Source organism: Exiguobacterium sp. s149 (assembly GCF_018618395.1).
Classification (GTDB): Bacteria; Bacillota; Bacilli; order Exiguobacteriales; family Exiguobacteriaceae; genus Exiguobacterium; species Exiguobacterium chiriqhucha.
In genome coordinates this window covers 173,015-288,357 of the sequence record NZ_JACSLZ010000004.1, presented here as the reverse complement: position 1 = coordinate 288,357, position 115,343 = coordinate 173,015, and the positions used below count along the sequence as shown (strand labels likewise).

The 115,343-nt window shown below is 52.3% G+C and carries 112 protein-coding genes, 1 other RNA gene, 2 pseudogenes and 2 other annotated features (2 of these 117 running past the window's edge); of the genes and pseudogenes, 86 read left to right on the top strand and 29 right to left on the bottom strand.

The window, feature by feature from the left end:
* The 4 genes from queA to KNP81_RS08075 form a co-directional block, all read left to right on the top strand.
* A protein-coding gene (gene queA, locus KNP81_RS08090) for a tRNA preQ1(34) S-adenosylmethionine ribosyltransferase-isomerase QueA (RefSeq protein WP_214719576.1) crosses the window boundary here: on the top strand, positions 1–750 show its 3' portion. The gene continues 294 nt to the left of window position 1, outside the view; 750 of the gene's 1,044 nt are visible here — the last part of the coding sequence; the start codon falls outside the window, past its left edge; the stop codon is at positions 748–750.
* Complete coding sequence (gene tgt, locus KNP81_RS08085) at positions 747–1,892, top strand: tRNA guanosine(34) transglycosylase Tgt (RefSeq protein ID WP_131471101.1); 1,146 nt, start codon at positions 747–749, stop codon at positions 1,890–1,892. The genes queA and tgt overlap by 4 nt, the downstream gene beginning before the upstream one ends.
* A gap of 83 nt (positions 1,893–1,975) precedes the next feature.
* Positions 1,976–2,254: a preprotein translocase subunit YajC gene (gene yajC / locus KNP81_RS08080; protein ID WP_021066898.1), complete on the top strand. Its 279-nt coding sequence runs from the start codon at positions 1,976–1,978 to the stop codon at positions 2,252–2,254.
* 184 nt (positions 2,255–2,438) lie between these two features.
* Positions 2,439–4,199 (top strand): methyl-accepting chemotaxis protein, encoded by a 1,761-nt coding sequence (locus KNP81_RS08075; protein ID WP_214719556.1) that lies wholly within the window; start codon positions 2,439–2,441, stop codon positions 4,197–4,199.
* A 40-nt stretch (positions 4,200–4,239) separates the two neighbouring features.
* Here the strand turns inward: KNP81_RS08075 and zupT are convergent, their stop codons facing one another.
* Positions 4,240–5,094, bottom strand: a complete 855-nt coding sequence (zupT, locus tag KNP81_RS08070) for a zinc transporter ZupT (protein WP_214719555.1) — start codon at positions 5,092–5,094, stop codon at positions 4,240–4,242.
* A gap of 219 nt (positions 5,095–5,313) precedes the next feature.
* On the opposite strand from zupT, the pseudogene secD reads away from it, so the two are divergent.
* From secD to aspS, 7 genes and pseudogenes are all read left to right on the top strand, one after another.
* Positions 5,314–7,528, top strand: a pseudogene (gene secD, locus KNP81_RS15525) (protein translocase subunit SecD).
* Positions 7,529–7,629: 101 nt separating this feature from the next.
* The gene (gene recJ / locus KNP81_RS08055) at positions 7,630–9,921 is read left to right on the top strand and encodes a single-stranded-DNA-specific exonuclease RecJ (protein ID WP_214719552.1); all 2,292 of its coding nucleotides are present in this window, start codon (positions 7,630–7,632) and stop codon (positions 9,919–9,921) included.
* 1 nt (position 9,922) lies between these two features.
* Positions 9,923–10,441, top strand: a complete 519-nt coding sequence (locus KNP81_RS08050; protein ID WP_214719551.1) for an adenine phosphoribosyltransferase — start codon at positions 9,923–9,925, stop codon at positions 10,439–10,441.
* A gap of 188 nt (positions 10,442–10,629) precedes the next feature.
* Positions 10,630–12,819 (top strand): RelA/SpoT family protein, encoded by a 2,190-nt coding sequence (locus KNP81_RS08045; protein WP_214719550.1) that lies wholly within the window; start codon positions 10,630–10,632, stop codon positions 12,817–12,819.
* A gap of 16 nt (positions 12,820–12,835) precedes the next feature.
* Positions 12,836–13,279: a D-aminoacyl-tRNA deacylase gene (dtd, locus tag KNP81_RS08040; protein ID WP_128122914.1), complete on the top strand. Its 444-nt coding sequence runs from the start codon at positions 12,836–12,838 to the stop codon at positions 13,277–13,279.
* Between the two features lie 38 nt (positions 13,280–13,317).
* Positions 13,318–13,552: a binding site (T-box leader), on the top strand.
* Between the two features lie 39 nt (positions 13,553–13,591).
* On the top strand, positions 13,592–14,872 hold the full coding sequence (gene hisS / locus KNP81_RS08035; protein WP_021066907.1) for a histidine--tRNA ligase: 1,281 nt from the start codon (positions 13,592–13,594) through the stop codon (positions 14,870–14,872).
* Positions 14,869–16,641 carry an aspartate--tRNA ligase gene (aspS, locus tag KNP81_RS08030; RefSeq protein ID WP_214719549.1) on the top strand — a complete coding sequence of 591 codons (1,773 nt, stop codon included), beginning with the start codon at positions 14,869–14,871 and terminating at the stop codon, positions 16,639–16,641. The genes hisS and aspS overlap by 4 nt, the downstream gene beginning before the upstream one ends.
* Before the next feature lie 38 nt (positions 16,642–16,679).
* Here aspS and KNP81_RS08025 read toward each other — a convergent pair whose 3' ends face one another.
* Together KNP81_RS08025 and KNP81_RS08020 are read right to left on the bottom strand one after the other, a co-directional pair.
* Positions 16,680–16,871 (bottom strand): hypothetical protein, encoded by a 192-nt coding sequence (locus tag KNP81_RS08025; protein WP_214719548.1) that lies wholly within the window; start codon positions 16,869–16,871, stop codon positions 16,680–16,682.
* Entirely contained in the window at positions 16,868–17,218 is a 351-nt protein-coding gene (locus KNP81_RS08020; protein ID WP_214719547.1) for an iron-sulfur cluster biosynthesis family protein, read from the bottom strand. Before KNP81_RS08020 ends, KNP81_RS08025 begins: the two co-directional genes overlap by 4 nt.
* A gap of 118 nt (positions 17,219–17,336) precedes the next feature.
* Here KNP81_RS08020 and KNP81_RS08015 point away from each other — a divergent pair, with 118 nt between their 5' ends.
* Positions 17,337–19,049 carry an ABC transporter ATP-binding protein gene (locus KNP81_RS08015; RefSeq protein WP_214719546.1) on the top strand — a complete coding sequence of 571 codons (1,713 nt, stop codon included), beginning with the start codon at positions 17,337–17,339 and terminating at the stop codon, positions 19,047–19,049.
* A 90-nt stretch (positions 19,050–19,139) separates the two neighbouring features.
* Complete coding sequence (locus KNP81_RS08010) at positions 19,140–20,174, top strand: zinc-binding dehydrogenase (RefSeq protein WP_214719545.1); 1,035 nt, start codon at positions 19,140–19,142, stop codon at positions 20,172–20,174.
* Positions 20,175–20,219: 45 nt separating this feature from the next.
* Here the strand turns inward: KNP81_RS08010 and KNP81_RS08005 are convergent, their stop codons facing one another.
* A complete protein-coding gene (locus tag KNP81_RS08005) occupies positions 20,220–20,864 on the bottom strand; it encodes a YczE/YyaS/YitT family protein (RefSeq protein WP_214719544.1) in 645 nt (214 codons plus the stop codon).
* A gap of 344 nt (positions 20,865–21,208) precedes the next feature.
* On the opposite strand from KNP81_RS08005, the gene KNP81_RS08000 reads away from it, so the two are divergent.
* From KNP81_RS08000 to KNP81_RS07990, 3 genes are all read left to right on the top strand, one after another.
* A complete protein-coding gene (locus KNP81_RS08000) occupies positions 21,209–22,423 on the top strand; it encodes a DASH family cryptochrome (RefSeq protein WP_214719543.1) in 1,215 nt (404 codons plus the stop codon).
* 75 nt (positions 22,424–22,498) lie between these two features.
* Positions 22,499–22,685, top strand: a non-coding RNA gene (gene ssrS, locus KNP81_RS07995) — 6S RNA.
* Positions 22,686–22,780: 95 nt separating this feature from the next.
* Positions 22,781–23,548, top strand: coding sequence for a tRNA threonylcarbamoyladenosine dehydratase (locus KNP81_RS07990; protein WP_021066918.1), 768 nt, complete (start codon positions 22,781–22,783; stop codon positions 23,546–23,548).
* A 24-nt stretch (positions 23,549–23,572) separates the two neighbouring features.
* On the opposite strand, the gene KNP81_RS07985 is transcribed toward KNP81_RS07990, so the two are convergent.
* On the bottom strand, positions 23,573–24,880 hold the full coding sequence (locus KNP81_RS07985) for a replication-associated recombination protein A (protein WP_214719542.1): 1,308 nt from the start codon (positions 24,878–24,880) through the stop codon (positions 23,573–23,575).
* 60 nt (positions 24,881–24,940) lie between these two features.
* On the opposite strand from KNP81_RS07985, the gene cymR reads away from it, so the two are divergent.
* Genes cymR through KNP81_RS07965 form a run of 4 tightly spaced genes read left to right on the top strand, consistent with a single transcriptional unit; the run spans position 24,941 to position 28,297 of the window.
* On the top strand, positions 24,941–25,348 hold the full coding sequence (gene cymR / locus KNP81_RS07980) for a cysteine metabolism transcriptional regulator CymR (protein ID WP_021066920.1): 408 nt from the start codon (positions 24,941–24,943) through the stop codon (positions 25,346–25,348).
* 17 nt (positions 25,349–25,365) lie between these two features.
* Positions 25,366–26,502 carry a cysteine desulfurase family protein gene (locus KNP81_RS07975; protein ID WP_214719541.1) on the top strand — a complete coding sequence of 379 codons (1,137 nt, stop codon included), beginning with the start codon at positions 25,366–25,368 and terminating at the stop codon, positions 26,500–26,502.
* Between the two features lie 3 nt (positions 26,503–26,505).
* On the top strand, positions 26,506–27,627 hold the full coding sequence (gene mnmA, locus KNP81_RS07970) for a tRNA 2-thiouridine(34) synthase MnmA (protein WP_214719540.1): 1,122 nt from the start codon (positions 26,506–26,508) through the stop codon (positions 27,625–27,627).
* 10 nt (positions 27,628–27,637) lie between these two features.
* Complete coding sequence (locus KNP81_RS07965) at positions 27,638–28,297, top strand: tetratricopeptide repeat protein (RefSeq protein WP_214719539.1); 660 nt, start codon at positions 27,638–27,640, stop codon at positions 28,295–28,297.
* Positions 28,298–28,341: 44 nt separating this feature from the next.
* Here KNP81_RS07965 and KNP81_RS07960 read toward each other — a convergent pair whose 3' ends face one another.
* The 3 genes from KNP81_RS07960 to KNP81_RS07950 all read right to left on the bottom strand — a co-directional run bounded on the left by KNP81_RS07960 (position 28,342) and on the right by KNP81_RS07950 (position 29,672).
* Positions 28,342–28,788 (bottom strand): hypothetical protein, encoded by a 447-nt coding sequence (locus tag KNP81_RS07960; RefSeq protein ID WP_214719538.1) that lies wholly within the window; start codon positions 28,786–28,788, stop codon positions 28,342–28,344.
* On the bottom strand, positions 28,785–29,060 hold the full coding sequence (locus KNP81_RS07955) for a hypothetical protein (RefSeq protein ID WP_214719537.1): 276 nt from the start codon (positions 29,058–29,060) through the stop codon (positions 28,785–28,787). The genes KNP81_RS07960 and KNP81_RS07955 overlap by 4 nt, the downstream gene beginning before the upstream one ends.
* Before the next feature lie 63 nt (positions 29,061–29,123).
* Positions 29,124–29,672: a VOC family protein gene (locus tag KNP81_RS07950; RefSeq protein ID WP_251026141.1), complete on the bottom strand. Its 549-nt coding sequence runs from the start codon at positions 29,670–29,672 to the stop codon at positions 29,124–29,126.
* A gap of 116 nt (positions 29,673–29,788) precedes the next feature.
* On the opposite strand from KNP81_RS07950, the gene KNP81_RS07945 reads away from it, so the two are divergent.
* From KNP81_RS07945 to udk, 9 genes are all read left to right on the top strand, one after another.
* Positions 29,789–30,475 carry a magnesium and cobalt transport protein CorA gene (locus KNP81_RS07945; protein WP_214719535.1) on the top strand — a complete coding sequence of 229 codons (687 nt, stop codon included), beginning with the start codon at positions 29,789–29,791 and terminating at the stop codon, positions 30,473–30,475.
* Between the two features lie 70 nt (positions 30,476–30,545).
* The gene (gene recD2 / locus KNP81_RS07940) at positions 30,546–32,753 is read left to right on the top strand and encodes an SF1B family DNA helicase RecD2 (protein ID WP_251130305.1); all 2,208 of its coding nucleotides are present in this window, start codon (positions 30,546–30,548) and stop codon (positions 32,751–32,753) included.
* Positions 32,754–33,063: 310 nt separating this feature from the next.
* Positions 33,064–35,703 (top strand): alanine--tRNA ligase, encoded by a 2,640-nt coding sequence (gene alaS, locus KNP81_RS07935; protein WP_214719533.1) that lies wholly within the window; start codon positions 33,064–33,066, stop codon positions 35,701–35,703.
* 37 nt (positions 35,704–35,740) lie between these two features.
* A complete protein-coding gene (locus KNP81_RS07930) occupies positions 35,741–36,007 on the top strand; it encodes an IreB family regulatory phosphoprotein (RefSeq protein ID WP_029595797.1) in 267 nt (88 codons plus the stop codon).
* Position 36,008: 1 nt separating this feature from the next.
* The gene (gene ruvX / locus KNP81_RS07925; RefSeq protein WP_029595796.1) at positions 36,009–36,431 is read left to right on the top strand and encodes a Holliday junction resolvase RuvX; all 423 of its coding nucleotides are present in this window, start codon (positions 36,009–36,011) and stop codon (positions 36,429–36,431) included.
* Positions 36,432–36,444: 13 nt separating this feature from the next.
* The gene (locus tag KNP81_RS07920) at positions 36,445–36,744 is read left to right on the top strand and encodes a DUF1292 domain-containing protein (protein WP_021066932.1); all 300 of its coding nucleotides are present in this window, start codon (positions 36,445–36,447) and stop codon (positions 36,742–36,744) included.
* A 71-nt stretch (positions 36,745–36,815) separates the two neighbouring features.
* Positions 36,816–37,958 (top strand): endolytic transglycosylase MltG, encoded by a 1,143-nt coding sequence (mltG, locus tag KNP81_RS07915; RefSeq protein WP_214719532.1) that lies wholly within the window; start codon positions 36,816–36,818, stop codon positions 37,956–37,958.
* A gap of 66 nt (positions 37,959–38,024) precedes the next feature.
* The gene (locus KNP81_RS07910; RefSeq protein WP_214719531.1) at positions 38,025–38,666 is read left to right on the top strand and encodes an O-methyltransferase; all 642 of its coding nucleotides are present in this window, start codon (positions 38,025–38,027) and stop codon (positions 38,664–38,666) included.
* A gap of 16 nt (positions 38,667–38,682) precedes the next feature.
* Positions 38,683–39,318, top strand: coding sequence for a uridine kinase (gene udk, locus KNP81_RS07905; protein ID WP_214719530.1), 636 nt, complete (start codon positions 38,683–38,685; stop codon positions 39,316–39,318).
* 99 nt (positions 39,319–39,417) lie between these two features.
* Here the strand turns inward: udk and KNP81_RS07900 are convergent.
* Positions 39,418–40,551: pseudogene (locus KNP81_RS07900) on the bottom strand (RNA-guided endonuclease InsQ/TnpB family protein).
* A gap of 659 nt (positions 40,552–41,210) precedes the next feature.
* Between KNP81_RS07900 and greA the strand changes: the two are divergent.
* From greA to KNP81_RS07870, 6 genes are all read left to right on the top strand, one after another.
* On the top strand, positions 41,211–41,684 hold the full coding sequence (gene greA, locus KNP81_RS07895; RefSeq protein WP_138859707.1) for a transcription elongation factor GreA: 474 nt from the start codon (positions 41,211–41,213) through the stop codon (positions 41,682–41,684).
* A 55-nt stretch (positions 41,685–41,739) separates the two neighbouring features.
* Positions 41,740–42,444 (top strand): 5'-methylthioadenosine/S-adenosylhomocysteine nucleosidase, encoded by a 705-nt coding sequence (gene mtnN, locus KNP81_RS07890; protein WP_021066937.1) that lies wholly within the window; start codon positions 41,740–41,742, stop codon positions 42,442–42,444.
* A 75-nt stretch (positions 42,445–42,519) separates the two neighbouring features.
* A complete protein-coding gene (locus KNP81_RS07885; RefSeq protein WP_214719529.1) occupies positions 42,520–43,479 on the top strand; it encodes a beta-ketoacyl-ACP synthase III in 960 nt (319 codons plus the stop codon).
* Positions 43,476–44,708, top strand: coding sequence for a beta-ketoacyl-ACP synthase II (gene fabF / locus KNP81_RS07880; protein ID WP_214719528.1), 1,233 nt, complete (start codon positions 43,476–43,478; stop codon positions 44,706–44,708). Before KNP81_RS07885 ends, fabF begins: the two co-directional genes overlap by 4 nt.
* A 66-nt stretch (positions 44,709–44,774) precedes the next feature.
* Positions 44,775–46,307: a peptide ABC transporter substrate-binding protein gene (locus tag KNP81_RS07875; protein WP_214719527.1), complete on the top strand. Its 1,533-nt coding sequence runs from the start codon at positions 44,775–44,777 to the stop codon at positions 46,305–46,307.
* A 203-nt stretch (positions 46,308–46,510) separates the two neighbouring features.
* Positions 46,511–48,166, top strand: a complete 1,656-nt coding sequence (locus KNP81_RS07870) for a peptide ABC transporter substrate-binding protein (protein WP_214719526.1) — start codon at positions 46,511–46,513, stop codon at positions 48,164–48,166.
* A 119-nt stretch (positions 48,167–48,285) separates the two neighbouring features.
* Here KNP81_RS07870 and trpS read toward each other — a convergent pair whose 3' ends face one another.
* Both trpS and KNP81_RS07860 read right to left on the bottom strand, forming a co-directional pair.
* Positions 48,286–49,287 (bottom strand): tryptophan--tRNA ligase, encoded by a 1,002-nt coding sequence (gene trpS, locus KNP81_RS07865; RefSeq protein ID WP_214719525.1) that lies wholly within the window; start codon positions 49,285–49,287, stop codon positions 48,286–48,288.
* A 46-nt stretch (positions 49,288–49,333) separates the two neighbouring features.
* Positions 49,334–49,541 (bottom strand) — a binding site (T-box leader).
* Between the two features lie 46 nt (positions 49,542–49,587).
* The gene (locus KNP81_RS07860; protein ID WP_214719524.1) at positions 49,588–49,956 is read right to left on the bottom strand and encodes a DUF3899 domain-containing protein; all 369 of its coding nucleotides are present in this window, start codon (positions 49,954–49,956) and stop codon (positions 49,588–49,590) included.
* Between the two features lie 272 nt (positions 49,957–50,228).
* Between KNP81_RS07860 and KNP81_RS07855 the strand changes: the two genes are divergently transcribed.
* From KNP81_RS07855 to KNP81_RS07835, 5 genes are all read left to right on the top strand, one after another.
* Positions 50,229–51,845, top strand: coding sequence for a peptide ABC transporter substrate-binding protein (locus tag KNP81_RS07855; RefSeq protein WP_214719523.1), 1,617 nt, complete (start codon positions 50,229–50,231; stop codon positions 51,843–51,845).
* Between the two features lie 302 nt (positions 51,846–52,147).
* A complete protein-coding gene (gene opp3b / locus KNP81_RS07850; protein WP_021066945.1) occupies positions 52,148–53,074 on the top strand; it encodes an oligopeptide ABC transporter permease in 927 nt (308 codons plus the stop codon).
* Positions 53,074–54,099, top strand: coding sequence for an oligopeptide ABC transporter permease (gene opp3C / locus KNP81_RS07845; RefSeq protein ID WP_285800463.1), 1,026 nt, complete (start codon positions 53,074–53,076; stop codon positions 54,097–54,099). Before opp3b ends, opp3C begins: the two co-directional genes overlap by 1 nt.
* Positions 54,100–54,123: 24 nt before the next feature.
* On the top strand, positions 54,124–55,197 hold the full coding sequence (locus KNP81_RS07840; RefSeq protein WP_021066947.1) for an ABC transporter ATP-binding protein: 1,074 nt from the start codon (positions 54,124–54,126) through the stop codon (positions 55,195–55,197).
* Positions 55,197–56,147, top strand: coding sequence for an ABC transporter ATP-binding protein (locus KNP81_RS07835; protein ID WP_021066948.1), 951 nt, complete (start codon positions 55,197–55,199; stop codon positions 56,145–56,147). The genes KNP81_RS07840 and KNP81_RS07835 overlap by 1 nt, the downstream gene beginning before the upstream one ends.
* 71 nt (positions 56,148–56,218) lie before the next feature.
* Here the strand turns inward: KNP81_RS07835 and KNP81_RS07830 are convergent, their stop codons facing one another.
* Entirely contained in the window at positions 56,219–56,752 is a 534-nt protein-coding gene (locus tag KNP81_RS07830; RefSeq protein WP_214719522.1) for an HD domain-containing protein, read from the bottom strand.
* A gap of 220 nt (positions 56,753–56,972) precedes the next feature.
* On the opposite strand from KNP81_RS07830, the gene KNP81_RS07825 reads away from it, so the two are divergent.
* From KNP81_RS07825 to KNP81_RS07810, 4 genes are all read left to right on the top strand, one after another.
* Positions 56,973–57,110, top strand: a complete 138-nt coding sequence (locus tag KNP81_RS07825; protein ID WP_021066950.1) for a hypothetical protein — start codon at positions 56,973–56,975, stop codon at positions 57,108–57,110.
* Positions 57,111–57,289: 179 nt separating this feature from the next.
* A complete protein-coding gene (gene spxA / locus KNP81_RS07820; RefSeq protein ID WP_015881217.1) occupies positions 57,290–57,688 on the top strand; it encodes a transcriptional regulator SpxA in 399 nt (132 codons plus the stop codon).
* A 180-nt stretch (positions 57,689–57,868) separates the two neighbouring features.
* Positions 57,869–58,522, top strand: a complete 654-nt coding sequence (gene mecA, locus KNP81_RS07815) for an adaptor protein MecA (protein ID WP_029595784.1) — start codon at positions 57,869–57,871, stop codon at positions 58,520–58,522.
* Positions 58,523–58,588: 66 nt separating this feature from the next.
* The gene (locus KNP81_RS07810) at positions 58,589–59,821 is read left to right on the top strand and encodes a DUF2254 domain-containing protein (protein ID WP_214719521.1); all 1,233 of its coding nucleotides are present in this window, start codon (positions 58,589–58,591) and stop codon (positions 59,819–59,821) included.
* 37 nt (positions 59,822–59,858) lie between these two features.
* Here the strand turns inward: KNP81_RS07810 and KNP81_RS07805 are convergent, their stop codons facing one another.
* Positions 59,859–60,581: an SDR family NAD(P)-dependent oxidoreductase gene (locus tag KNP81_RS07805; RefSeq protein ID WP_214719520.1), complete on the bottom strand. Its 723-nt coding sequence runs from the start codon at positions 60,579–60,581 to the stop codon at positions 59,859–59,861.
* Positions 60,582–60,662: 81 nt separating this feature from the next.
* On the opposite strand from KNP81_RS07805, the gene cls reads away from it, so the two are divergent.
* Genes cls through pepF form a run of 3 tightly spaced genes read left to right on the top strand, consistent with a single transcriptional unit; the run spans position 60,663 to position 65,068 of the window.
* A complete protein-coding gene (cls, locus tag KNP81_RS07800) occupies positions 60,663–62,174 on the top strand; it encodes a cardiolipin synthase (RefSeq protein WP_029595781.1) in 1,512 nt (503 codons plus the stop codon).
* A 12-nt stretch (positions 62,175–62,186) separates the two neighbouring features.
* A complete protein-coding gene (locus tag KNP81_RS07795; RefSeq protein ID WP_058763273.1) occupies positions 62,187–63,248 on the top strand; it encodes a competence protein CoiA in 1,062 nt (353 codons plus the stop codon).
* A 17-nt stretch (positions 63,249–63,265) separates the two neighbouring features.
* Positions 63,266–65,068 (top strand): oligoendopeptidase F, encoded by a 1,803-nt coding sequence (gene pepF, locus KNP81_RS07790; RefSeq protein ID WP_214719519.1) that lies wholly within the window; start codon positions 63,266–63,268, stop codon positions 65,066–65,068.
* 221 nt (positions 65,069–65,289) lie between these two features.
* Here pepF and KNP81_RS07785 read toward each other — a convergent pair whose 3' ends face one another.
* Entirely contained in the window at positions 65,290–65,826 is a 537-nt protein-coding gene (locus KNP81_RS07785; RefSeq protein WP_236355671.1) for a DsbA family protein, read from the bottom strand.
* Between the two features lie 322 nt (positions 65,827–66,148).
* Positions 66,149–66,730, bottom strand: a complete 582-nt coding sequence (locus KNP81_RS07780) for a CYTH domain-containing protein (protein WP_214719517.1) — start codon at positions 66,728–66,730, stop codon at positions 66,149–66,151.
* A gap of 107 nt (positions 66,731–66,837) precedes the next feature.
* Between KNP81_RS07780 and yjbM the strand changes: the two genes are divergently transcribed.
* From yjbM to KNP81_RS07765, 3 genes are read left to right on the top strand one after another with little or no spacing between them, the layout of a single operon-like run.
* Positions 66,838–67,482 (top strand): GTP diphosphokinase, encoded by a 645-nt coding sequence (gene yjbM / locus KNP81_RS07775; protein WP_021066959.1) that lies wholly within the window; start codon positions 66,838–66,840, stop codon positions 67,480–67,482.
* Between the two features lie 11 nt (positions 67,483–67,493).
* Positions 67,494–68,291 (top strand): NAD kinase, encoded by a 798-nt coding sequence (locus KNP81_RS07770; protein ID WP_021066960.1) that lies wholly within the window; start codon positions 67,494–67,496, stop codon positions 68,289–68,291.
* Positions 68,292–68,294: 3 nt separating this feature from the next.
* The gene (locus tag KNP81_RS07765) at positions 68,295–69,161 is read left to right on the top strand and encodes an RluA family pseudouridine synthase (protein WP_214719516.1); all 867 of its coding nucleotides are present in this window, start codon (positions 68,295–68,297) and stop codon (positions 69,159–69,161) included.
* A gap of 40 nt (positions 69,162–69,201) precedes the next feature.
* Here the strand turns inward: KNP81_RS07765 and KNP81_RS07760 are convergent, their stop codons facing one another.
* Positions 69,202–70,368, bottom strand: a complete 1,167-nt coding sequence (locus KNP81_RS07760; RefSeq protein ID WP_021066962.1) for an FtsW/RodA/SpoVE family cell cycle protein — start codon at positions 70,366–70,368, stop codon at positions 69,202–69,204.
* Positions 70,369–70,518: 150 nt separating this feature from the next.
* On the opposite strand from KNP81_RS07760, the gene fabI reads away from it, so the two are divergent.
* The gene (gene fabI / locus KNP81_RS07755) at positions 70,519–71,292 is read left to right on the top strand and encodes an enoyl-ACP reductase FabI (protein WP_021066963.1); all 774 of its coding nucleotides are present in this window, start codon (positions 70,519–70,521) and stop codon (positions 71,290–71,292) included.
* Between the two features lie 84 nt (positions 71,293–71,376).
* Positions 71,377–71,565: a hypothetical protein gene (locus KNP81_RS07750; RefSeq protein WP_021066964.1), complete on the top strand. Its 189-nt coding sequence runs from the start codon at positions 71,377–71,379 to the stop codon at positions 71,563–71,565.
* 2 nt (positions 71,566–71,567) lie between these two features.
* Here KNP81_RS07750 and KNP81_RS07745 read toward each other — a convergent pair whose 3' ends face one another.
* A complete protein-coding gene (locus KNP81_RS07745) occupies positions 71,568–72,077 on the bottom strand; it encodes a YjcG family protein (protein ID WP_214719515.1) in 510 nt (169 codons plus the stop codon).
* A gap of 172 nt (positions 72,078–72,249) precedes the next feature.
* Between KNP81_RS07745 and KNP81_RS07740 the strand changes: the two genes are divergently transcribed.
* Genes KNP81_RS07740 through KNP81_RS07725 form a run of 4 tightly spaced genes read left to right on the top strand, consistent with a single transcriptional unit; the run spans position 72,250 to position 74,097 of the window.
* A complete protein-coding gene (locus KNP81_RS07740) occupies positions 72,250–72,795 on the top strand; it encodes a phosphatidylglycerophosphatase A family protein (RefSeq protein WP_029595773.1) in 546 nt (181 codons plus the stop codon).
* Positions 72,795–73,379 carry a phosphatase PAP2 family protein gene (locus KNP81_RS07735; protein ID WP_214719514.1) on the top strand — a complete coding sequence of 195 codons (585 nt, stop codon included), beginning with the start codon at positions 72,795–72,797 and terminating at the stop codon, positions 73,377–73,379. The genes KNP81_RS07740 and KNP81_RS07735 overlap by 1 nt, the downstream gene beginning before the upstream one ends.
* Positions 73,376–73,909: a hypothetical protein gene (locus tag KNP81_RS07730; protein WP_214719513.1), complete on the top strand. Its 534-nt coding sequence runs from the start codon at positions 73,376–73,378 to the stop codon at positions 73,907–73,909. The genes KNP81_RS07735 and KNP81_RS07730 overlap by 4 nt, the downstream gene beginning before the upstream one ends.
* Positions 73,906–74,097, top strand: a complete 192-nt coding sequence (locus KNP81_RS07725; protein WP_058763287.1) for a hypothetical protein — start codon at positions 73,906–73,908, stop codon at positions 74,095–74,097. Before KNP81_RS07730 ends, KNP81_RS07725 begins: the two co-directional genes overlap by 4 nt.
* A 20-nt stretch (positions 74,098–74,117) precedes the next feature.
* Here KNP81_RS07725 and KNP81_RS07720 read toward each other — a convergent pair whose 3' ends face one another.
* Both KNP81_RS07720 and KNP81_RS07715 read right to left on the bottom strand, forming a co-directional pair.
* On the bottom strand, positions 74,118–74,405 hold the full coding sequence (locus KNP81_RS07720) for an FHA domain-containing protein (RefSeq protein WP_029595769.1): 288 nt from the start codon (positions 74,403–74,405) through the stop codon (positions 74,118–74,120).
* Between the two features lie 273 nt (positions 74,406–74,678).
* A complete protein-coding gene (locus KNP81_RS07715) occupies positions 74,679–75,410 on the bottom strand; it encodes a hypothetical protein (RefSeq protein WP_021066974.1) in 732 nt (243 codons plus the stop codon).
* A gap of 151 nt (positions 75,411–75,561) precedes the next feature.
* Between KNP81_RS07715 and KNP81_RS07710 the strand changes: the two genes are divergently transcribed.
* The 8 genes from KNP81_RS07710 (at position 75,562) to nadE (ending at position 81,173) form a co-directional block, all read left to right on the top strand.
* Complete coding sequence (locus KNP81_RS07710) at positions 75,562–76,128, top strand: GNAT family N-acetyltransferase (protein ID WP_214719512.1); 567 nt, start codon at positions 75,562–75,564, stop codon at positions 76,126–76,128.
* Positions 76,129–76,130: 2 nt separating this feature from the next.
* Positions 76,131–76,844 (top strand): alpha/beta fold hydrolase, encoded by a 714-nt coding sequence (locus tag KNP81_RS07705; protein WP_214719511.1) that lies wholly within the window; start codon positions 76,131–76,133, stop codon positions 76,842–76,844.
* Positions 76,837–77,397, top strand: coding sequence for an NADPH-dependent FMN reductase (locus KNP81_RS07700; RefSeq protein ID WP_021066977.1), 561 nt, complete (start codon positions 76,837–76,839; stop codon positions 77,395–77,397). Before KNP81_RS07705 ends, KNP81_RS07700 begins: the two co-directional genes overlap by 8 nt.
* A 69-nt stretch (positions 77,398–77,466) precedes the next feature.
* On the top strand, positions 77,467–77,706 hold the full coding sequence (locus KNP81_RS07695) for a hypothetical protein (RefSeq protein ID WP_021066978.1): 240 nt from the start codon (positions 77,467–77,469) through the stop codon (positions 77,704–77,706).
* A 72-nt stretch (positions 77,707–77,778) separates the two neighbouring features.
* Positions 77,779–78,870, top strand: a complete 1,092-nt coding sequence (locus KNP81_RS07690; protein WP_029595766.1) for a virulence factor — start codon at positions 77,779–77,781, stop codon at positions 78,868–78,870.
* A gap of 244 nt (positions 78,871–79,114) precedes the next feature.
* Entirely contained in the window at positions 79,115–79,309 is a 195-nt protein-coding gene (locus KNP81_RS07685) for a hypothetical protein (protein WP_021066980.1), read from the top strand.
* 100 nt (positions 79,310–79,409) lie between these two features.
* On the top strand, positions 79,410–80,240 hold the full coding sequence (locus tag KNP81_RS07680; protein WP_353048080.1) for a BsuPI-related putative proteinase inhibitor: 831 nt from the start codon (positions 79,410–79,412) through the stop codon (positions 80,238–80,240).
* Positions 80,241–80,357: 117 nt separating this feature from the next.
* Positions 80,358–81,173: an ammonia-dependent NAD(+) synthetase gene (gene nadE / locus KNP81_RS07675; RefSeq protein ID WP_029595764.1), complete on the top strand. Its 816-nt coding sequence runs from the start codon at positions 80,358–80,360 to the stop codon at positions 81,171–81,173.
* 382 nt (positions 81,174–81,555) lie between these two features.
* On the opposite strand, the gene KNP81_RS07670 is transcribed toward nadE, so the two are convergent.
* Positions 81,556–81,945 carry a disulfide bond formation protein B gene (locus KNP81_RS07670; protein WP_214719510.1) on the bottom strand — a complete coding sequence of 130 codons (390 nt, stop codon included), beginning with the start codon at positions 81,943–81,945 and terminating at the stop codon, positions 81,556–81,558.
* 110 nt (positions 81,946–82,055) lie between these two features.
* On the opposite strand from KNP81_RS07670, the gene KNP81_RS07665 reads away from it, so the two are divergent.
* The 5 genes from KNP81_RS07665 (at position 82,056) to KNP81_RS07645 (ending at position 87,525) form a co-directional block, all read left to right on the top strand.
* Positions 82,056–82,934 carry a transcriptional regulator CcpC gene (locus KNP81_RS07665; RefSeq protein ID WP_021066984.1) on the top strand — a complete coding sequence of 293 codons (879 nt, stop codon included), beginning with the start codon at positions 82,056–82,058 and terminating at the stop codon, positions 82,932–82,934.
* Entirely contained in the window at positions 82,931–84,052 is a 1,122-nt protein-coding gene (locus KNP81_RS07660) for an N-acetyldiaminopimelate deacetylase (protein WP_214719509.1), read from the top strand. Before KNP81_RS07665 ends, KNP81_RS07660 begins: the two co-directional genes overlap by 4 nt.
* A gap of 268 nt (positions 84,053–84,320) precedes the next feature.
* Positions 84,321–85,709, top strand: a complete 1,389-nt coding sequence (locus KNP81_RS07655; protein WP_214719508.1) for a cytochrome ubiquinol oxidase subunit I — start codon at positions 84,321–84,323, stop codon at positions 85,707–85,709.
* A 14-nt stretch (positions 85,710–85,723) separates the two neighbouring features.
* Positions 85,724–86,755: a cytochrome d ubiquinol oxidase subunit II gene (locus KNP81_RS07650; RefSeq protein WP_214719507.1), complete on the top strand. Its 1,032-nt coding sequence runs from the start codon at positions 85,724–85,726 to the stop codon at positions 86,753–86,755.
* 107 nt (positions 86,756–86,862) lie between these two features.
* On the top strand, positions 86,863–87,525 hold the full coding sequence (locus KNP81_RS07645; RefSeq protein WP_029595762.1) for a potassium channel family protein: 663 nt from the start codon (positions 86,863–86,865) through the stop codon (positions 87,523–87,525).
* Positions 87,526–87,556: 31 nt separating this feature from the next.
* Here KNP81_RS07645 and KNP81_RS07640 read toward each other — a convergent pair whose 3' ends face one another.
* Positions 87,557–88,333, bottom strand: coding sequence for a Cof-type HAD-IIB family hydrolase (locus KNP81_RS07640; RefSeq protein WP_214719506.1), 777 nt, complete (start codon positions 88,331–88,333; stop codon positions 87,557–87,559).
* A 219-nt stretch (positions 88,334–88,552) separates the two neighbouring features.
* Here KNP81_RS07640 and rnjA point away from each other — a divergent pair, with 219 nt between their 5' ends.
* Together rnjA and KNP81_RS07630 are read left to right on the top strand one after the other, a co-directional pair.
* Positions 88,553–90,220: a ribonuclease J1 gene (rnjA, locus tag KNP81_RS07635; RefSeq protein WP_021066990.1), complete on the top strand. Its 1,668-nt coding sequence runs from the start codon at positions 88,553–88,555 to the stop codon at positions 90,218–90,220.
* Positions 90,221–90,285: 65 nt separating this feature from the next.
* Positions 90,286–91,743, top strand: coding sequence for a phospholipase D family protein (locus KNP81_RS07630; RefSeq protein ID WP_214719505.1), 1,458 nt, complete (start codon positions 90,286–90,288; stop codon positions 91,741–91,743).
* Positions 91,744–91,854: 111 nt separating this feature from the next.
* Here KNP81_RS07630 and KNP81_RS07625 read toward each other — a convergent pair whose 3' ends face one another.
* Together KNP81_RS07625 and def are read right to left on the bottom strand one after the other, a co-directional pair.
* The gene (locus tag KNP81_RS07625; protein WP_214719573.1) at positions 91,855–93,480 is read right to left on the bottom strand and encodes an alpha/beta hydrolase; all 1,626 of its coding nucleotides are present in this window, start codon (positions 93,478–93,480) and stop codon (positions 91,855–91,857) included.
* A 1-nt stretch (position 93,481) separates the two neighbouring features.
* On the bottom strand, positions 93,482–94,021 hold the full coding sequence (gene def, locus KNP81_RS07620; protein ID WP_021066993.1) for a peptide deformylase: 540 nt from the start codon (positions 94,019–94,021) through the stop codon (positions 93,482–93,484).
* A gap of 330 nt (positions 94,022–94,351) precedes the next feature.
* Between def and pdhA the strand changes: the two genes are divergently transcribed.
* The 4 genes from pdhA (at position 94,352) to lpdA (ending at position 99,204) form a co-directional block, all read left to right on the top strand.
* A complete protein-coding gene (gene pdhA / locus KNP81_RS07615) occupies positions 94,352–95,437 on the top strand; it encodes a pyruvate dehydrogenase (acetyl-transferring) E1 component subunit alpha (RefSeq protein ID WP_021066994.1) in 1,086 nt (361 codons plus the stop codon).
* A 3-nt stretch (positions 95,438–95,440) separates the two neighbouring features.
* On the top strand, positions 95,441–96,418 hold the full coding sequence (locus KNP81_RS07610) for an alpha-ketoacid dehydrogenase subunit beta (protein ID WP_021066995.1): 978 nt from the start codon (positions 95,441–95,443) through the stop codon (positions 96,416–96,418).
* A gap of 76 nt (positions 96,419–96,494) precedes the next feature.
* Positions 96,495–97,787 carry a dihydrolipoamide acetyltransferase family protein gene (locus KNP81_RS07605; protein WP_214719504.1) on the top strand — a complete coding sequence of 431 codons (1,293 nt, stop codon included), beginning with the start codon at positions 96,495–96,497 and terminating at the stop codon, positions 97,785–97,787.
* Between the two features lie 4 nt (positions 97,788–97,791).
* On the top strand, positions 97,792–99,204 hold the full coding sequence (gene lpdA, locus KNP81_RS07600) for a dihydrolipoyl dehydrogenase (protein ID WP_214719503.1): 1,413 nt from the start codon (positions 97,792–97,794) through the stop codon (positions 99,202–99,204).
* A gap of 17 nt (positions 99,205–99,221) precedes the next feature.
* Here lpdA and aac(6') read toward each other — a convergent pair whose 3' ends face one another.
* Complete coding sequence (aac(6'), locus tag KNP81_RS07595) at positions 99,222–99,665, bottom strand: aminoglycoside 6'-N-acetyltransferase (RefSeq protein WP_214719502.1); 444 nt, start codon at positions 99,663–99,665, stop codon at positions 99,222–99,224.
* Positions 99,666–99,739: 74 nt separating this feature from the next.
* On the opposite strand from aac(6'), the gene KNP81_RS07590 reads away from it, so the two are divergent.
* Positions 99,740–100,063, top strand: coding sequence for a DUF3055 domain-containing protein (locus KNP81_RS07590; RefSeq protein WP_380082006.1), 324 nt, complete (start codon positions 99,740–99,742; stop codon positions 100,061–100,063).
* Positions 100,064–100,171: 108 nt separating this feature from the next.
* Here KNP81_RS07590 and KNP81_RS07585 read toward each other — a convergent pair whose 3' ends face one another.
* A complete protein-coding gene (locus tag KNP81_RS07585) occupies positions 100,172–101,653 on the bottom strand; it encodes an aminotransferase class I/II-fold pyridoxal phosphate-dependent enzyme (RefSeq protein ID WP_029595757.1) in 1,482 nt (493 codons plus the stop codon).
* Between the two features lie 171 nt (positions 101,654–101,824).
* On the opposite strand from KNP81_RS07585, the gene KNP81_RS07580 reads away from it, so the two are divergent.
* The 3 genes from KNP81_RS07580 (at position 101,825) to KNP81_RS07570 (ending at position 103,859) form a co-directional block, all read left to right on the top strand.
* On the top strand, positions 101,825–102,091 hold the full coding sequence (locus KNP81_RS07580) for a UPF0223 family protein (protein WP_021067001.1): 267 nt from the start codon (positions 101,825–101,827) through the stop codon (positions 102,089–102,091).
* Positions 102,092–102,337: 246 nt separating this feature from the next.
* On the top strand, positions 102,338–102,526 hold the full coding sequence (locus tag KNP81_RS07575) for a hypothetical protein (protein WP_015881266.1): 189 nt from the start codon (positions 102,338–102,340) through the stop codon (positions 102,524–102,526).
* Between the two features lie 79 nt (positions 102,527–102,605).
* The gene (locus KNP81_RS07570; RefSeq protein WP_214719500.1) at positions 102,606–103,859 is read left to right on the top strand and encodes an inositol monophosphatase family protein; all 1,254 of its coding nucleotides are present in this window, start codon (positions 102,606–102,608) and stop codon (positions 103,857–103,859) included.
* A 61-nt stretch (positions 103,860–103,920) separates the two neighbouring features.
* Here KNP81_RS07570 and KNP81_RS07565 read toward each other — a convergent pair whose 3' ends face one another.
* Positions 103,921–104,097: a hypothetical protein gene (locus KNP81_RS07565; RefSeq protein WP_021067003.1), complete on the bottom strand. Its 177-nt coding sequence runs from the start codon at positions 104,095–104,097 to the stop codon at positions 103,921–103,923.
* 163 nt (positions 104,098–104,260) lie between these two features.
* Between KNP81_RS07565 and typA the strand changes: the two genes are divergently transcribed.
* On the top strand, positions 104,261–106,105 hold the full coding sequence (typA, locus tag KNP81_RS07560; RefSeq protein ID WP_138859667.1) for a translational GTPase TypA: 1,845 nt from the start codon (positions 104,261–104,263) through the stop codon (positions 106,103–106,105).
* An 86-nt stretch (positions 106,106–106,191) separates the two neighbouring features.
* Positions 106,192–106,536 (top strand): YlaH-like family protein, encoded by a 345-nt coding sequence (locus KNP81_RS07555; RefSeq protein ID WP_235045181.1) that lies wholly within the window; start codon positions 106,192–106,194, stop codon positions 106,534–106,536.
* Positions 106,537–106,577: 41 nt separating this feature from the next.
* Here KNP81_RS07555 and KNP81_RS07550 read toward each other — a convergent pair whose 3' ends face one another.
* A complete protein-coding gene (locus KNP81_RS07550; RefSeq protein ID WP_128122984.1) occupies positions 106,578–106,778 on the bottom strand; it encodes a YlaI family protein in 201 nt (66 codons plus the stop codon).
* Positions 106,779–106,890: 112 nt separating this feature from the next.
* On the opposite strand from KNP81_RS07550, the gene KNP81_RS07545 reads away from it, so the two are divergent.
* Together KNP81_RS07545 and KNP81_RS07540 are read left to right on the top strand one after the other, a co-directional pair.
* A complete protein-coding gene (locus tag KNP81_RS07545) occupies positions 106,891–107,340 on the top strand; it encodes a PNPOx family protein (protein ID WP_214719499.1) in 450 nt (149 codons plus the stop codon).
* Between the two features lie 32 nt (positions 107,341–107,372).
* Complete coding sequence (locus KNP81_RS07540; RefSeq protein WP_021067008.1) at positions 107,373–108,689, top strand: PhoH family protein; 1,317 nt, start codon at positions 107,373–107,375, stop codon at positions 108,687–108,689.
* 28 nt (positions 108,690–108,717) lie between these two features.
* On the opposite strand, the gene KNP81_RS07535 is transcribed toward KNP81_RS07540, so the two are convergent.
* Complete coding sequence (locus KNP81_RS07535; protein WP_051627736.1) at positions 108,718–109,929, bottom strand: multidrug efflux MFS transporter; 1,212 nt, start codon at positions 109,927–109,929, stop codon at positions 108,718–108,720.
* Positions 109,930–110,021: 92 nt separating this feature from the next.
* A complete protein-coding gene (locus KNP81_RS07530; RefSeq protein ID WP_214719498.1) occupies positions 110,022–110,489 on the bottom strand; it encodes a hypothetical protein in 468 nt (155 codons plus the stop codon).
* Between the two features lie 173 nt (positions 110,490–110,662).
* On the opposite strand from KNP81_RS07530, the gene KNP81_RS07525 reads away from it, so the two are divergent.
* The 3 genes from KNP81_RS07525 to KNP81_RS07515 all read left to right on the top strand — a co-directional run.
* Positions 110,663–110,941: an Fpa/YlaN family protein gene (locus KNP81_RS07525; RefSeq protein ID WP_021067011.1), complete on the top strand. Its 279-nt coding sequence runs from the start codon at positions 110,663–110,665 to the stop codon at positions 110,939–110,941.
* A gap of 86 nt (positions 110,942–111,027) precedes the next feature.
* Complete coding sequence (locus tag KNP81_RS07520; RefSeq protein WP_214719497.1) at positions 111,028–112,263, top strand: FtsW/RodA/SpoVE family cell cycle protein; 1,236 nt, start codon at positions 111,028–111,030, stop codon at positions 112,261–112,263.
* Between the two features lie 31 nt (positions 112,264–112,294).
* Positions 112,295–115,343, top strand: the 5' portion of a protein-coding gene (locus KNP81_RS07515) for a pyruvate carboxylase (RefSeq protein WP_214719496.1). It continues 389 nt past the right edge of the window; the window shows 3,049 of its 3,438 coding nt (coding positions 1–3,049); its start codon is at positions 112,295–112,297; its stop codon lies off the right edge, out of view.

Below are 115,343 nucleotides of genomic sequence, written 5' to 3'. Positions count from 1 at the left end.
GCGAAGAAAGTCCGCGTCGGCGCCATCATCGAGTTCGGCAACGGATTGCTCCGGGCCGAATGTGTCGAAGAGCTCCCGGAAGGGGGACGCCGCTTCAAGTTCGACTACGACGGCATCTTCTATGAGATTTTAGACGAGCTCGGCACGATGCCGCTCCCGCCTTACATCCGTGAACAGCTAGACGACCAGGACCGTTATCAGACGGTGTACGCCCGTGAACGCGGGAGTGCGGCCGCACCGACGGCAGGTCTTCACTTCACGGAAGAACTGCTCGCAGCGGCAGAGGCGAAAGGGGTCAAGTTGATTCCGCTCACGCTCCACGTCGGTCTCGGCACGTTCCGTCCCGTCACGGCGGATACGATTGAAGAGCACACGATGCACAGTGAGTACTTCGAACTGTCAGACGCGTCGGCACAAGCGTTGCGCGAGGTGCGAGCGAACGGCGGCCGCGTCTTCGCGGTCGGCACGACATCGACCCGGACGCTCGAGACGATCGTGCGTGACCACGGGGATTTCGTCGAGTCATCGGGCTGGACGGACATCTTTATCTACCCGGGCGTCGCGTTGAAGGCGATTGATGGACTGATCACGAACTTCCATCTGCCGAAGTCGACACTCGTCATGCTCGTCTCGGCGTTCGCGTCGCGCGACATCATCTTGAACGCGTACCGCACGGCGGTACAAGAACGTTACCGCTTCTTCAGCTTTGGAGACGCGATGCTCATCACGAGGAAGGAAGAGAATAAATGACCAAACACGCAGTCACATACGAACATATCCACACATGTAAACAGACGGGAGCGCGGCACGGAATCGTCCATACGCCGCACGGCTCGTTCGAGACGCCAGTCTTCATGCCGGTCGGCACGCAGGCGACCGTCAAGACGATGGCCCCGGAGCAAGTCAAGGCGATGGGCGCCAACATCATCCTCTCGAACACGTACCACCTTTGGATCCGTCCAGGACACGAAGTCGTCAAACAAGCCGGCGGCCTTCATAAGTTCATGAACTGGGACGGCGCGATTTTGACGGACTCGGGCGGCTTCCAAGTCTTCTCGCTCGCCGACCTTCGTAACATCCAAGAAGAAGGCGTCCATTTCCGCAACCACTTGAACGGCGACAAGTTGTTCTTGTCACCGGAGAAAGCGATGGAGATTCAAAACGCGCTCGGTTCGGATATCATGATGGCGTTCGACGAGTGCCCGCCGTTCCCAGCGACACATGAGTACATGAAGAAGTCGGTCGAGCGGACGAGCCGTTGGGCTGAGCGTTGCCTCGCGGCACATGAGCGTCCACAAGATCAGGCGTTGTTCGGGATCATTCAGGGCGGTGAGTACGAAGATCTCCGTCGTCAAAGTGCGGCCGACCTCGTCTCGCTTGATTTCCCAGGCTATGCCGTCGGCGGATTATCGGTCGGCGAACCGAAAGACGTCATGTACCGTGCCCTCGAGTTCACGACGCCGTTCATGCCGGAGAACAAGCCGCGCTACTTGATGGGCGTCGGTTCACCGGATGCGTTGATTGAAGGCTCGATTCGCGGCATCGACATGTTCGACTGCGTATTGCCGACCCGGATCGCCCGCAACGGGACGCTCATGACATCGAAAGGCCGTGTCACGATTAAACATGCGAAGCATAAGACGGACTTCGGCCCGATCGATGAGAAGTGCGACTGCTACACGTGTAAGAACTATTCACGCGCGTACGTCCATCACTTGATTCGTGCTGATGAGATGTTCGGGCTTCACCTCTGCTCGACACACAACCTTCACTTCCTCGTGAACTTGATGAGTCAAGTGCGCCAAGCCATCCGCGAAGACCGACTCTTGGACTTCAAGGAAGAGTTTTTCGAAGAATATGGGTATAACAAACCAAACGCCAAGAATTTCTAATTGTTCTGACAGCGATTATGTGACAACGTTTCAGTTTCACGGTATAATGAACCTGATATTGAAGGAAAGGGTGAATTTTACGCATGGAAACTCTCGTAGCACTATTACCGATGATCCTTATTTTCGTCGTGTTCTACTTCTTGCTGATCCGTCCGCAGACGAAACGTCAGAAGGAAGTACAATCGATGCAAAACGCGCTTGAGCGTGGGGATCACGTCGTAACAATCGGCGGCCTTCACGGCGTCGTCCACCAAATCGAAGATACACAAGTCACATTGAAATGTGATCAGTCACTCCTCAAGTTCAATCGCAGTGCGATTGCTGAAGTGACGAAAAAAGGGAACTCGTCATTCGCCGAGTAACCGAACGAACGCCTGACCAATCCTGGTCAGGCGTTTTTTTGTCATAGCTTGAAAAATGATTTATTTTTGACAAACTTCGTCAATCCGATGAATCATCCACCTTATTTCCAAAAATCAAATTGAATCGTGAAAACGTTTGCATTATCGTCAAGTTGAGAAGAATTGGAAAGAAGGAGAAGAAGACATGGATGTGAAACGATTGCTACGCCCGCTTAAAAATTGGAAGGTTCGACGTCGTCCAGAGAGGCTGAAAGGCCGTTCGTCGATGCGGCGCAAAATGGCTATGGCGCTTATCCCGACGTTGATCGCCTTATTGCTTGTCGGGGGACTTGGCTCGTACCAATTACAGAGTGCCACGTCAGAGTATGACCGGGTATTGAACGAGCGGCTCCAAGACATGCTCGTCGCCGAAGATTTGGCACTGACCGTGACGGATGCCGAGCGTTATTTGAACTACTATCTGCTCGTCTCGAACCCGAAGACACTGATCAGTCTCGAAGCGGCACAGACAAAACGCGACGAGTTAATGAATACGCTTAAACAGTCGTCGTCAGATGCGAAAGTCATCGCCTGGATTGGTGACCTTGAGAAGTTCAATCAACATCTCGACACGGAAATGGCGCGCGTCATCGACCTCCGTCAACAACAAGACGAGATTGGCTATAAGACGGTGCTCAATACGAGCGTGACACCGACGACCGATCGCGTCCGGATGACGGTGACCGATCTCGTCACGTATCAAGGTGAGGCGCTCGCAGCTGAGTCGGAAGTGGTGCAGGCGAGTGCCGGGCAATCGATTATCTGGATGGTCGTCATCAGTGTCATCGGTGTCGCCATCGGTCTATTCTCGCTTCTCGCACTTCAAAAGTTGTTCTTGAAGCCAATCAATCGACTCGTGAGCGAAGCGCGCGTCGTCGCCGAAGGCGATTTGACCGGGGGTGATATCGAGGGCGGTTCGAACGATGAACTCGGTGACCTCGTCACGGCGTTCAACGACATGAAACGCAACCTCGTCGGTCTGATTCGTCAAGTCGGCGCGGCATCGGACAAAGTGACGGCCTACTCGGAAGAGCTGTATGCCAGCACGGACCACGTCGCCACGACGACGCAAGGCGTGGCCGGTCTATTCGAACAGATGAACCTCGCCGCCCAAGTGTCGGCGAAACGGGCCGAGGAAGGGACGTCCGGTGTCAATCAAGCCGTCGTCGGCTTGAACCAAATCGCCGCGGCCTCGCAAGGTGTGAACGAGCAGACGATTCATACGCTCGAAGCGGCGAGTGGGGGACTGGAGACGATTCAGTTGGCCGAGCAGCAGATGCGGGAGATTCAACAAGCGAACGACTTGACACAACAGATGGTCGAGCGCTTATCGAATCAATCGCTCGAGATTGAGAAAATCACCCGTTCCATCACAGCGATCACGGAACAGACGAACTTGCTTGCCTTGAACGCTGCGATTGAAGCGGCCCGAGCCGGGGAGCATGGCAAAGGGTTTGCCGTCGTCGCAGCCGAGGTCCGAAAACTGGCTGAAGAGTCGAAGCAGTCAGCGAAACAGATTCAAGCGGTTGTCGTCGATATTCAACGCGACACGTCGGAAGTGGAGGCGGCGTTCGATGTTACGAGCCGGCACGTGACGAGCGGCGTGACCCAAATGGGAGAAGTCGCTGGTGCGTTCCGTGAGATCGTCACTGTCATCCAAGAGACGTCCCGTCAAATGAGCGAGATTGCGGCAGCGACAGAAGAAGTAAGTGCGAACACGACCGAAGTCGCGGTCTCGGTCGAGGACATGTCGACGAACGCTGTCTCGACGCAACGAAGCGTCGAAGAGGCGGGTGCGAACGTCGAAGAGCAACTCGCCGCGATTCAAGAGATTAACGGCATCGCCGAGACGATGAGCCACATGTCGGTCGAGTTGAAAGACCTCGTCCATTTGTTCAAGGCATAAAAATAGCGTCTCCTCGATTATCGAGGGGACGCTATTTTGATTACATTAACAAAATCAAACTTGCTGCCATGACCATCATACCGGCGACCATGCCGTAAACCGCATGGTGGGCCCGGCCGTATTCACGGGCGGCAGGGAGCAATTCATCGAGCGAGATGAACACCATGATACCACCGACGGCCGCGAAGATGATGCCGAACACCGTGTCGCTCAAGAATGGCATCAACAACAGGAAGCCGACGGCCGCGCCGAGCGGTTCCGCGAGTCCAGATAAGAAAGACAGTTTCAGCGCCTTCTTCCGAGAGCCGGTCGCATAGTAAATCGGGACCGAGACGGCGATACCTTCCGGGATGTTGTGCAACGCGATGGCGATGGCAATCGCGAGACCGACAGCTGGGTCATCGAGGGCTGAGATGAACGTGGCCAAGCCTTCCGGGAAGTTATGGATGGTGATGGCGAGTGCCATAAAGATCCCCATCTTATGAAGCCGCTGTTTCGTCTCGTGGTTCAACGGGACGCGTTCGGTCGCCGTCGTCGCGAGTTCTTGGGACGATGGATCATTTTGCATCGTCTCGACGAATTTGACTTCATGAGGGTTCTCGGGAGACGGGATAAACTTGTCGATCAAGGCGATCAACAGCATCCCACCGAAGAACGCGAGGACCGTATAAAGAGTGCCGGTCTGCTCGCCATGGGCGCCGACGAGTTCAGCGAGTGCCTTCGGGAAAATCTCGATAAAGGATACGTAAATCATGACCCCGCCTGAGAAGCCAAGGGACACCGACAAAAAGGCTGTGTTGGTCCGTTTGGCGAAGAAGGCAATCATACTTCCGATCCCCGTCGCGAGTCCAGCGAACAATGTCAGTAAAAAGGCATAGATAATCGTGCTATCCATTGGAAAGGACTCCTTTACATGTAGTGTAAGTTGATAATCACATCATAGCTCAAGTTTTGCCCTAATGCAACATTTAGTCGCGCACGCAAAAAAAGCGTGGGTAATCAACGCTCCCGTGTTACAATTTTAGGAAAACGATTGATAAATGTTTAGAATATTTGTAATGTTAACGAGAGAAGTTTTTTTACGAGAACATGTGTTTAGAAAGGAATTTGTCGTATGTACAAAAAAGGGAATATCGCGATCTTTGCGGTCATCATGATTGCAACGATCCTACTCGCCGTCTTGACGACACCTTGGGTCGTGAAGAACACGAACCTCGGCCTGGACCTCAAAGGCGGGTTTGAAGTGCTGTACGAAGTCCAGCCGCTCGAAGACGGCGATGTCATCGATCAGTCAGCGATGAATGCAACCGTTCGCGCTATCAACAACCGGGTCAACGTGCTCGGTGTGTCTGAACCGGATATCCGGATTGAAGACAATAACCGAATCCGTGTCCAACTCGCGGGTGTATCGAACCAAAACGATGCCCGTGAGGTACTCTCGTCGACGGCTCAGCTCACATTCCGTGACATCGACGACAACGTCCTCCTCGACGGGAAAGATTTGGCGCCGCGTGGTGCCTCAATCAGCTATGATCAGCAAGGGAACCCGGTCGTCGAATTGACACTCCAGTCGGCAGAACAGTTCGGTGAAGTGACGTCTGAGATTGCACAGCGTCCGGCACCGGAAAACCGTCTCGTCATCTGGCTTGATTATGAGGAAGGTGACTCGTACGAAGAAGAGATTCAAAAAGAGAACTCGAAAATCGTCTCGGACGCTTCGGTCAACGGACCGATTCTTTCGGATAAAGCGATCATCTCAGGTGGCGATATCGACGCCGAGAGTGGTCAACGTTTGGCGGATATTTTGAACGCCGGGGCACTCCCGGTCAAACTTGAAGAGATTTACTCGACGTCGGTCTCGGCCCAATTCGGTCAAGACGCGCTTGAGAAGACCGTGTTCGCGTCGGTCATCGGTATCGTCGCCATCTTCTTGTTCATGCTGTTCTTCTATCGCTTACCCGGTATCGTCTCAATCATCACGCTCATTTTGTATATCAATTTGATTATGTTGTTCTTCAATGGCATTAACGCCGTCTTGACGCTCCCAGGGATCGCCGGTCTCGTTCTCGGTGTCGGTATGGCGGTCGATGCGAACATTATCACAGCTGAGCGGATTAAGGACGAGCTCCGCTCTGGGAAGTCGGTCCTATCGGCGTTCCGTGCCGGTAACCGACGCTCGCTCAGTACGATCATCGATGCCAACTTGACGACGCTCATCTCGGCAGCGGTCCTGTTCTACTTCGGAACGAGTTCCGTCAAAGGGTTCGCGCTCATGCTCATGATCTCGATTGCGATGACGTTCATCTCGAACGTCTTCATCTCGCGTTATTTGATGCACCTCCTCGTCGCAAGTCGTCTCTTCGACAAGCGCAAAGGCTGGTTTGGTGTGAAGGAGAGTGATATCCGTGAACTTTAAGCTCACTGAATTAAACTATATTAAACCGATGCGCACGCTGTTCCTCATCTCATGTGCCTTCGTCATCATCGGGCTCGGCATCTTGTTCTTCCGCGGGTTAAACCTCGGAATCGACTTCGCGTCTGGAACGCGTGTCGAAGTCCAAACCGAGTCGCAAGTGTCACAAGACGAGTTGGCGGCTGCCTTCACGGAAGCGGGCGTAGACGAAGACATCTCATCCGTGCAATACGCTCAAGGGGGAACACTGGCCAACGTGACGTTCGTCGGACAGCTCACGCAAGAAGAAGTCGCTTCGGTCAAGACCGTGTTCACGGAAACGTTCGGCAACGACCCGAACATCAGCACCGTCTCGGCCGAGGTCGGCCGCGATATCGCCCGTAACGCGATTTATGCCGTCGCGCTCGCATCGCTCGGGATTATCTTGTATATCACGTTCCGCTTTGAGTTTTCGTACGGTGTCGCGACCGTAGTCGCCATGCTCCACGATGCGTTCTTCATGCTCGTGGCGTTCTCGATTTTCGGTATCGAGGTCAACTTGTACTTCGTCGCCGCCATCTTGACGATTATCGGATATTCGGTCAACGATACGATCGTGACGTTCGACCGGGTGCGCGAGAACATTCAAGCGTATGAGAAAGAACGGAAAATCAAGACGATGGACGAGTATCGTACGCTCGTGAACAAAGCGATTCAAGAGACGATCGTCCGGTCCATTAATACCGTCATAACAGTTATTTTTACAGTCGTGGCGCTCTATGTATTTGGGGCCGAATCGATTCAAAGTTTTGCGCTCGCTCTTTTGATCGGTCTCGTCATGGGGATGTACTCGTCGATCTTCATCGCTTCATACCTTTGGTTGCTCATCAAAGGCATGTCGCTCAACAAAAAGAAAACAGCTGCCCCAGAGGCGTAACCACTGGTCTCCCGAATCAATCGGGGGACCTTTTTGAATGTCAAGACGGCACTTCACTCGCTCGTTCTGATATAATCTACAATTGATTGGAGTGAGGCATTATGTATCAAGCGAAGAAACGTTGGGTGTATCCGGAGACGGATGCAGCGGCGGTTGAACAGTTACAGACAGAATTGAATATATCGGAGCAACTCGCGACGCTCCTCACGCAACGGGGGCACCGCGACGTCGAGGCGGCCAAGGCGTTTTTATACGTCGAGGATGAGTTGACGTTCCACGACCCGTTTTTATTTGAACAGATGCCAAAAGTCGTCGAACGTTTGAAACGAGCGGCCGATGAAGGCGAGATGGTGCTCATCTATGGCGACTATGACGTCGATGGAGTCAGCGCCTCGGCCGTCATGTGGCACGCCTTGACGGAGATTGGCGTTATGGCGGAATGTTATATCCCGAACCGGTTCACCGAAGGGTATGGACCGAACAAAGAGGCGTTCAGCTGGGCCGCTGGTGAAGGGTTCACCCTCATCATCACGGTCGACTGCGGCATCTCGGGGATTGAAGAGGCAGCGCTCTTGAAAGAGCTCGGTGTCGACTTGATTATCACCGATCACCACGAACCGAAAGAGACGTTACCGGATGCGTTCGCCATTATCCATCCTCATATCGACCCGTCGTATCCGTACGACAAACTCGCCGGGGCAGGCGTCGCCCTCAAAGTGGCCCACGCCGTGCTCGACAGGATGCCGGATGAGCTGCTCGACTTGGCCGTCCTCGGCACGATCGCCGACCTCGTCCCACTCGACGGGGAAAACCGTCTGCTCGCCAAGCTTGGACTCAAGGCGCTCGACGATTCGAAGCGTCCAGGGATTTTGGCGCTCCGTGAAGTGTGCGCGTTGACGGACGGGACATTGACCGAGGAGTCGGTCGGGTTCGCGTTCGGTCCGCGCATCAACGCCGCTGGCCGTCTCGATTCGGCGATGCCGGCACTCCAGATGCTGCTCGCCGAAAGCGTTGAGGAAGCACTCGAACTGGCTCAGAAGCTCGACAAACAGAATAAAGAGCGTCAAGACATTGTCAAGACAATCGCCAAGGAAGCGACGGAACTCGTCGAAGCCTCGATGACGGACGACCGCGTCCTCGTCGTCGCCAGTGAACGCTGGAATCCAGGCGTCGTCGGAATTGTCGCCTCACGGCTCGTCGAGGCGTATTATCGTCCAGTTATCCTGTTGTGCCATGACCCGAAGACAGGGAAGGCGAAGGGGTCGGGCCGGTCGATTGACGGTTTCGACTTGTTCAAAGAATTATCTAAGAACGAAGACATCTTGCCGCATTTCGGTGGCCACCCGGCCGCAGCCGGGATGACGCTGTTATCCGAGAACGTGGCCGAACTGCGTCGCCGTTTGAATGAACAAGCCGAATCGATTCCGGACGAGACGTTCGTCGCCCGCGTCAACGTCGACTTGAAGCTCGACGTGAACGATGTGTCGCTCGACTTGATTTCAGAGATTAGCAAGCTCGCCCCGTTCGGGATGGGAAATCCGTCGCCACGTGTCGTCGTGGCAGACGCTAGACTTCGCGACATTCGTCAAATCGGGCGCGACAACACCCATTTGAAGGTCCAGCTCGCCGGAGACAAGCGGGAACTTGACGGCATCGGCTTCGGTTTCGGACACGTCGTCTCTGAAATATCGAAGATGGCCCACGTCTCGGTCATGGGCAGTCTGCAAGTGAATGAATGGAACGGGATGCGCAAGCCGCAGCTCATGATTCAAGACATCCGGGTCGACGGGTTCCAAGTGTTCGATTATCGGGGCAAGAAAAACTCGCTCGACGAATTGAAACAGCTCCCGGGCGACACGACGTCGTTCATCTCGTTCCAAGGGCGGGACGACTTCCCGCTCCACGACCTTGATACGCCGCTCAAGCCGTTCGTCGTGTTGCTCGATTTGCCGGACGAGGAAGAGGTATTGGCAGACTTGTTAACCGAGGATGTCGAGCGCATCTACTGTGCGTTCGGACAAGGTGGCTCGTTCTTCGAGAAATTGCCGACACGGGAAGATTTCCGAACATATTACGTCCATATGGCGACGTGCGAACGGAAAAACCTGCGTGAAAACTTGATTCGATTATCAATTGAGCGAAAATGGTCAAAAAATACGATTCAATTTATGCATCAAGTATTCTCTGAACTCGAATTTCTTGTTACAATGGAAGACGGACTGCCTGGAGTGAATCCAGAAGCGCCGAAACGCGATTTGACCGAAGCGCCGTGTTACAAGCGCCGGGTCGGACGGGTCCAACTCGAGGAGCGTTTCATTTATGCGTCATTGGCAGAACTGAAAGAGCGGTTACAATCATTGCGATCGAACAAGATGCAGGAGGCTTACACATAAAATGGATTTCAAACAGCATATTAAAGAAGTAGCGGATTACCCGAAAGAAGGAATCAGCTTCAAAGACATCACGTCACTCATGCAAGACGGCCCGGCTTACAAAAAAGCGGTCGACGAGCTTGTTACTTACGCCCAGGAGCGCGGCGCTGAACTTATCGCTGGTCCTGAGGCACGCGGATTCGTCGTCGGTTGCCCGGCAGCGTACGCACTTGAACTCGGGTTCGTCCCGGTCCGTAAAGAAGGCAAGTTGCCACGCGAGACGGTTCGCGTCGCATACGGCCTTGAATACGGCACAGACATTTTGACAATGCACAAAGATTCAATCAAACCGGGCCAACAAGTCGTCATCTTGGATGACTTGCTCGCAACAGGCGGCACGATTGAAGCGACGATCAAAATGATTGAGCAACTCGGTGGCGTCGTCGCCGGAATCGGATTCTTAATCGAACTTGATGGACTTGGTGGACGCGAGCGTCTCGAAGGGTATGACGTGTTCTCACTCATCCGTTACGAAGATTAATCAAAGGGAAGCGATGGCTTCCCTTTTTTGAATAGTTTTTGAGGAAAATAACCCGCAACCTTTGACAGGTCGTCAGATTTTTTCGATAATAGAAAGTAAAATTAGAATATATATGTGTACGTTAACTAATACCATGCTTCGACTTGTCCGAGTCGATTGGAGCGGTAAGAAAAAGGGTGTCGAATGTTATGACCAAAAAACAAATCGTAAGTATTGAGGACCTTCTCGACGCGCTCGGGGAGTATATGGGTGAAGACGAGATTGCCAAAGTGAAACGCGCTTACGAATACGCAAAACTGCATCATACCGGTCAGTTCCGACGTTCCGGCGAACCCTACATTCTGCATCCGGTTCAAGTGGCCGGTATTCTCGTTGATATCGGGTTAGACGCTACGACGATTATCGGTGCGCTTCTTCACGACGTCGTGGAAGACACGGACATCACGCTCAAACAACTCGCTGATGAGTTTGGCGTCGAAGTCGCCATGCTCGTTGACGGTGTGACGAAGCTCGGTAAAATCAAATATAAATCGAAAAAAGAAGAGCTCGCCGAGAATCACCGCAAGATGATTATCGCGATGGCGGAAGATGTACGCGTCATCTTGATCAAACTCGCCGACCGTCTGCACAACATGCGGACGCTTCAACATATGCCGAAAGAGAAACAAGTCCAAAAAGCGGAAGAGACGCTTGAAATCTTTGCGCCGCTCGCCCACCGGATGGGGATCTCGACAATCAAATGGGAGCTCGAGGATATTTCACTACGTTATATCAACCCGCAACAATACTATAAGATTGTCTCGATGATGAAACAGAAACGGACCGAGCGAGAAGCGCTCGTCGCGTCCGTTATCACGGAAGTGAATGCCGTTCTTGAGGACGTGAGCATCGAGGCCGACGTCAACGGTCGTCCGAAACACATCTACTCGATTTACAACAAGATGGTGAAGCACAAAAAAGAGTTCAATGAGATTTATGACTTAATGGCCGTCCGTATTATCGTCGATTCGATTCGCGACTGTTACGCCGTCCTCGGCATCATCCACACGCAATACAAGCCGATGCCGGGCCGGTTTAAGGATTACATCGCCATGCCGAAACCGAACATGTATCAGTCGCTCCATACGACGGTGATCGGACCGAAAGGTGAGCCGCTCGAAGTGCAAATCCGGACGAAGGACATGCACTTCATCGCCGAATTCGGGATTGCCGCGCACTGGGCCTATAAAGAAGGAAAGAGTGTCGCGACGAACGGATTCGATGAGAAAATCGCCCACTTGCGCGAGATTTTAGAGTTGCAAAAAGATACGACCGACGCCGAGGAGTTCATGGAGTCGCTCAAAGTCGATTTCTTTAGCGACATGCTCTACGTCTTCACCCCGAAAGGCGACGTCTTCGAGTTGCCGAAAGGCTCGGTCCCAATTGATTACGCGTATCGCATCCATACCGAGATCGGTCACCGGATGACGGGGGCGAAAGTGAACGGACGGATGGTGCCGCTCGACCATAAACTCGAGACGGGGGACATCATCGAAATCATCACGTCGAAACATAGCTATGGGCCGAGCAAGGACTGGCTCAAACTCGCCGTCTCGAGCCAGGCGAAGAATAAGATTCGCCAATGGTTCAAGCGCCAACAGCGTGAAGAGAACGTCGAGAAAGGCAAAGAGCTCGTCGATGTCGAGATTAAGAAGCTCGGTTTCGAGCCGAAAGAAGTGATTGACGACCAATCGCTCGCCGTCGTCGTCGAGAAGTTCAACTTCGGGAACGAGGAAGAAATGTACGCCGCGGTCGGCTATCATGGCATCACGGCCGCCCAAGTCGCCCACAAGTTGACGGAGAAGCAGCGCAAAGAGCCGAAACTCGAGCTGTCGGACGCAATCAACGAACTGAAAGTCAGCCAGTCACCGAAGAAGAAGACGGCCGAGGCCGGCGTCTCGGTTAAAGGGATCGACAACATGCTCATCCGCATGAGCCGCTGTTGTAACCCCGTGCCGGGCGATGAAATCGTTGGCTATATCACACGCGGACGCGGTGTGTCGATTCACCGGAAGGACTGCTTGAACATCATCAATGAACAGCATCCGGAGCGGCTCCTCACGGTCGAGTGGGAAGTCGGTCAGGCGAAAGAGAAGAACTATAACGTCGATATCGAGATCACCGGATACGATCGTTCAGGCTTGTTGAACGACGTGCTCCAAGCCGTCTCGGCGACGAACACGAACATCGTGGCCGTGAGCGGACGCGGGGACCAGAACAAACAGGCCCGCATCTCGATGACGATCTCGATTCCGAACGTGAACCATCTGCAAAAAGTCGTCGACCGGATTAAGCAAATCTCGGACGTGTACTCGGTCAGCCGAGTCATGATGACGTGACGAAAGGAAGATTTCTGTGCGTGTATTGTTGCAACGAGTAAAAGAAGCATCCGTCACCGTCGATGAGGAGACGATTGGTCAAATTGAGGCCGGTTATCTGCTCCTCGTCGGGGTGACCCATGAGGACACCGAGACGGAAGTGAACTGGCTCGCCGACAAGGTGGCCGGGCTTCGTGTCTTTGAGGACGCGGACGAGAAGATGAACTTATCGATTCAAGACGTCGACGGCAAAGTGTTGTCCGTGTCGCAGTTCACGCTTTACGGGGACACGCTTAAAGGCCGTCGTCCCGCGTTCACCCAAGCAGCGAAACCGGATATCGCCGAACGTCTTTACGAGAAGTTCAACGAGCGTTTGCGGACGCACGGGCTCGTCGTCGAGACCGGGAAGTTCGGGGCGATGATGGATGTCGCGCTCGTCAATGACGGTCCGGTCACGCTCATGCTCGAAAAAAACGCTTGACAGAAGCAGGCGTGATTCGGCATCATGAACCATATAACCTAACACCTACGATAAAGAAAAGTACGGTCACCCCACCAGCAAAGAGAGCGATGCCTAGGCTGAAAGCATCGACTGGATGATGACCCGAACGACACTTTGGAGGTGCTTCCTTGAACTCTTAGTAGGGGGAGCCGTTTCATCGGGCGTTAACCGATTTCGAGTGGCAGAGTATCGATTATGGCTCTGCAACGAGGGTGGTACCACGGGAAACTTTAACAGGCTCTCGTCCCTTTGCGGACGAGGGCCTTTTTGTATTCTAAGGAGGGAATTTAGATGAAAGCACCACGCGGCACACAAGACCTGCTTCCGGGCACGGTCGAGACGTGGCAGTATGTCGAAGAGAAACTACGCGACATCAGCGCCCGTTACAACTATAAAGAGATTCGTACCCCGATTTTTGAAACGACCGACCTGTTCACACGCAGCGTCGGCGAGACGACGGACATCGTCCAAAAAGAGATGTTCACGCTCGTCAAGAAAGGCAAGGACGAGTATACGCTCCGTCCGGAAGGGACGGCCTCGGTTGTCCGCGCTTTCGTCACGAACAAGCTGTTCGGTAGCCCTGACCAGCCGACGAAACTGTACTACATGGGACCGATGTTCCGCTACGAGCGTCCACAAAAAGGACGCTTCCGCCAACTGCACCAATACGGTGTCGAGGCGATCGGTAGCAGCGACCCGGCCGTCGACGCAGAAGTGATCAGCCTCGCCTACACGATTTACAAATCGTTCGGCCTGAAGCAAATCAAAGTCGTCGTCAACTCGCTCGGTGACGCCGAGAGCCGCAATGCTCACCGCGAAGCGCTCATCCGTCACTTCGAACCGGTCCAGCACGAGCTGTGCCAAGATTGCCAGACGCGATTGCACCAAAACCCGCTTCGCGTCCTCGACTGCAAAGTCGACCGCGACCACCCGTCGATGAAGTCGGCACCTTCGATTCTCGACTTCTTGAACGAAGAGTCGAAGACGTACTTCGAGAAAGTACTCGCGCACTTGGATGCGCTCGGCGTCGCCTACGTGGTCGACCCGACGCTCGTCCGCGGTCTCGACTACTACACGCACACGGCGTTCGAGATTATGTCAGAGGCAGAAGGCTTCGGCGCCATCACGACGCTTTGCGGCGGTGGACGCTATAACGGTCTCGTCCAAGACATCGGTGGACCGGACATGCCGGGCATCGGTTTCGGGATCGGGCTCGAGCGTCTTATCCTCGCTCTCGAGAACGAAGGGGTGCTCCCAGCGCTCGAGACGGGACTTGACGTCTTCGTCGTCGCCCAAGGCGGATCAGAAGTCGAAGTGACGGCGACACGCCTGTTGCAATTGCTTCGCATCGAAGGCTTCAAGGCGGACCGTGACTATCTAGGCCGCAAGTTCAAAGGACAATTCAAACAAGCCGACCGCTTGAACGCGAAGTTCACCGTCATCCTCGGAGACGATGAAGTCGAGCGCGGATCGGCCTCCCTCAAGGTCATGGCGACCGGGGAACAAGTCGACGTGCCGCTATCGGCTGTCGCAGACAAAATTCGTGAACTATCGGAAGGAGCAGGACAATGATCGGACGCACACATATGAACGGCCGCGTGACAGAGTCACTGATTGGCCAAGACGTACAATTGAAAGGATGGGTCCAAAAACGTCGCGACCTCGGAGGCCTCATCTTTATCGACCTTCGTGACCGCACAGGCATCGTCCAAGTCGTCGTTCGCCCGGAAAACGAAGCGGTACACAAACTCGCCGAGTCGATCCGTAGCGAATACGTTCTCGACATCAAAGGGACCGTCCTCGAACGTGAGAACAAGAACCCGAACATGCCGACCGGGAACATTGAAGTCATCGCCTCTGAAATCAACATCTTGAACGCGGCGAAGATGACGCCGATTCCAATCGGTGACGAGGCCGAGAACGTATCGGAAGACCTCCGTCTTAAATACCGTTACCTCGACCTCCGTCGTCCGGCGCTCCAAGAGACGTTCCGTCTCCGCTCGAAGGCGTCGAACACGATCCGTAACTTCTTGACGGAAGAGGAGTTCCTCGAAGTCGAGACGCCGATCTTGACGAAGTCGACACCGGAAGGCGCGCGTGACTATCTCGTCCCAAGCCGTGTCCACGGCGGCGAATTCTACGCGCTCCCGCAATCACCGCAGTTGTTCAAGCAGCTCCTCATGGTGGCTGGGTTCGACCGTTACTTCCAAATCGCACGCTGCTTCCGTGACGAAGACCTTCGGGCCGACCGTCAACCGGAATTCACACAAGTCGATATCGAGACGAGCTTCATGGACGTTGAAGACTTGATGGCGATGATGGAATCGATGATGGCGCAAGTCATGGAAGCGACGCTCGGTCGCACCGACACGCCAGCCAAGTTCGAACGGATGACTTACGCAGAAGCGATGCGCCGTTTCGGTTCAGACAAACCGGACACACGTTTCGGTCTTGAACTCATCGACGTCGCGGACGCCGTCACAGGGGCCGGCTTCAAAGTGTTCGACATGGCGCTCGAGTCGAACGGACAAGTCAAAGCAATCAACGTCAAAGGCGAGGCGGACAAGTTCTCGCGTAAAGATATCGACAAGCTTCAAGAATTCACGGCCGTCTACGGCGCGAAAGGCCTCGCTTGGCTCAAAGTGACGCCAGAAGGCTTGAACGGACCGATCGCCAAGTTCTTCGACGAGACGTACGCCCAGAAGTTGATGGAAGCGACGAACGCGGAAGCGGGCGATTTGCTCCTCTTCGTGGCGTCAAAACCGACAGTTGTCGCCGACAGCCTCGGTGCGCTTCGCGTCAAGCTCGGTCATGAGCTCGGACTCATCGATGAGTCGAAATTCAACTTCCTCTGGGTGACGGACTTCCCGCTCGTCACGTTCGAAGAAGAAGACGGTCGTTTCTACGCCAACCACCACCCGTTCACGATGCCTAACCGTGAAGACCTCCATCTTCTTGAGACGGACCCGGCGAGCGTCCGCGCTCTTGCCTATGACCTCGTCTTGAACGGGTATGAGCTCGGTGGCGGATCGCAGCGGATTTACGAGCGTGACATTCAAGAGCGCATGTTCAAATTGCTCGGCTTCACAGAACAAGAAGCCGTCGATCAGTTCGGCTTCTTGCTCGAAGCGTTCGAGTATGGAACACCGCCACACGCGGGTATCGCGCTCGGTCTCGACCGTCTCGTCATGATCCTCGCGGGTCGTTCGAACCTTCGTGACACGATCGCCTTCCCGAAAACGGCGTCGGCGAGCGACTTGCTCACACAAGCGCCAAGCCCGGTCGCGGATGCACAACTCCAAGAGTTGTCGATTCGGACTGCGGTGAAAGAGAAGAAATAAGCAATCAAAAGGAGGTTCGCCGCGGCGAACCTCCTTTTTTAGTGATTTTGTTGCTCCATCTTTTTCGCCGTTCGCTGAAGCGCGAATCCGAAGGCGAACAGTGAGGCGATCACGGCCGTCATCGTGTAGACCGAGTCCGCGAACGCGAGGTAAATGCCGAACAGGCCGAGCCCGAAGCTGAGGATGAACCACAGCCAGAGGCTCGGATGGTCGCGTAACGCCTGCTTCATCGGCTTGGGACGTTCAACTGGCAACCGGTCCCATCGGTCACGAGCAAGTTCGAGTTGAACACTTGGCCGTTGCTCTTCAAGACGAGCGTCCGTTTATCGTCACGATAGTCGATGATCATATCTTCGTCCAAAAAGATTTTCGTCCAGTTCTTGATGAGAACGGGGCCGACATTCGAGTCGATCTCGACGTCTTCCGGTGTCGTCTCGGTCACGTAGCGAATCTCGAAGATGCCGCTATTGCCACAGCCGCAACCTTCCGTCTCATAAAACAAGTGCATCTGTCCGTCACGGTCGCCTTTTAAGGCATCGATTCGCGCTTGGGCGCGTTCTGTAATTTGTACGTTCATGTGTATCACTCCTTACATCTATTATACCTTGCTGGAAAAAAGATTGAAAAAGACGTGCTTCCCGTTTTCCACTTCCTGCAAAAAGGCGTAAACTATTTGTTTAGAAGGGGGAAACGACATGATCTCACGTTTTTTTAGTTATTACCGTCCACATAAGAAGTTATTCATTCTCGATTTCTCGTTCGCCATCCTCGTCGGCCTGCTCGAGCTCGGCTTTCCGCTCGCCGTGCAATGGTTCATCGACGACCTGTTACCAGGTGGGGAATGGAACTGGATTATCATCATCAGCATCGGCTTGCTCATCCTTTACATACTCGCCATGATGATGCAGTACGTCGTCAACTATTGGGGACATAAGCTCGGCATCAATATCGAGACCGATATGCGGGAAGAGCTGTTCACCCATATCCATAAACAATCGTTCCGGTTCTTCGATAATCATAAGACCGGCCATTTGATGAGCCGGGTGACGAACGACTTGTTCGATATCGGTGAAGTGGCGCACCACGGGCCCGAAGATTTCTTCATCGCCATCATGACGCTGCTCGGTGCGTTCGGGATCATGTTCTCGATTGACCCGCAACTCGCACTCGTGACGGTCGTCGCCGTGCCGTTCCTCGTCATCATGATCACGTACGCCAACAAGAACATGAACAAGGCGTGGCAAAAGATGTATACGAATATCGGTGAAGTGAACGCCCGTGTCGAGGACAGCGTCTCCGGCGCACGTGTCGTCCAATCGTTCACGAACGAGACGTTCGAAATCAAGCGGTTCCAGAAAGACAATAACTTCTACCGCGGCTCGAAAATCGAGGCGTATCGAGTCATGAGTAAATCGCTTGCGGGCATTTACATTACGACGCGTCTCATGACGCTGCTCGTACTCGTCTATGGCGCCTATTTGACGTATCAAGGGCAACTGTCTTACGGGCAGCTCGTCGGGTTCATCCTCTATATGAACTTGCTTATCAAGCCAATCGAGAAAATTACAGCCCTCCTTGAGATGTATCCGAAAGGGATGGCCGGCTTCAAACGCTTCACGCAACTGTTAGACGAGGCGCCAGACATCGAGAACCGTCCGGACGCCGTCGACGTCACGGCACTGAAAGGCGATATCGCCTTCCAAAACGTCTCGTTCGGCTACTCAGACTATCGCCAAGTGTTGACTGACATCGACCTCGACATCAAGTCGGGTACGACGGTCGCCCTCGTCGGGACGAGCGGAGCCGGGAAGACGACGATTTGTTCGCTCATCCCTCGTTTCTATGACGTGACGAGCGGTGTCATCACGATTGATGGCATGGACATCCGCGATATGACGAAAGAGAGCTTGCGCCGTCAAATCGGGATTGTGCAACAGGACGTGTTCTTGTTCGCGGGAACACTCCGTGAGAATATCGCTTACGGGAAACTAGATGCGACCGACGCTGAAATCATGCATGCGGTTGAGAAAGCGCATTTGAACTCGCTCGTCGACGAGTTGCAGTACGGCCTTGATACACAAATCGGGGAGCGGGGCTTGAAACTGTCGGGCGGACAGAAACAACGGATTGCCATCGCCCGGATGTTCCTCAAAAATCCACCGATTTTGATTTTGGACGAGGCGACCTCCGCGCTCGATACGGAGACGGAAGCAATCATTCAAGACTCGCTCAATGAACTCGCGGCCGATCGGACGACGCTCATCATCGCCCACCGCTTAGCGACGGTAAAAAATGCCGACCGCATCCTCGTCGTTACCGCTGACGGCATTGTCGAGGACGGGACGCACGATGAATTGAGCATGAAAGGCGGCGTGTTCGCCGGATTGCTCAGACGCCAACAACTATAAGGAATGGGCAGCCACCAATATTTTTGGTGGCTGTCGTGCGTTAGTGGGGTATAGACAAGCAAATGGTTGTCATGAGGAGGAAAACATGTGATGAAAGCAGTACAGGTCATCGGTTACGGTGACGTCGATCAATTACAAGTCGTCGATGTTCCGGTTCCAAGCCTAAAACAAGGAGAAGTGCTCGTGCGCGTGAAGGCGTGCGGGATTAACAATACCGAGATTTGGATGCGAGAAGGGGCGTATGGGACGGACAAAGAGTCCGGGTGGCGACCGGAAAGGGTTCAGTTCCCGCGGATCCCGGGTTCTGATATCACCGGAGAAGTCGTGGAGGTCGGCAGTGGGGTCGAAGACACGATGGTGGGCCGTCGGGTCATCCTGTTCCCGTTCACGTCGAGCGGACCGGATGGTACCGAACATATCGCTGAAGATATGTCATTTATCGGTTCCGAGTACGATGGTGGTTATGCCGAATATGTCGCTTGGCCGGCCGACCTTTGTTTCGACATGCCGCTCGACAGTTTCGTCGACAGTGCCGTTTTCACGGTGAGCGGATTGACGGCGTGGCATATGAACGAACAGATTGAGATTCAGCCGGGGCAGACGATCGTCGTCACCGGTGCGAGCGGTGGGGTCGGGTCGTTCAACGTCCAAATCGCGGCGAATGTGCATGGCGCGAACGTATTCGCCATCGTCGGCGACTTGAAAGATGAGGCGAAACTAAAAGAACTTGGAGCAAGCCGAGTCTTTTCATATCGCTCCGAGAGACTGGCTGAGGAGATCCTCGAAGCGAACGGGGGACCGGTCGATGCCGTGCTCGATGTCGTCGGTGACGCCTTGTTCGCGACGTCGCTCGAAGTGTTGAAAAATGGTGGTAAGTTCTGTATCTCCGGATCGGCCGGGGGACAACAAACGAACCTCGACTTCCGGACGATATATTTGAAACATATCACTATGTACGGTTCCGTGCTCGGTACGCGGGCCGAGTTCCAAGCAATGCTCGCGGCGATTGAAGCCGGGAAGGTCCGGCCCATCGTCGATCGGACGTTCCCGCTCGCTGAGGCGCGGGACGCGCAGACATATTTTAAGCAACGAGGCAAGTTCGGAAAAATCGTCCTTGTCCCATAAAAAAGAGAGGAGACTGGACGACGAAGTCCGGTATCCTCTCTTTCGTTATGCCGTCACTTTCGCCCGGTCGATGACCGAGACGAGGCGCCGAAACTGTTCAAGCCAAAACTGGAAGAACGGGCCAATCAAGAAAATCGACAGCACCGTCCCGAAGAACACCGGTCCGCCGAGCACCCAGCCGATGAGGCAAGCCGTCAGTTCCATCCACGTCCGCATCATCCGGACCGACGTGTTGAACCGGTCGGCCAAAGCAAGCGTCAACCCGTCCCGTGGGCCGGCCCCGTAGCCGATGGCGACGTACAAACCGGCACCCATCCCGATGACGAAGATGCCGAGAATGAGCCAGGCGATGTTGAGCGCGATGCCATCAAGCTGCGGCAACCAGTGATGGTCGAGAATCAAGTTCATGAACACGCCGACGAAGACAGCGTTGACGAGTGTCCCGAACTGGGGCCGAATCCGGTCGAGTATGTACTTGCAGAGGACGAGCAAGAGACCGACGAGCAAGATGATCGTCCCGACGGAAATTGGTGTGTGCCGGGCGAGCCCGAGATGGAGCACGTCCCATGTCGACACACCGAGGTCGGCCGTGATCATCATCGAAGACCCGAGGGCGAGCAAGAACAGACCACCCATGAATAAGGCCCACTTCAAACTGATTCGTAAAGATTGTACCCATACCGCGTGCATGATGGTCGCCTCGATTCCCTAAAATGTTCCATCATCATATCATATTTGGTTTCAACACAAGAAAAAAACGCCTCGGATGAAATCCGAAGCGCTTGGCTCACTTTTTAGGTGTCGATGCTTTTTTTGCTTTGTTCTTTTTATAGTAATCGTAGACGAACGGTGCGACCGCCGTCGCGACTTTAATGAGTGTACCAAGTTTACCTTTTCTAGCCATGTTGTTGCACCCCTTTCTGTTCTAATGATGTATATTCCACCCGTTCCGGAAATGAAAACATGTTTCGTACAGTTTCGTCTAAGCAAACACCGGGATTCATGTTCCATAATGAGAGGAGGAGGCGAAATAAATGAAGACGATTATCTGGTATCAAAACGATTTACGGGTCGACGACCATCGTCCGCTCGAGGAGGCACTCCGGCATGACGATCCCATCGAAGGTCATTACGTCATTCCACAAGAAGAGCTCATTGAAAACCGGTTCGGCCATACTCCGCTTGGACCACGTCGACTTCAGTTTTTGAACGAGTCACTCGACGACTTGGCCGGTTCGCTCGCAGCGCTCGGCATCCCGCTCTTCGTCCATGTCGGTCATCCGCTCGACATGTTCGACCCAACCGACCGCTTGTTGTTCCAACGAGCGATTGGCTATAACGAACGGAGACGCGAACGTGAGGTCATGACCGCGTGGCAAGGCGAGTGTCAGTCGTTCGACGGGTTCACCCTCTATCCACGGGACGAGATTCCGTTCGAGAAACTGCCATTTCTCTTCACCGAGTTCAGGAAAGCAATGGAGGCTGATGCGAGACCGGACCGCTTGATTGAGCGCTCGCCTACGAAAGAATTGCATTCCGTCGATTTCCCGGTTACCTATGAACAGCAGGAACATGACGCACGGACTGCGTTTCCGTTTCGAGGCGGGGAACGGGCGGGACGAGAGCGGCTCGACGCATATTTGGCCGGTCCGGTCCGGACGTATAAAGAGACACGGAACGGCTTCGGGGTCGACGACTCGTCGAAGCTGTCGGCTTATCTCGCCAACGGTTCGTTGTCACCGCGCCGGGTGCAGCACGAGCTCGAGCAACATGAGCGGTTGCACGGGGCAAACGAGTCGACGTATTGGCTCTATTTCGAGTTGCTCTGGCGCGAGTTCTTCCAATGGGTCGCCCTTGAGCAAGGGAAACGACTGTTCCGCGCCCAAGGCATTCGATCGAAACAGAAGGCATGGCGCGTAGACGATGACGTCATCGGCCGATGGCAAGCGGGCGAGACGGGCGTCGACTTCGTAGATGCGTTCATGCGTGAATTGAATACGACGGGATGGATGTCGAACCGGGGGCGTCAAATCGTCGCGAGTTACTTTGCGAAAGAGCTCGGGCAAGACTGGCGCATCGGCGCGTCGTATTTCGAATCGATGCTGATTGATTACGATGTCGCCAGCAATACCGGCAATTGGGCGTACCAGGCTGGGGTCGGCAACGACTCGCGAGATCGCCGTTTCAACGTCACGCGGCAACAAGATACGTACGACCCGACCGGTGCGTTTCGTAACAGTTGGTTGTGACGAAACTGTCATGAGAAGTCATCGTTTCTGATTGACTTCTTTTTACAGACAGTGCTATAGTAAGGACAACAGATGGGATACCTGAGGTGTACGAGAGCCGCCTTCGTTATTTTGAGCCAACACTTTGAATACGGGAGACCGAACTGCCATCCAGATCAACTGCCTCATCACGTGCAGGAGGACTTGTGAAGGGGACGCTAGGTCACCCACCTGCTTAAGCAGGTTCAAAAGCAGGGCATCGTCACGGCACTCCGGGTCCCATCGATTTTATTGTAAAAACGTCGCTAGACGTCTTTTTTTTGATTATAATTCCGAGTAAAATAGTGTGAGAAAATAGAATTAATTTGGGGGAAGAGTATGTTACACCAGTTTTCACGAAATGAGTTGGCCATCGGTCAAGAAGGTTTAGAAGCATTAAAAGGTAAGACGGTCGCCATCCTCGGCGTGGGCGGTGTCGGGTCGTTCGCGGCCGAGGCACTCGCCCGGAGCGGAGTCGGACGCATCGTCCTCGTCGATAAGGACGACATCGACATCACGAACGTCAACCGCCAAATCCACGCGCTCTTGTCGACGGTCGGGCAACCGAAAGTCGAAGCGATGGGAACACGTCTCCTCGACATCAACCCGGAGCTCGAGCTCGTCAAATTGAAAATGTTCTATACAGAAGAGACGTTCGAAGAGTTCTTCGCCCAAGACCTCGATTTCGTCATCGACGCCTCGGACACGATCATTTATAAGATCCATTTGATTGTCGAGTGCAAACGCCGGGGCATCCCGGTCATCTCGAGCATGGGCATGGCCAACAAGATGGACCCGACGCGCATTAAAGTCGTCGACATCAAGGATACGACGTACGACCCGATCGCCAAGATGGTCCGGACGCGTCTTCGTAAAGAGCGTATCCATAAAGGCGTCCCGGTTGTCTTCTCGGACGAGTCACCGATTGTGACACGCGAGGACGTGAACGAGGTCGTCGGCAAAAAGGATGCCCCGATCCGTAAAGCGAAGATGCCGCCGAGTTCGAACGCGTTCGTCCCTTCGGTCGCAGGCCTCGTCGCTGCGGGCTATGTCATCAATCAAATGCTCGAGACAGCGGGTGTCGAGATCAACCGCATCCAGAAATGAAAAAACGACGCTGACTCATCAGAGTCAGCGTCGTTTTTCCCAATAGTCTAGCCGTTTTTGCAGCTGTTGCTCGAAGCCACGGCTCGTCGGTGTATAATATTTAGGACGTTTCCGGGCCAGATTTTCCGGCCAATAGTTTTGCGGGACGTAGCCGTCTTTCTCGTCGTGCGGGTATTTGTAGCCGGCACCGTTGCCGAGCTCACGCGCACCCGGGCTATGGGCGTCGCGGAGATGGACAGGGACCGGGCCGCCTTCGACCGTGCGGACGTGATGGATCGCCTTGTCGATGGCGGTGATGACCGCGTTCGATTTCGGTGCCGTCGCGAGATAAAGGACGGCCTGGGCCATCGGGATGCGCGCTTCCGGGAAACCGATATGCTCGCTCGCGCGAGCGGCCGCGTCGACGATGACGAGCGCGTTCGGGTCACTTAGCCCGATATCTTCGGCCGCATGGACATAGAGCCGGCGCATGATGAAGCGCGGTGATTCACCGGCCTCAATCATGACGGCGAGCCAGTACAGGGCCGCGTCCGGGTCGGAGCCACGAATCGATTTGATGAACGCCGAGATGACGTCATAATGCCGGTCGCCCGTCTTGTCGTACTTGATCGCTTTTTGTTGAATCGACTCTTCGGCGACTTCGAGCGTGATGTCGATTTTGCCGTCAATCTCGGGCGTGGTCAACACGGCCAGTTCGAGCGCGTTCAACAGCACACGGTAGTCACCGTCCGCCATTTTGATATAATGGTCCACGGCGGCTTCCTCAATCTTGACCGGATAGTTGCCGAGCCCCTTTTTGTCAGACAAGGCCCGTTCCAAGACGACGCGCAGTTCGTCTGGTCCAGGCGGTTCGAGCCGAAACACGGTCGCGCGCGACAGTAACGCCGCGTTGACCTCGAAACTCGGGTTTTCGGTCGTCGCCCCGATCAAGATGAGCTTACCGGCCTCGAGTGCCGGGAGCAGGGCGTCTTGCTGCAGTTTATTGAACCGATGAATCTCGTCTAAAAATAAAATCGTTCGTTCTTGTTCGAAGTCGAATCGGGACTCGGCCTCACGGATGACACTTCGCAGTTCATCAAGTTTGGCCGTGACGGCGTTCAATTGGACGAACGTTGCTTTCGTATAGTTTGAAATGACACGGGCGAGCGTCGTCTTGCCCGTTCCCGGCGGTCCATACAAGATAATCGTGCCGAGGCGGTCGGCCTCGATGGCCCGGCGCAACAGCTTGCCTTCGCCGATGATGTGGCGTTGACCGATGACTTCGTCTAACGTTTCAGGCCGCATCCGGTTGGCGAGTGGGCCGCTATTCGATTGCTGAAACAAATCACTCATACGTACACATTCCTTTCGACAAACGTTTGTTCGATTAGTATAGCAGAAGGAGACATGAAGATGAAAATATCTACAAAAGGTCGTTATGGATTGACGATCATGATCGCACTGGCTCGGGAAACGGACAATAAACCGCTCAGCTTGAAAAAGATTGCGGCCCGGCATGACTTGCCGGAACATTACTTAGAGCAATTGATCGGTCCGCTCCGCAACGGTGGGCTCGTCAAAAGCGTCCGCGGGGCGTACGGCGGCTATCAGCTCGTCAAACCGGCGACGGACATCACGGCGGGAGAAATCATCCGCCTGCTCGAAGGCCCGCTCACGATTGTCGAAGATTCAGAGGCAGATGACGCCGTGAAACGGAAGCTATGGGATAAAATCAAAGCCGCGATCGAGAAAGTGCTCGAAGAGACGACACTTGCCGATCTCGCTGAAGAAGATTCAGACGGCTATATGTTCTATATTTAAAGGTGAGGTGAACGAACATGAACTACTTTGATCATGCCGCAACGACGCCGATGCGTCCGGAGGTGCTTGAAGCGATGACGCCGTATTTGCTCGAGCAATACGGTAACCCCTCGAGCATCCATGGCATCGGACGAACGGCCCGTGCAGCATTAGACGCTTCGCGCCGGACCCTCGCCACGTGGATCGGGGCGAAGCCGAACGAGATCGTCTTCACGTCGGGTGGGACCGAGTCGGACAACTATGCGTTGTTCGGCGCGGCATACGCGAATCAACATAAAGGAAAACACTTGATTACGACGAAAGTGGAGCACCATGCCGTCCTGCACGCGATGGAGCAACTCGAGCGGGAAGGCTTTGAGGTGACGTATCTCGATGTCGACGCGACGGGTGCAGTGACGCTTGACTCCGTTCGTGCCGCGCTAAGGGACGATACGATTCTTGTCTCGGTCATGTACGGCAACAATGAGGTCGGCACACTTCAACCGATTGCGGAAATCGGTGCGCTCCTCGCCGACCATCCGGCCTATTTTCACACGGACGCGGTCCAAGCGCTCGGCACGGAAACGATTGACGTCAAGGCGCTCGGTGTCGATTTATTGTCGGCCTCGGCCCATAAAATCAATGGCCCGAAAGGTATCGGTTTTCTTTTTATGAAAACAGGTGTAAAATTAGCGACGCGTTCTTTTGGAGGACAACAAGAACGGAAACGTCGAGCCGGCACGGAAAACGTTCCGGGTGCCGTCGGGTTCCAACAAGCAGCCGAACTGGCTAAAATCGAACAGGCCGAACGGGTGAAGACTTACCAGCAAATGGCTGAGGCGCTCTTCGGGCGACTCGATGAACTCGGAGTGGAGTATGACGTTAACGGGGCGAACCGCCTGCCGCACATCGTCAACTTGTATCTCCCGGGCATCGAGCTCGAACCGTTCCTCATCATGATGGACATGCGCGGTTTTGCCATCTCGAGCGGTAGTGCCTGCACGGCCGGGTCGATTGAACCGTCACACGTATTGACGGCGATGTTCGGGACGTCGGACCGGACGAAACAGTCCGTCCGCATCAGCTTTGGACACGGCAACTCGGTCGAAGACGTGGAACGGCTCGCCGAACGACTCTCTGAGGTCGTCTCGACATTCACGAACGGAGTGAGATAACAAATGAACTTACGCACAAAAGCCCCTGCCGAGACGACGGTCGTCGTCGGGATGTCAGGCGGCGTCGATTCATCGGTGACGGCCCATCTGCTCAAAGAGCAAGGGTATAACGTCATCGGAATCTTTATGAAAAACTGGGATGATACGGACGAGAACGGTGTCTGTACGGCGACGGAAGACTATGAAGACGTCATCGCGGTCGCCAACCAAATCGGGATTCCTTATTACGCGGTCAACTTCGAGAAAGAATATTGGGACCGTGTGTTTGAATACTTTTTGGCCGAGTACCGTCTCGGACGGACGCCGAACCCGGATGTCATGTGTAACAAGGAAATCAAGTTCAAGGCGTTCCTCGATCACGCGCTACGCCTCGGTGCCGACTTCGTCGCGACCGGGCACTACGCACGGGTCGAGTATGTTGACGGTGAGCATCGACTCCTTCGTGGGAAAGATGACAACAAAGACCAAACTTACTTCTTGAACCAGTTGTCACAAGACCAACTCGCGCGGACGATGTTCCCGATTGGTCATATGGACAAGAAAGACGTCCGTGTCATCGCCGAAGAAGCGGGGCTCGCGACAGCGAAGAAGAAAGACTCGACCGGCATCTGCTTCATCGGAGAGCGCAACTTCAAAGAGTTCCTCTCAGAGTATTTACCGTCACAACCAGGCATCATGCAGACGCTCGATGGGGAACAAAAAGGCAACCATGATGGGCTCATGTATTATACGCTCGGTCAACGCCATGGCCTCGGCATCGGTGGCGACGGGGACCCATGGTTCGTCGTCGGCAAGAACGTCGAAGAAAACATCCTCTACGTCGGCCAAGGCTTCCATCATGACGCGCTCTATTCGGACGCATTGCTCGCATCAAAACTTTCGTGGACCGGAGCTGTCCCAACAGGTGAGTTCCAGGCGACGGCGAAATTCCGCTACCGTCAACAAGACGTGCCGGTGACGATTGCGCCACTTGAAAATGGCGACGTGCTCGTCAAATTCGATGAGCCGCAACGTGCCATCACGCCAGGACAAGCAGTCGTCTTCTATGACGGCGACATCTGTCTCGGCGGTGCGACGATTGACGAAGCGTATCGCAATGGCAAACGACTCGACTATATCGGATGAGGTGATGAGGATGAACGCAAACGAATTAGGGATTCAAGCGATGCAACAAGGTGAGTTCGAACAGGCGGCTAAGCAGTTCAATGCGGCCATCGAGGCGGACTCGACCGACCCGACCGGTTACGTCAACATGGGCACGCTGCTACAAGCGATCGGTGACCATGAACGGGCCGTCGTCTTTTACGATAAGGCGCTCGAACTCGACAACGCGTTCGGCGCGGCCCACTATGCGAAGGGGGCGCTCGCCTATGAGCTCGAACAGCTCGACTTGGCCGAGGCTTCGCTTCGTCAGGCGCTCCTGGCCGGAATGGACGACGCCGACCTGCACTTCATGCTCGGCTTGACGTACAAGGCGATGGGCGACTTCGTCCGGGCGTTGCCACGTCTCCGCGAGGCGATGAAGCAGGCGCCGGAAGACGTCGAGATTTCGTTCCAGTACGGGCTCGCGCTCGCACAGAACGAACAACTCGACTTGGCCGTCGAAGCGCTCGAGCATACGCTCGACCTTGACGCGAGCCATACGGACGCCCGCTACAATTTGGCGATTGCCTACGCCTTCCTCGGTGAACAGGGCAAGACGTACGCTGAACTTGAGCGTGTGCTCGAGTTGCAACCGGACCATGCGCTCGCCTTTGACGCGAAAGCGAAAATGGATGAGCTACTCGGCAACTGAATCAAAAAAGCGCTTCTCGCAAATTTTGCGAGAAGCGCTTTTCGTTAGTCCCAATAATGGAAGATGACGTTGCCGATTGTCTTTGGCTGCCAATAGTTGATTTCTCCACGTTCTGCCTTGTTCAGAAACGGCTGTAGCGTCACATCAAATCGTTCATTCAGCTCCGCCGCTGATGGGATTTGATAGGAATCCGGAAACATTTCGGTCAGTTCGGGTACATCGATGTACTCGTACTGAAACGGTTCAAATTTTGAGATGCCAATGATGGGATACACTCTGCTGAGCAGCACATAGATGCTGCGTCCACGGATGGTGATCGTCGCTTGGTCATAGTTCGGAGTGACCGAGTCACCAAGGATGATGTTGCACGTGCCACCTTTCCGACGAGCGTAATCGAAACAAACCGTTTGGAATGATTTATTATCGAACTCGGGGACGGGGCAGTCGCCGTATGAAAAGCCAGTGATACATTCTGGTAAGATGAGCGTCATGAAGCCACCTCCCCGATCATCCAAACCGCAAGATTATAAATCGTCAATAATAATGCGAAGGCGAGCGTGATAGAGTTCCAACCGACGCGTCGGCCTGATTTAGCCCGGTGTATACCATCTGTTAAGATGAGCAAGGCTGCACCGAATGAAACGAACGATAGGGTGGCAAAAGAAGTTAGACGATCGAGCGTGGGGAATGTATCCACCATGAAAGACAGTCCATACGTGAGCAATCCTAAACCAATCACGATGAGAAGCGGGAAGGAACGCATAATACACAACCTTTTCCATTTTCTCTCATCGTATCATGTTGGGTTGTCGAGCGTATACGTGAATCAGAGTTGTTTCGTCGTGATTTTCACGGGCTCGCCGCCGAACTTTTCATACGCTTCGTCCATGTTTTTCGTATACAGTTCGATGACGTTCTTGCTCGGGTCTTTAAAGTAAGCCGAGCGTTCTTTGCCGTTGACCGTCTCATCCTCGTCCCACGTCCGTAGCTTCGTCGGAATATTTGACGCCTCTAACACCTCGAGCGCTTGATCGAACGAGTCCATCGGTACATAAAACGCGCAGTGAACATGAGCGCCGCCCTCATCATAGAGTGTGTCCCACTCGGTTACGTCCTCTTGGCGATTCGATTCTTCTTCCGATGTGAAATCACGTTTCAGCCAGAGACCAAGACGGGTGTTCCCGCCGACATAGAGCCACGTCGCCCACGGTTCGTCCGCCTGTTCTTGCGCTTCGCTCGGCTCGGCATCGTCACCGACCCATTGTTCGACGACGGGCAGTCCGAGTTTGCCGTGCCAAAAGTCGACCGCTGCCTCCATATCGGTTACTTCTAACACGAGTTCACACAAGCCACTAATTGGAATACGTTTCGTCATACATAGTCCCTCCTTCATAGGTTCACTCCGACAGTTCCCGCTTTGATTCGACGAAAAACGTGCATAGCCGTCCGATTGTTCGGGAAATGAGATAACAATTGAGAGGGGAGAAGTGTATGCGCTTAATCAGTCTGGTCAGTGTCCTTGTCTTTTTGATTATCGAATGGTTCATGCTCGGTCGTCTGTTTGCCGCCATCGACGAACGTTTAGCGACGGGCGAATGGACGAATAATCTGTTGTTCCGTGTCGTCGTCGAGTCGGAGCGGGCGACGACTGTCCTGTTACTTTTATTTGCGACGTTCTTCGTGGTTGGTGTCCTTATGCACTGGGTGTTGTCGGCCCAACGGTCTTGGTCTGTAACGCTCGGGACGGTCGGGGTGGCCTGGGTCGTACCGGCCCTCCTCGCGATTGTGGCTTGGTTCATCCCGAATCCATACGTCCAGCTCGTCATCATCGTGTTGCAACTGTCGTTCATCCCACTCATCCCGTTCGTCGGACAGACGGTGCGGCTCGGTCATGTCGTGCTCAATTGGGGCGTCCATGTCGTTGCCGCAGGTCTCATCTTGTTGATTCAGCGGCCATCGCTCGAGCAACTGTTCCGCATCGAACGGACCGAATTGTTCGAGCGGCTCGAAGGCTACGTCAATTCGGGCGAACTGGAGCGGTTCGAGCGGTTGCTCGAGAATGTAGACTTGGAACAGCTGGAACAGATTTTGAACCGAATCGACGTCGATCAACTGATTCGGATCCTCGAACGGGTCGACCTCGACCAACTCGAGCGCATCCTCAACTTGTTCAGTTAGGCGATTTGTCCTATCGTTTCAACTCGGGCTATAATGGGGGATGGAAAACTAGCTGGAGGTGGCTCGAATGATGGCAGCACCTTACGAGTTGACAGGAAAAGTCATCCGCGTCCTGTTTCAATCGGAAGAAGAAGCGCACACGATCGCGCTCGTACGTATAAAAGAAAAGAATTTTGAGACAGACGAGACCGAGATGGTCATCGCCGGCGTCGGCGTCGGTATTGAGAAAGGCGAGACGTATAAGGCGCACGGCCGACTCGTCGACCATCCCCGGTTCGGGAAACAGATGAAAGCAGAGTGGATTCGCCGGGTCGTCCCGATGACGAAGCGCGCCGCCGTCCGCTTTTTGACGAACGGTTCGTTCCCCGGGATCGGCCAAAAGACGGCCCAGAAGATTGCCGATGCACTCGGAGACGACTGCATCGATCAAATCGTCAAGCATCCGAGCCTTCTGTCGAACGTCGACGGGTTGAAAGAGAAACAGGCCCGCGTCATCACTGAGCGGTTGAACGTCTTATATGGCGTCGACCAGTTGCTCTTGTTTTTGGCGCCGTTCGACGTGACGCCGCGCCTCGCCTCAAAGATTCATAAAGAATATGAGGGACGGGCGATGGAGACGATTGAAAAAAATCCGTACGCCCTCATGTATGACGTCCCTGGAATCGGCTTCAAGACGGCCGATGCTATCGCCGCCCACTTCGGGATTCAAGGGATTCATCCCGAGCGAATTGCTGCGGCCGTGTTATACGTCCTTGATCTCGAGCAAGGCAACGGGCATTTGTTCGTCACGGCCGACCAACTCGCGAACGAGATGCCGCGCATCATCGGCGGCGACCCGGGTGAGGCACTCGTCTCGGCGCTCGAGACGCTCGCGAATGACGAACGTGTCATCGTCGAAGACGGTGTCGTCTATCATCCGCGTGTCTACCGGGCCGAACAAAAAGCGGCTGAAGAACTTGCCCGCATCATGTCGACCTCGACGACAGAAGACGTCGATATGACGACGATTTTTGATGCGGTCGGACGCGTCGAAGAGATGTTCTCGATTGAGTATGCGACACAGCAACGGGAAGCGATTGAGCTCGCCTTGAAGTCGCCGCTCATGGTCCTCACCGGTGGACCGGGTACCGGGAAGACGACCGTCGTCCGCGGCATCATCCATGCGCTCAGCGACGTGTTCGATTGGAAACTCGAGCCGGTGCAGAACCAGCCGTTCCCGTTCGTGCTGGCCGCACCGACCGGACGGGCCGCGAAACGGCTCAGCGAGTCGACGGGGCTGCCGGCCTCGACGATTCACCGGTTGCTCAAATTTGACGGCAGTTCGTTCCAAGTCGATGACACGAATCCGCTCGTCGGAAAAGTGCTCATCGTCGACGAGGCGTCGATGATTGACATCTTCTTGTTCCGCAGCCTGCTCAGGGCTGTGCCGAACGGGATGAAGATTCTGTTCGTCGGGGACCGCGATCAATTGCCTTCGGTCGGACCTGGCCAAGTGCTCGCCGATTTGATGGCGACCGAAGGCATCCCGGTCGTCCGGCTCGATGTCGTCCATCGGCAGGCGTCCGAGTCGAGCATCCTGCGCCTGGCGCACGCGCTCAACGCGAAACAAATGCCAGACGATTTACTGGCGGCACTGCCGGACCGTCGTTTTTACACGGCCAACCAAGAGACGGCGCTGCAGGCCATCTGCCAAATGGCAGGGGCCGCGCTCCGGAAAGGCTATTCGCCGTTCGACATCCAAGTGCTCGCGCCGACGTACCGTGGGATTTGCGGCATCGACGGGTTGAACGAGGCGCTCCAAAACGTGTTCAATCCGAAATCGGCCGCCCGGGAAGTGAAGCACGGCAACCGGACGTATCGAAACGGGGACAAAGTGCTCCAACTCGTCAATAACGCCGAGGAGAACGTCTATAACGGTGACATCGGCGAAATCACGAACATCTTTTACGCCAAAGAGAACGTCGATAAGGTCGATAAAATCTATATCCGTTTCGATCAAACCGAGGTCGAGTATAACCGGAGCGAATGGGACCAGTTCACCCACGCCTATGCCATCACCATCCATAAGTCGCAAGGGTCCGAGTTCCCGATCGTGCTCATGCCCGTCTTTTTCAACGGCGGTTTCCGCTCGTCGCGCAACTTGATTTATACGGCCGTCACGCGGGCGAAGAAGAGCTTGCTCTTGTTCGGGGACGTGCGTGCGCTCGAGGCAGCGACACGGGAAGAGGAACCGGTGCGCCGGACGAAACTCGTCGAACGGCTAGGCGGCAAGTCTTGACGTCTTTCGACTGACGTGTGATAATGACGAATAGAAAACTGAAACGATTAAAGACGATGAAGGAAATGAGTACGTCGTAACCGCCTCACCAGAGACATCTTCCTAGGCTGTGAGAAGATGGGGGTCCGGTCGACCGAAGCTAGTCTGGAGTCCCCACTCACCCTGGGCGCCTCATCCGCGTTATCGGATGTTCGAGGTACGGCTTTGCCGTGCGAACGAGGGTGGTACCACGAAGCGATGCTTTCGTCCCTTTCCACAGGGATGAGCATCGCTTTTTTTCGTTTCGTTTAAACTGAAGGAGGAATTGTTGATGAAACCGCTCAAACCATTAACTGGCGCACAGATTCGCCAAATGTATTTAGATTTCTTCAAATCAAAAGGACACAGTGTCGAGCCGAGTGCCTCACTCGTACCGGTCGAAGATCCGACGCTTCTTTGGATCAACTCAGGTGTCGCGACACTTAAAAAATACTTTGATGGCCGCGTCATTCCAGCCAACCCGCGCATCGTCAACGCGCAGAAGTCGATTCGGACGAACGACATCGAGAACGTCGGGAAGACGGCTCGTCACCATACGTTCTTCGAGATGCTCGGAAACTTCTCGGTCGGCGACTACTTCCGCGAAGATGCGATCAAATGGGGCTGGGAACTCCTCACGAGCGATGAATGGTACGGACTCGATCCGGACCGTCTGTCGGTGACGATTCACCCAGAAGATGAAGAAGCGAAACAAATCTGGCTCGGATTAGGCGTTCCGGCTGACCGCATCATCCCGCTCGAAGAGAACTTCTGGGAAATCGGGGAAGGCCCGTCTGGCCCGAACACAGAAATCTTCTTCGACCGCGGACCGGCGTTCGGTGACGACCCGACCGACCCAGAACTGTATCCGGGTGGCGAGAACGAACGCTACTTGGAGATTTGGAACATCGTCTTCAGTCAGTTCAACCATGATGGGCACGGGAACTATACCGAGCTCCCACGGAAGAACATTGATACGGGGATGGGTCTCGAGCGGATGGCGAGCGTCATGCAAGACGTGCCGACGAACTTCGATACAGACCTGTTCATGCCAATCATCCGCGAGACGGAGAAAATCAGCGGCGAGACGTATCGCGCCGACAGCAGCAAAGATGTGGCGTTCAAAGTCATCGCCGACCATATCCGGACCGTGTCGTTCGCGATTGGGGATGGGGCCCTCCCATCGAATGAAGGTCGTGGCTACGTCCTTCGTCGTTTGCTCCGTCGTGCCGTCCGCTATGCGAAGATGCTAGGCATCGAGCGTCCGTTCATGTATGAGCTCGTCGATGTCGTCGGCGATATCATGGTCGATTTCTACCCGCAAGTCCGTGAGAAAAAAGACTTCATCAAAAAAGTCGTCAAGAACGAGGAAGAACGTTTCCACGAGACGCTTCATGACGGTCTTGCGATCTTGAACGAAGTCGCGAAAGCACAAAAAGCAGCCGGTTCGAACGTCATCAGCGGAGAAGATGCATTCCGTCTGTACGATACGTACGGTTTCCCGCTCGAATTGACGATCGAGTATGCGGAAGACCATAACCTCTCAGTCGACGAGGACGGCTTCAAACAAGCGATGAACGCACAGCGCGAACGTGCCCGGACAGCCCGTGCCGACGTCGAGTCGATGCAAATCCAGTCAGGTGTACTCGCAGACATCACACTTGCCTCATCATTCGTCGGTTACACGAACCTCAGCACGGAAGCAAAAATCATCAGTTTGATTCATGATGGTGAGCTCGTCGACGTCGTCGCAGCAGGGGAAGAAGCGCAAGTCATCCTTGACCAGACGCCATTCTATGCGGAGAGCGGTGGTCAAATCGGTGACAAAGGTCAAATCGTCGGGTCGGACTTCGTCCTTCACGTGAAAGATGTCTCGAAAGCACCGAACGGCCAAAACTTGCATACGGTCACGGTCACATCGGGTGTCGCCAAGGCAGAGGTCGCAGTGACGGCAACGGTCGACTTTGACTCACGTCAAGCGATTATCAAAAACCACACGGCGACGCACTTGTTGCATCGCGCGTTAAAAGACACGCTCGGTGAACACGTCAACCAAGCGGGTTCACTCGTGACACCAGATCGTCTTCGCTTCGACTTCTCGCACTTCGGTCAAGTGACGGCTGAAGAGCTTCAGTCGATCGAGCGTCAAGTGAACGAACGCATTTGGGCGTCAATCGGTGTCGATATCGAAGAGATGAACATTGCCGACGCGAAAGCGAAAGGTGCGATGGCACTCTTCGGTGAGAAATACGGGGACGTCGTCCGCGTCGTCGCGGCCGGTGAGTCGGTCGAGCTTTGCGGTGGTTGCCACGTCGGCAACACGGCTGAAATCGGACTCTTCAAAATCTTGTCGGAGTCAGGAATCGGAGCCGGCACACGTCGCATCGAGGCGGTCACAGGAGCTGGGGCTTACGAAGTGATGAACCAGCATATCGAGACGCTCGAGACGGCAGCGAAATTGCTCAAGACGAAACCGCTCGAAGTGCCGACACGTGTCCAAGCGCTTCAAGCTGAAATGAAAGAACTCGAACGTGCGAGCGAATCGCTTAAAGCGAAGCTTGCGAACATCGAAGCGTCGTCACTCACAGATGCCATCGAGACGTTCGGTGATGTCCAATTGATCGCCAAGCGCGTCGACGGACAAGATATGGACGCGCTCCGTGGTATGGTCGACGAATTGAAAGGCAAGCTCGGTTCAGCCGTCATCTTGCTCGGTTCGGCGAACGGCGACAAGGTCAACCTCGTCGCAGGGGTGACGAAAGACTTGAACGACCGCGGCTTCCATGCCGGGAAATTGATTAAAGAAGTGGCGACACGTTGTGGCGGAGGCGGTGGTGGCCGTCCTGACATGGCGCAAGCCGGAGGCCGTGACGCGACAAAACTGGACGAAGCATTGAAGTTTGCTTCACATTACGTTCAATCACTGGCATAATAGAATGTGAAGTGCAAACGGAAAGAGGTGGATTCTTGTGAGCCAAATGGATCGCACGATGCAATTCAATTTTCCAGAAGATGATAATCGAGCCAACACTCGGGAAACGCTGATCACGGTGTATCAAGCACTCGAGGAGAAAGGCTACCAACCGATCAATCAAATCGTCGGATACTTGTTGTCAGGTGACCCTGCCTACATCCCGCGTCATAACGATGCGCGAAACTTAATTCGCAAAATCGAACGAGATGAGCTGCTCGAAGAGCTGGTCAAATCGTATTTGAACGATCGTAGAGAGGATTAATATGAAGCGAGTCATGGGGCTCGATGTCGGTTCGAAGACGATTGGGGTCGCTGTGAGCGACCTCATGGGATGGACGGCGCAAGGTGTGGAGACGGTCTACTGGACTGAGCCGGACTTTGACGAGGCTGTCCGTCTGCTTCAACCGATTATTGAGCAGTACGATGTGAAAGAAGTCGTTGTCGGTCTTCCGAAGAACATGAACGCGACAATCGGACCTCGGGGCGAGGCATCACAGGCGTTTGCCGCGGCCCTCACCGAGGCGACCGGTTTGCCGACGGTTCTCGTCGACGAGCGTTTGACGACGATGCAAGCGGAGCGGATGCTGATTTCAGCAGACGTCAGCCGAAAAAAGAGAAAGGCCGTCATCGATAAGATGGCAGCCGTCATGATTTTACAAAACTACCTGGATCGCGCAGGCAAATAAGGAGGAATTACGTATGGCAGAACTTAGCCGTAACGAAGAAGAAATGTACCGAATTCCAGATGAAAATGGAGACGAGCATTTATTCGCAGAAATTTTCCGGATGACGAGTGACCGCACGAACAAGACGTTTGTCGTTCTTGAGCCGGTCGGTAACCCGGAGACGGAAGACGAAGATACAATCGAAGTATACGCGTTCGAAATCGAAGAACTTGAAGATGAAGAGTTCGTCTTGAAGATCGTCGAAGACGACGCTGACTTCGAGGAAGTCATGGAAGCGTTCGATATCGTCAATGACGAAGTTGGATTAGACTAATAAGTGGGCGGGCGACTAGGGGAAACCCTCGTCGCCCATCTTCATAACAGAAGAACAGGGGAGAAATGCGCATGAACCATCCATCGATGTTTGATGAGAAGCGTGCACGTAACCGGATCGTTCGGCGAATTACGGTCATCATCCTTGCTGTCTTTCTTCTAGTTATCGCCACAGGTGCCGCGGTGTCGTATGCGTTCGTGAAACGATCGCTCGAACCCGTCGACCCGTCTTCGACCGAATCGGTCGAGGTCGAGGTTCCACTCGGTGCAGGTTCAGGGTACATTGGCGAACTACTCGAAGAGAATGGGCTCGTGAGGAATAGCACGATTTTCCGTTTTTATACACGATTTAAAAATGAATCATCGTTCCAAGCGGGGACGTATACATTGTCTCCGTCACAGTCGCTTGACGAGTTGATCGCCACGCTGAAAACTGGGAAAGTCATCGTTGTCCCGGATATCAAATTGGTGATTCCGGAAGGCTTTACAATCGATCAGGTCATCTCACGTCTCGCTAAAGTTGCAGAAATCCCGAAAGAAGAGATTTCGGCCAAACTGAGCGACGAAGAGTATATCCGCTCGCTCGTCAATGAGCATGAGATGTTGACCGACGAAGTACTCGCTGATGGGATTTACCATCCGCTCGAAGGTTACTTGTTCCCGGCCACGTATGAGTTCGACAAAGGTGTCACACTCACACAGATCATTGATGAGATGTTGAAGCCGACCGAACAGCTCTATCTCGAGTATGGGGATGAGGTTAAAGCGTCGGGACGTACGTTCCATGAGACGCTTGCGCTTGCCTCGGTCGTTGAGAAAGAGGCCGTGTCGACAGAGGACCGGCAAGAGATTGCCGGCGTGTTCGAAAACCGTTTGGCCGATGGCATGAAGTTGCAGTCTGACCCGACCGTCTGGTACGGCACCGGGGAGACGTCAATTTTCACATCGTTCAACGACCTTGAAAACGACTCGCTCTATAACACGTACCGCTACGAGGGCATCCCGATCGGGCCGATTGCTTCGGTCAGTCGTGACGCGTTCGTCGCCACACTCAACCCGAACGATACGGATAACGTTTATTTCTACGCCCGACCACCACGTGAAGGATTCCCGAACGGGGAAGTCTTGTTCGAAGTGGAATATGAGGCGCACCAACAAAACGTGAACAAGTACCGTCCGGAGTGGGAAGCGTTCGAAGAAGCAAACAACAATTGACGGATATGCGACCGGAAGCCTAGGCTTCCGGTCGTTTGAATGAATAGAGAGGTTGAGGTGTACGACGTGGAACATTCATCCTATGAAGGTTACGTGGAAAACTTGGTCACGCCGCGGTCCCCGCTCTTGGCGGAGATGGAGGCGTTCGCGAAAGAACACCACGTGCCAATCATGGACTTGACCGGTTCAGAAGTGTTGCTGTCGCTTCTGGCGTTGCAGCGCCCGGCCCGCATCCTCGAGGTCGGGACAGCCATCGGCTATAGCGCGATTCGGATGGCCGAGCTGTTACCGGACGCTGAAATCGTCACAATCGAGCGGAATGCGCGACGGCACGAAGAGGCGCTCGGCTTTATCGGACGCTCGGACGTATCGGACCGAATCACCGTCATCCATGGAGATGCGGTCGAATTGATTGGGACGATTGAAGGAGAATTCGATGCGGTCTTTATCGATGCGGCCAAAGGTCAGTATCAAAAATTCTTTGATGGGTATGGCGCTTTAGTACCAATTGGTGGTACGATTTACAGCGATAATTTATTTTTACGAGGGGACGTCCTGCTCGAAGACGTGTCAGTGCTTGACCGTCGCCGCCGCCGGCTCGTCCGTCTCGTAAAAGAGTTTACTGAGCAATTGATGGCACGGACCGATTATCATACTGCAATTTTGCCCCTTGGTGATGGCCTAGCAATCAGTCGTAAATTACGATGAGGAGGATTTAACTTTGATGCAACATAAACCCGTCATTATCGGCGTGGCCGGGGGCACCGGATCAGGCAAGACGACCGTGGCCCGCGCGCTCGTGGATGCGTTCAAAGGACAATCGGTCGTCATGATCGAGCAAGACGCGTATTATAAAGACCAGTCAGAGATGACGATGGAAGAACGGTATAAGACGAACTATGACCATCCGTTCGCATTCGATAACGATTTATTGATTGAACATATCAAACAGTTACAAGAACATAAGGCGGTTGAGAAGCCGGTATACGATTATGCCGCACACACACGTTCGGATCAGACGATTTTGATCGAACCGGTCGATGTCGTCATCGTCGAAGGCATTCTAGCACTCGAGGACGACCGTCTCCGTGATTTGATGGACATTAAAGTGTTCGTCGACACGGACGCGGACGTGCGGATTTTACGTCGGATGCAACGGGACTTGAATGAGCGGGGTCGGTCGATCGACTCGGTCGTCGCGCAGTATACGAACGTCGTCCGGCCGATGCATCTTCAATTTTGTGAGCCGACGAAACGCTATGCGGATATTATCGTGCCCGAAGGCGGCGAGAACTTCGTTGCCATCGATTTGCTCGTGACGAAGATTCGCTGGGTGCTGACAGAACGTAACCGCGCGTAAGGGAAATAAATCGTTTTCAATGTGAACTACTCACCACTTGCTTGTTTCGCAACTTGAAGTGGGAGTTTCTTGGGAAGACCGTGCTTTTACTAGCCGCGGTTATGGACCAAGCTCGTCGGGCAGTCCCTGCCCTGGGTGGTTTCGGTCAGCGAGACGCAACAGGTTGAGGCTCGCGTTGACGTCGCGGTCGTGATGCGCGCCGCACGTGCCGCATGTCGACTCCCGGATGTCTAGTCCCTTCCTGCCGTCGTTCTCGCCACAGTTCGAACAGACTTGGGTCGAGGCGAACCATGGGTCGGCCTTGATCAGCGTCCGGCCGTAGAACCTGCATTTATATTCGAGTTGGCGGACGAACTCGCCCCACCCGGCGTCCCCGATCGATTTCGCCAGGCGGCGGTTTTGCATCATCTCCCTCGGTTTCAGCGTCTCGACCACGACGACTTGGTTCTCGTCGACGATGCGTCGCGACAGCTTGTGGAGGAAGTCGTTGCGCCGGTTCCTGACCTGCTCATGCTTCCTCGCGAGGAGGAGCCGGGCCTTCTCGCGGTTCTTGCTGCCCGGCTTCTTGCGGGAGAGCGCGCGTTGCGCCCGTTTCAGCCGCGCCTCGGCCTTTCGCAGGTTGCGTGGGTTCGCAATCTTCTCCGTGACGAGCGCGTCGTTCGTCGTGACGGCGAAGTGCCCGAGGCCGAGGTCGATCCCGACCTTGTGCTCGGCGGGGACCCACGGCTCGTCGTTCTGTTCGACGAGGAGCGACACGAAGAACGTGCCCGTCTTCGTCATCGACACGGTCGCCGATCAGATCTTCCCGTTGAAACTGCGGTGCTGTGTGAACCGGATGAACCCGATCTTCGGGAGCCGTACCCGGTCTCCCTCGATGCGGATTGTTCCGTGCTGGTTGTTCGTCGTGTAGGACGCGCGCGCCTTCCGTCTCGACTTGAACACCGGGAAGCCGGCCGTCCCGGCGAAGAACTTCGCGAACGCCGCATCGAGGTGCAGCTTCGCGTTCGCGAGCGCAAGGCTGTCCGCCTCGCACAGGAACGGGAACAGTGGCTTGTAGGAGGCGGGTGTCGGCGGTTTCCGTCTCGGCCTACCGCCCGCCTTCGCCTCCTCGTGGATGGTGATACGGTCCTCGAGCAGCTTGTTGTAGATGAACCGGGCGCAGCCGATCGTCCGGATCAGGAACTCGGCCTGTGCCGGCGTCGGGTGGAGCCGGTATTTGTAGCCCTTCAGCATGTCCGTCCCTCCTTTGGGCGGTGTGAGGATGAGTCTCGTCCCATTCCGATACCCGCGGTGGGGGCGAGAGAATCTGACAGAATCACGAACCTTTGTTCGTCATATCTGTCACAGGGATATCCAAAGGATTTGTAAGCAGGCGGTTCATCTTCCACCTACGCTGGCCCTTCCCTCTTCGACGTTTAGAGGTGGGAGAATTCTCGCCAAATTTAGTTAAAAGAGCTTTGACACTCTCACCATTGAAACCGTGGGATTCTGAAGTGCTTGTGCGAACGCAGTTCATTTTTGTTTTGTTCAAGCCTTCAAATGAGAGTGTGCCATCACCTCTACCGAGATAGACTCTATAGGTCCCCAGGTTGGTGGACTGTGACCATCTACCACAGGTCGTTACAGGTGTGCCTACTTGATGTTTTAGCGTCTTTAGCATGACGACAAGCATCGTATCATCGGTCTGCTGCCGGACTCGATTTTCAAAGGTCGGTGGACAAAGGTGTTTTAGAGACTTGTATGTGTCTATGCGATAGATTTAACCGAATGTCGGATATGGAGAACGTCCGAACTCACGTTTATCCCATGTTTAAAAACGGGATGTGTCGGATATGGGCTTTCCCGTTCGTAAATTCTGTAATATACTAGGAGACAATGAAGGAGTGACAGAAATGGCTGAAAAACAACATTACATGACGTTAGACGGAAAAGCGAAAATCGAAAATGAATTGAACGAACTGAAGACGGTACGCCGTAAAGAAGTCGTTGAGAATATTAAGATTGCCCGCGATTTCGGAGACTTGTCTGAGAACGCTGAATACGATGCAGCGAAAGAAGAGCAGGCAATGGTCGAAGGACGGATCGCCCAACTCGAAGAGATGCTTCGTAACGCAGTCATCATCCAAGACGATGTGGCTGATAACTCGATGGTCGCAATCGGAAAGACCGTGACGTTCTTCATTCAAGAAGATAACGAGAACGAGACGTACACGATTGTCGGGGGCGCCGAGGCTGACCCGTTCACAGGGAAAATCTCGAATGAATCACCAATTGCAAAAGCGCTCCTCGGCCGTACGGTCGGAGACGTCGTTAACGTCCAAACGCCAGGCGGCGACATGGTCGTCGAAATCAAAGAAATCAAGTAACACAAATGAGCGACTTCCACATGGATGTCGCTCTCTTTCTGAGGAGGCACTTATCATGAAAATTGGAATCATTGGAGCAATGGAAGAAGAAGTGAACTTGCTCCGCAACGAATTGACAGAACGGACGGACACGGAAATCGCCAACTATCACTTCTATGAAGGGTACCTCGGCAACGTCGAAGTCGTCATTTTGAAGTCGGGAATCGGGAAAGTGAACGCGGCCATCGGCACGACACTATTAATCGACAAGTTCAAACCGGATGTCGTCATTAATACGGGTTCAGCTGGCGGCTTTAAAAAAGGGATGAAAGTCGGCGATGTCGTCGTCTCGACCGAAGTCCGACACCATGATGTCGACGTGACAGCGTTCGGATACGAATACGGTCAAGTGCCAGGCATGCCGGCAGCGTACACGGCTGATGCTCATTTGATGGATGTCTGTAAAGAAGTGATTGAGAGCCTCCACGATGTGAACGTGCATACGGGCCTCATCGTGACAGGAGACTCGTTCATCAACGACTCGAAGCGTGTCGCCGACATCCTTGGCCATTTCGAAGGCGTCGCGGCCGTCGAGATGGAAGCCGCACCGATCGCACAGACGTGCTATCAGTTCGGAATTCCGTTCGTCGTGACCCGTTCAATCTCGGACAGCGCCGACGAGGAAGCGAACTTGTCGTTCGACGAATTTTTGGAGACGGCATCGATCAACTCGGCGAAAATGGTCATGGCCGTCACGAAACGACTCGGTCAAAGTGAATAATCGAGAGGGATGCGTTGACATCCCTTTTTTATTCCCTTATATTAGTACCAGATACTAAGAATAGGGGTCATCAATATGAACATTGGAATCATTGGGATCGGTTCGTTCCTTCCGGATAACCGGATCACGAACATCGATTTGGAAAAACGAATGGATACGAGCGACGAATGGATTCGGACCCGCACCGGGATCGAGGCACGACATTTGGCCGACGCCGACTTGAGTGTCGCCGATATGGCCACACACGCTGCAGAGCGGGCGCTCCAAAGCGCAGGTGTCTCGATTGAAGACATCGATGCGATTATTTGCGCGACGGCGACGGCGCCATCGTTCCCGGCGACTGCTTGTCTCGTCCAGGCCAACCTTGGAGCCAAGCAAGCGGTCGCTTTCGACGTCAGTGCCGCCTGTAGCGGCTTCATCTTCGCGATGGATACGGCGAAGAGCATGATGCAGGCGAAAGGGTTGAAACGGACGCTCGTCATCGGAGCCGAGAAGATGGGCAACCTCATCGACTGGGACGATCGCTCGACCGCCGTCTTGTTCGGTGACGGGGCCGGTGCCGTCGTCCTCGGTGAAGACGAAGTGGCCGCCATCGATTCCATCGTGCTCGGCAGTGACGGTACAGGCGGAAAGTTCTTATATGAGAATGAAGAAGGTAAAATCGTCATGAACGGACGTGAAGTATTCAAATTCGCCGTTCGTAAAATGCCGGATATCGTACTAGAGGCACTAGAAGGAGCTGGGAAGTCAATTGAGGACCTGGACGTGCTCGTGCCACACCAAGCCAATCGTCGCATCATCGACGCTGCGATTGAACGGTTAGGGCTTCAAGAAGAAAAAGTCGTCGTCACGATTCAAGACCATGCGAACACGTCAGCCGCTTCGATTCCGCTCGCTTTGGCCGAAGCGGTCAAACACGGTAAGATTTCAAACGGTCAGACGGTCGTCGTCGCCGGATTCGGCGCCGGGCTCACTTGGGGAGCGAGTTGTCTAACATGGAATAACGCTAACATCACGGAGGAGATTAACGCATGAAACGAGTAGTCATCACAGGATTAGGAGTCGTATCCCCACTCGGGAACGACGTTACGGCAATGTGGGAACGACTGTTGAACGGGGAAAATGCAGTCGATACGTTAACGAAGATTGATATTAGCCAATATCCGGCGAAAGTCGGAGCTGAAGTCAAAGAATGGAACATCGACCACTTGGTCGAGCCGAAAGAAGCGCGCAAGATGGATTCGTTCATCCAATACTCGATTTTAGCCGCTGACGCTGCGCATCGGGATAGCGGTCTAGATGTGAAGGCGATCGCGGATGAAGTCGGGATTTGGATTGGAAGCGGAATTGGTGGTGTCGAGACGATTGACAAACAAGCGAGCATCTTGCATGAGCGTGGACCACGCCGCATCAGCCCGTTCTTCATCCCGATGATGATTCCGAACATGGCGAGCGGTCAAGTCTCGATTTACCTCGGGGCGAAAGGACCAAGCAACTGTTCGGTCACGGCTTGTGCCTCTGGAACGAACTCAATCGGGGAAGCGTTCAAAGTCATTCAACGTGGCGATGCGCTTGCGATGTTCGCAGGTGGAGCCGAGGCGCCAATCACACCGCTTTCGTTCTCAGGATTTTGTGCCAACAAAGCGCTATCGACGAACCCGGACCCGAACACGGCATGTCGCCCGTTCGATGCGAACCGTGACGGATTCATCATGGGTGAAGGCGCTGGCGTGCTCGTTCTCGAGGAATACGAGCATGCGAAAGCGCGCGGTGCCAAAATGTATGCGGAAGTCGTCGGTTACGGCATGAGTTCGGACGCCTACCATATCACGGCACCGTCACCGGAAGCGGAAGGCGGATCGAAAGCGATGAACGAGGCGCTTCGGGACGCGGGGATTCGTCCGGAAGACGTGCAATACATCAACGCTCACGGGACGAGCACACCGCTCAACGATATGTTGGAGACGAAAGCCATCCACAACGTCTTCGGTGACCATGCTCATAACTTGGCCGTTAACTCATCAAAATCGATGATCGGGCACTTGCTCGGTGCCGCCGGCGGAGTCGAGGCCGTCATTACAGCGCTATCGATTCATGAGGGACGGATTCACCCGACGATCAACTGCAAGACACCGGCAGACGATTGTGATTTAGATTATGTCCGTGAAGGAAATCGGGAACTTGATATCCAGTACGCACTCAGCAACTCACTTGGCTTCGGAGGCCATAACGCGACGCTCGCGTTCGCAAAAGTAAACGACTAATAGTAGAAAAAAGTGGCAAAAACGGGTAGGGTATAAGGGTTGAGCTAACAGAGAGGAGAATGCCAGATGAAACGATTTTTCATCGGTGCCGCCTTGTTGAGTTCAGTCCTTATCCTTTTTTTCGTTATATGGTACGGACAACGAGAGCAGGCACGAGAATTAGTACCACCTGAAGAACAAATCGTGACGATTCATGGGGAGATGTTACCGGAGCAACCGAACACGTTGCTCGCTATCGACCCAAGTTCACAAACCGTGTTATCGCATATTTATGAAGGATTGTATCGTTTCGGTGCAGACGGCGAGATCGAACCTGGGCTTGTTGAGACGATGACGCGGTCGGAAGACGGGGCGACATACACGTTCGAGTTGAAAGAAAGTCAGACTGTGAACGGGAATACGGTCACTGCCGAGACGTTCGTCGATCATTTCCGGATGCTCGCCGACGACGACACGAACTCTCCGTTCAGTTTCCTCCTGGAGGACGTTCTGAACGGAAAAGCGATCAGCCTCGGGACGAAAGAACCAGAGACGCTCGGCGTGAAGGCGGTCGATGCGCGGACGCTCGAGTTGACACTCGAACAACCGATGGAAGGGTTCGAGCAGATTTTAGCGATGCCGGCCTTTTTGCCGCAGACGATGGTCGGTGAATGGCAAGAGCTTGATGCGAACGGTCCGTTTCAAATCGAATCATTGGATGCGGCCCAAGTCACGTTGACGAAAAACGAGGCGTATTACGATGCCGATCGCGTCACGCTCGAAAAGATTATGATGTTGGCGGATGAAGGGCTGGATTCAGAACCGGATGGCATCCATCCGATTCCATACGGCACGGATGAGGCGACCATCGACTTGCTCGAAGGCAAGCTCGTCGACGTCCCACGGAGCGGCGTCTTCTATTTGAAGCCGAACGTCGACGAATATCCGTTCGATGATGCTGATTTCCGGCGAGCGCTTGCCCTCGCCTTGAATCGGGAAGCCGTGGAAGATTCACTCGCTCGGGTCGAAGTCACGACCGAACGATTGCTCGTCACCGATGAAGCGGAACTCGACATTTCGCTCGATGGAGAAGCAACCGCACTGTTCGAGGAAGTGCTCGAGCGGCTCGAGGAAGACGAGATTGAAATCGAGTTGCTCAGTTTTGTCGATGACGAAGCGCGACAAATCGCCCAGACGATTGAAACGGAACTTGAAAAACTTCCGGGTCTTCAAGTGAACGTCGTCGAACTCCCACTTGGGGACAAAGTTAGGCAAGAAGTCGCAGGCGAGTACGCGTTGTCCCTTTCCGGTTGGCAACCGGACTATCCGGCATTCAGCGCCTATTTGACTCAATTCGAGTCAGATAACTATTTGAATTCGAGCGGATTTGCCGATAAACCGTTCGATCGGTTGATGGAACAGGCACGTACGACCGAGGCGATTACAGACAGGAACGAGGCGTATCGACAAGCCGAAAAACGATTGTTGGAACAAGCTGTCGTTATCCCAATCTACCAAGCTGGAAGATCTTACGCGGTCGATTCCAAATATGCGGAAATCGGCTTTCCGGTCATCGGTCCTTCGTACGTCCTAACATTTTCTAAAGTTTATGAAAAATGAGCTAAAAGCCCGTCTACCTAAGCGGGCTTTTAGCCTATAGTAAAAATTTTTTAGAAAAATCAAAATAAACACTTTGCAAAATTATCAGAATATTGTATTATTGCTTCAACGGGATTGTGGTAACAAATTTTGTAAAGTGAACTATCAGAATTTTCTACCATCGTTCATTTCGTTAAAACGAAAAAAATCAGGGGGTCATCGCAATGAATAAGAAAAAAGGTTTTGCTTTAGCAACGTCGGTAACACTTCTATCTAGCGCATTCCTAGCGGCATGTTCGACAGGGGAAGAAGAGGGAGCAACAACTGATAACAACGCATCAGAAAATACTGATGAAGCGCAAGTCCTCAACTTGCTCGATAGCTCAGACATCCCTTCACTTAACCCAACGCTTGCAACAGACGCAGTTTCATTCAACGTCTTGAACAACGTTAACGAAGGTCTTTATCGTATGGACGAAGACGATAACCCGACACCAGGGATCGCGGAGTCACACGAAGTTTCTGAAGACGGTAAAACGTACACGTTCAAAATCCGTGAAGGCGCAACTTGGTCTAACGGCGAGCCTGTAACTGCGAACGACTTCGAATACGCTTGGAAAGAAGTCCTTAACCCAGACAACGCATCACAATATGCTTACGTTATGTCAATCATCGAAGGCGCTGAAGCCTATAACACAGGCGAAGGCGAGCGTGACGCTGTCGGTGTCACTGCGACTGATGAGCAGACACTTGAAGTTAAATTGACTGCACCTGCTGAGTACTTCCTCGGTCTCACAAGCTTCGGCGTATTCATGCCTAAACTTGAGTCGTTCGACAAAGAGCAAGGCGAGAACTTCGGTACGTCTGCAGAGACAACTCTCTACAACGGACCGTTCAAACTCGAAAGCTGGGAGCGCGAGCAAGGCTGGAAAATGGTCAAGAACGACGACTATTGGGATGCTGAAGCCGTCAAACTTGAAGAAATCAACGTTAAAGTCGTTAAAGAAGTTTCAACAGGCGTTAACTTGTACGAAAACGGAGACGTTGACCGTACTGGTTTGACTTCTGAACTCGTTGCTCAATACCAAGACAACGAAGACTTCTCAACTGTCGTTGAGCCAACACTCTTCTACCTTCAGTTCAACACTGAGGTTGAAGCGCTCGACAACCAAAACATCCGTAACGCGATTGATGCGGCATACGATAAAGCAGCGATCTCTGAAACGCTCCTTGCGAACGGTTCAGTTCCTGCCAACTACCTCGTACCTAAAGACTTCGTCACTGGACCAGACGGTAAAGACTTCCGTGAAGCGAACGGCGACATCGGCGGCTACGACGTGGACAAAGCGAAAGAGCTTTGGGAAAAAGGACTTGAAGAACTCGGTCAAGACTCTGTCGAAATCGAGCTCCTCAACTATGACTCAGAATCTGCGAAACAAATTGGTGAGTTCATCAAAGGTGAACTTGAGAAGAACCTTCCAGGGATCACACTTACAATCAAGCAACAACCGTTCAACAACAAACTTGACCTTGAAAACAAAGGTGAGTTCGAGTTGACATTCGCTGGCTGGGGCCCTGACTACCAGGATCCAATGACATTCGTTGACCTCTTCGTCACTGACGGACCATACAACCGTGGTAAGTGGTCGAACGAAGAATTCGACAAGCTCATCGAATCTGCGAAATCAAGCACAGATGCTGCACAGCGTTGGGCTGACCTTCAAGCTGCAGAGAAAATCGTTCTTGAAGAGAACGCAATCTCGCCAGTTTACCAACGTGGATCGGCTCGCCTCACGAAGCCATATGTTAAAGGAATCGTTGAACACGCGTTCGGCGCTGACTACTCGTACAAGTGGGCATCTATCGAAGGCAAAGAGTAATAAGAAACAACACGCATACAAAAAAGAGACGGGGACGCCTGTCTCTTTTTTGTATCTTCAGTTTGAAAAATCACATTGCACGAACAAGCCGCCCTTTGAACGCAAAGGGCGGCTATGTTTTATTTTTTCACTTTGGCCCGTTTCCGGTTGAGTCCCATCGCTTTCTCGATTTTGGCGAGATTTTTGTTGGCGACGGCTTCTGCTTTCTCACGTCCCGCATCGAGGATAGCATCGAGTTCAGTTGAGTCGACGAGTTCGTGATAGCGATTCTGGATCGGTTCGAGCATAGCGACGACAGCTTCGGCGACGTCGTGCTTGAACGTTCCATAGTTCGAATCTTTGTAGCGTTCGACAAGTTCAGTGATTGGGGTATCGGTCGAGAGTGAGTAAATCTCAAGCAAGTTCGAGATGCCTGGTTTGTTCTCACGGTCGAAACTGATGACACCGCTCGAGTCTGTGACGGCGCTCTTGATTTTCTTACGGATAACGTTCGGCTCATCGAGCATCGAGATGAAGCCCTTCGCGTTCGCGTCTGACTTCGACATCTTTTTGACTGGGTTCGTCAAACTCATGATGCGGGCGCCTTCTTTTTGAATGAGTGGTTCAGGAATCGTGAACGTCTCATAGTATCGTTTGTTGAAGCGTTCGGCCAAATCACGCGTCAATTCGACGTGTTGTTTTTGGTCGTCGCCGACCGGGACGAGTTCCGTACCGTACAAGAGGATATCGGCTGCCATCAAGGTCGGATAGACGAATAGGCCAGCGCCGATATTCTCACTGTTCTGTGATTTGTCTTTATACTGCGTCATGCGGCTCAGTTCACCCATACCGGCGATGCATGTCAACATCCATCCAAGTTGGGCGTGCGCCTTCACTTCCGATTGGACGAAAATCGTCGATTTCTCAGGGTTGAGACCGCAAGCGAGATAGAGTGCCGCAAGTTTGCGCGTGTTGTCCATCAACTCGACGCGGTCCAATTGAACCGTGATCGAATGAAGATCGACGACACAGTAAAACGCTTCGTGTTCTTCCTGCAGCTCGACGAACTGTTTTATCGCGCCTAAGTAGTTGCCGAGCGTCACGACGCCGGTCGGCTTAATGCCAGAAAAGATTTTTGCCATGATTACACCTCCAGAGAATATAAAAACCGCGGTTCCCCGCCCGATAAATCGGGACGAATAACCGCGGTGCCACCCAAATTTGCATGAAACTCATGCCACTTGATCGCGTTAACGGGCGTGACCGTCTCGCCGTACTATCGTTCAGGCGAGCCACTCCGAAGTCCATTCGCTCGACGCTTTCCATCTACTCGCAGCAACGTAGACTCTCTGGGGGAAAGGGGATTCGAGGTACTTGTCTTCATCCTTGTGTTTCCTATTGTTCTAGCCATAGTGTAGCATATCGACCATGAAATCGGAAGGTCAAACGAGGGTGACCACATAAGAAAGGATGACGCTCGCGACACCGACATATACCCAACGCCACGCCGAACGTTTTTGTGCGGACCGTTCTTCCGGTGTCGCTTCTTCGTCTTCCTCGTAATCGGGATCGATTTCTTTCAATTTGGCCCGGCGATTGCGCTTGAAGCCGTACATGAATCCATCGAACAATCCAGTCGCGCCCATGTGAGAGAACATCCCGACGGCGAAGACGAGGATGCCGGCGACGAACAGGCCGCCGCTCAAATGAAACCAGACCGTTTCGTCCTGATAGTAGGAAAAGGTCGACCAGACGGTGTAGGCAATTGTGACAATTTCCCAAACGATTAATATACTTCTAAAATTTTTCAATATGACAAACTCCTTTCAGCGTGGATGCGCTCCATCGAGTCATCCGCCCTATGGCTCTATGATAACTGTTGTGCGGCATATATGGCGAGAAGTTCGTGTTAAAAATGACAGCGGTTTATTGGGGAGTTGACAGTTTGATTAAAAATTTTTTACAATAGCCCTAACGTTCTTTCGTCGGATACAAAATGAAATATTCAGAAAATTAAAGAAAAAGTAAGATGTTACGGTCCGACGAAACGCTATGCTTCACGAAACAGAAAGGGGACATCGCAATGAAGAAAAAATCGATTTTGCTCATGATGACACTCATCTTGGCACTCGGTTCAGTGCTCGCCGCTTGCTCGACTGGCGGAGACTCTGACGGCGGTTCGTCTTCGAACGGAGAAAAGATTCTCCGCTTGACGGACACGTCTGACATTACAACAGCTGACCCGGCGCTCGCGACGGACGCTGTGGCGTTCAACTTGATCGCCAACACGATGGAAGGTCTCTATCGTCTTGACCAGGAAGGAAATGCCGTTCCAGCCATCGCTGAAGGAGAACCAGAAGTGAGTGAAGACGAAACGGTCTACACGTTCACACTTCGTGACGCGGAATGGTCAAACGGAGAACCTGTCACAGCGAACGACTTCGTCTACGCTTGGCAACGCGCCGTGGATCCTGAAACAGGTTCACAATACGCGTACATCATGAACACAGTTAAAAATGCCGAAGCCATCAACACGGGTAAACTTCCTAAAGAAGATCTCGGTGTGAAGGCAATCGATGAGAAGACACTTGAAGTTACACTCGAGCGTCCAGACCCATCATTCATCTCGCTCACATCGTTCGGTACGTTCACACCGATTAACGAAGCGTTTGCGACTGAAAAAGGCGAAGACTTCTCGACGACTCCAGAAAACCACATCTACAACGGTCCATTCACATGGTCGGAGTGGGATCGCGAGCAAGGATACGTGTTGACGAAAAATGAATCGTACTGGGATGCTGAAAATGTAGCCCTAGAGAAAGTCGACGTTCGCGTCGTCAAAGACACATCGACTGTCGTCAACTTGTATGAAGCAGGAGAAGTCGACTACGCCGGCCTCTCATCTGAACAAGTTGCCGCATTCCAAGAGAACGATGACTACAGCACAGGCCTTCGGTCATCTGTCGGTTACTTCAAGTTTAACCACGAAGATGAACTCTTCGCTGACGTCAACGCTCGTAAAGCCGTCGCTCGTGCGGTCGACCCAACCGGGATTATCGATCAGCTGTTGAACAACGGCTCAATCGCAACGACTTCGTTTGTCCCGAAAGAATTCATCAAGTATGAAGACGGAACGGATTATGCAGAAGGCGTAACACACTTTGAGACGAACGCTAACGAAGCGGCATCACTTTGGGAAGAAGCGACTGGCGGCGAAGCTGTCACGATCGAACTTCTCTCATTCGATAGCGAAGTAGCAAAACAAATCTCAGAGTACATGAAAGGCCAACTCGAATCGAACTTGCCGAACGTGACCGTGAACATCTCACAACAACCGTTCAATAACAAGCTCGAACTCGAAGCGAACGGAGAGTATCAGATGTCATTCGCCCTTTGGGGACCTGACTATCAAGATCCGCTCACGAACCTTGGTATTTTCACATCTGACAACGGTCAAAACGACATCAACTACAAGTCGGCAGCATACGATAAGTTGATTGATGAAGCATCAGCTGAAACATCAATCGATGCGCGTTATGACAAGTTTAAAGAAGCAGAAACGCTCTTGATTGAACAAGACCAAGCTATCATGCCGCTTTACCAAGCGGGTGTCGCTTACTTGCTCCGTCCGAACGTCGAAAACTTCAACCGTCAACTATTCGGTGCTGACTACCAGTACAAATACGTCGATATCAACTAAATGAGAAGGGGGCATGCACCACGCATGTCCCCCCTTTTCTAAAAAAAAATTAGAAATTAGAGAAAAAACTATTCAAAAGTTTTGTTGGTAAAGTATAATGTAGTAACAGTGAAAATTCAGAATACTTTACAAACTAAGGATTCTTTGATTTTCATGTGCTGTGCTAAGAGCCTTGAGATGACGTTTGACCTATTCTTTCAGAAAATTCCTTTCATTTTGTGAATTCATGAAAAGGGAAATATGTCATAGTGACGCTGTTGGTGCAAGCATAGACACATTAGAAAAACAGGGGGTATTTATTTATGGGACGTTATATTCTTCAGCGGCTGACTTACGGCCTCATCACGTTCTTCTTGATTGCGACGTTCACGTTTTTCCTGATGGACCTGCTTCCAGGTTCGCCGTATCAAAACCAGGAGAAATTGACAGAGACACAAATTCAACTATTGAACGACCGCTACGGACTCAATGATCCGCTTCCAGTTCGTTATGCGACCTACTTAGGAAACCTTGTGCAAGGGGACCTCGGTGTATCGTTCCGTACGGCCAACCGGCCAGTGACGGATTTGATCATGGAACGAATCGGACCTTCAGCTCAACTAGGTATTCAAGCACTCGTGCTTGGGACGTTTGTTGGATTGTTGCTCGGGATCGTGGCAGCCATTCGTCATAATACGTTCATCGACTATGGTTCGATGTTCATCTCGGTAATCGGGATTTCTGTCCCATCGTTCGTCTTTGCAGCACTTCTCCAGTACTACGTTGGGGTTAAGTTGCAATTGCTCCCTGTTGCGTTCTGGGATTCCCCGGCGCATACGATTTTACCGACCATCTCGCTCTCACTCGGGGTCACGGCGTCTATCGCTCGTTTCGTCCGGACCGAGATGTTAGAAGTTACCGGACAAGATTACGTCACGCTCGCGAAAGCGAAAGGGTTGACCGGGAATGCGATCGTCTGGAAACACATGGTGCGTAACGCGATGATTCCAGCAATTACAATCCTCGGACCAATGACGGCCGGTCTATTGACAGGTACGTTCGTCATCGAAAAAATCTTTGCGGTACCTGGTTTAGGTGAATTGTTCGTCACATCTATTACGTTGAATGATTACTCGGTCATCATGGGCACGACGCTCTTCTTCTCTGGCCTGTTTATTATTATCATTCTACTTGTCGATTTGCTCTACGGAGTCGTTGACCCACGTATTCGTCTTGGGGGGAATAACTGATGATTGAAAACAAAAAGAATTTCGAGCAGTTCGACCAAGACATGTTTCAACGTGTCGAAATGAACGAACAGCTCGCTGAACGAATCGCTGGTAAAAGTCTAAACTTCTGGCAAGATGCTTGGATGCGCCTAAAGAAAAACAAAGCGGCCATCTTGTCGTTATCGATTATCGTCATTCTTGTCTTGCTCGCTCTATTCGGCCCGATGCTGTCTGGTCGTGATGCTTATACGCAAAACATCTCGCAAGCGAAACTTCCACCTAAAGTCACAGGACTAGAGTGGGCAGGGTTCGACGGGATGGCTAACCTCGGTGGCCGTGAAATCGACTTCTATGAACAAAAGAACGTCGAAGAGAACTACTGGTTCGGTACGGACTACCTCGGCCGTGATCTTTGGTCACGTGTTTGGGAAGGTACACGTATCTCACTCTTCATCGGTTTAATGGCCGCAATCGTCGATACGGTTATCGGTGTCGCCTATGGTGGTATCTCGGCTTACTTCGGAGGCCGTACGGATAACATCATGCAACGGATTGTTGAGATTTTGACTGGTGTCCCAAACTTGATTTTGATTATCTTGTTCATCTTGATCTTTGACCCAGGTGTCTTCACCATCATCTTGGCGATGGCCATCACCGGCTGGATCGGGATGAGTCGACTCGTCCGCGGTCAGATTTTGAAATTGAAGAACCAAGAGTTCGTCTTGGCTGCCCGTACACTCGGCGCTTCAAGTACACGTTTGATTTTCAAACACTTGATCCCGAACACGCTCGGCGCCATCATCATCACACTTATGTTCACGATTCCATCTGCCATCTTCTTCGAGGCATTCCTTAGTTTCATCGGGATCGGACTTCAACCGCCACAAGCATCACTTGGTACGTTGATTAACGACGGATACAAAGAGCTTCGGACGTTCCCGTACTTGCTCGTTATCCCGTCAATCATCATCGTCTTGCTCATGGTCAGCTTCAACTTGCTCGCCGATGGCTTGCGTGATGCGTTCGACCCGAAAATGCGTAAATAATTATAGAAACAGGGGGACTCGTGCATGGAAACGATTTTATCTGTCCGAGACTTAGCGGTCTCGTTCCATACGTATGCTGGAACGGTACAAGCCGTTCGCAACGTATCGTTTGATTTGAAAAAAGGCGAGACGCTCGCCATCGTTGGTGAATCGGGTTCTGGTAAATCCGTCACATCGAAAGCGATTATGCGTCTCATTCCGAACCCGCCAGGTGAAATCACGAATGGAGAAATCTTGTTCGAAGGTAAAGACTTGGCGAAGTTGTCGGAAAAAGAAATGCTTAAAATTCGTGGACGCGATATCGCAATGATCTTCCAAGATCCGATGACATCGCTCAACCCGACGATGACGATCTACAAACAGATCGCCGAAGGATTGAAGCAACACCAAGGACTCACGGGTGAGGATGCGAAGAAGCGTACGCTTGAATTGCTCACACTCGTTGGGATTCCAAACCCTGAGGCACGCCTCAAGCAATACCCGCACCAACTTTCAGGTGGGATGCGTCAGCGGATCGTTATTGCGATCGCGCTCGCATGTAACCCAAAAGTATTGATCGCCGATGAGCCGACGACGGCCCTCGACGTAACAATTCAAGCTCAGATTTTAGAGTTATTGAAAGACATCCAGCAAAAGACAGGCACAGCGATCATTTTCATCACGCACGACCTCGGTGTCGTTGCGAACATGGCAGACCGCGTTGCTGTTATGTACGCTGGTAAAATCGTCGAGAAGGGAACGGTCGATGAGATCTTCTATGAGCCGCGTCACCCATATGCATGGGGACTACTCGGATCGATGCCGCGTCCATCCGATGACCCGAACGAGGCGCTTCCGGCCATCCCGGGTACGCCGCCGAACTTACTCAACCCACCGAAAGGCGATGCCTTCGCACCACGTAACCCGTATGCGATGAAAATCGACTTTGAAAAAGAACCACCGATGTTCCAAATTAGCGACACACACTATGCGGCGAGCTGGCTATTGCACCCACAAGCCCCGCAAGTGAGCCCGCCGAAAGCAATCCGTGATCTTGCGCTCAAGTATCGTCCGGACAGTGCGTTCGCGAAATCGATTTTGAAAGGTGGTGCTGAATAATGGAACGCGAGAAATTACTCGAAGTAAAAGACCTGAAGCAGCACTTTAAAATCGGCCGAGGCCGCGTCGTCAAAGCGGTCGACGGCATCTCGTTCGATATTTATAAAGGTGAAGTGCTCGGACTCGTAGGGGAGTCTGGATGTGGGAAATCGACGACAGGTCGTACCATCATCGGACTTTACGATGCGACTGACGGGGATGTCATCTTCAAAGGTGAGAACGTCCACGGCAAGAAGAGCACCGCTGAAAAATTGAAGTTCAACCGAGCGATGCAAATGATTTTCCAAGATCCATACGCATCCCTGAACCCGCGTATGACCGTCGCTGATATCATCGCCGAAGGCATCGATATCCACGGTCTTGCCAAGACGAAAGAAGACCGGATGAACCGCGTCTATGACCTTCTCGAGACAGTCGGTCTTACGAAAGAGCACGCGAGCCGTTACCCGCACGAATTCTCGGGCGGTCAGCGTCAGCGGATCGGGATTGCCCGCGCTCTCGCGGTCGAACCGGACTTCATCATCGCCGATGAACCGATTTCGGCTCTCGACGTATCGATTCAAGCCCAGGTCGTCAACTTGATGAAAGAATTGCAACGCGACCGTGACCTCACGTACTTGTTCATCGCCCACGACTTGTCGATGGTCAAGTATATCTCGGACCGGATCGGTGTTATGTATCAAGGTCACCTCGTCGAGCTCGCTCCTGCAGCGCGCCTGTATGAGAACCCACTCCACGCTTATACGAAGTCACTCCTCTCAGCAATCCCACTTCCGGATCCTGAGCATGAGCGGACACGTAAACGCATTGTGTATGAGTCGAAGTCACTCGGTGCCGTCGGACGTTCGGATGAGGATTCAAGTATCCCGCCACTCCGCGAAGTCGAGCCAGGCCACTTCGTCTCAATGACAGACGAAGAGTACGAAGCTTACAAAGTACAACTCGTATAATAGGAAAGTCCCGAATCCAGATGGATTCGGGACTTTTTTCGTACAAAAAAACACCGTCCATGATGACGGTGTCAGGCGTTTGAGATGCGTGGCAAATTTGAGAGCCGGTCGACAACCGCGTCAATCAAGCGGACGCGGGCCAGGGCGTCTTCGATATCCATCGTCTCATAGTGGTGCAATCCACCAGGCTGTTCGACGTACGTGTCCGCATCGTGAACGAGCTGTTGGAGCGGCGTCCGTTGAATCCGGTTGGGCGGTAAATAGGAGTCGGTGTGAAGCAGTATCATGACCGAGATCTCTTTCGCGCGGGCCGGGTCTTCACCGAGACGAATCAACAGCTTATGGGCACGTTCGGCGCCTTTAATGGCATGGATATCGTTTTGACGATACAAATCATAATTCCATTTTCCTTCGGTGTACCATTCATAATGACCGATGTCATGGAGCAGGGCGGCTTTCGTCGCTAAATCCGTATCGAGGCCTTGTCGCGTCGCCAATTCGAGAGCGCGTTCACACACATCGACGGCGTGTTTCAAGCCAGAACGGGTCAAGTATTTCTGGGTGACCGGGTGTTGCATAATCGTCTCTAACGTAATTCTCATCATCGCTCTCCTCCTTGGTGATTTCAAAGGTTATTTCTATTAACTATACGGGAATGAGATAGGAAAAGCAAATTTGGAACGTGTGAAATGATGAAAAACTTGGAGATTGTTCAACTATTTTCATAAGAATGTGCTATAATTTAAATGTAGATTAGTGCAAGTTCAAGATTTTCAGATTCAGTAACGGTCGGTCCGGTCCTTTTGGCGTTGGGGGTGAGAGACCATGAAAGAACGTAATAAAGTTTTGCAACAGAAAAAGAAACTTCTAAAAGAAGTCCTCAAGAAGAAATTGAAAGACTTGCAAGTGAAGCCAGGCAAAGAGACGGTATCACAACCGGTTTCTCGAATGCCGGCGTCCTAGAACGGTCGATCAAGGGTCGCATTCTCGAGAATGCGTCCTCTTTTCTTACCTCAATGAGAAAGAATATCATTGAAGTTTCAATTCATAAGAATTATTATAATTAAGTGAACGATTTTTTGGGTATACAAATAGAGTCACTTGAAAAAGATGAACGAACATTTGATCAGGGAGGAACGAAAATGGTCACACTTTACACGTCTCCGAGCTGCACATCGTGCCGAAAAGCACGGGCTTGGCTTGAAGAGCATGATATCCCATTTACGGAACGAAATATATTTTCAGAACCACTCTCACTCAATGAGATCAAACAAATTTTACGTATGACAGAGGACGGGACGGATGAAATCATCTCGACCCGGTCTAAAGTTTTCTCTAAAATCGACGTATCGGTCGATGCGCTTTCGCTTCAACAACTGTACGATTTGATTCAAGAGTATCCAGGACTACTTCGCCGTCCAATCTTGATTGATGAAAAACGTCTTCAAGTCGGGTATAACGAAGATGAGATTCGTCGATTCTTGCCGCGCAAGGTCCGCACGTTCCAACTTCAAGAAGCGCAACGACTCGTCAACGAGTGAGGAAGCATACTGTCTAAGCAGTGTGCTTTTTATTATTCCGTTTTTCCGATAAAATAATAGTAACAACCCCATCATCAATAGATTGACACGTTAAAAAAAGGGTACTATGATAACAAGACAATTTCCCCTCTCCTCCTTAATTGTTGAAGTAGGAGTGAGGTGAGAAGGGAGTGGACAATCGTGAAAATTGAGCGCATCAATGATAATACCGTCAAATTTTTCATTACGTATGTCGATATCGAAAAACGCGGTTTCGCTCGTGATGAAATCTGGTATAACCGAGAACGTGGTGAGCAGCTGTTCTGGCAGATGATGGACGAAGCGCACGAACGAGAAGATATCTCGTTTGATGGTCCACTATGGATACAAGTACAAGCTTTTGAAAAAGGACTTGAAGTGACCGTGACGATTGCGAAAAACGTGATTGACGCCGAAGACGATTCTGAGCTCGGATCACTCCTGCGCTCGGCAATCGATGAGGCACGCGATCAACAATCGGTGCTCGACCAATTGAGTGAACTCGATGAAGAAACCGAGCAGGAGGCGTGGGCTCCGCTCGCCATGGAAACGGACGACTTTGAGGCCATCATCTCGCTCAGCAAACGGGCGGGAGAGACGTTAAGTAACATCGACCTCAAACTGTTCCATTACGATCAAAAGTATTACTTGTGGATCGATTTCCCGGAAGAGATGGAACCAGAGGAAGAAGAGAACGTATTGAGCCTCTTGGCCGAGTACTTGACGTTCAGCACGCAGACGTTAGCGATGCTCGAAGAATACGGCAAGCTCATTCTCGATGGGGACGTCTTCGCCAAAGTCCGTCACTATTTCTAAACCCCAATCGCCTGTTCATATGGACAGGCGATTTTTTTCTAACTAATACATAAACGAGGTGTCATGATGTTGAAACGTTTGCAGTTGATGTTGGCCGATAGTGCCTGGTTCGTCCCGTTCTTGTATGGGGTCGGGGGGATTGCCTTGACGTTCCTTACCCAATACTTTGGAAGTTTCTTTCGGGAACTATTGCCCAAAATCGTCTATTTAGATAAGGATTCGGCGGCGACGGTTTTATCATCGTCCTTCACGAGTTTGATGACGATGATGACGTTCAGTTTTTCAACGATTCTCGTCGTCTTGACGACGTACTCGTCCCAGTTTTCGCCGCGGACGATCAACAACTTTTTGACGAATTCGGCGTCGAAGCATACGCTCGGCTTGTTCATCATGACGACCGTGTACGGCATCACGAACTTATTTTTAATTCGGACGTCAGATGAGGACGTCGTCCTCGCCTCGGGCGTCAGCGTGCTGCTCGTCGTCAGTTCCGTCTGGGCGTTCGTCAAGTTCATCCAAACAATCAGCGTCTCGATTCAAGCCGAACGTCTCTTGTCAGCCTTGCATCGCGAGGCGTTGTCCGTCATCGAGACACAGCAACAAGCGGTCGACGACGGCAAGATGCATATCGTTCCTAAGCGTTCGGTCCATACGTTCGAGGGTCACGCCATCTATGCCCCGCGCACCGGCTACATTCAACTGTTCGCAAGCGAGAAACACGAGAGTCATGACGTCGATTTTGAGTCGGTCGTGGCTGTCGGGGATTTCGTGGCGAAAGGGGACTTGCTCGGCTATTGGCTCGGGGAAGAAGCGCTCGAGATTGACGTGTTCCAAATCGGGGAGATTCGCTCCTCGATTCAAGATCCGGCCTTCGTTATCGAGAAGTTGAGCGAGATCGCGTTAAAAGGTATCTCGCCCGGGATTAACGATCCGAATACGGCGATTCACGCCATTCATTACATCGGGGACATTTTGCGGGAACTGAGCCGATTACCTGAAGGGGATTTCTTATTTTCCAATGGCAAAAGTGACTGGCACGCCAAACGGAAGCCGATGGAGGCGACGTTGTTCGAGGCGCTTGCTCCGATTAAGACGTATGCGAGCCATGACATCTTTGTGATGGCGTCCGTGTTCGAGGCAATCCGCATCGCCCGGTTAGAAGCGCATGCCTCACACGAAGAGACGTTCGAGGCGTTCATCGACTATTTTGAGGAGTCGCTCGATGTTGAAGAGTTGCATCCGCGAGAACGCGCGTTTCTGACGAATCAGATGATGCGTGCCCGAAAAGTACAGACGTGAAAGGGAGGGGTCTCGAGTGACCCCTCCCTTTTGCTGCTTATGAGAGCGTATAGCCACCATCCACCGTGATGGCTTGTCCGTTAATATAGCTTGACGCGCCGCTCAACAGGAACGTGACGACCGGTGCGACTTCTTCCGGCTTGGCGGCATGTCCCCGGAAATGATGGGTCATCGCCTCTTGGAATTTGGCCTCACCACCGTACAGTTTATGACTGAGCGGCGTGTCGACCGGACCGAAACAGACCGCATTGAAACGTACTTTACCTTTCATCCGATGGGCGAACGTCTTCGTCAAGGCGATGACGGCCGCTTTCGAGGCGGCGTATGGACCGAGCATCGGCGGGAATTTGACGTGACCGACGATGGCGGCGTTATTGACGACGCTCCCTCCTGTCACCAACAGGGGGATGGCGCGTTGGATGATGCGATTCGTCGCCAGTACGTTCAGTTCGAACACGTCGTCGAACGCGGTCGTCGGCAACCGCTCCGGTGTCCCGGGACGACCGAACGTCGCGGCGTTGTTGAATAATCCGTTGAGGACGACCTTGTCCTCGCTCAAGCGGTCCATCAATGCTTCAACTTGCTCGGATTCGGCTAAATCACATGTAAGGAAAGTGATGCGTGGTGAGGCGTCTTCGAGTGCGGCACCTCGTGTCTCGTCGCGGCCGATGCCGATGACGTCATGTCCGTCCTCAGCCAAACGAAGGGCGACGGCCCGTCCAATCCCGCTCGTCGCTCCTGTAACCAAAAATGTGCCCATATTTTGTTCGCTCCCCTCAAAAGATGGTGTTAAGTTGTATAATTATGATAATACAAGATAGAAACGAGGTCAGTTTATAATATGTTGCGACGCATACAAGTACTTTTATCCCTGATTTTGCTCGCAGGTCTCATTGCCGTATTATCGTATTACTGGAGCTCGCAAGTGATCGGGTTGTTCTCGGTGCTCGTCTTTTTGACGACGTTCAGCATCCTGCTCGTCATCCTGCTCGAGAATCGAAATCCGCAGCGGACGCTCATTTGGGCCATCGTCATGCTCGGCTTCCCGGTCGTCGGGCTGTTCGCCTATTTTGTGTTCGGACAGAACTATCGCCGGAAGCGCATGTTCAAAGAGAAGGCCATGTTGGACGAAGAGACGTACCTCGCTTATCGACAGAAGGCGATGACGTTGTCGCCGTCGCTCATGTTCTCCCATGACGATTATGAGAAGTTGCTCCATTTGACGTCGTCTCTGAATCAATTACCCGTTTCGTCGAACACGTATACGCAAGTGCTGACGAACGGACAACAGAAGTTCTCGAAGTTGTTGCCCGCTTTGAAAGGGGCGACCCGCCACATCCATCTCGAATATTATATTTTCCGGGAAGATCGTATTTCTCGGGAAATTCAACGGATTTTGATTCAGAAGGCGAAGGCCGGGGTCGAGGTGCGCTTTCTATATGACGCGGTCGGCTCGATTCATACGAGCGGGACGTTCTTTGACGAGATGCGCCAAGCAGGCGTCCATGTCAAAGCGTTCTTCCCGGTCGTCCTGCCGCTCGTTTCGAGTAAGACGAACTATCGGAACCATCGGAAAATCGTTGTCATCGATGGAACAGAGGCGTTCACAGGCGGGTTGAATGTCGGAGATGAATATTTGGGCGAGCATTCGAAGTTCGGTTTTTGGCGTGACACGCATCTATACGTCAGAGGGGAAGGGGTGTCGGAACTCCAGCTCATCTTCTTGCAGGACTGGTACTACATGACGGGTGAGCGTCTATTCACGCCGTTCTATCTCGAGCCGCTCGAGACGGTGCGAAGTGCGAGCGGCGGCGTACAGATTGTGGCGAGCGGACCGGATGAGCCGTACGAGACGATGAAATCGATTTATTTCGCGCTGATCAATGCGGCGAAGAAGTCGGTATACATCTCGTCCCCGTACTTGATTCCAGACGAGGACATCATGAGCGCGCTCAAGACCGCTTCGTTATCAGGCATCGATGTCCGTATCGTGCTTCCGAGCTATCCGGACCATAAAATCGTCTTTTATGCGAGCCGCTCATATTTTGAGGAGCTACTCAGCGCCGGGGTCAAGATTTACTTGTATGAGGAAGGGTTCATGCACTCGAAAGTCATCGTCGTCGACGATGGGTTGGCGACAATCGGAACGGCGAATATGGACTTCAGAAGTTTCCACCTCAATTTCGAGGTGAACGCGCTCTTGTATAACACGAACTCCGTCCATCAGCTCAAACAAGATTTGTATAAAGACTTTGAAGGGTCACACGAGTTGGAGATTCGGGCGTTCTCGGAACGATCCTACTTCATCAAACTCGTCGAATCATTGGCCCGAATGTTTTCACCACTATTATGAGGGGGAAGCGGAATGCGATTTGCCATCGGTCGAACTGGAGGGTATGTGGATGCCCTTACGTTGAGTCGGGGGCGGATTGAGCCGTTTGCCCCTTTTTCGTGCCCAGAATGCGGGGAACGGGTAATCGTCAGGCAAGGTGTGAAACGGCGTCTCCATTTCGCCCATGTCAATCCTTGCGGATGCGGCGAGTCGACCGGACACCATGAAGACAAATGGGGAGTGCGGCAATGGCTTCAAGGGCAAGGGTATGAAGTCGAGCAAGAAGTCGTCATCGGCGCACGTCGTGCCGATTTGGTGGCAGTACGCGACGATACTCGGCTCGTCGTCGAAATCCAGGCGTCCACGCTCTCAATCGAGTCTTACGTCGACCGGACGAGACATTATCGCGACAATGGACTTGACGTCGTCTGGCTGGCGAGCGGGCTGCAGCCCGGGGGTGTGACGACGTTCAAACCGTGGATGCGGGCCGAACTGGCGCGACGACATAGCCTGGTCGTCCCGACCGGACAGGCGTTATACCGCTTCGTCGGCTTTCCGGTCTCCATCCGAGCGGGCGTCGGGCAATGGCAGGTCGCGACCTCGTTCGATGTCTCGCCGTTCGCGGCATATTATGGCTTCGATGCCCATCGTTGGACCCAAGTCATTCGGCGGAGGCGGATGACGCCACCTTATCCGACGCCACAGTATCGCCGGCTCATCTTGAATCGATTGTATCCGCTCGGGATGTTGCCCTCGTTGTTACCGAGCTACTGTTATTTGCCGTTGCCGTCACTGTGGGGGGTCCATGTCCATCCGTTCATGTTCCAGACGGTGCTCTACTTGAATCGACGGGATTGCCCCGGAGACTCCGTCAATTGGAGCATCGAGAAGACGTGCCGCCAGTTCGACGTGACCCCGACAAGCGACTTTCTGCAAGCGTTTGAAGTACAATGGAGACAGCTGTTGAACGTATTCGACGTGACGGAGGCGGTGCGCGATTGGCACGTGCCTAAGACGTTAGACACGGCGTTGCTTCACGATTTTCGATACTTTCAAGGGTTTCAGCGATTCATGGCGAAATCGTATACAAACTAAGAAAAGGAAGTGGACATATGTCAGAAGTACTTACACGACAACAAGTACCCGTCGAGGAGACGTGGAACTTAGAGACGATTTATGCAGACGATCAAGCTTGGGAACAAGATTTTGAGGCGCTAAAAGCAAGCGTACCGGCCTTGATCGAGTTCAAAGGGAAACTCGGAGAATCCGCGGCTTCTTTATTCGCAGGTCTGCAACTACGCGACGACATTTCGCGTCAATTGCATAAGCTGTATACATACGCCCATATGCGCTACGACGAGGATACGTCGAACAGCCATTATCAGGCACTGAACGACCGTGCCGGTTCGCTCGCTGCCCAAATCTCGGCTCAGCTCGCGTTCATGACGCCAGAGCTGCTCGCCATCGACGAAAGCCAAATCGAGGCGTTCATGAGTGAGCACGAGTCACTCAACGTCTATCGCCACGCGTTCGACGAGTTGGCACAAGAACGTCCGCACGTGTTGACGGAAGCGGAAGAGGCGATTCTCGCCAAAGCCGGTGACGTCCTCGGGCAGTCGAGCTCGACGTTCGGCATGCTTAACAACGCCGACTTGAAGTTCCCGAAAGTGAAGAACGAGAAAGGCGAAGACGTCGAATTGACACATGGCCGCTATATCACGTTCCTCGAATCAAGTGACCGCAGTGTCCGAGAAGGCGCATTCAAGGCGATGTACGGGACGTACGAGCAATATTTGAACACGTTCGCCTCGACGTTGTCGGGTAGCGTGAAAAAAGACAACTTCTATGCGACGGTCCGCAAGTTCGAGAGCGCCCGCCAAGCGGCGCTTCACCATAATGCCATCCCAGAATCCGTATACGACGGGCTCGTAGAGGCGGTGAACGAACGTCTCGACTTGTTGCACCGTTATGTCGCGCTCCGGAAACGGGCACTTGGTGTGGACGAGTTGCATATGTACGACTTGTATACGCCGCTCGTCAAAGACGTGGACATGAAAATTCCGTATGACGAAGCGAAAGACCTGATGGTCGAGGGGCTCGCGCCGCTCGGAGACGAGTACGTCCAAATCGTCAAAGACGGACTTGCTTCACGTTGGGTCGACGTTCGTGAGACACGTGGCAAGCGGAGTGGCGCCTATTCATCAGGCGCGTACGACACGCAACCGTTCATCTTGATGAACTGGCAGGACAACGTCAACAACTTGTTCACGCTCGCCCATGAGTTCGGCCATTCGGTCCATAGCCATTATACGCGGGCGACGCAGCCGTATCCGTACGGGGACTATTCGATTTTCGTGGCCGAAGTGGCTTCGACGACGAACGAGGCGCTCTTGAACGATTATTTGTTGAAGACGCGCACGGACCGCCAGGAGCGGCTCTATCTGTTGAACAATCAGCTCGAAACGTTCCGGGGCACACTGTTCCGTCAGACGATGTTCGCCGAGTTCGAGCACATGATTCATAAAGCGGCCCAAGAAGGCGTCTCGCTCACACCTGAGTATTTGAATGAGACGTATCTCGAGCTCAACAAGCGATACTTCGGAGACGAACTCGTTATCGATGGTGAGATTGCGTTTGAATGGGCCCGTATCCCGCACTTCTATTACAATTACTACGTCTATCAGTACGCGACAGGGATCTCAGCATCGGCCGCGTTGTCGCAACAGATCATGGAAGAAGGCGAACCAGCTGTCCGTCGTTACATCGACAAGTTCTTGAAGGCCGGTTCGAGCGACTATCCGATTGAAGTATTGAAGGCGGCCGGCGTCGATATGACGACGAAAGCGCCGGTGCTCGCAGCACTCGATCAGTTCGAGGCCGTCCTCGACGAAATGGAGACGTTATTATTTCAATAAGAAGTATGGCGTGAACATTATGTGACAATATGAACAAAGTGCTTGTCACGTGGCGCCCGTCTCGGTATATTATAAGTGTGAAATTAATCACAAACCCCTTTATTGACCGTAAACTTTCTCCCAACCTGTGATCTGTATAGATACTCGGGTCGTGATGTTTTCCGTCCCCGCGGAGAACATCGCAAAAAACCCACGGCTCCCCGGCCGTGGGTTTTGTTGTGTCATTTATTCGTCGCCCAAGCTTGTCCGCTGCAACCTGGGACAGGTCGACACCGTTGCTGGAGTGACAATTTTTTCAGTTCTCTCTCGATGACCGGCTTCTCGAGCTCCAAGATGAAGGCGAGCTCGGTGATGGTCGAGGCATCGTAGCGCCCCAATACTTTCTCGACGTTCCACTCGGACTCCCGGGTTGGGACGTAACCGAGCAGTTCGGCCATGACGGCCTGATAGACGTCATACGGGTACAATCCTTCGATTTTGAGTGCTTCGTCACGCGTGACGAACGTCAAAGCAGGAAGTGACTCAATTTCCCAATCTTTTAAGATCTCATGGTCAACAGCTAGAGCGCTGAGCAGTTGATTGGATTGGATATCGGCCGCCAACTCCTCGATGTCGAGCCCGTAATCGACGAACGAGCGGGCAATTTCCCACAAGTCGCTGTCGCTAGAGCCATCCTTCAAAAAGATATCGTTTATATGCAGATGGCGTAAGAAGCGCATCGCATGACGTTTCCCTTGTAACTCCATAGCCTTAATCATCGTGAGAAGGCGAACCTCTTCTTGACATCCGCCAACACAACTAGGAACCGTCGAAACCATACGGAAACGAATCAAATGCCCGTATTCAAGTTCGAGCTTTTTAATGAGCGTCATCACATGAAGTCCATCTGGATCAGAAATGTCCATGAAATAGAATAACTCTAATGGTTTATAGGTTGCATGGATGGGAGATTCTTCCAGTGAACAAGATGACTCATTACATTGTTCTAGTTCCATTGTGTCGCCTCCTCTCGTAAACAAAAATCAAATATATCGTATGCTCATTGTAGCAACGAAAAAAAAAGGTTGGCAACGTATCTGCTCAACCTTGATTTCGACGCACCTTTTCTTCCATGAATCGAACGATTTTATTTTTAGCGGGACGAAGAGGAATGCCATGCTCGCGAAGGAGCTGTTCGAACGCGATTTTCCCTTTCGCCTCGTCGGTCACTTCAAATTCTATTTCATAGTCGTGAATCTCCAAATAATGACTTTCATCAAGGACGAGCAGGCCGTCCGGCGTCGCGATTTCGGCCCGTTTCGTCTCGAGACGGCCGAGGTGTTCGAGCGGTCCAGACAAGTTGAACGGGGCGAGTGCTGCCGTCATTTGATCATCGTGGATGATGCCGTATTTGAACAAGTTCTCGGCTTCCTCTTCGTTGATGGCGGCGTGCGTCTCGAGCAAGCCGACTTCATGCGGCTGCTTCAGTGTCAGCACTTGGCCGTTCTTTTTCTCACGGATGCGAAGGGCGGCACCATGGTTCTTCAGTTCGAACGTCGGCGTGTCAAAGTAGTCGTTGGCTTGCCATTTCACTTCGTCTGTCAAATCGTAGGCGGCGAGCAACATTTCGTACTCGTCTTTTGTCAACATCGATTTAAATTCAATTTCCACTTCTTGGGTCATAAATCATCGCTCCATTCTATGAACAATTGTTGGTTTATGATACCATACAATCGGATACATACGGAAAAAGCAGGGCTTTCCGATACGAACGAAAGTGGTGACAGCATATGCAATCCATGGATTGGGATCAATATTTAGTGCCGTATCAAATCGCGGTCGATGAACTGAAAGTGAAATTCAAGGCGATTCGAAAGCAATATAAATCTCAAAATGACCATTCTCCCATCGAGTTTGTCACCGGAAGAGTGAAACCGGTCGGCAGCATCCTCGAGAAGGCGAAGCGAAAGCAAATTCCTTATGATAAATTGTCGACGGAGATGCAAGATATCGCCGGACTCCGCATCATGTGCCAATTCGTGGACGATATCGTCCACGTCCTCGAACTGCTCCATCATCGGACCGACTTTAAGATCGTCGAGGAACGTAACTATATCACGAACCAAAAGGAATCGGGCTATCGCTCGTACCATTTGATTCTCGAGTACCCGGTGCAAACGATTCATGGCGAGTTCCCGACACTCGTCGAGGTCCAAGTACGGACGCTCGCGATGAACTTCTGGGCAACAATCGAGCATTCGCTTAACTATAAATACGACGGGGATATGCCGCTCGAAGTTCAAGAGCGTCTGCGGCGAGCGGCCGAGGCGGCGTTCTTGCTGGATGCCGAGATGAGCCAGCTTCGCGTCGAGATTCAAGATGCACAGCAAGTGTTCCGGGATAAAGAAATGAACGTCCAGACGGACCAAGACTAGGGGGCCACGGCATGCAGTTTGCGATTGTAGCACGGGGAGACGCGCGGTCGGCTGACATCGCGCAAGAGTTGACGAATAAATTGACCGAAGCGGGGCATTCGGTTTCGAAAGAGCCACGCATTGTCGTCTCAGTCGGAGGCGACGGGACGATGCTGCAGGCGTTCCACGAGTATATCGACCGGCTCGATCAGACGTTGCTCGTCGGCATCCACACAGGCCATCTCGGATTTTACGCCGACTGGCAACCGGATGAACTCGATGAGTTGACGGAGATGATTACAAGCGAGTCGTTCGAACCGGTTTCATACCCGCTCGTCGAGGTACTCATCGATTACGAGGATGGGACGACCGATCGACAGCTCGCCATGAACGAATGTACGATTAAAAACTATAAGCGCACACTCGTCTGTGACTTATCGATTCGCGATGATTACTTCGAGACGTTCCGGGGCGACGGGTTGTGTATCTCGACGCCGTCCGGGTCGACGGCCTATAACAAAGCGCTCGGCGGGGCCATCGTGCATCCGTCCATCGAGGCGATTCAAGTGACGGAGATGGCGTCCATCAATAACTTGGTATACCGCACGATCGGGTCACCGCTCTTATTGCCGAAACATCATCAAGTGAAGATTGCTCCGCACACGAAAACCGAGTTCGAACTCGCGTTCGATCATCAAGAAGCGTTGTCGTGGTCGAACGTGCGCTCCATCCGCTGTGCGGTCGCGAAAGAAAAAGTGACGTTTGCCCGGTTCCGGCCGTTCCCATTTTGGCGACGGGTCCGCGAATCGTTCATTGAAGAAGGGAAGTAACCGATGTACGGATTTACATTGCGTCGCGTCGCGGAGACAACCGTCCCGTTGCGCGACTTTTTAATGACAGACTGTGGCATCTCACGAAAGATGTTGACCCAAATCAAACAAGGCGGCCTCATCCTCGTCGATGGCAAGCCTCGCACCGTCCGCTATGACATCCGAGCAGGGGAGGCAGTGACCGTCCACTTCCCGGTCGAACAGCCCGCCGAGACGATGTTCCGTTCCAAGCGGCCGCTCACGATCCTATTTGAGGATGACTATTTGCTCGCGGTCGACAAACCGGCAGGCATTGCGACAATCCCGTCCCGGCTCCATCCGGATGATACACTCGCCAACGCCGTGCTCGGCTATTATGAACAGATTGGATTGCAGTCGGCGATTCACGTCATCAACCGGCTCGACCGTGACACAAGCGGGGTCGTCCTGTTCGCAAAATATGCATACGTGCATCATCGCTTTAGCGAGTTGCAACAGACTGGCGGCTTGTCGCGGACGTATCTCGCGTTAGTCGAAGGGCCGCTTGAACCACAGACGATCGATGCCCCAATCGGCCGCGCCCCCGATTCGATTATGGAGCGAATCGTGACAGCGGACGGACAGCATGCTGTCACACATATTCTCGAAGTGGAGCCGCATGGCGCATATACGGCACTATCGATTGCCCTTGAGACCGGTCGGACGCATCAAATCCGGGTCCATCTGCGCCATATCGGCCATCCGTTGCTCGGGGATACGATGTACGGCGGTAAGACCGTCCTCGACCGTCATGCGCTCCATAGCGCTTCGGCGGCGTTTCATCATCCATTGACCGGCGAGAAGCTGATCATCCAAGCCGCTGACCCGGCTGATTTCCAATTCATCCTGTAACAACAATAGTCCCGCACTCGGATGAGTGCGGGACTATTGTTTAGTCGTCGTCGAACATATACGTTTTTGATTTAGAGGCGACGTTCATGACGAGCCCGATGGCGATCATGTTCATGATGATCCCGGTCCCACCATAACTGATGAACGGTAACGTCAGACCGGTGATCGGGAGGACGCCGATCGTCATCCCGATGTTTTGGAAAATTTGGAACGTGAACATGGCGATGACGGCCGTGACGATGTAGCTTCCGAACGGACTGCTCGCTTCGAGGGCGATATGGATCATTCGGTACAAGAACAAGAAGAAAACGATAATCACAATCGCTGCTCCGATAAAGCCATAATGCTCGGCGATGACGGCGAAGATGAAGTCGGTTTGCGACTCAGGAAGATAGACGAGCCCTTGTCCATAGCCGGCCCCGAACATTTGACCAGATCCAATCGCTTGAAGCGATTTAATTAACTGGAACGCCAGGTCATCGGAATACTCATACGGGTAAATCCAAGCTTGGAATCGATTCAAGGCGTGGCCTGGCACGAAACTTTGTAACAACTCGAAATGCGAGAAGAACAAATACATGAAGCCACCAATCGTTAAGGCAGCGGCGCTGAACAATCCGAGCAACCACTTCCACCCGATACCAGACACGATGATAATCGCTCCGAGCATCGTGATCAACACGAGCCCTGTGCCTAAGTCTGGTTGCGTCACAATCAGCGCGAGAGGCGGAATGGCGAGGAGCACCAATTTCATTAATAGCCATGTGTCCTGTTGGGACGAACCGTAGCGTTTATTATGGTCATAGACGATTGTCGCCATGGAAATAAGTAAGAACAGCTTCATGAATTCGGCTGGCTGGAAACTGAAGCCCGGTACGTTATACCAGCCGTACGCCCCGTTAATGTTCGGAACGAGGGTCGTATCTCGTAGCGGAATCAAACCGGCTAGTAGCAATAACCCGAAGCCATACAAATACCAGTGTATTTTTCGCAACTGTTCATATTCGATGGTCATGATGGCGAACATGGCGAAGAACCCAATGATGTAGCGGATTCCTTGGTCAAATGCGAAATTAATATGTTGCAATCGCGTCGGCAACATCGGTTGGGCCGTATAGATGGCACCTAAACTGATGATCATCAAGAAAAAGACGATTGTCAAAAGTGTTGTGTCTAAACTTTTAAAATAAGATTGAATGCGGTTCATGATGAAGTCGTCTCACCCTTTCTCTACGTATTTTATCTTACCGTAAGTTAAAAAAATCGCAATACGTTACGCGCTAGTTGACAAAACAGACACCATTCTGTAATCTGATAACAGATATTATCACCAGGTACTAAAAAAGGGGAGTTTACGATGTCAATCTATCCAACGTTAACGAATAAGACGTATGTCGTCATGGGAATCGCCAATAAACGCTCGATCGCTTGGGGAATCGCGAAGACGCTCGACGCAGCAGGCGCGAAGCTCGTGCTCACATATGCGGGCGAACGCTTCAAGTCAGGACTCGAGTCGCTTGCAGCCGACTTGAACGGAGAAGCCTTGCTCTTAGAGTGTGACGTCACGAACGACGAAGCCATCGACACGACGTTCCGGGCGATTCATGAACAAGCAGGCCCGATTCAAGGGATTGCGCACTCGATCGCATTCGCAGACAAAGAAGCGCTCCGCGGTGAATTCTCAGAGATGACACGCGGCCAGTTCGCGCAAGCGCTCGATATTTCGGCATACAGCTTGACGGCTGTCGTCAAAGCGGCCAAACCGTACTTCGCAGAAGACGCATCGGTCATCACGCTCACATATCTCGGCGGCGAGCGCGTCGTCCCGAACTATAACTTGATGGGTGTCGCCAAGGCGGCGCTCGACTCGAGCGTCAAATATTTGGCGAACGAGTACGGCCCACACGGCGTCCGCGTCAATGCGATCTCGGCCGGCCCGATTCGGACGTTGTCGGCTAAAGGAGTCGGCGACTTTAACAGCATCTTGTCTGAACTCGAGCAAAAAGCGCCATTGCGTCGCAACGTCTCGGTAGAAGAAGTGGCCTCGACCGGCCTGTTCCTCTTGTCGAGCATGGGCAGCGGCGTGACAGGGGAAGTCATCCACGTCGATAGCGGTTATCACATTTTATAAAAATGGGAAAGGGCGTAGCGATACGCTCTTTTTTGTATTATCGGGGAAGAATTTCGGGTAAGGACTTGTGAAGGAGGTTGGATCATGGGTCCTTATCAGATTGATTTCACAGTCGTCCAATATGGAAATCGCCAAGTTCAACCAACAGAACGGGCGAACATCGAGCCGGTCACACGCATTCAACGTGTCCAACGAATCCGGCCCCGTCAAGAAGAATGGTTAGAAGCCGAACAACAAAACAGCCCCGGTCGTTTCGTCGACCGGAGCGTGTAATCTTATCCGCGGAACCGGAACGTCTCATAGACGTTCCATGTTTCGTTTTCGAGCTCATACATGACGGCCATGCGATTGATCGTCTCCTCGAAATGCACTTGTTCCATTCGCATCCGTTCGAGCACGTCGAACAGTTCGGCATCGGTCAAGTCTTGACCGATGGTGATATGCGGCAGAAACTCGTATTTCGGAGGCTGCTTGAGCAGACCGTCGTGCAGTTTGTCGTGAAGCGCCGACAGTTCGCGCGTCGGCAATACTTTTAAGTAGAGGACGTTGTTCGTCGGTGCGAACGAGCGGACCCCGTCGATTTTCAATTGAACCGGTTTGGTCGAGTCTGCGACTAGCTGGAGATACTCGAGCACTTTCGGCAAATCGGCCTCGTCGATTTCAGTGCGTTCCTTGATCGTCACGTGAGGTGAGATCAACGCATACTTCGTGTCGTATCGCTTCCGATACGAGTTGGCGAAGTCTTGAACTTGTTTTGATGGAAATAAGACTACCCCAATCTTCATTCCAGTTCCCCCTTTATAAAGTGGTCTACTTTTTTATGATGACCGATTTATTGAATGAAGTCAAAGCGGGCTTAGTCTTTTTTTCGAGTTTTCAGTATAATAGACATTGAGTACTTCAAGAAGCTCTTCTCGAGATGAAAGGATGTGTAGCGGGATTGTTCCCGCATCTATGATGAAACATGTACCACACTCACGCGATGTACGCGACGCGGCACGGGCTCGCTTGATTGAACGAGGCGTATCGATCGAATCGATCGCCGAAATCGTCTATCAAATGCAAGCACCGTATTCGCCACACTTGTCATTGAAAGACTGCATGGACTCGGTCGAGGCCGTGTTAGATAAACGCGAGCTCCAACACGCGATTCTCGTCGGGTCGGAACTCGACATGCTCGCCGAGCGCGGGCAATTGTCGGAGCCGCTCTTGTCGATCGTGGCGTCGGATGAAGGTTTGTTCGGTGTCGATGAGACGATTGCGATCGGGGCCGTCAACACATATGGTTCGATTGCCGTGACGACGTTCGGATACTTAGACAAAGCGAAAATCGGGATCATCAAACAGCTCGACACGAAAATGGACGACGGCCAAGTCCATACGTTCATGGATGACCTCGTCGGTGCCATCGCGGCGAACGCCTCAGGTCGGTTGGCGCACCGTCTGCGTGACATGACCGACTTCGGCGAAGACGAGATGCGGGAACGGAAAGGGTTATATTGATGACTTCTCGCTCACAAGAGCTGGCGATCACCGGGACGATTGGATTCATTCTCTTCTCGGTGGTCGTCGTTTTAGGTTGGGTTGTACCGGTCGACCGCTTCGTCACGGCTTTGCTTGAACCGCTCGCTGGACCATTGTTCGTTTATGTGACCGAGCTCGGCAGTGTGAAAGTGTTGATTGGTCTATCCTTTATTGGCATGCTCTATTTCTTATGGCGAGGGAACCGCTTTGAGGCGTTCCGTTTGCCGATTGTCGTCATTGCCACGCTTCTCGTGACACAAGTGTTGAAGCTCGTGTTCGGGGTTGACCGACCGTCAATCGATGCCGCGCTCGACGCGACGACATATAGCTTCCCGAGCGGTCACGCCTCTGGATCACTCGCCTTGTACGGTATGCTGGCGATCTTGATGTACCGCCGCAATGAAAACTTGATCGGGTTCGGCTTGCTTGTCGCGATGGTGTTGGCCGTCTCGCTCAGCCGGGTCATCTTGAACGTCCACTATTTTAGTGACGTCATCGGCGGGTGGCTCGTCGCGCTCGTCATAGTGGCAGGGTCAGAAGTAATAAGGAGGAAACGAAATTGATTTTAGTCTCACAAGTCGAAACATGGTTGTTCATGGACCAAACTCGAGCGGACGCGGCCGACGCCCCGACGATTTTGGTCGAAAAAGATGCGTCCGGGGCCAAGTCATTCACGGCGATGCGAACGTTGTTCCAACTCAAGAAGTGGACGGGACAACGCCGCTTCGTGCCGCTCTTATCGTGCGATGAGACGGCGTATCGAGCCTATGAAGTGTTTCATGTCGACGCGGTCCCGCCGTTCGCCATCCTCGATTCGGGCCGAGTCTTATTAAAGGACAACGAAGTGGATGCGGCCTATGCGGTCGCCCTCGACGACGCTGCGCCAAAAACGTACGGTGAACGGCTCGCGTTTGTAACCGATTATGTGGAACGGGCACTCGGTGAAACGGTCGTGCTCGCCATTGATGAGCCGGTCGCGTCGCATCCTCAGGTGCCGGAAGATGTGTTCGTACCGGAAAATGTGATGCAGACGAGTGAACGATTGTTCGCCTGGGCAAACCGACAACAGACGGAGAGGGATGAAGTGAAATGAACGAGTGGGAACCAAAAATTCAAGAACTTCTCGACGGGACGGTCGACGAACTCATCGTCCCGAAAGACGACTTTTTGACGGTCCGTTCGCTCTTGGTCGACAAGGGCTGGCTATTTGAAGTCGTCGGTGAAGCGAAACACGGCGGCGTGACGATTTATCGGAAAAACGAACAAAGCGCGTCCTCATAAGAGGAACGCGCTTTGTTCGTTTAGGCGTTAGAAGCCAATTTGATTTTTTGTCGTTTTAACTTGTGTAATAACCAGGCATGTAACACTTCACAAGAATGGTGAGGAAGGGTCAGTTCGACAAGTGGGTGTGACTGACCGAATATAGTGAAGCGCGAATGGTCCTCGTCGAGCATTGAGACTTGAATATCGGTCGCTTCTTGAAGCGAAATCCGTTGCTCGCCGGCTACTGCATCTTTTAGTTTCAGCATTTTTCCATTCGTCGCAAACTTGGTGAACGAAGACATTCCCTGTACTTTCAGTTGTTCCATCTCGTGTATCTATTCATCCGCGTGATGAATAGATTTTCACCTCGCTTTCTCTATATTGCCTTCCATTCCTCCAGAAGGTTATTCCTAGTATACCCTCCTCGCGATAAAAGAAAAGAGTTAATTTAACGAAAAATTAAGACAATTTGTTATCAATTTATAAAAATAGTGTCTCAGGCGCTTGGTGATGGGATTTGAAACGTAATCCGTATGAGCGGGATAACAAAAAAGAACCTGATTGGCTCAGGTTCGATAAAGATTATTGCACGGGTGAACTCAAAATCGTTCAATCTCCCACGTACGACGGCGATACGTCAATTGTCCTTTCAACGCGATTGATTCTTTTTTCGCATCAAAGTCTTCTTCGAGCACCGACATGTCCTCGTAACGCCCGGCGACATAGAAGGCAATCGAGACTTGCCGATTGAACAGGCTCCGCTTCGTATGATCGAAATCGATAATCAACCCTTGCGGTGATAACGCCAAAATCTCATCGATGACCGGGAGCGGGATTGGGACGAAACTGATGTTGCGAATGTCGCGGTCGAGCTTGCTTTGCAGCACGCTCTGCAAGAAGTGCGAGATCGTCGACCAGTCTTTTATGTACAGGCTGCTATGACGATCATTCGATTCGTTGAAGAAGGCAATCTCGTTTTGAATCGAGTTCAGGAAAGGTCCTTTTAAGCCACGTTCCATATGACTGAGGAACAAGATTTCAGCGATCTCGTGATCCGATAACGATTCAAGCAGATGATAGTCAGGAAAGTCGATGGCGGTGAAACTCGTTTGGTTATTTAAATACTTGGTCGAGAACGTCGACAGTTCGTGCGCCTCGATATAGCGGAACCGGGTCCGGGACGACTGTCTCATCCCTTTCATGTCCGTCCGACAAATAATCATCGGGCGGGCGAGTGATAACGCCTCGGTGACATCGTTTAAAGTCACGCCATGCAGTGTAAAACGTTGCAGTTCTCGGTCTTGTTTAATATAGAACAACTGTTTTGACATATTTATCCCCTCAGTTCGAAGTCACTATAGTTTGATTTTAGCAAATCCCTTCGTGGCGCGCCATGTTTGAGCGGTTCTAGAGGATTGAGATGATGGTTTTTTTGGGAAAATGGTTATAATTGAGGAAAAGAAGCAGAAAGGCGGATTCCATATGTGGGGGTTGAAAAAAAGCTTTCCCGAGCTCGTGACGAGTCGGTTCATCTTAAGGGAACTCGAACCCCGTGACGCAAGGGCACTCTATGTGATTCTTTCGACCGAGGAAGTGATGCGTTATTACGGGTCCGATCCTTTGCTGGCCGTCTACGAGGCGAAGAACGTCATCGCTTATTTCAAAGATCAGTTTCAGCAAGGAAAAGCGATTCGCTGGGCGATCTGTGACCGCGAAACGAACGAACTGATTGGGACGATCGGCTTTCACAACTGGACCCCGCAGTATTTTCGGGCCGAAATCGGCTTCGAGGTCGCGCCGAGCCATTGGCGCCAGGGTGTCGCGTTCGAGGCGGCGTCTGCCGTCATTCGATACGGGTTTGACGAGTTCAAGTTTCATCGCATCTCGGCGCTCGTCGCCCCGGGGAACGAAGGGTCGAACCGGTTGGTGCAAAAGCTCGGCTTTACGGAGGAAGGGCTGCTCCATGACTATGCGTATAGTCACGGACGTTTCATGGATTTGACGATGTATCGTCTCTTGAAAGACGAATGGAATGAAAGGGAGGAATGACGTTGAGACAAGTTGTGCTGTTACATGGATTGTGTGGATCACCTGACTATTTTGAGGAACTTATCCCATTGATGGACGCGGACGTATACGCGCTGATATTACCGGGACATTCCGGGACGGAGGCTGGACCAGAGACGATGGATCAGTTTGCGGATTGGGTGCTTTCTGAAATAAAACTGCGCGATCTTAAGCGTCCAATTGTGCTCGGTCATTCGTTCGGGGGCTACATCACGACCAACCTCGTCCGCCGTCATCCGGATGCGCTATCTGGTTTCGGATTGATTCATTCGACAGCGGCGGCTGATCCAGAGCCTGCCAAAGCGAAGCGGAATGAAGCCATCGAACGAGTGATGGAAGAAGGGGTACATCCGTTCATCGACACGATGATTCCGAGTGTGTTTGCCGCTGATTCCGACACCGCGTTGATTGAACGCGCCAAGCAAATCGGCTACGAGATGTCAAAAGAAGGAATCATTTCCGCGCAGATGGCCATTCGCGACCGTACCGACGAAACGGAGACGGTCCGGTCGACGAAATTGCCCGGTCTCTTCCTCTATGGATCTAGTGATCCGAACATGAATGCGGAACGCGCTTTCCTAGGGGCGGACCGTCATACGAAACAGACGGTACCGGCTAGCCATATGGGGATGATGGAACAGCCAGAACGAGAAGCGCAACTCATCAATGATTGGCTCAAGGAGGTACAGGATGTCTAAATTCAAACTCGTTGCCGTATCAGGAAGTCTTCGTAAGGCGTCATATAACACGGCGCTGCTCCATTCCATCATCGAGCTCGGGCAAGATCGGTTCGACGTCGAGATCGCTTCGATTGAGATGCCGCTCTATAACGACGACTTGATCGACCCGGATGAACCCGAAGTCGTACGCGACTTCAAACGAGCCGTGCGTGAGGCGGACGGTCTGCTCGTCGTCACCCCGGAATATAACCACAGCATCCCGGGTGTGTTGAAGAACGCAATCGATTGGCTGTCGCTCGAACCAGGCACGCCGCTCCGTGAGAAACCGGTCATGATTGCCGGGGCGTCTCCGGGTATGCTTGGGACGGCGCGATGTCAAATTCATCTCCGTCAAGTATTTGCCACAAATCGTGCTAACGTTTTACCAGGAAATGAAATCTTTATCACACATTGTAAAGAAAAGATTGATGATACTGGATTACACGATGAAAAGTCTCGGCAACAAATCGACCGAGTGTTATCTGAGTATTATAACTGGATTGATTTTTGGAAGCGTCACGCAAAAAATTAACTTGAAGTCGCCCTGATTGTTTGATAGAAATGAATTGTGAAAACAAACACAAAGGGAGCGACGACAAACATGCAAACGTATATTGAACTGTATAATGGCGGCGAGTTGGAGGACCGGGCAATCATCAATGACGGGATGACGTTCGGCCGGGTGACGATTGTGGAATTGTTCTATCAAACGAGCCATATCTTCGGATACGTCAAAGCCGATGGGGAGAAGCGCTTCTTCCTTGAGCCTGTGTCAGCAGATGATACGTTCATCGTCGAAGGAGAAGAGTATTCGCTCCAACAGTTCATCGCCCTATTTTGATTGTTCACGACGCAAGCGACTCGCTTGCGTTTTTTTGTCGTTTTCGTCACGATTGAGAGTGAGGTGATGAGAATGAAATTAGTAGCAATCGAACCAACTCCAAGTCCAAATAACTTGAAGATTATCGTCGAACCGGCGTTCACGGGCCGTGGTGTCACGTATGACAAGGCGAGCCGTGATATGCCGCCGATCATTGAAGACATCGTCGGCTTACGCGGGGTCAAGTCGGTCTACGCTGTCTCCGACTTCCTCGCCGTCGAACGCCATCCGAAACATGACTGGCACGACGTCATGAACGAGATTCGCCGCGCGTTCGGGGAAGACGTGCCGGAAGTCGAGGCAAGTCAAATGGCGGCGGACTACGAACCGGTGCACGTCTCGGTCCAGTTCGTCCTCGATGTGCCGATGCAATTGAAACTCGTCAAAGGCGATTCGGAAAAACGGGTCGGCCTGTCAAAACGGTTCGTCGACGCCGCACTTGACGTGCAGGCCCAAGTGAAAAACGTCATCCAAGACCGACGCTGGGTCGAACAAGCCCCGCGTTACGGTGAGCTCGAGGATGTGAGTGTCGTCGCGCAAGAAGAACTCGAGGCGGCGTATCCTGAAGAGCGGGTCGCTCGCATCGTCGCCCGGGCGTTTGGCCGGGAAGCCGACTATGAAGCCAATGCGAACCAATTGCAATCAGACGATTGGAAAGCACGTTTGGCGTTCTTGGACGAGCTCGAGATTACCCCGGACAACATGGTGTACTTCCGCCGCGCCCTCGAGGACAAGGTGATGGCCATCCGTCGACAAGCGGTCGTCATGATTGGCATGTTCGAAGAGAATCGGGAAGAGTATGTCACGTATATCGAACAGGCGCTCGTCGACTCGTCACCGATTGTACGGCGTACGGCCGGCGACACGGTGTCCGATTGGGCGTTGCCGCAGTCGCAACCGTCGATGATTGAGGCGCTCAAGGATAAGAGCAAGCTCGTCCGGTGGCGGGCCGCTCGATTCTTGTTCGACTGCGGAGATGAACAGGCCGTACCCGCCCTCAAAATCGCCGAAGACGATCGTGAGTTCGAGGTGTCGTTGCAGGCACGCCTTGCCAAAGAACGGATCACGAGCGGGGAAACGGCACTCGGGACAGTATGGCAACAAATTTCAAACCGAACGAAGTAACAAATCATTCGACAATCATGAATTTAATTTTTTTACAGTTACAGGAAGGGAGACGAATCGGATTGCGATTCGTCTCCCTTTTTGCACGAATAATTTGATAATTCATCCAAATGACTAACAATCGATACCAGCAATTCGACAGTTGGGTAAACGGGTCTTTTGGCCTGTCGAACGATGGGACGTTATTCTTAATATAATCGTTGATACACTATACATATCTTATAACCGAAAAGGAGCCACACTCATGATGCTTTTTGCAGAAACACCAGAACTCGTAGCCTATAAGGAAGTCGTCGATGGTATGATCACGGTCATCTTTGAGTCGATTCACAGCGAGACGTTCTCAATCTCTGCACAAGTTCGGTCCGATATCGACGTCGCTGACGCGTTGTTCATGACAGGATGGCAGCAATACGTGGAAAACGTCCAAGTTTCATAATAAAGGTGAATAATATCCGTAAACCCATTACAAACGTCTGCACGAACGTTTACACTAGTGCTATAGACGTTTTTTTATTTTTCGGAGGAGAGTGGGATACGTGAAGAAAACTTGGTTATTGGCAATCGTTACGGCGATGATGTTGGTCGTCGCGGCTTGCAGCAAAGAAGAAGCGAACCCGAGCGATGTGGACGGTAACGCGTCGACACCGCCTGCCTTATTGACACTCGAGACGGACGTGAGCTACGATGCCGAGTCCAAACAGTTGTCGGCGACGGTATCGATGACGAATCCGAACGAGGAGCCCGTCAACGTGACGTTCAATTCGTCGCAACGCTTTCAGATGACGGTAATGAACGGGGATACGACCATCTTCGACTATGGCAGTGAATATATGTTCACAGAATCGATTATCGAAGAGACGTGGGCACCAGATGAGAAGAAAGTGTTCGATGAAGTATTCCCACTCACGCTCGAAGCGGGTGAGTACACGGTGGACTTCGTCGGTCTGGCCCAAGTCGAAGGTGCACCTGAGATGGCGGTCACCGATCAACAGTCGCTGACCGTTGAAGCTTCCGAGGTACCGACTGAAGAAACACCGGAAGAGCCGGCCGAAGAAACGACGGAAGAAACGACAGAAGAACCCGTTGAAGAGCCGAGCGACCAACCCGCGCAAACGGACGGTTCGTTCCGCGATGTGGCCATCAAATTGAACGGTAACGCGATCGATGTTTCTGGATACACGGACGTCGAAGAGTTCGAATGGAGCGTGTCGGACGGTCATAATCTATATGCCCAAGGTGCGGCCGAAGTGACAAGTGGCAGCTTCACATTTGGTGTCTTAATGGATGAAGAACCACCGGCAGGAAAAGCATTATTCTTGGAGATGACACCGATTGGCGGCGACGTCGCATCGTTCCGCATTCAATAACCGGACGACGGAAACTTAGGTTTCCGTCGTTTTGTTTCGGGAATGAAACAAGTTGACGGCATTCATAGATTGTCAGACAATTAGGCAAACCGATATCAGATAGGGAGGAAGTTGAGAATGCAGCAACATATTATTGAGACAACACACGTCAAACCATCCATCAACCCAGCCGAAGAGATTCGTCGCCGAATCGATTTTTTAAAGGCTTATGTCAAACGAGCAGGCGCGAAAGGACTCGTCCTCGGCATCTCGGGAGGACAAGACTCAACGCTCGCCGGCAAGCTCTGCCAGCTGGCGATGGAAGAATTGCGTGAGGAAACAAGTGCGGACTTTACATTCTACGCCGTCCGTCTGCCCTATGGCGAGCAACATGACGAGGCCGACGCCAAACGTGCCCTCGACTTCATTCGACCGGACAAAACGTTCACGGTCAACGTGAAACCGGCCGTCGATGCCTCAGCCAACTCGTTCCATGAAGCGACGGGACTCGAACTTGGCGACTTCCATAAAGGGAATACGAAAGCGCGCGAGCGGATGAAAGTGCAATACGACATCGCAGCCACGTACGGTGCCCTCGTCGTCGGCACGGACCATGCGGCCGAATACGTCACTGGTTTTTACACGAAGCACGGGGACGGGGCGGCCGACTTGACGCCGCTCACAGGATTGAACAAGCGCCAAGGGAAAGCGTTGCTCCATGAACTTGAAGCGCATGAGAGCTTGATTTACAAAGTGCCGACGGCTGATTTGGAAGATGACAAACCGGGACTCCCGGACGAGGTCGCTCTCGGGATGACGTATGATCAACTTGATGACTATCTCGAAGGGAAGTCAGTCGATCCAGCCATCGCTGAACGGATTGAGACAATCTTCAAACGGTCGCGCCATAAGCACCATATGCCAGCTTCGCTCTATGACGAGTGGTGGCAGTGATCTTAAGAACCAGCCCCCCGGCTGGTTCTTTTTTATGTGGTAGCTTTCGAACCGTCCCGTTAGGCGCCCATGCTTTCAGCAGGCAATCCCGAAGCCTCCTCGCGCCGAATCCGGCACTGCGGGATCTTCGTCGGATTGCTTTCCTGCATGAGTCAGGGCGCCACGGGCCGGATCGAAGGGACTTCCCTATGCTACAGATCAATCGATGCTAAAAGCCTGCAATCGAACTCCTAGGGGAGAGCGATGCAAGGATAACCCTGTAAAGCGCGATTCGCGCTGCGGAGGCATCCGCATCGCCCCAGGAACGGAGGGTGCCGGCCAAAGCGATCGTAAATCACACAAAAGAACCGATCCTTGGACCGGTTCCTTTGTGTATCACAGATTAGCGCTTCGAGCGTGTCGGCACGAATTGGATGAGCAAGATGAGCGTGAACGCGATCAAGCTGAGCAGCGGGATCGTGAGGAATCCGAAGTAGTTCACCCAACGAATCAAACAGTCGTTACTGCAGAACGCGTCTCCGTTCGGGATGCGTTCGAGAATGACGTGATAGAGGGCGATTGCCCAACCCGCCCCGGCCATGAGACCGACGAACAATTTGTTCACAGCACGGTTAGAGAGCAGTACCGTCAAGTAATAGATGGCGAGCGGATACATAAATATGCGTTGGAACCAGCATAACTTGCATGGCACGTACAGCATGATTTCCGAGAAATAAAGACTGCCGAGCGTCGCGATGGTGGCGACAATAAAGGCAAAATGATGACGTTGCATCTGATTTCCTCCTGACGATTCAAAACTAATCGACAAACATGATATGATACAGTGAAGCAATAACGTATCCAGTATACAATCTTTGAAACGATAGAGAAATAGGTGACGTCATGCAAGTATCAGAAGTGGAAGTGTTAATCGTCCTCGCCGAAGAGTTGAATATGCGGAAAGCGGCGGAGCGCTTGTTCGTCTCCCAGCCCGCACTCAGTCAGCGCCTCGTCACAATCGAGCATCAGTGGGGCAAGAAAATTTTTGTCCGTTCGACACGGGGCCTCGCGCTCACGCCGGACGGTGAAAAAATCATCGACTTCGCGAAGAAGATGTATAGCGAGGAGCAGGAGCTGCGTGGGGAGTTGACAGCGCAACAAGGTGAGGTGTACGGTACATTAAAAATCGCCGTCGCATCCATCATGGGTCAGTATTGGCTACCGCGCGTTTTGAAGCGATTCGTCGAGCGGTATCCATCGGTTCGAGTCAAACTCGTCACGGGCTGGTCAAGCGAGATGATGCGCTATATGCTAGAGGAAAATTTCCATATCGGCATCATTCGCGGGAATCCGGATTGGCGCGGCGAGAAGATGAAATTGTTCTCAGATTCGCTTCACCTGGTCGACTTGCGGATGACCGATTTGAAACAATTAAAAAATAACGAGCGTTCGTTCATTCAATTCAAGAGCGACTCGACGTATTATCAGGAAATTTTGGAGTGGTGGCAAGAGCGCTTCTCGAGTCCGCCGCTCACGACGCTCGTCGTCGACCAAATCGAGACGTGCAAACAGATGGCGTTACACGGAATCGGATTTGCGATTTTACCTGAGTCGACGATTCGTGATGTCGAGGCGATCAATAAGATTCCGCTCACGTCGTCGGACGGGATTCCGCTTGTCCGGGATACGTGGATGTTATCGACCGAGTCGATGCTCGAGTTGGCGCAAGTGAAGGCGTTTTGGGAGATTGTTGATGAAGTGACGAAGGAGAGTGTGGAATGAGTTGGGCAATTGAGGCAAGACGGCAATTACATTTGATTCCAGAACGAGGCTATGAAGAGTTCAAGACACAGACGACGCTTGAAGAACTGATTCGATCCTTAAACTCGCCGCGGGTGCACATCTCGCATTGGCGTACCGGTTTGTTTGTCCGCATCGACGGGCTTGTCGGCGAAAAGACGATTGGTTACCGGGCCGACATGGACGGCTTACCAATCACCGAAGAGACGGGCCTCGAGTTTGCCTCGGTCCATGAAGGGATGATGCACGCCTGTGGCCATGACGTTCATATGGCAATCGCTCTCGGGTTGATTAAGCGAGCCGTCGAAGAGCCGCTCGACCATCACCTCGTCATCTTCTTCCAACCAGCCGAAGAAGGTCCGGGCGGAGCTGAGCCGATGGCCATGTCGGAATTGTTCTATCATTTCCGTCCCGATGCGATGTTCGGACTTCACGTCGCACCAGAATATCCTGTCGGCACAATCGCGTCGCGTCCAGGTGTATTGTTCGCGAGTGCGCGCGAGTTGCATCTGACGATTCATGGGAAAGGCGGACATGGTGCCTTCCCACACGCCGGAATTGATGCCGTCATCGTCCAGGCCGCGTTGATTATGCAGCTGCAAACAATCGTCTCACGGAACATCGACCCGATGGGCAGCGCGGTCATCTCGATCGGGAAAGTGATGGCTGGGACGAAAGAGAACATCATCGCGGACACGGCGAAGCTCGACGGTACGATTCGGGCCTTGTCGGACAAGGAGATGGTTGTGCTCGAACGACGCATCCGTCAAATCATCGCCGGGGTGGAGATGACGTATAACGTCCACATCGACCTCGAGTTCGGCAATCGTTATCATGAGGTCGTCAACGACGAGCGTTATTTGTTCCAATTCGAAGAAGCGGTCGAGGAAGTCGGATACTCATACAAGACGTGCGTACCGGCCATGACCGGTGAAGATTTCGGATACATGCTGAAACAAGTACCAGGCTTTATGGTCTGGCTCGGCGTGAACGATATGGGGTCGGGACTACACCAATCGACGCTCAATCCGGATGAGCGGGCCATTGATGTCGCCATCGAGCTGTTCGATCATTTCTTTAGAACGGCCATCATTAAATGAAGCAAGCGGACACGATGGTGTCCGCTTTTTTGTATGAAATGTGTAGAATTGTGCGTGAACCGTTAAAATTTTGGGAAAAAAGTAAGAGTTGTAAAGCGTCGATATTGTTAAGCTTGCTCAAATGTGAACATTTTGCGAACTCAAGCATTGAGACATTACAGCGCTATATAAAATCATTATGATAAGGATATCCAAGGGAAATCATCTGTGATGTTGCGCGATAGACATTGGTTTTACGCGCTAGAGAGAGATAGGAGGTAATCAATAGATGTTTCAAGATCCTGTCCTGATGAGCCGGGCGTTAACGGCACTCACGTTGGGTTTCCACGTGATATTTGCCACAATCGGCGTCGGGGTTCCATTACTCATTTTATTGGCAGAGTTTCTAGGTATTAAAAAGAAAGATCCGAAATACACCTTGATGGCCCGTCGTTGGTCACGGGGCTACGTCGTCACAGTAGCGGTCGGTGTCGTGACAGGTACGGCAATCGGGCTCCAGCTGTCTTTACTTTGGCCGAACCTTATGCGGGTCGCCGGTCAAACGATCGCACTTCCACTGTTCATGGAAACGTTCGCCTTCTTCTTTGAAGCGATCTTCCTCGGGATTTATTTGTACACGTGGGATCGATTTAAAAACCCGTGGCACCATATGCTCGTCGGGATTCCAGTCGCGGTCGGTGCCTTGTTCTCAGGGTTCTTCATTACGACCGTCAACAGCTTCATGAACCAGCCGGTCGGATTTGATATTGTCGACGGTCGACTCGCCAACGTGAGTCCAATCGAGGCGATGTTCAGCCCAGCGATGCCGACCAAAATGGCGCACGTCTTGACGTCGGCCATTCTGACATCGGCGTTCATTTTAGCCGCCATCGCCGCTGTCCAGTTGCTCCGTCAACGACGGAACCAGCTCGACAAGTTGTCAATCGAGTATCATAAAAAAGGTCTTCGTTTGACGATGACCGTCGCGCTCATCTTTGCGATTGCGACTGCTCTCGTCGGCGACTTCTCAGGTAAATACTTGGCGAAGTATCAGCCAGACAAATTGGCGGCTGCGGAGTGGCATTTTGAAACCTCCTCGGAAGCCGAGCTGATTCTAGGCGGATGGCTCGAGGAAGACGGACAGGGCGGTTACGAAGTACGTGGCGCCTTGAAGATTCCGTACGCCTTGTCAATTTTAGCGGGCGGTGTGCCGAACTATGAGGTGACCGGTCTTGATGAATTTGCGAAAGAAGATCAACCTCCACTATTCATCCACTACCTGTTTGATGCGATGGTCGGGATCGGGATGTTGCTGGCATTGATTTCGTTCTTGTTCGTGCTCGGACGGTATATCAAGCGACTGCCTCAATTCAGTAAACCGATGCTCATCGCCATCGCCGCAGGCGGTCCGCTCGCGATGATGGCCATCGAGTTTGGTTGGTTCTTCGCAGAGTTCGGTCGTCAGCCTTGGGCGCTTTACGATTTGATGCGCACGAGTGAGGCGGCGACGACATCGGCAAACGTGGGATGGATGCTTATCGCCTTTGCGATCCTGTATGCAGTTCTTGGCGTGGTCACGGTACTCGTCTTGACTCGTCTGTTCAAGGACAACCCAGTAGGGAAAGAACTAAAACAATCGGAGCATCGCGGTGAAGCGATGTTCGCGGATGAAGTGTGATCGGAGGGTATGACATGCAGATTCAAGAATTAGGGATTGCCGTACTATGGACGTTTTTGTACGGCTACCTCATCGTCGCATCGATTGATTTCGGTGCCGGCTTCTTCGCTTTCTATAGTAAGTACACGAAGCGGGACCAAAAGATCAACCGTCTGATTGCACGGTATTTATCGCCGACGTGGGAAGTGACGAACGTGTTCTTCGTCTTCTTCTTCGTCGGGATCGTCGGGTTTTTCCCAGACACGGCTTACTATTACGGGACGGCGCTTCTCGTACCGGCCTCGGTCGTGTTGATTCTGTTGGCGATTCGCGGTAGTTTCTACGCGTTTGCCAACTACGGCTCAAAAGAGAGCACGTTCTATATGTTCTTATATGGGGCGACTGGGCTGTTAATCCCGGCCTCGATGTCTACCGTTCTTACGGTCAGCCAAGGCGGGTTCATCAATGAGACCGAGTCGGGCGTCGTCTTTGACGGCATGAAGTTGTTCACCAACTTCTATTCTTGGACCGTCGTCACCTTGGCAATCGTGTCGGTGCTCTATATCAGTGCCATGTTCCTCTTATTCTATGCCGATAAGGCGCGTGACGCTCAGGCGGTCCCACTCGTTCGAAAATGGGCCTTGTTCTGGAGCGTTCCGACGATTGTCGCGTCGGGCCTCGTCTTCTTCGGGTTGAAGTCGCAGGCAGCTTGGCATTATGAGAGCATCTTAGCGGGCAACTGGTGGTGGTTCGCTGCAAGTTTCATTTTCTTCGCTGTAGCCGTTGCACTCGTCTACATGAAGCGAAACTACGGCCTCGCGTTCTTGATGGTCATGGGTCAGTTCTTTATGGCCTGGTTCGGATACGGATATACGCACTTGCCGTACATTCTTTATCCGTACATCGACATCAACGGAAGTGTCGTCAACGAGTCGATGGCCATCGCCCTCGTCGTCGTCTTCATCCTCGGATTGCTCTTGCTCGTACCGGCGCTGTATCTCTTGTTACGCCTGTTCTTGTTCGACAATGACTATGTACGCGGAAAGCGTTCGAGTGGTAAAGCGTAAAGACCGGCTATTCCGGTCTTTTTTTATATAGTTTTTTTGAGGGGAATCGGTTACACTGTACGAAGAATCGGGAACAGAAACAGCGTAGGAAAGGGATGTATGAAATTATGACAGGTGAATTTGCAGTCATCGGATTAGGACGGTTTGGCGGCTCGATTGTTCGTGAATTGTCGGCGAACGGTTATGACGTGTTGGCGATCGATGCGGATGAAGAACGCGTCAACGAGTTTATGGGATTGGCGACGCATGCGGTCATCGCGGACACGACCGACGAGAACGTATTGAAAAGTCTCGGCATTCGCAACTTTGAACACGTGATCGTGGCCATCGGTGAAAACATTCAAGCCTCGATTTTGACGACACTCATTTTAAAAGAGCTCGGCGTTCAAATCATCACGGTCAAGGCGACGAATGATTATCACGAGAAAGTGTTGCGCCGCATCGGGGCCGATAACATCGTCCACCCAGAGCGCGACATGGGCATCCGGATTGCGAACGGATTGATGAGCCAAAGCATCCTTGACTACCTCGAGCTCTCGAACGAGCACTCGATTGTTGAAATCAAGGCGTCGGACAAACTGTCGAACAAGTCGCTCATCGATTTGGACCTTCGCGCCAAATACGGCGTCAACATCGTCGCGGTCCGCCGCAATGATGACGTCATCATCTCACCGCAAGCCGACGAGATGATTTTGCCAGAGGACATCTTGATCATCATCGGGAAAGATACGGACTTGGATCGACTCGAACGCACACTTCGGTCCAGATAAAAAACGAGAGGCGCGCGCCTCTCGTTTTTCATTAAATGAGCTTCATTGATTTTAAGCCGTACTCGATTCCATCTTCGAGAATCGATTTCGTCACGAAGTCGGCGACTTCTTTCGCTTCGACCCGGGCATTGCCCATTGCGATGCCCGTTCCGACGTATTGAAGCATCGCCAAATCGTTCAAGGCGTCGCCGAACGCGTACGTGTTCTCGAGCCGATAGCCGTTCGTCTCGATGAAGTGGCGGATACCGTCGGCTTTACTGGCGCCACGATTGATGACGTCCATGGCGTGCGGATGCCAGCGGATGAAATCAAACTCGCCGTACGCGTCCAAATAGTGATGTTCTTCTTCAGGCGTGCAATATAGGAGCGTCTGATAGACGGCCTGTTCGATATGGAAATTCGGATCATATGTCGGAATCGGCATATCAAGTTCTCCGAGTGACTGTTCGACGACATGGTCGTTCGCTTTTGTGGCACCGCCACGGTGTTGTCCGAGATAGACGAGCGTATGGTCGTTTGAGCCGGCATGTTCGGTCAAGCGACGGAGCGCGTCGGTCGGCAACGTGTTCCGATAGACGACTTCGCCTTGGTGGACGACGATTTGTCCGTTGTAGCAGACAAAGCTGTCGATGCCGAGCTGTTCGGGGATATCAGACAGCATCGCCGGGCCACGCCCTGTCGCGATGAACGTCTCGACGCCGTTGTGGCGTAGCTGCTGAATGGCCGCGATCGTCGAAGGGGGAATGTACGACCCTTCATGGAGCAACGTGCCATCGATGTCAAAAAAGACTACTTTCTTATCTTCCATTTTTCTTCACCATGCTTTCTCTGTCTTGATTAAGTCAGTTGTATACTAAAAAGCATAACACGAAATCGAGAAACCGCCCTCAATCTTACGTCAATAGTGAAATATTGTCACAATATAAGCTATAATGAAGAAAGAATCTTACGGAACGTAATTATATTGCGAGAATCACTTATGTTTCACATAGATGAACATCAACTACTTGTAGTAAGGAGAGATTAAATGAAGTTTGTAAAGAACCACCAAACAGCTGTGTTCGCACTAGGCGGACTCGGAGAAATCGGGAAGAACACGTACGTTGTTCAATTCCAAGATGAAATCATCGTCATCGATGCGGGCGTCATGTTCCCGGAGGATGACTTGCTTGGAATCGACTACGTGATCCCTGATTACTCATACTTGATTAAAAACAAAGATAAAGTCAAAGGGGTGTTCATCACCCACGGTCACGAAGACCACATCGGCGGAATCCCGTTTCTCTTGAAACAAGTGAAGCTTCCGATTTACGCGACAAAACTCGCGCTCGGCTTGATTAAAGTGAAACTCGAAGAACACGGTTTGCTCCGGGAAGCGGAACTGCATGAGATTGATGAGGACGCCATCGTCAAGTTCAGAAAGACGAGCATCTCGTTCTTCCGCACAACTCACTCGATTCCGAACTCGCTCGGTGTCGTCGTGAAGACGCCACAAGGGAATATCGTCCATACCGGTGACTTTAAGTTCGACTTCACACCGGTCGGCGAACCGGCTGACATCGCCAAGATGGCAGACATCGGGAAAGAAGGCGTGCTTTGCCTCTTGTCTGATTCGACGAACGCAGAAGTCGAAGGCTTCACGATGAGTGAAAAAGTTGTCGGCGGCACGATCAGTGAGACGTTCCGGAAAGCCGAAGGGCGCGTCATCTTCGCGACGTTCGCCTCGAACATTTATCGACTGCAACAAGTCGTCGACGCTTGTGCCGAGACGGGTCGCCATTTGGCCATCTTCGGCCGTTCGATGGACAAGGTCATGACGATCGGGCAAGAGCTCGGCTTCATCAACGTCCCGAAAGGCATGATCGTCGAAGCCAATCAGTTACGAAACTACGAGCCGCATGAAGTGGCGATTCTTTGTACCGGTTCACAAGGTGAGCCGATGGCTGCGCTCAGCCGCATCGCCAACGGGACACACCGTCAAGTATCGATTATTCCTGGCGACACGGTCATCTTCTCGTCGTCTCCGATTCCGGGTAACGCCATCTCGGTCGGGAAGACGATCGACCAATTGTATAAAGCCGGAGCGGACGTCGTTTATGGAAAATTGACGAACATTCACACGTCGGGTCACGGTTCGCAACAAGAACAATTGCTCATGATTCGCTTGCTTAACCCGAAATTCTTCATGCCGATTCACGGGGAGTATCGCATGTTGGTGAAACACGCCGAACTCGCCGAATCGGTCGGCATCCCGAAAGAGAACAGCTTCATCATGGACAATGGTGAAGTGCTAGCTGTCGACGCTGACTCGGCTGCCATCACCGGGAAAATCTCGGCCAACGCCGTGTACGTCGACGGGAACGGTATCGGGGACATCGGCAATATCGTTTTGCGCGATCGCCGCATCCTCTCAGAAGACGGACTCGTCGTCGTCGTCATCAGCATCGACGGCAAGACGCGTAAACTAGTCTCAGGTCCAGATATCATTTCACGCGGCTTCGTCTATATGCGTGAATCGGGCAGCTTGATTCGTGACGGCGAGCGCTTGCTCAAGAAGACGGTCGAGCAAGGCTTGTCGAACAAGCAGATGAAATGGTCGGAGTTGAAACAACTCGTCTCAGATACACTCACGCCATACTTGGCACAAAAAACACGAAGACACCCAATGGTTCTTCCGATTATCATGGAAGTATGAACGAGCGGGCTGTAGGGGACTACAGCCCGTTTTTTAGAGGTCAATAATAAAGGAGATGGTGCTAGATGGAACGCAAGAAACGGAAGAAAGGATGGCTGAAATGGGGCCTGGCCGTATTCGCCTTACTCTTCCTCATCACGATGGTATACCATCAAGTCAAACCGTTGCCGGACGGCGTGTCGCGTGCGTCGGAACCGGTCGCGATTTCGGATGACCAAATCGATTTTTTATTTGATTTGACGTATCAAGGGGAAGACACGGAAGTGAACGAGCAAGAGATCTTTCAAGACGTCGAGCGGTCAATCCGCGAGGCGCGGGAATATATCGTCATGGACTTTTTCTTATTCAACCCATATTCGAATGAAGACCGGCAATATCCGGACATCACGGCCAGTCTGTCATCGGCTTTGCTCGAACAGATGGAAGCCTATCCGGACATGAACGTCGTCTTAATCACGGATGAAATCAATACGACCTATAACGGACACGCGTCCGATCATCTCGACGTCTTGAAGGAAGCGGGCGCGGAGATCGTCTACACGAACCTCGATGCGCTCCGCGACCCGAACATCTTATACTCGACGCTCTATCGCATCGGGTTCCAATGGTTCGGGGACAGTCAGAACGGCTGGTTGCCGAACCCGATGGTCAAAACGGCCCCGGACATCACAATCCGGTCGTATTTACGCCTGTTGAACGTGAAAGCGAACCACCGCAAAGTGATGGTGACCGAAAATGACGGTTTCGTCTTATCGGCCAACCCGCATGATGCGAGCGGTTATCATTCGAACGTCGGGGTGCGGCTCGATGGTCCGATTTTAGCGGACATTCTCGAAGGGGAAGAAGCGATCGCGACGTTCTCGAAAGGGGATGCCGAACGTTTCCCGAGCGAAGAGAAGCTCGCGAATCTGCGCGACGAGCCGTCGGAGGGCCCGATGCAAATCCGCTACGTCACAGAATCCAAGATTCAGGACGCGGTCATCAATGCGATGGAAGAAGCGGAATCAGGCGAGACGATTTGGATCGGCATGTTTTATTTGGCCGACCGCAACATCATTCAAGCCATTCATGAGGCCGCCGAGCGCGGCGTGTTCGTCAAACTGATTCTTGACCCGAACACGAACGCGTTCGGGCGCGACAAGTCGGGGTTGCCGAACTTGCCAGTCGCCGCGGAGTTGAACACAGTGAACCCGGAACAAATCGAGATTAGGTGGTATGATGTCAGTGAAGAGCAGTATCATCCGAAGATGCTGTACGTGGAAGGGGACCGTCGCGTCGTCGTCATAGGGTCAGGAAACTATACGACCCGCAACATGAACGATTACAACTTGGAAGCTGATGTCGAAGTCGTCACGACCGAGGAGACAGAGTTCATCCGCGAGATCGATGGATACTTCAAGCGTCTCTGGAACAACGAGCAAGGAACGTATACGCTCGCCTATGATGAGATTCAGACCGATTTGCCAATCGGAAAGTATGTGATTTATTGGCTTCAGAAACTTACTTGGACAATGACTTACTGACACAAGCCCACCTTCGATTGAAGTTGGGCTTTGTTGGTTGCTGAGCGGACGAGACATCAAAAGCATGATGACGAACAAAACCCGCCTTCACACGTGAAAGCGGGTTTTGCATCAATTCGTTTCGACGGGATTGAACTCGTTCGTAAACTCATAAAGGAATCTGCCCGTGTCGCGGAGGACGTCTGTCTTCCGGTGGAGCGAGAAATGATCGTATGGGACGGTTTCCGTCTCGATGTTGTTCGTATATTCTTCTAGCAAGAGCGAACTCGCTGGCTCAATCAAGTTGAACTCGCCGCCGCGTCCCGAGAAGGAGAACACTTGGACGGAGCGTGGCCACGTCTCAAGTTTTTCTTGGAACGCCTGCAACCCGTCAGAACTCGGGGACAAATCCCGGATGGCAGGACTGCCGGTATTGATCCCGAAATTACTGGCGGACAGACCGAAGTTGGCAAGTCGTGTTCCGGCGAACGGACTATCATACGTCACGAACTTATCGACGATGTATTCGTCTTGATTCAAGATATAGTTCGCTGCCGCCACACCGCCCATGCTGTGACCGATCAAATACATCCGGTCGAACGAACGGTTTCGTTCCTGTTTATAGCGTTCGATGGCAAGGTTTAACCACTTGGTCTGATTGTTGAGCGATGCCTCGGCATCCTCATATTCAATCCGGACAATCGGTCGGTTCGAACTATAGTCGTTGATGACGCAATCGACCGCGCCTTTCACCGTCACGGTACAGAGGGCTCCATCTTTCGCCAGCCCGCGCTGTTCCATATACTGCGAGAAGCGGAGGAATGTGCGGTCGGTCCCGAGCAAGCCGTGAACGGCGAACGTCGGGATGAACTCGTCCGTCTGCGCCGCCTGGCGAATCGCCTCAGATTTCCGTTCCGTCGTCAACTCGTCTCGAATCGTCACGATCATCAACGCGAGCGTCAAGACGAGGATGAAGCCGCCGAAGATGCGAGAACGAATCGACGTCTTGTCTGGATTACCGACGTTTTGACGATATTTTCGCCAAACAAAGAAAGCGACTAGGCCAAGGACGACGATGATGACGCCTGTGATAATCCACGCCTTGACGTTCGGCACGTGGGCGACGAGTGTCATATTATTTTGACGGCCACCGTACACTTGCCACTCGACATGTTTCATCGACCGTACATCGAGTCCGGTGCCGTCTTCGACGAACACCCCGGTCGGCACGGTCAGATTGAACCGGATATCGGCTTGTCGAACATAGCGTTCGGCCAGTTGTTTCGGGGAGCCGCTTAAATTCAGACCTGGCAAATCGACGCGTTCGAGCCGCAGGTCGAGGTTCGTGTTCATGACGTATGAATCAAACCAAATCCCATCCTCTTTTTCGACATCAAACTTCATATCAGGTGGGACGAGGATACCGGCCGGACCGGTCTTCCACTCCTCTTTAATGTTTTGGAGATCATCGACGTTGTCGAACGTCTTCTTGAGCACCATGCCTTCATAGTCGTCTTGACTCGAGTAGTCACGTGTCGCATACCCGTTCTCATTCGCCTGTTGTTTCCATGTATCCCAATCGAGCCGCAAATTGAGCAGCTTCATGACCGGATGGTCGCGGAAAGCATACGTCGTCTCTAACGTGACCGATTGGTCGTAGTGGACGGTCGCATCATATTCGATTCGGACACATCCCCCGATTAAAAGAAACAGAAATGGGAATACTAACAACAGTGCCTTTTTCTTCAAGCTCGTCACCTCAAATCGGCTCACCGTAGGTCTCTAACGGGTTGGTCGTGTTGATGCGGTCGTAAAAGAGCACCCCATCTAAATGGTCGAGCTCATGTTGACAGACGATGGCGCGCATACCGCGGAGCCGCAATTTAATCGGGGCGCCGTCACGGTCGAACCCTTCAATCGTGATGCGTCGGTATCGGGGCACGTTGCCTTTGACGACACGGTCGACAGATAGACAGCCTTCACCGCCATTCAAGTACGTCTGTTCGACCGAGTGGCTCGTAATCTTCGGATTGAAGATCGATAGTTTGAACGTCTCTTCTTCTTCATGGAGCAGGACCGTGAAAAAGCGGCGATTGACGCCGAGTTGTGGTGCGGCGATGCCGACACCGCCCCGAAGTTCATACTTCGCGCTCATCTCTGGATCTTGGCTGTTGACGAGGAACGTCTCCATCTCGTCGAGTAGCGCGAGGTCTTCTGCCGTCGGTGGGACCGGCACTTCGATTGAGCGGGCGCGGAGCCGCTCGTCTCCTTCACGAATCACATCTTTCATCGTTAACATGCAAAACTTCCTTTCTCATTGCGATATGACCAATTATATCATATTTATTAGTCATTTCGCTTAGATGGTACAGAAGGTGAAATGAAAATGATACAGAGGCGAAATAAGGGAAAAGATGTGTTGATGTAAGCGTTTTTATAGAGTGAGCATATTTTTTGCGTTATTATAACAACCCGTTTTATACTGACTAGGAAACGGCAGGATAAGTGTAACTTTCCTGAATCACGTTAATACAGATTGCTTTTTTGGACAGATACACTTAAGATTTGAGGTAGTGTTTGATCACAAAAAAGACAATTGTCTCATAGTTGAAAGGATGAGGTGAAACGAATGAACAACGTTCAGGTACTTCAAAACGTGGAAGAAAACTTCCAAACGTTCCGTATTCTCGACGAGAAGGGCGAGGTCGTCAACCAAGACGCAATGCCAGATGTAACGGACGAGCAACTTCAGGAGCTTATGCGCCGCATGGTCTACACACGAATCTGGGACCAACGTGCCATCTCGCTCAACCGTCAAGGACGCCTAGGTTTCTACGCGCCAGTGGCTGGTCAAGAAGCAACGATGATCGGGACGCAATATGCGCTCGACAAACAAGACTGGATTCTTCCAGGCTACCGTGATATCCCGCAACTCGTATTCCACGGACTTCCGCTTTATCAAGCGTTCTTGTTCTCACGTGGTCACGTCGCAGGTAACCGTATTCCTGAAGACGTTAACGTCTTGATGCCGCAAATCATCATCGGGGCACAAATCATTCAAACTGCGGGTGTGGCAATGGGCCTCAAACGCAACGGCAACACAAACGTCGCCATTACTTACACGGGTGACGGTGGTTCATCACAAGGTGACTTCTACGAAGGATTGAACTTCGCAGGTGCATTCAAATCACCAGCCATCTTCGTCGTTCAAAACAACCGCTTTGCCATCTCGACACCTGTTGAGAAGCAAACTGCAGCTAAAACGATCGCGCAAAAAGCTGTCGCAGCGGGAATCAACGGAATTCAAGTTGACGGAATGGACGTTCTTGCTGTCCTCGCCGCAACACAACAAGCGCGTAAAGACGCACTTGACGGAACTCCGACGCTTATCGAAGCACTCACATACCGTTACGGACCACATACGCTCGCAGGGGATGACCCAACGCGTTACCGTACAAAAGAACTCGACACAGAGTACCAAGAGAAAGATCCACTCGTTCGTTTCCGCCTCTTCCTCGAAGGCAAGAAGCTTTGGAGCGAAGACATGGAGAACGAAGTCATCGAACAAGCGAAAGCAGACGTGAAAGAAGCGATCAGCCTCGCTGACAAAGAACCAAAACAAAAAGTTTCGGACTTCATCAACAACATGTTCGAAACACTTCCTTCAAACTTGAAAGAGCAGCTTGAAGAATATACAGCAAAGGAGTCGAAGTAAGTTATGGCTCAAATGACAATGATCCAAGCGATTACTGATGCGATGCGCGTTGAAATGAAGCGCGACGAGAAAGTACTTCTTTTCGGAGAAGACGTTGGTAAAAACGGTGGGGTTTTCCGTGCAACGGAAGGTCTCCAAGACGAGCTCGGCGAAGACCGTGTCTTCGACACGCCGCTTGCTGAGTCTGGTATCGGTGGTCTTGCCATCGGTCTCGGTCTTACAGGCTTCCGTCCGATCATGGAAGTTCAATTCTTCGGATTCGTATTCGAAGTGTTCGACTCGATCGCAGCTCAAATGGCGCGTATGCGTTACCGTTCAGGCGGGGCTTACAGCCAGCCAATCACAATCCGTTCACCATTCGGTGGCGGTGTTAAAACACCAGAACTTCACGCGGATAGCCTTGAAGGCTTGATGGCTCAGACACCTGGTCTTAAAGTCGTCATCCCGTCAACGCCATACGATGCAAAAGGTCTTTTGATCTCAGCAATCCGTGACAACGACCCAGTCGTGTTCCTCGAGCACATGAAGCTTTACCGTTCATTCCGTGGCGAAGTTCCAGAAGGCGAATACACGATCGAGCTTGGAAAAGCAGACGTGAAACGCGAAGGAACTGACGTTTCGATCATCACTTACGGTGCAATGGTCCACACGTCACTCAAAGCGGCAGAAGAGCTCGAAAAAGAAAACATCAACGTCGAAGTCATCGACCTTATGACAGTGAGCCCACTTGATATCGATACAATCGTCGAGTCTGTTAAAAAGACTGGCCGTGCGATCGTCGTTCAAGAAGCACAACGTCAAGCAGGTATTGCGGCTAACGTCGTAACTGAAATTCAAGAACGCGCAATTCTTCACCTCGAGGCACCAGTGCTTCGTGTAACTGCACCAGACACAGTCTTCGCTTTCGCACAAGGTGAAGACGCATGGTTACCTGACCATAAAGATGTCGTTGCAAAAGTTAAGGAAGTTATCAACTTCTGATCGTGTTCATTTAACGATGAGGGAGAATTGTCTCCCTCATTGTGTTTACATGATTAATTGATGGGAGGAAAAACCAGTGGCAGTATTTGAATTTAAATTACCAGACATCGGTGAAGGAATTCACGAAGGTGAAATCGTCAAGTGGTTCGTAAAAGCAGGGGATACAGTAAAAGAAGATGACATTCTTCTTGAAGTACAAAACGACAAAGCCGTCGTTGAGATTCCAGCTCCAGTTGATGGAACAGTTAAAGAAGTCAAAGTCTCTGAAGGTACAGTTGCGGTCGTCGGCGACGTCCTCATCACGTTCGATATCGAAGGTGACGCACCAGCCGGTGAAGAAGAAGCAGCTCCTGAACAGCCTAAAGCTGAAGAGAAGACTGAAGATGTGAAAGAAGACGTGAAAGAAGACGGCCCGCGTGAAGTTCAACTTCACAAATCGGAGCGCGTCATCGCAATGCCTTCAATCCGCAAATACGCTCGTGAAAAAGGCGTCGACATCCGTGAAGTCCAAGGTTCTGGCGACAACGGCCGCGTCTTGAAAGAAGACATCGATGCATTCGCAAACGGAGAAGCACCAACAGCAGAAGCTACAACAGAGAAAACAGAATCTGTAGCTCCAGCAGCGGCTGCGAAAACGGAAATCAAACCTTACGAGTCAGCAACCCCTGAACTCGAAACGCGTGAGAAAATCCGTGGTATCCGTAAAGCAATCTCGAAAGCAATGGTTAACTCGAAGCACACAGCTCCACACGTTACACTCATGGACGAAGTCGACGTTACGAAACTCGTCGCACTCCGTAAAGAGTTCAAACAAGTGGCTGCTGACCAAGGCGTGAAACTCACGTACTTGCCGTTCGTCGTTAAAGCATTGACTGCTGCAGCGAAAGCTTACCCAGCGATCAACGCGTCAATCGACGATGTCAACGAAGAAATCGTCTACAAAAACTACTTCAACATCGGTATCGCTGCTGATACGGACAACGGTCTCGTTGTTCCTGTCGTCAAAGAAGCGGACCGTAAATCAATCTATGCACTCGCTACAAACATCAATGAGCTTGCCGGTAAAGCACGTGAAGGCAAACTTGCTGGGGACGACATGAAAGGCGGATCGATCACAATCACGAACATCGGTTCAGCTGGTGGACAATGGTTCACACCTGTCATCAACCACCCAGAAGTTGCAATTCTCGGTATCGGTCGCATCGCTGAAAAAGCTGTCGTTAAAGACGGTGAAATCGTCGCGGCTCCAGTCCTCGCGCTTTCATTCAGCTTTGACCACCGCCTCATCGACGGTGCAACAGCTCAAAACGCACTCAACATGGTGAAACGCTTGCTTCAAGATCCAGCACTTCTAATGATGGAGGGATAAGAACATGGTAGTAGGAGAATTCGCACAAGAAACTGATTTGCTTGTCATCGGCGCCGGTCCTGGTGGATACGTCGCAGCCATCCGTGGCGCACAACTCGGCCTTAAAGTCACGATCGTCGAAAAAGGAAACTTTGGTGGCGTCTGCTTGAACGTCGGTTGTATCCCATCGAAAGCATTGATCACTGCTGGTCACAACTTCCAGCACGCTAAAGGTCACTCTTCAATGGGAATAACGTCTGACAACGTGTCAGTCGACTTCACAAAAGTCCAAGACTGGAAACAGTCGGTCGTCAACAAATTGACTGGCGGCGTCAAAGGCCTTTTGAAAGGTAACAAGATTGAAATCGTTCAAGGTGAAGCTTTCTTCGCATCTGAAGACACAGTACGTGTCATCACAGAAGATAGCTCGACTCCTTACAAGTTCAAAAAAGCGATCATCGCGACTGGTTCAACACCTATCGAGATTCCATCGTTCAAATGGTCAAAACGCGTCCTTTCTTCAACTGGCGCATTGGCTCTTCCTGAAGTACCGAAGAAACTCGTCGTCATCGGCGGCGGCTACATCGGTATGGAGCTCGGCACAGCGTACGCGAACTTCGATACAGAAGTCGTCGTCGTTGAAGGCGCAAGCGACATCTTGTCTGGCTTCGAGCCGCAAATGACGCAAATCGTCAAAAAGAAACTCAAACAAAAAGGCAACGTCACGATTCACACGAACGCTCTTGCAAAAGGCGTCGAGGAAACAGAAGACGGCGTAACAGTTAAGTTTGAAGTGAACGGCGAAGAGCAGTCTGTTGAAGCGGACTACGTCCTCGTCACAGTCGGCCGTCGTCCAAACACTGGCGACATCGGTCTCGAAAATGCGGAAGTCAAAGTCAGCGACCGCGGCATCATCGAAATCGACGACCAGTGCAAAACGTCGAACGAAAATATCTACGCAATCGGCGACATCGTACCTGGACCACCGCTCGCGCACAAAGCTTCTTACGAAGCGAAAGTCGCAGCGGAGGCAGCTGCCGGTAAGCCAGCGTACCTCGACTACTCAGCAATCCCAGCGGTTGTCTTCACTGACCCTGAACTTGCAACAGTCGGTTACACAGAGCCACTCGCAAAAGAAGAAGGACTTGAGATCACTGTATCGAAATTCCCATTCGCAGCGAACGGCCGTGCCCTCGCTCTTGACGAGCCAGACGGCTTCATGAAGCTCATCACGCGTAAAGAGGACGGTCTCTTGATCGGTGCTCAGATCGCGGGAACTGGCGCTTCAGATATGATTGCCGAGCTTGGTCTCGCTATCGAAGCAGGCATGACTGCAGAAGATATCGCGCTTACAATCCACGCTCACCCATCACTCGGTGAGATGGCAATGGAAGCGGCAGAAATCGCAATGGGTATGCCAATCCACGTCGTTAAATAAGTCAAAAGCTCTCTCGCTTACTCGCGAGAGAGCTTTTTCACGTAATGGACGGTCCGTTCGACTTCTCGGAAGCCGATGCGTTCATGGAACCGTTGGCTGCCGTCGTTCTCGACTTCCGTATCGGAGGCGAGCTCGTCGCATCCTTTCGACCGGGCGTAGGCGGAGGCGGCTTCGACGAGCAGTGTCGCCACGTCTTGCTGTCGCACGGATGCAACGACGTAAATTCCTTCTAAAAAGGCGGACGGGGAAGAGGTCGTTCCGGGGACGTAGTCATGACGGAAGCTAAGCTGGCAAAAGCCGACCGCCTCATCCGTCTCCGCGATAAAATAGTGCATCTTGCCGGAGCGGATGCCGAGGCGGACCTCCAACGTCAATTCGTCTTCGGGCGCATCGGGCCATAGCTGCCGCATGAGCCGAACCAAGTCGATACCATCGCGCTCATTAGCTTTTCGTATGTTCATTGGGACCCTCCTTAGGTTTCATACGTTCAGTATAAAGGAAAATAAGGAATGAAGTGAGAAAGGAGGGAACGATGATGGCGTTCGATGAAAAATTGTTATATACCGTCTCTGAGACGAGCCGTGTCCGCTTCACGGGAATCGAGACCGAGACGTCACGTTATGATTTCGGCTTTGTGTATACGCATCAATTCATGGGAAAAGTGCTCGTCGTCTGTATGCAGACCGGGCAGTCTGCCCTTCTTGACATCCATGCGCTCGAAGAACCGAGACAACTGTATCCGATGCTCGGGATCGCGTTGCGTGATACAGATTACGTCGCCGAGTTTTTACGACTCTGTCTGGACGAAAGTGGGCAAGAACAAGAACAATCGCCAAATTCTACCCTTGAAAAAATGTAAGCGTTTTCTTATAATGGTAGGTAGGGGAAGCAATTCGATCATCATAAGCTACCTTTTCTTTTGATGACACAAAGCGAGCCGGTCCATATGGACCGGCTCGCTTTCGTCTTAACGGATGGCTTTTGTCTGTTGGATGACTTTAATCATTTGAAGCGATTCATCTTCAAGTCCTTGGACGGGAAGACCGGCCTCGATGTTCGCCATGATATAGTCGAGCGTCGAAGTCGTGATGAGTTCTCCCGGGATGATGATCGGGATTCCTGGTGGATACACCATGATGAACTCGGCCGAGATGCGTCCGACGGCGTTCTCGAGCGGAATCGTCTCCGTCTCCTCGTAGAACGCGTCACGCGGGCTGAGTGCAAGCGGTGGAATCTCAGGGAGCATGATCGATAGTGAATCGTTTCCTGACTGATCGTAAACCGATACGACGTCACGCATGCCGTCAATCAACGCTTGAATAGTCGATTCGTCGTCGGCGCTCGTCACGATGAACAGTACGTTCAACAAATCTGACATCTCGACTTCGATGCGATGCGTCTCACGCAAATACTTCTCGACTTCAAAGCCGGTGATCCCGAGCTCACGGACAGAGACGAGGATTTTCGTCTCGTCGAGCGCGTACGTCGACTCTGAATGGAGTTCGGCGTGACCATATACCGATAAGTGCGGCATATTGTCGATGGCCGTACGAGCCGTACGTGCGAGCGTGAGGGCACGTTCGTTCATCGCTTCTCCTTTCGTCGCCAATTGACGACGGGCCGCGTCGAGCGACGCGAGGAGGAGGTAAGACGTCGACGTCGTCGTAATCATCGACAACATTGCGTGAATCCGTTCCGGGGAGACGAGACCGCGACGGACGTTCAAAATCGAACTTCCCGTCATCGAGCCGCCGAGCTTGTGTACGCTCGTGGCCGCGACGTCCGCTCCGGCTTGCATCGCCGAGAGCGGGAGCTCGTCGTGGAACGGCAAGTGGACACCGTGTGCCTCATCAACGAGGACCGGTACGTCTTGCGCATGGGCGACGGCGACGATACGCTCTAAGTCACCGGCGATGCCGAAGTAGGTCGGGTTGATGACGAGGACGGCTTTCGTGTCCGGGTGCATCTCGAGGGCGCGTTCGACGGCGCTTGCTGTGATCCCGTGGGCAATCCCGTACGTCTCATCATATTCCGGATGGATGAAGACCGGGTGGGCCCCGGTCAAGATGAGGGCGGACATGACGGATTTATGCACGTTCCGGGGAACGATGATTTTCTCGTTCGGACCGACGACGCCCATGATCATCGCCATGATGGCACTCGACGTCCCTTGGACCGAGAAGAACGTCTCGTCGGCACGGAACGCCTCGGCAGCGAGGCGCTCGGCCTCGGCAATCGACGCTTTCGGATGATGGAGATCATCGAGCGGGGCGATGTTGATCAAATCGATTTTCAAGGCGTTTTCGCCGATGAAGTCACGGAATTGAGGGTCCATCCCTTTTCCGCCTTTATGGCCAGGGATATGGAACGCGATCGGGTTCGTATCCACGTGCGTGAGCAACGTGTCAAAGAGCGGTGTCTCGAGCTGTGTAGCACCTTTAAGTTTCAATAGTAAGTCCTCCTTGATAACAGTGTGTATATGGGTTGTCGGTTTGGTTTCAAGCTTTGGGCAATCTGAACATTTCGATTCAAAAACAATGCAACAAAAAAACTATAGTGATTTCTATCCCAACTTGCAATAGTTTTTTTTGTTGATACAATGGTTGTCGAGGTGAAGAATATGCAAATCAACTATCCGATCAATCCGGACTGGACGACAGATGAACTGATTGAAGTCGTCGAGTTCTATAACCAAGTCGCCTTGGCCAATGAAGGCGGTGTCGACCGGGAATCGTTTTTGGACGCGTATCGGTCGTTCAAACAAATCGTGACGTCGAAGTCAGAAGAGAAACAGCTGAGTGCCGTTCACGATGAGCAGACCGGATACTCTACCTATCGTACGGTCCAAGCGGCCCTAAAATCAAATGCAAAGATTATAAAGTTGTAACTGCTGGAAAGCATGGGAGGACGTAACCGTTTTCTCATGCTTTTTTTGTTATTTCTCTTATAAATAGGGTACATATCATTAACAGTTCAATCAGGTTTAGGCTCAGTTGAAATGGGAATATACTCACTAAGATAAAAAATTCAAAATAGTCAGACAATTATCTTTCTTTTTTGAATCTCATCTGATATACTCAATTCAACTCACTAAACCGTAACTTGTAGCCCAACTAAAGGAGTGTGGCATCTCATGAAACAAGTGATCGAGGCATTCAAAAGAAAAGACGCAGAAAAACGGATTCCGGTGCTGCGCTTAGAGATTGATTATGAATTGGCAACGCTCTTCGATGCAATGGCGTCACAAGATGATGCCACTGTCCAGGCTAGCAAGCATCGGTTAGAGAAATATCGCCAAGAACTATTGCGTCTCGAAGCCTGACCCACAACCACCCATTCAACCAGTATTCCATGCGGATACTGGTTTTTGTTTGGTACAATACATAATAGAGGTGATAAACATGTTGGAATGGTTCGCGATTGACTTGATTAAACAGGCAGGGGAGTATATCCGCTTACAGATTGACGAGAGCTATCGAATCGAACGCAAGACGGGGAAAGGTGATTTGGTCACGGAAATCGATCGGGCCGTCGAACAGTTGATTGTCGACCGGATTCGTGAGTCGTATCCCGAGCATCATATTATCGGGGAAGAGGGCATCTCGACGGAACCGGATGATTTGTCGGGCACGGTCTGGTTCGTCGACCCGATTGACGGCACATTAAACTTCATCCATCAAAAGCGAATGTTCGCCATTTCGATTGCCATCATGGTCGATGGGGTTATCGAGTACGGTTTCGTCTATGATGTGATGGCGGACGAGCTGTTCGTCGCACGCCGTGGAGTCGGGACGACATTGAACGGCCGAAAACTCCCGATCATCAAAGAGCACCATGTCCGGGATGCTTTCCTCAGTATGAACGCGACATGGGTGACGCCGAACCAGCAAATCGCACCAGAAGTTCTCGCGCCAATTGTGCGCGATTCGGTCGGCACGCGGGCGCATGGGGCCGCCTCACTCGAACTCGCCTGGCTCGCAGCGGGACGAGTCGACGGGTATATTACGATGCGCAATATGCCGTGGGACTATGCTGCCGGTAAACTGCTCGTCGAAGAAGTCGGGGGACGGCTCGTCTCGATTTATGGGGAGCCAGTCCGCTATGACGGGAAGACGTCCGTTCTTGCGGGGAGCGAGACGTTCGTCAAAGACGTCGTGAAGCATTACGTCATCGCAAAGGGCGCAACACCTGAAGTGAAGCCAGACTTGCAAATTGGAATCAACGGGTCTTACGACCGCGTCCGTGACTTGCTCGTCCTGGCCAACCCGAATGAGGCGATGGTCCGCGATCAATACAAAGCAGGGACGACATATGAAGCCACGCTCGGCGGGGAACGTGTCGGAGCGTACATGCTCGTCAGACGCAATGAGACGTTAATCGAGCTCGTCAATATTGCCGTCAAACCGGAACGGCAGAACCAGACGATCGGGCAGCGTCTGCTACAAGACGCGATTCGTCGGGCCGAGAGCAGCGGGGCGAAGCAAATGCTCGTCTGTACAGGCAACTCGAGCATCGTCCAGTTGCGCTTCTATCAACAAGCCGGTTTCCGCTTTGAATCGATCGAGCGCGACTACTTCCCGGACCACGGGTATCCGCCAATCGAAGAGGACGGGCTCGCCCTGCGTGACCGCATCTGTCTGACGCGCGACCTATAAGCGTGGGTGCAAAAAGGACAAAATCATAGAGAAGGCCCGGGCGTTTTGCCCGGGCCTTGTGTTATGGACGTCGGTTCGAGAGGACCCGGCGGCGCAAGTTGATTCCAAAAAATGTGGCGATACCGCTCAAGGCGAGACTGCCGATGATGATGGCGGCACTTCCTTCAGCGACACCGATGCCGATACCGACGAAGCCGGCGACGACCGCGGTCGCGATTAAAACGAACATGAGTTGCATGGAGATTCCCCCTTCTTTCGCTGGTCTTCTTCATTGTAGTCAAAAATGATGCGTTTGAAAACGTTAACAGTTGATAACACTCGACAAAGGTGGTGGGACGTGTGCTATACTCTTAAAGTTGAATAAAAGATGAAACTTTTTTAAATAAGAGAGGACTAACTACATGAATGTAAGAACTAACCTTCGGAACGTAGCCATCATCGCCCACGTTGACCACGGTAAAACAACGCTCGTCGATGAATTATTGAAACAGTCTGGTACATTCCGGACAAACGAAATGGTCGCAGAACGCGCCATGGACTCGAACGACATCGAACGTGAACGCGGAATCACGATTCTCGCGAAAAACACGGCAATCGATTATAAAGATACACGCATCAACATCGTTGATACACCAGGTCACGCCGATTTCGGTGGTGAAGTAGAGCGGATCATGCGCATGGTTGACGGCGTTATCCTCGTTGTCGATGCACGTGAAGGCTGTATGCCGCAAACGCGTTTCGTATTGAAGAAAGCACTCGACCAAGGTCTCCGTCCAATCGTTGTCGTTAACAAAATTGACAAGCCGATGGTACGCCCACTCGACGTCGTCGACGAAGTTGTCGACTTGTTGATCGACCTTGGAGCAGATGAAGATCAACTTGAATTCCCTGTCGTCTATACGTCTGCTGTCAGCGGTTCAAGTTCGTTCGATCCTGATCCAGAGAAGCAAGAAGATACAATCACGTACGTGCTCGACACGATTCTTGAGAACACACCGGCACCGATCGATAACTCGGATGAGCCGCTTCAGTTCCAAGTCACGATGCTCGACTATGACAACTACCTTGGCCGGATCGGTGTCGGTCGCGTCTTCCGTGGGAAAATCAAAGTTGGCGAGTCAGTCTCACTTTGCAAAACAGACGGATCAATCAAACAATTGCGCGTCACTAAATTGTTCGGTTACTTCGGCCTCAAACGTGTTGAAATCGAAGAAGCCAAAGCTGGTGACTTGATCGCCATCGCCGGGATGGAAGATATCAACGTTGGTGAGACGGTCACGCCAGTCGGTAAAGAAGAGCCACTTCCGCTCCTCCGTATCGATGAGCCAACACTTCAAATGCGTTTCATGACGAACAACTCTCCATTCGCAGGGCGCGAAGGCGATTTCGTGACGGCACGTAAAATCGAAGAGCGTTTGATGAAACAACTTGAGACGGACGTTTCACTCCGTGTCGAGAACACAGATTCTCCTGACCAATGGGTCGTATCAGGACGTGGTGAGCTTCACCTCGGGATCTTGATCGAGAACATGCGTCGTGAGGGCTACGAACTTCAAGTTTCGAAACCACAAGTTATCATCCGTGAAGACGAAGATGGTACGAAGATCGAACCGTTTGAGCGCGTTATCGTTGACGTCCCAGAAGAGTACACGGGTTCAGTCATGGAATCAATCGGTCTCCGTAAAGGTGAACTTGCCAACATGAACACGAACGACAACGGTCAAACACGTATGGAATTCATCGTTCCTTCACGTGGCCTCATCGGATATCGTAACGAGTTCTTGTCAGCGACACGCGGATACGGAATCTTGAACCACACGTTCGAAGAGTACCGTCCGTTCATCTCTGCTGACATCGGCGGCCGCCGCAGCGGTGTCATGGTTTGTATCGAACCTGGTAAGTCGACGGCTTACTCGATCGGTGCCCTTGAAGACCGTGGAACGATCTTCATCGAGCCAGGTGTAGAAGTATACGAGGGAATGATCATCGGTGAATGTAACCGCGACGTCGACCTCGCGATCAACGCTGTCAAAGGCAAACAGTTGACGAACATGCGTGCTTCAGCAAAAGACTCGACACAAGTCTTGAAACGTCCACGCGTCTTCTCACTCGAAGAATCGCTCACGTTCTTGAACGATGACGAGTACTGTGAAATCACGCCGGAGTCGATCCGTCTCCGTAAAAAAGTCTTGAACAAGAACGAGCGCGAGAAAGCTGACAAGCGTCGTAAACTTGGTAAAGAATAAGTCGGAAAAAAGGGAGCGCCTAGGCGTTCCCTTTTGTTTTGGATAGTGTAGAATGGTTGTGTAGGAAATAAAGGGGGATTATCAGCTTGAAAGCTTCTCAAACGATGGACATCACACAAATCGATGTGCCGTGGATTGCCTCGCTACTTGGCGTCGGCAGTGACGCGAACGACTTCTCGGTCGGGTTCAACGCGTTAATCATCACGGTCATCTTATTGACAATCCTTGTGTTTAAATTAGGTTTTGCGAAACAATTGACGTGGTGGAAGTCACTCGTCGTCTATATGTTGCTCGCACTCGGTGCAGGCACGATGGCGCTCGTCTTCTTCACATGGCCGATTCCAGAAGTTCTCCTTGTCATGGCTGTCGTCTTGGCAATCTACCGGGGTCGCCTCTGGTGGAACCGTCGACAAGGCATCGAATCACATTAAAAAATGGACGTAACGCCCTCGGGCGATACGTCCATTTTTGATTACCATCTCCGTTTTTGCCGGAACGATGGATATAGGTGGAATTGGCCGGTCGCGACACGTTCCGCGGTTCGCGCGGTGATGCGTTCTTGACACGTCTGGCACATATACGTTTTAGCAGGTTTATTACGAAGTCGTTTCGCTTCGAACGACCACGAATCAATCGTATCGATTTTGTCACAAAGAGAGCACTTTACGCGCATGGTCTCACCTTCCTCTTCGTTGATTATAGCATGATTTCAGGAGAGAAAAGCAGGGAAAGAGGATTGTAAGGGCGAATCCATTTCGTATACCCGTTCGGGAGGAGGGGAGTCTATGGCGAGTAAAGCTGCGTTCGAACTTTCGAGGGCGCAACAAGACGTATTGAACGAGATGCCGTTGACGTTTTTAGTCACGTTTGATGAGCCGAAACGGTGGCCGATCACCCATGCGATCAGCTGGGTGCAAGCGCCGAACGAGAGGACGATTCGCTTGGCGTTGACGAAGAATTCGCATGTGATCACGTTGCTCTCGCAGGAAAAGACAGCGAGTCTCATCTTTCTTGAAGGAGGACTTGCCTACAGCATCGCCCTGTCACACGTACACGAGTTCGAGCCGAGCGTGAAGCCGGCGTTACACCTTCGCTTTTTTGAAGGGAAAGTCGAGGAGGTCCGTAATATATCCTTTTATGGGGCGACGTATGGACAACCGGACATCGTCAAGACGTACGATGTCGAAGCAGCAGAAAAGTTGGACCGTGAAGTCAAGGAGAGTTTGAATTCTTGATCACCAACAATTTTCGAGGGGCGGCAAAGTCTATGAAAAAAACGTATGTGCTCGATACGAACGTACTCTTACACGACCCACTATCCCTGTTCCAATTCGATGAGCACGATGTCGTCATCCCCGCCATCGTTTTAGAAGAGCTTGACGGTAAAAAACGCAATATGGATGAAGTCGGCCGCAACGCCCGAGAGACGGCGCGCGTGCTCGATCAATTGCGGACGACCGGTAAACTGCACGACGGGGTCCCGCTCGAGAACGGCGGACGATTGTTCGTCGAGATCGGTCACGAGCATACTGTCGATTTCCCGTTCGACGTCATGACGAACGACAATCGTATACTGACCGTGGCACTTGGACTGATGAAACAATACGAGCACGACCGGACCCGTAAAGTCGTGGTCGTCTCGAAAGATATACTCGTCCGTGTCAAAGCGGACGCCATCGGCATTGAAGCCGAGGATTACTTGACCGATCATATCGTCGATACGACGAATTTATACGCCGGCTATCGTGAAATCGAAGTCGATCAAGCCATCATCGATGAATTTTATAAAGTCAGACAGCTTCCGCTAGAAGCCGTTTCAAAAAATCAGCTATATCCGAACTCATTCGTCGTCTTAAAGAGTAACGTCTCGAAAGCGAGCGCACTCGCGGTCGTCGATGGGTTGCAACCGATCCTTCGTCCGCTCTCGCTAGACGTCGAACACGTGTGGGGTATCCATCCCCGTAACGTCCAGCAACGGATGGCGCTCGACTTGTTGTTGCGGGACGATATTCCGTTCGTGACACTGCTCGGGAAGGCCGGGACCGGGAAGACGTTGCTCGCGCTCGCGGCAGGCCTGTCGCTCGTCGAGGACGAACGTCGCTTCAACAAGCTCGTCGTGGCCCGGCCGGTCGTCCCGATGGGGAACGACATCGGTTATTTGCCCGGTGAGATGGAAGAGAAGCTCCGGCCATGGATGCAGCCGATTTATGATAACTTGGAGTTCTTGTTCAACGCCAACTCGAAAGACGAACTCGGGAACATCTTGGCCGGCATCAAATCGATTCAGCTCGAGGCGCTCACGTATATCCGTGGTCGCAGCATGCCGGATCAGTTCATTATCATCGACGAGGCCCAAAACTTGACGAAACATGAGATTAAGACGATTCTGACCCGGGTCGGCGAGAACTCGAAAATCGTCCTCGTCGGGGACCCGTATCAAATCGACCATCCGTATTTGGACGAGTATTCGAACGGTCTCACGTACGCTGTCGAACGCTTCAAAGGTCAAAACGTATTCGGACACGTCCAACTCATCAAAGGGGAGCGCTCGTCGCTCGCGCGGTTGGCCGCCGATTTACTATAACGAAAAACGCCGAGCGGCCGCTCGGCGTTTATTTCGTATTCGGATGGAGTGCCACTTGCACGTTCGATTTTTCTAGGAAAGCGTTCATCAGCATAATCAGACCGGTTACGATAAACAGTGCCGAGAATCCGAAGTGGGCGACGACTTGCGAACCGAACAACGGTCCGAGCAAGTTGCCCATGAACTGGGCCGATTGGTTATAAGAGAAGATGCGGCCGGTCGCCCGACTCGGCGTATGTTGGCGGAGCAACGACTGTACCGACGGCATGAGCGCCGCCGTGGCGAAGCCGAGACCGAATCGCATGATGACGAGTTGTGTCGTCGACGTTACGAACGCCTGCGGAATCAAGAAGGCACTATAGACGATGAGCGCCCAGAACAGGATGCGTTCGGCCCCGTAGCGGTCGGAGAGCCGACCGAGACGTTGTGCGGAAATGAGGGCGGCCACACCCGGTGCCGAAGCGACAATCCCTGCGATAAAAGCGAGCGACGTCGTATACGGGTTCAATTCCCGGACATACAGCGTCAACAGTGGGCCAATCGATTGGGCCGAGAACGTGATTAAGAACGTCGTCAGAAACAGACTAAATATGAGTTGCGGGTTACGGAGCGAGGCGATCATCGATCGCGTCGAATCAAGCCGCTCGCGCGCCACCGGCACAAAGTCCTCTTTGACGAACACGAGTGTGATGAGGAACGTGATGAATAAGGCACTGCCGGTCAAGAGAAAAACGGGTCGAAGCCCAATCAAGTCTGCGAGGAGTCCTCCAATCAAAGGACCGAGGAGTCCGCCGGTGATGCCACCGGTCGACAGTGTGCCGAGCGCCCAGCCACTTTTCTCTTTAGGCGTTTGTGAAGCGACGAGGGTGATCCCCGCCGAGATGAATCCGGATACGGCACCCATTAAGAGCCGTAAGCCGACGAGCTGATACACATCTTGGACGAAACTGATGAGCGTCATGACGACGGCCATGCCGAGACTAGCGCGGATGAGCATCAGTTTGCGGCCTTTTTGGTCGGCGAGCCGTCCCCACAGCGGGGAGACGATGGCAGCCACGAGGAAAGTGGCGCCGAATGCGACCGCGGACCACGTAACGACTTGGTCGGAATCGGTGACCCCGAGTTCTTCGATGAACAAGGGGAGGAACGGTAGGACTAGACTCATCGAGGCCGCCGTCAAAAAGCTACCGATCCAGACGATGATTAAGTTTTTCTTCCATAAAGGGTACGTAAGCGTCACGACCTTTCGAGATTGAAGTTTTTCGATACCCTATATGTTACACTTTATGAAGTAAAAAGTCTAAAAAAAGAGAAGGCGCTGTGCCTTCTCTATCATGCCTCTGTTCTCACGGCGATGTGATGGACACCGCGCCATACTTGTTGATTGTGCAAGACGTACACCGGACCGTCCGTGAGTACTTTTCCGTCTCGAGAGAACTGTAAGTAAACACTTCTGGCCTCGTCGATTGGCAACGTGAGCACCGTCTCCCCATAAAAACTGACGTGCGTCGCCGTGGCGATCGGTTCGGCATTTTGAAGGAATGGCGCGAACGGCATCGCGAACGAGTCGCGCAGCGCCGCATCCTTATCAGCCCGAGACATCGGTTTGTTATGGTCGACGCGTGACCCTTGCGTCAAGCCGTCATCCCATGCCTTCCCCATCTTGGCATAGTATGCGTCGTTATCACTTTCTACCGCGCGGTCGAGGTCCTCGACGTTTCGCTTGCGGTCATCAAAAATCCAAACGGTCGGGTCGATCGTCAGCGCGTGACGAACCGCTCCGTCTAGTGGAAAAATCATGGATACGCCCCCCTTTATTCACAATACACTGTACATTATACAGCTCTTTCTCAGAAAAAGGGAAACTGCGAGAAACTCGCGGCGAATCCAGACTGTTCATTGAATTATGATGAAATATAATGTACAGTTGAGTTATGACAAACAGTCTGTCATTGTACGGAGGAGGGGTCGTAGTGGCGACAAATTTGGCTGCAGTCCAACGGGAGCAAGCGCTTCAACTATTAGAGGCAGACGCAGAAAAAATCCGTTGTTTGATTGAAGTGCAGTTAGAAAACCTAAAAATGCCGAAGTGCCCGCTTTATGAAGAGGTGCTTGATACACATATGTTCGGTCTATCACGCCAAATTGATTTTGCGGTCCGTCTTGGACTCATTTCAGACATTGAAGGTAAAGGACTGCTCGATTCATTGGAACAAAAGCTGTCCGCCCTCGCGGAAGCTTCAGATTTATGAACCTTATACTCAAACTGTGCAAGCGGCGCTGTTTGAGTATTTTTTTATAATGGGTCAGTGATTGTTGTACATAAGGAAGTGAAAACATGAAAACTCGGTTTCGGTATTTTGATTTCTCGTTGTTCATTGCAGTGCTCATGCTCGTCGGAATCAGTTCGATCATGATTTATAGTGCGAGCGTGTGGAATCGCGGCGATTACGCGAACAGCGGTTTGTTCTATCGCCAACTCGTCTACGCAGGAATCGGGATTGTCGTCTACTTCATTGCGACGATGTTCCGCTATGAGAACTTTAGAAAACCTAATATTTTGTACGGCCTCTATTTCATATCGGTCGTACTGTTGTTCATCACGTGGGCGATGCCACCACTCAACGGGGCGCGCGCCTGGCTCATCATCGGCAGCTTTACGATTCAACCGGTCGAGATCGCCAAATTCGTGTTGATTCTACTGCTCGCCAACTATTATCACCAGTTGTGGAATGGGGAGCTGAAAGGGTTGCCTGGTCGACTAGGGCGAGCCGCTGTCACTAAAAAAGGAATCCGGGCTCAGTTTGGTGCCTTCTTCATGATACCGGTCATCTACTTCTTTTTCCCATACGCCATCGCCATCAACGGACAGCCGGATATGGGGGGCTTGTTCGTCCTCGGGGCCATCATGTTCCTCATGTGGCTTGCCGTCGGGGCGCCGCTTCGGATCATCGTGCCTGCTGTGCTCGCCGGGGTTGGACTTGTCTATCTGATGTTCACGACAATATTCTCGGAGAACCAGCGCAGCCGGATCGAAGTCGTTTTCAATCCATTCATGGACCCTGAAGGCTACGGGCACCAATTGCTCATGTCAATCATCTCGATCGTCCATGGGGGCTTGACCGGCGTCGGTCTCGGGAACAGTTATCAGAAGTATGGGTACTTGCCGGAACCGGAGACGGACTATATCATGTCCATCATCGCTGAAGAGCTCGGCTTTATCGGGGTCGTCGTCGTCCTCGCCTTGCTGTTCTTCATCGCTTTCCGGGCCGTCAATATCGCCAACCATAGCGATAGTCATTTCGCGATGTTCGTCTCGTTCGGCATCGCCGCTCAAATCATGGTCCAAACCGGAATCAATATCGGTGCCATGTCCGGTTGGTTCCCGGGTACAGGTGTCACGCTCCCGCTCGTCAGTTACGGTGGGACGTCACTCATCATGACGATGGGGATTCTCGGTGTGCTCAGTAGCATCTCGATGCGAAATCGGCACCGGGAAGCGACGAAACGGGCAGAAATTCGGGAGAAATCCGCAGAAAACGTTCAAAGTTCATCATTGCATGTTGTAAGGTAAAAAGGATTGAACTACTTAAATGGGGGGATGTATGTTGAAATCAATTAGCAAATTACTCGTAGCCAACCGTGGTGAAATCGCCATTCGCGTGTTCCGTGCCGCCACTGAATTAGGGATGCGCACGGTCGCCGTCTATTCTCAAGAAGACAGCGGCTCGTTACACCGCTTTAAAGCGGATGAAGCTTACTTGATTGGTCTCGATAAAAAACCGATTGACGCTTATCTCGATATCGAGGACGTGATCCGCATCGCGAAACAGTCGGGGGCTGACGCGATTCATCCAGGTTACGGATTCTTGTCTGAGAATATCGAACTCGCACGTCGTTGCCGTGAAGAAGGCATCATCTTCGTCGGTCCGAACGAATCGCACCTTCATGCGTTCGGGGATAAAGTTCGGGCCCGTCAAAGTGCGATCGCAGCCGGACTCCCGGTCATTCCAGGTTCGAACGGACCACTCACGTCTTATGAGGACGCTTTAGACTTTGCGAACGAGCACGGCTTCCCGCTCATGGTCAAAGCCGCGATGGGCGGAGGCGGCCGCGGGATGCGTGTCATCCGTACGGAAGCCGAGATGAAAGATTTGATTGAACGTGCCAAGTCAGAAGCGAAGCAAGCGTTCGGTTCAGACGAAGTGTACATAGAAAAACTAGTGGAACGCCCGAAACACATCGAGGTCCAAATCCTCGGGGATGACCACGGGAACATCATTCACTTGTTCGAACGCGACTGCTCGGTCCAGCGCCGTCACCAAAAAGTCGTCGAAGTCGCACCTTGTGTGACGTTATCGGATGCGTCGCGTCAAGCCATCTGTGACGCAGCCGTGAAACTGATGCGCCACGTCGGCTACATCAATGCCGGTACGGTCGAATTCCTCGTCACGGAAGACGAGTCGTTCTACTTCATCGAAGTCAACCCACGTATTCAAGTCGAGCATACGATCACCGAGATGGTGACTGGCTTCGATATCGTCCAGACGCAACTCATGATCGCACAAGGTGAGTCGCTCCACGGCGACGTCATCCACATGCCGAAACAAGAAGATATCAAATTGCTCGGTTACGCGATCCAATCGCGTGTCACGTCGGAAGACCCGGCCAACAACTTCATGCCGGATACCGGTAAAATCATGGCCTACCGTTCTCCGGGCGGCTTCGGCGTCCGACTTGACGGTGGGAACGCCTACGTCGGTGCTGAGATTTCACCATATTACGATTCGCTCCTCGTGAAGCTGTCGACACATGGCATGACGTTCGAACAGGCCGCTTCGAAGATGGTCCGTAACTTGAACGAGTTCCGGATTCGTGGCATCAAGACGAACATCCCGTTCTTAATCAATGTGATGAAGCATCAGAACTTCATCAGCGGCGACTATAACACGTCGTTCATCGATGAGACGCCGGAACTGTTCGTCTTCCCGAAACGGAAAGACCGCGGGACGAAATTGCTCAACTATATCGGCGATGTCACGGTGAACGGATTCCCGGGCGTCGGTTTGAAAGACAAGCCGATCAGCCGCTCGGTCCGGATTCCGCAAGAGCTGCCGGCTGAAGCCAAACCGGGCACGAAACAGATTTTGACGGAACTTGGTCCGGATGGCCTCGCCAACTGGATTAAGCGCCAGCCCGAACTGTTATTGACGGATACGACGATGCGCGACGCGCACCAGTCTCTGCTCGCGACACGGATGCGGACGCAAGACATCATCAATATCGCCGAACCGACGAGCAAGCTCATGCCGGAGCTGTTCTCGGTCGAGGCATGGGGCGGGGCCACGTTCGACGTCGCCTATCGTTTCCTCTCAGAAGACCCTTGGGTACGTCTCATGCGTCTCCGTGAGAAGATGCCGAACGTGTTGATTCAAATGTTGCTCCGCGGTGCCAACGCCGTCGGGTATAAGAACTATGCCGACAACGTCATCGAGAAGTTCGTGCACGAGGCGGCCTATGCCGGCGTCGATGTGTTCCGGATCTTTGACAGCTTGAACAATCTTGAGTCGATTCAACTCGCGATTGACGCGACGTTACCGACCGGCAAAGTCGCCGAGGCAGCGGTTTGTTATACAGGTGACTTGTATGACGGTAGCCGTCCGAAATACCACTTGCCGTATTACGTCGACTTGGCGAAGAAACTTGAAGCGAGCGGGGCTCACATCCTTGCCATCAAGGACATGGCCGGCCTGCTCAAACCGGAATCGGCGTACGCGCTCGTCTCGGCATTGAAAGATGCCGTTGACTTGCCGATCCACTTGCATACGCACGACGCGTCGGGTAACGGGATCTTCACTTACGCCCGGGCGACAGATGCGGGCGTCGATATCGTCGACGTGGCTGCGAGCTCGATGTCGGGGATGACGTCACAGCCTTCAGGCGGCAGCTTGATTTATGCGCTTGACCATCACGCGCGTCAACCGAAAATCGATGCGAAGCATTACGAGGTCATCAGCGATTACTGGCAAGACGTGCGTCATAACTACGAGCCGTTCGAGAGCGACATGCGCGCTTCGAACCCGTCGGTATATGAGCACGAGATGCCGGGCGGACAGTACTCGAACTTGCAGCAACAAGCGAAAGCGGTCGGATTGGGTGACCGTTGGAGCGAAGTGAAGTCGATGTATGCCCGTGTCAACATGTTGTTCGGGGATATCGTCAAAGTGACACCGTCGTCGAAAGTCGTCGGCGACATGGCGCTATTCATGGTCCAGCATAACTTGAGCGAACAAGATGTGATTGACCGCGGTCACCAACTCGACTTCCCGGATTCGGTCGTCGAGATGATGCGCGGCGAACTCGGGACGCCTCCAGGAGGGTTCCCGACCGATGTCCAGCAAGCAATTCTTAAAGGTGAGAAGCCGCTTGACGTACGTCCAGGTAAGTTGATTGAGCCGTATGATTTTGAAGCGGCCCAGTTGAAACTGTTCGAGAAACTTGATCGTCCGGTGACGGACTTCGAATTGCTCTCGAACGCATTGTATCCGAAAGTGTTTGAAGACTATGTCACGCATTCGACGACATACGGGGATGTATCGGTTCTTGACACGTTGACGTTCTTCTACGGATTGAACGTCGGGGAGACGATTCAAG

What these genes read in the sequence shown, in the direction of transcription:
- KNP81_RS07830 (WP_214719522.1), bottom strand. Translation starts at nt 56,752, where the DNA reads ATGATGAGAATTACGTTAGAGACGATTATGCAACACCCGGTCACCCAG.
- fabI (WP_021066963.1), top strand. Translation starts at nt 70,519, where the DNA reads ATGTCAATCTATCCAACGTTAACGAATAAGACGTATGTCGTCATGGGA.
- KNP81_RS07660 (WP_214719509.1), top strand. Translation starts at nt 82,931, where the DNA reads ATGAGTTGGGCAATTGAGGCAAGACGGCAATTACATTTGATTCCAGAA.
- KNP81_RS07565 (WP_021067003.1), bottom strand. Translation starts at nt 104,097, where the DNA reads ATGCAACTCATGTTCGTTTTAATCGCGACCGCGGTCGTCGCCGGCTTC.
- KNP81_RS07785 (WP_236355671.1), bottom strand. Translation starts at nt 65,826, where the DNA reads ATGATTAAGGCTATGGAGTTACAAGGGAAACGTCATGCGATGCGCTTC.
- hisS (WP_021066907.1), top strand. Translation starts at nt 13,592, where the DNA reads ATGAAAGCACCACGCGGCACACAAGACCTGCTTCCGGGCACGGTCGAG.
- KNP81_RS07590 (WP_380082006.1), top strand. Translation starts at nt 99,740, where the DNA reads ATGGCGTTCGATGAAAAATTGTTATATACCGTCTCTGAGACGAGCCGT.
- KNP81_RS07985 (WP_214719542.1), bottom strand. Translation starts at nt 24,880, where the DNA reads ATGAGTGATTTGTTTCAGCAATCGAATAGCGGCCCACTCGCCAACCGG.
- KNP81_RS07720 (WP_029595769.1), bottom strand. Translation starts at nt 74,405, where the DNA reads ATGGAACAACTGAAAGTACAGGGAATGTCTTCGTTCACCAAGTTTGCG.
- def (WP_021066993.1), bottom strand. Translation starts at nt 94,021, where the DNA reads ATGTTAACGATGAAAGATGTGATTCGTGAAGGAGACGAGCGGCTCCGC.
- cymR (WP_021066920.1), top strand. Translation starts at nt 24,941, where the DNA reads ATGAAAATATCTACAAAAGGTCGTTATGGATTGACGATCATGATCGCA.
- KNP81_RS07765 (WP_214719516.1), top strand. Translation starts at nt 68,295, where the DNA reads ATGTACGGATTTACATTGCGTCGCGTCGCGGAGACAACCGTCCCGTTG.
- KNP81_RS07640 (WP_214719506.1), bottom strand. Translation starts at nt 88,333, where the DNA reads ATGGAAGATAAGAAAGTAGTCTTTTTTGACATCGATGGCACGTTGCTC.
- zupT (WP_214719555.1), bottom strand. Translation starts at nt 5,094, where the DNA reads ATGGATAGCACGATTATCTATGCCTTTTTACTGACATTGTTCGCTGGA.
- KNP81_RS08050 (WP_214719551.1), top strand. Translation starts at nt 9,923, where the DNA reads ATGGATTTCAAACAGCATATTAAAGAAGTAGCGGATTACCCGAAAGAA.
- KNP81_RS07570 (WP_214719500.1), top strand. Translation starts at nt 102,606, where the DNA reads ATGTTGGAATGGTTCGCGATTGACTTGATTAAACAGGCAGGGGAGTAT.
- KNP81_RS07975 (WP_214719541.1), top strand. Translation starts at nt 25,366, where the DNA reads ATGAACTACTTTGATCATGCCGCAACGACGCCGATGCGTCCGGAGGTG.
- KNP81_RS07945 (WP_214719535.1), top strand. Translation starts at nt 29,789, where the DNA reads ATGCGCTTAATCAGTCTGGTCAGTGTCCTTGTCTTTTTGATTATCGAA.
- KNP81_RS07710 (WP_214719512.1), top strand. Translation starts at nt 75,562, where the DNA reads ATGTGGGGGTTGAAAAAAAGCTTTCCCGAGCTCGTGACGAGTCGGTTC.
- KNP81_RS07990 (WP_021066918.1), top strand. Translation starts at nt 22,781, where the DNA reads ATGTTACACCAGTTTTCACGAAATGAGTTGGCCATCGGTCAAGAAGGT.
- KNP81_RS07530 (WP_214719498.1), bottom strand. Translation starts at nt 110,489, where the DNA reads ATGATTTTTCCACTAGACGGAGCGGTTCGTCACGCGCTGACGATCGAC.
- KNP81_RS07725 (WP_058763287.1), top strand. Translation starts at nt 73,906, where the DNA reads ATGAACGAGTGGGAACCAAAAATTCAAGAACTTCTCGACGGGACGGTC.
- yajC (WP_021066898.1), top strand. Translation starts at nt 1,976, where the DNA reads ATGGAAACTCTCGTAGCACTATTACCGATGATCCTTATTTTCGTCGTG.
- aspS (WP_214719549.1), top strand. Translation starts at nt 14,869, where the DNA reads ATGATCGGACGCACACATATGAACGGCCGCGTGACAGAGTCACTGATT.
- alaS (WP_214719533.1), top strand. Translation starts at nt 33,064, where the DNA reads ATGAAACCGCTCAAACCATTAACTGGCGCACAGATTCGCCAAATGTAT.
- KNP81_RS07795 (WP_058763273.1), top strand. Translation starts at nt 62,187, where the DNA reads ATGCGATTTGCCATCGGTCGAACTGGAGGGTATGTGGATGCCCTTACG.
- KNP81_RS08010 (WP_214719545.1), top strand. Translation starts at nt 19,140, where the DNA reads ATGAAAGCAGTACAGGTCATCGGTTACGGTGACGTCGATCAATTACAA.
- udk (WP_214719530.1), top strand. Translation starts at nt 38,683, where the DNA reads ATGCAACATAAACCCGTCATTATCGGCGTGGCCGGGGGCACCGGATCA.
- KNP81_RS07805 (WP_214719520.1), bottom strand. Translation starts at nt 60,581, where the DNA reads ATGGGCACATTTTTGGTTACAGGAGCGACGAGCGGGATTGGACGGGCC.
- KNP81_RS07695 (WP_021066978.1), top strand. Translation starts at nt 77,467, where the DNA reads ATGCAAACGTATATTGAACTGTATAATGGCGGCGAGTTGGAGGACCGG.
- KNP81_RS07540 (WP_021067008.1), top strand. Translation starts at nt 107,373, where the DNA reads ATGAAAAAAACGTATGTGCTCGATACGAACGTACTCTTACACGACCCA.
- cls (WP_029595781.1), top strand. Translation starts at nt 60,663, where the DNA reads ATGTTGCGACGCATACAAGTACTTTTATCCCTGATTTTGCTCGCAGGT.
- KNP81_RS08025 (WP_214719548.1), bottom strand. Translation starts at nt 16,871, where the DNA reads ATGAAGCAGGCGTTACGCGACCATCCGAGCCTCTGGCTGTGGTTCATC.
- KNP81_RS07955 (WP_214719537.1), bottom strand. Translation starts at nt 29,060, where the DNA reads ATGCGTTCCTTCCCGCTTCTCATCGTGATTGGTTTAGGATTGCTCACG.
- KNP81_RS08000 (WP_214719543.1), top strand. Translation starts at nt 21,209, where the DNA reads ATGAAGACGATTATCTGGTATCAAAACGATTTACGGGTCGACGACCAT.
- KNP81_RS07750 (WP_021066964.1), top strand. Translation starts at nt 71,377, where the DNA reads ATGGGTCCTTATCAGATTGATTTCACAGTCGTCCAATATGGAAATCGC.
- KNP81_RS07545 (WP_214719499.1), top strand. Translation starts at nt 106,891, where the DNA reads ATGGCGAGTAAAGCTGCGTTCGAACTTTCGAGGGCGCAACAAGACGTA.
- KNP81_RS08020 (WP_214719547.1), bottom strand. Translation starts at nt 17,218, where the DNA reads ATGAACGTACAAATTACAGAACGCGCCCAAGCGCGAATCGATGCCTTA.
- KNP81_RS08075 (WP_214719556.1), top strand. Translation starts at nt 2,439, where the DNA reads ATGGATGTGAAACGATTGCTACGCCCGCTTAAAAATTGGAAGGTTCGA.
- KNP81_RS07835 (WP_021066948.1), top strand. Translation starts at nt 55,197, where the DNA reads ATGGAACGCGAGAAATTACTCGAAGTAAAAGACCTGAAGCAGCACTTT.
- recD2 (WP_251130305.1), top strand. Translation starts at nt 30,546, where the DNA reads ATGGCAGCACCTTACGAGTTGACAGGAAAAGTCATCCGCGTCCTGTTT.
- KNP81_RS07715 (WP_021066974.1), bottom strand. Translation starts at nt 75,410, where the DNA reads ATGTCAAAACAGTTGTTCTATATTAAACAAGACCGAGAACTGCAACGT.
- spxA (WP_015881217.1), top strand. Translation starts at nt 57,290, where the DNA reads ATGGTCACACTTTACACGTCTCCGAGCTGCACATCGTGCCGAAAAGCA.
- KNP81_RS07885 (WP_214719529.1), top strand. Translation starts at nt 42,520, where the DNA reads ATGAACATTGGAATCATTGGGATCGGTTCGTTCCTTCCGGATAACCGG.
- KNP81_RS08005 (WP_214719544.1), bottom strand. Translation starts at nt 20,864, where the DNA reads ATGCACGCGGTATGGGTACAATCTTTACGAATCAGTTTGAAGTGGGCC.
- KNP81_RS07550 (WP_128122984.1), bottom strand. Translation starts at nt 106,778, where the DNA reads ATGCGCGTAAAGTGCTCTCTTTGTGACAAAATCGATACGATTGATTCG.
- KNP81_RS07665 (WP_021066984.1), top strand. Translation starts at nt 82,056, where the DNA reads ATGCAAGTATCAGAAGTGGAAGTGTTAATCGTCCTCGCCGAAGAGTTG.
- nadE (WP_029595764.1), top strand. Translation starts at nt 80,358, where the DNA reads ATGCAGCAACATATTATTGAGACAACACACGTCAAACCATCCATCAAC.
- ruvX (WP_029595796.1), top strand. Translation starts at nt 36,009, where the DNA reads ATGAAGCGAGTCATGGGGCTCGATGTCGGTTCGAAGACGATTGGGGTC.
- KNP81_RS07685 (WP_021066980.1), top strand. Translation starts at nt 79,115, where the DNA reads ATGATGCTTTTTGCAGAAACACCAGAACTCGTAGCCTATAAGGAAGTC.
- KNP81_RS07745 (WP_214719515.1), bottom strand. Translation starts at nt 72,077, where the DNA reads ATGAAGATTGGGGTAGTCTTATTTCCATCAAAACAAGTTCAAGACTTC.
- KNP81_RS07840 (WP_021066947.1), top strand. Translation starts at nt 54,124, where the DNA reads ATGGAAACGATTTTATCTGTCCGAGACTTAGCGGTCTCGTTCCATACG.
- KNP81_RS07920 (WP_021066932.1), top strand. Translation starts at nt 36,445, where the DNA reads ATGGCAGAACTTAGCCGTAACGAAGAAGAAATGTACCGAATTCCAGAT.
- KNP81_RS07655 (WP_214719508.1), top strand. Translation starts at nt 84,321, where the DNA reads ATGTTTCAAGATCCTGTCCTGATGAGCCGGGCGTTAACGGCACTCACG.
- yjbM (WP_021066959.1), top strand. Translation starts at nt 66,838, where the DNA reads ATGCAATCCATGGATTGGGATCAATATTTAGTGCCGTATCAAATCGCG.
- pepF (WP_214719519.1), top strand. Translation starts at nt 63,266, where the DNA reads ATGTCAGAAGTACTTACACGACAACAAGTACCCGTCGAGGAGACGTGG.
- mltG (WP_214719532.1), top strand. Translation starts at nt 36,816, where the DNA reads ATGAACCATCCATCGATGTTTGATGAGAAGCGTGCACGTAACCGGATC.
- greA (WP_138859707.1), top strand. Translation starts at nt 41,211, where the DNA reads ATGGCTGAAAAACAACATTACATGACGTTAGACGGAAAAGCGAAAATC.
- KNP81_RS07740 (WP_029595773.1), top strand. Translation starts at nt 72,250, where the DNA reads ATGAAACATGTACCACACTCACGCGATGTACGCGACGCGGCACGGGCT.
- KNP81_RS07520 (WP_214719497.1), top strand. Translation starts at nt 111,028, where the DNA reads ATGAAAACTCGGTTTCGGTATTTTGATTTCTCGTTGTTCATTGCAGTG.
- KNP81_RS07630 (WP_214719505.1), top strand. Translation starts at nt 90,286, where the DNA reads ATGGAACGCAAGAAACGGAAGAAAGGATGGCTGAAATGGGGCCTGGCC.
- KNP81_RS07735 (WP_214719514.1), top strand. Translation starts at nt 72,795, where the DNA reads ATGACTTCTCGCTCACAAGAGCTGGCGATCACCGGGACGATTGGATTC.
- KNP81_RS08045 (WP_214719550.1), top strand. Translation starts at nt 10,630, where the DNA reads ATGACCAAAAAACAAATCGTAAGTATTGAGGACCTTCTCGACGCGCTC.
- KNP81_RS07780 (WP_214719517.1), bottom strand. Translation starts at nt 66,730, where the DNA reads ATGACCCAAGAAGTGGAAATTGAATTTAAATCGATGTTGACAAAAGAC.
- KNP81_RS07760 (WP_021066962.1), bottom strand. Translation starts at nt 70,368, where the DNA reads ATGAACCGCATTCAATCTTATTTTAAAAGTTTAGACACAACACTTTTG.
- trpS (WP_214719525.1), bottom strand. Translation starts at nt 49,287, where the DNA reads ATGGCAAAAATCTTTTCTGGCATTAAGCCGACCGGCGTCGTGACGCTC.
- KNP81_RS07580 (WP_021067001.1), top strand. Translation starts at nt 101,825, where the DNA reads ATGCAAATCAACTATCCGATCAATCCGGACTGGACGACAGATGAACTG.
- KNP81_RS07960 (WP_214719538.1), bottom strand. Translation starts at nt 28,788, where the DNA reads ATGACGCTCATCTTACCAGAATGTATCACTGGCTTTTCATACGGCGAC.
- KNP81_RS07870 (WP_214719526.1), top strand. Translation starts at nt 46,511, where the DNA reads ATGAATAAGAAAAAAGGTTTTGCTTTAGCAACGTCGGTAACACTTCTA.
- KNP81_RS07610 (WP_021066995.1), top strand. Translation starts at nt 95,441, where the DNA reads ATGGCTCAAATGACAATGATCCAAGCGATTACTGATGCGATGCGCGTT.
- KNP81_RS07950 (WP_251026141.1), bottom strand. Translation starts at nt 29,672, where the DNA reads ATGACGAAACGTATTCCAATTAGTGGCTTGTGTGAACTCGTGTTAGAA.
- lpdA (WP_214719503.1), top strand. Translation starts at nt 97,792, where the DNA reads ATGGTAGTAGGAGAATTCGCACAAGAAACTGATTTGCTTGTCATCGGC.
- KNP81_RS07690 (WP_029595766.1), top strand. Translation starts at nt 77,779, where the DNA reads ATGAAATTAGTAGCAATCGAACCAACTCCAAGTCCAAATAACTTGAAG.
- opp3C (WP_285800463.1), top strand. Translation starts at nt 53,074, where the DNA reads ATGATTGAAAACAAAAAGAATTTCGAGCAGTTCGACCAAGACATGTTT.
- opp3b (WP_021066945.1), top strand. Translation starts at nt 52,148, where the DNA reads ATGGGACGTTATATTCTTCAGCGGCTGACTTACGGCCTCATCACGTTC.
- pdhA (WP_021066994.1), top strand. Translation starts at nt 94,352, where the DNA reads ATGAACAACGTTCAGGTACTTCAAAACGTGGAAGAAAACTTCCAAACG.
- KNP81_RS07875 (WP_214719527.1), top strand. Translation starts at nt 44,775, where the DNA reads ATGAAACGATTTTTCATCGGTGCCGCCTTGTTGAGTTCAGTCCTTATC.
- KNP81_RS07965 (WP_214719539.1), top strand. Translation starts at nt 27,638, where the DNA reads ATGAACGCAAACGAATTAGGGATTCAAGCGATGCAACAAGGTGAGTTC.
- KNP81_RS07770 (WP_021066960.1), top strand. Translation starts at nt 67,494, where the DNA reads ATGCAGTTTGCGATTGTAGCACGGGGAGACGCGCGGTCGGCTGACATC.
- KNP81_RS07700 (WP_021066977.1), top strand. Translation starts at nt 76,837, where the DNA reads ATGTCTAAATTCAAACTCGTTGCCGTATCAGGAAGTCTTCGTAAGGCG.
- KNP81_RS07810 (WP_214719521.1), top strand. Translation starts at nt 58,589, where the DNA reads ATGTTGAAACGTTTGCAGTTGATGTTGGCCGATAGTGCCTGGTTCGTC.
- KNP81_RS07645 (WP_029595762.1), top strand. Translation starts at nt 86,863, where the DNA reads ATGACAGGTGAATTTGCAGTCATCGGATTAGGACGGTTTGGCGGCTCG.
- recJ (WP_214719552.1), top strand. Translation starts at nt 7,630, where the DNA reads ATGTATCAAGCGAAGAAACGTTGGGTGTATCCGGAGACGGATGCAGCG.
- rnjA (WP_021066990.1), top strand. Translation starts at nt 88,553, where the DNA reads ATGAAGTTTGTAAAGAACCACCAAACAGCTGTGTTCGCACTAGGCGGA.
- tgt (WP_131471101.1), top strand. Translation starts at nt 747, where the DNA reads ATGACCAAACACGCAGTCACATACGAACATATCCACACATGTAAACAG.
- mtnN (WP_021066937.1), top strand. Translation starts at nt 41,740, where the DNA reads ATGAAAATTGGAATCATTGGAGCAATGGAAGAAGAAGTGAACTTGCTC.
- fabF (WP_214719528.1), top strand. Translation starts at nt 43,476, where the DNA reads ATGAAACGAGTAGTCATCACAGGATTAGGAGTCGTATCCCCACTCGGG.
- KNP81_RS07670 (WP_214719510.1), bottom strand. Translation starts at nt 81,945, where the DNA reads ATGCAACGTCATCATTTTGCCTTTATTGTCGCCACCATCGCGACGCTC.
- KNP81_RS08015 (WP_214719546.1), top strand. Translation starts at nt 17,337, where the DNA reads ATGATCTCACGTTTTTTTAGTTATTACCGTCCACATAAGAAGTTATTC.
- KNP81_RS07825 (WP_021066950.1), top strand. Translation starts at nt 56,973, where the DNA reads ATGAAAGAACGTAATAAAGTTTTGCAACAGAAAAAGAAACTTCTAAAA.
- mnmA (WP_214719540.1), top strand. Translation starts at nt 26,506, where the DNA reads ATGAACTTACGCACAAAAGCCCCTGCCGAGACGACGGTCGTCGTCGGG.
- typA (WP_138859667.1), top strand. Translation starts at nt 104,261, where the DNA reads ATGAATGTAAGAACTAACCTTCGGAACGTAGCCATCATCGCCCACGTT.
- KNP81_RS07650 (WP_214719507.1), top strand. Translation starts at nt 85,724, where the DNA reads ATGCAGATTCAAGAATTAGGGATTGCCGTACTATGGACGTTTTTGTAC.
- KNP81_RS07855 (WP_214719523.1), top strand. Translation starts at nt 50,229, where the DNA reads ATGAAGAAAAAATCGATTTTGCTCATGATGACACTCATCTTGGCACTC.
- KNP81_RS07575 (WP_015881266.1), top strand. Translation starts at nt 102,338, where the DNA reads ATGAAACAAGTGATCGAGGCATTCAAAAGAAAAGACGCAGAAAAACGG.